This window comes from Butyricimonas sp. DFI.6.44, assembly GCF_022132345.1.
Lineage (GTDB): Bacteria > Bacteroidota > Bacteroidia > Bacteroidales > Marinifilaceae > Butyricimonas > Butyricimonas muris.
This window is the reverse complement of record NZ_JAKNJD010000005.1, coordinates 57,672-173,014: the sequence shown is the minus strand read 5'-3', so window position 1 is coordinate 173,014 and position 115,343 is coordinate 57,672. Positions and strand designations below refer to the sequence as shown.

General features: G+C 45.9%; 89 protein-coding genes and 1 tRNA gene (2 of these 90 cut by a window edge). 37 read left to right on the top strand and 53 right to left on the bottom strand.

The genetic code is table 11. The features are described from left to right. The 4 genes from tilS to L0M98_RS08680 form a co-directional block, all read left to right on the top strand. A protein-coding gene (gene tilS / locus L0M98_RS08695; RefSeq protein WP_227215574.1) for a tRNA lysidine(34) synthetase TilS crosses the window boundary here: on the top strand, positions 1 to 446 show its final stretch. 967 nt of this gene lie to the left of the window's left edge; 446 of the gene's 1,413 nt are visible here — the last part of the coding sequence; its start codon lies beyond the left edge, outside the window; it ends in the stop codon at positions 444 to 446. A gap of 402 nt (positions 447 to 848) precedes the next feature. Then, complete coding sequence (gap, locus tag L0M98_RS08690; RefSeq protein WP_118715487.1) at positions 849 to 1,853, top strand: type I glyceraldehyde-3-phosphate dehydrogenase; 1,005 nt, start codon at positions 849 to 851, stop codon at positions 1,851 to 1,853. A gap of 121 nt (positions 1,854 to 1,974) precedes the next feature. Next, positions 1,975 to 2,766 carry a patatin-like phospholipase family protein gene (locus tag L0M98_RS08685; RefSeq protein ID WP_186975780.1) on the top strand — a complete coding sequence of 264 codons (792 nt, stop codon included), beginning with the start codon at positions 1,975 to 1,977 and terminating at the stop codon, positions 2,764 to 2,766. 10 nt (positions 2,767 to 2,776) lie between these two features. Further along, positions 2,777 to 4,087: a DEAD/DEAH box helicase gene (locus L0M98_RS08680; protein WP_186975781.1), complete on the top strand. Its 1,311-nt coding sequence runs from the start codon at positions 2,777 to 2,779 to the stop codon at positions 4,085 to 4,087. A gap of 347 nt (positions 4,088 to 4,434) precedes the next feature. Here the strand turns inward: L0M98_RS08680 and L0M98_RS08675 are convergent, their stop codons facing one another. From L0M98_RS08675 to L0M98_RS08560, 24 genes are all read right to left on the bottom strand, one after another. After that, positions 4,435 to 5,724 (bottom strand): redoxin family protein, encoded by a 1,290-nt coding sequence (locus L0M98_RS08675; protein WP_227215573.1) that lies wholly within the window; start codon positions 5,722 to 5,724, stop codon positions 4,435 to 4,437. A gap of 33 nt (positions 5,725 to 5,757) precedes the next feature. Then, a complete protein-coding gene (locus L0M98_RS08670) occupies positions 5,758 to 8,082 on the bottom strand; it encodes a S9 family peptidase (protein ID WP_186975783.1) in 2,325 nt (774 codons plus the stop codon). A gap of 18 nt (positions 8,083 to 8,100) precedes the next feature. Then, positions 8,101 to 9,270 (bottom strand): thioredoxin family protein, encoded by a 1,170-nt coding sequence (locus L0M98_RS08665; RefSeq protein WP_186975784.1) that lies wholly within the window; start codon positions 9,268 to 9,270, stop codon positions 8,101 to 8,103. Between the two features lie 19 nt (positions 9,271 to 9,289). Beyond that, entirely contained in the window at positions 9,290 to 10,612 is a 1,323-nt protein-coding gene (locus L0M98_RS08660) for a TlpA family protein disulfide reductase (RefSeq protein WP_186975785.1), read from the bottom strand. A 27-nt stretch (positions 10,613 to 10,639) separates the two neighbouring features. Then, a complete protein-coding gene (locus L0M98_RS08655; protein ID WP_186975786.1) occupies positions 10,640 to 13,030 on the bottom strand; it encodes a zinc-dependent metalloprotease in 2,391 nt (796 codons plus the stop codon). A 25-nt stretch (positions 13,031 to 13,055) separates the two neighbouring features. Then, the gene (locus tag L0M98_RS08650) at positions 13,056 to 15,575 is read right to left on the bottom strand and encodes a zinc-dependent metalloprotease (RefSeq protein WP_186975787.1); all 2,520 of its coding nucleotides are present in this window, start codon (positions 15,573 to 15,575) and stop codon (positions 13,056 to 13,058) included. Positions 15,576 to 15,711: 136 nt separating this feature from the next. Further along, complete coding sequence (locus tag L0M98_RS08645) at positions 15,712 to 16,659, bottom strand: hypothetical protein (RefSeq protein WP_099293071.1); 948 nt, start codon at positions 16,657 to 16,659, stop codon at positions 15,712 to 15,714. A 15-nt stretch (positions 16,660 to 16,674) separates the two neighbouring features. Beyond that, on the bottom strand, positions 16,675 to 18,294 hold the full coding sequence (locus L0M98_RS08640) for a RagB/SusD family nutrient uptake outer membrane protein (RefSeq protein WP_186975788.1): 1,620 nt from the start codon (positions 18,292 to 18,294) through the stop codon (positions 16,675 to 16,677). 12 nt (positions 18,295 to 18,306) lie between these two features. Further along, positions 18,307 to 21,888 (bottom strand): SusC/RagA family TonB-linked outer membrane protein, encoded by a 3,582-nt coding sequence (locus L0M98_RS08635; RefSeq protein ID WP_227215572.1) that lies wholly within the window; start codon positions 21,886 to 21,888, stop codon positions 18,307 to 18,309. Positions 21,889 to 22,029: 141 nt separating this feature from the next. Beyond that, on the bottom strand, positions 22,030 to 23,160 hold the full coding sequence (locus L0M98_RS08630; protein WP_186975789.1) for a FecR family protein: 1,131 nt from the start codon (positions 23,158 to 23,160) through the stop codon (positions 22,030 to 22,032). 89 nt (positions 23,161 to 23,249) lie between these two features. Next, positions 23,250 to 23,819: an RNA polymerase sigma factor gene (locus tag L0M98_RS08625; protein ID WP_186975790.1), complete on the bottom strand. Its 570-nt coding sequence runs from the start codon at positions 23,817 to 23,819 to the stop codon at positions 23,250 to 23,252. Between the two features lie 130 nt (positions 23,820 to 23,949). Further along, positions 23,950 to 24,723 carry an inositol monophosphatase family protein gene (locus L0M98_RS08620; RefSeq protein WP_186975791.1) on the bottom strand — a complete coding sequence of 258 codons (774 nt, stop codon included), beginning with the start codon at positions 24,721 to 24,723 and terminating at the stop codon, positions 23,950 to 23,952. A 10-nt stretch (positions 24,724 to 24,733) separates the two neighbouring features. Beyond that, on the bottom strand, positions 24,734 to 25,735 hold the full coding sequence (locus L0M98_RS08615) for an FKBP-type peptidyl-prolyl cis-trans isomerase (RefSeq protein WP_227215571.1): 1,002 nt from the start codon (positions 25,733 to 25,735) through the stop codon (positions 24,734 to 24,736). Between the two features lie 31 nt (positions 25,736 to 25,766). Further along, positions 25,767 to 26,774, bottom strand: coding sequence for a hypothetical protein (locus L0M98_RS08610; protein ID WP_227215570.1), 1,008 nt, complete (start codon positions 26,772 to 26,774; stop codon positions 25,767 to 25,769). A gap of 3 nt (positions 26,775 to 26,777) precedes the next feature. After that, positions 26,778 to 27,629 (bottom strand): histidinol-phosphatase, encoded by an 852-nt coding sequence (locus L0M98_RS08605; RefSeq protein ID WP_227215569.1) that lies wholly within the window; start codon positions 27,627 to 27,629, stop codon positions 26,778 to 26,780. 3 nt (positions 27,630 to 27,632) lie between these two features. Next, on the bottom strand, positions 27,633 to 28,136 hold the full coding sequence (locus L0M98_RS08600) for a flavin reductase family protein (RefSeq protein WP_227215568.1): 504 nt from the start codon (positions 28,134 to 28,136) through the stop codon (positions 27,633 to 27,635). 49 nt (positions 28,137 to 28,185) lie between these two features. After that, entirely contained in the window at positions 28,186 to 29,973 is a 1,788-nt protein-coding gene (gene argS / locus L0M98_RS08595) for an arginine--tRNA ligase (protein ID WP_227215567.1), read from the bottom strand. A gap of 227 nt (positions 29,974 to 30,200) precedes the next feature. Then, positions 30,201 to 31,457 (bottom strand): TolC family protein, encoded by a 1,257-nt coding sequence (locus L0M98_RS08590; RefSeq protein WP_227215566.1) that lies wholly within the window; start codon positions 31,455 to 31,457, stop codon positions 30,201 to 30,203. A 48-nt stretch (positions 31,458 to 31,505) separates the two neighbouring features. Then, a complete protein-coding gene (locus tag L0M98_RS08585; RefSeq protein ID WP_186975795.1) occupies positions 31,506 to 34,541 on the bottom strand; it encodes an efflux RND transporter permease subunit in 3,036 nt (1,011 codons plus the stop codon). A 9-nt stretch (positions 34,542 to 34,550) separates the two neighbouring features. Continuing rightward, positions 34,551 to 35,597 carry an efflux RND transporter periplasmic adaptor subunit gene (locus tag L0M98_RS08580; RefSeq protein ID WP_227215565.1) on the bottom strand — a complete coding sequence of 349 codons (1,047 nt, stop codon included), beginning with the start codon at positions 35,595 to 35,597 and terminating at the stop codon, positions 34,551 to 34,553. Between the two features lie 258 nt (positions 35,598 to 35,855). Beyond that, complete coding sequence (locus L0M98_RS08575; protein ID WP_227215564.1) at positions 35,856 to 36,632, bottom strand: 3'-5' exonuclease; 777 nt, start codon at positions 36,630 to 36,632, stop codon at positions 35,856 to 35,858. A gap of 116 nt (positions 36,633 to 36,748) precedes the next feature. Beyond that, complete coding sequence (gene dnaN / locus L0M98_RS08570) at positions 36,749 to 37,873, bottom strand: DNA polymerase III subunit beta (RefSeq protein WP_099293095.1); 1,125 nt, start codon at positions 37,871 to 37,873, stop codon at positions 36,749 to 36,751. A 19-nt stretch (positions 37,874 to 37,892) separates the two neighbouring features. Further along, entirely contained in the window at positions 37,893 to 39,284 is a 1,392-nt protein-coding gene (locus L0M98_RS08565; RefSeq protein WP_227215563.1) for an aminopeptidase P family protein, read from the bottom strand. Between the two features lie 473 nt (positions 39,285 to 39,757). After that, positions 39,758 to 40,174, bottom strand: a complete 417-nt coding sequence (locus L0M98_RS08560; RefSeq protein WP_099293099.1) for a hypothetical protein — start codon at positions 40,172 to 40,174, stop codon at positions 39,758 to 39,760. 266 nt (positions 40,175 to 40,440) lie between these two features. Between L0M98_RS08560 and mce the strand changes: the two genes are divergently transcribed. The 8 genes from mce to L0M98_RS08520 all read left to right on the top strand — a co-directional run bounded on the left by mce (position 40,441) and on the right by L0M98_RS08520 (position 47,139). Then, positions 40,441 to 40,845, top strand: a complete 405-nt coding sequence (gene mce / locus L0M98_RS08555; RefSeq protein ID WP_099294652.1) for a methylmalonyl-CoA epimerase — start codon at positions 40,441 to 40,443, stop codon at positions 40,843 to 40,845. Positions 40,846 to 40,879: 34 nt separating this feature from the next. Beyond that, positions 40,880 to 42,439, top strand: coding sequence for an acyl-CoA carboxylase subunit beta (locus L0M98_RS08550; protein WP_227215562.1), 1,560 nt, complete (start codon positions 40,880 to 40,882; stop codon positions 42,437 to 42,439). 8 nt (positions 42,440 to 42,447) lie between these two features. Further along, entirely contained in the window at positions 42,448 to 42,792 is a 345-nt protein-coding gene (locus L0M98_RS08545) for an OadG family protein (protein ID WP_227215561.1), read from the top strand. Between the two features lie 12 nt (positions 42,793 to 42,804). Further along, the gene (locus L0M98_RS08540) at positions 42,805 to 43,230 is read left to right on the top strand and encodes a biotin/lipoyl-containing protein (RefSeq protein ID WP_099293105.1); all 426 of its coding nucleotides are present in this window, start codon (positions 42,805 to 42,807) and stop codon (positions 43,228 to 43,230) included. Positions 43,231 to 43,251: 21 nt separating this feature from the next. Beyond that, positions 43,252 to 44,517 carry a sodium ion-translocating decarboxylase subunit beta gene (locus L0M98_RS08535; RefSeq protein WP_227215560.1) on the top strand — a complete coding sequence of 422 codons (1,266 nt, stop codon included), beginning with the start codon at positions 43,252 to 43,254 and terminating at the stop codon, positions 44,515 to 44,517. Positions 44,518 to 44,647: 130 nt separating this feature from the next. Continuing rightward, positions 44,648 to 45,670 carry a threonine aldolase family protein gene (locus L0M98_RS08530; RefSeq protein ID WP_317198022.1) on the top strand — a complete coding sequence of 341 codons (1,023 nt, stop codon included), beginning with the start codon at positions 44,648 to 44,650 and terminating at the stop codon, positions 45,668 to 45,670. Continuing rightward, the gene (mnmD, locus tag L0M98_RS08525; protein WP_317198016.1) at positions 45,670 to 46,332 is read left to right on the top strand and encodes a tRNA (5-methylaminomethyl-2-thiouridine)(34)-methyltransferase MnmD; all 663 of its coding nucleotides are present in this window, start codon (positions 45,670 to 45,672) and stop codon (positions 46,330 to 46,332) included. Before L0M98_RS08530 ends, mnmD begins: the two co-directional genes overlap by 1 nt. A 24-nt stretch (positions 46,333 to 46,356) precedes the next feature. After that, positions 46,357 to 47,139, top strand: coding sequence for a TIGR02757 family protein (locus L0M98_RS08520; RefSeq protein ID WP_099294654.1), 783 nt, complete (start codon positions 46,357 to 46,359; stop codon positions 47,137 to 47,139). Here the strand turns inward: L0M98_RS08520 and L0M98_RS08515 are convergent. From L0M98_RS08515 to L0M98_RS08500, 4 genes are all read right to left on the bottom strand, one after another. Beyond that, positions 47,129 to 47,929 carry a DUF4846 domain-containing protein gene (locus L0M98_RS08515; RefSeq protein WP_227215558.1) on the bottom strand — a complete coding sequence of 267 codons (801 nt, stop codon included), beginning with the start codon at positions 47,927 to 47,929 and terminating at the stop codon, positions 47,129 to 47,131. The genes L0M98_RS08520 and L0M98_RS08515 overlap by 11 nt on opposite strands. Next, entirely contained in the window at positions 47,930 to 48,481 is a 552-nt protein-coding gene (locus L0M98_RS08510; protein ID WP_227215557.1) for a DJ-1 family glyoxalase III, read from the bottom strand. A gap of 144 nt (positions 48,482 to 48,625) precedes the next feature. Next, the gene (locus L0M98_RS08505) at positions 48,626 to 49,486 is read right to left on the bottom strand and encodes a sigma-70 family RNA polymerase sigma factor (RefSeq protein ID WP_026207779.1); all 861 of its coding nucleotides are present in this window, start codon (positions 49,484 to 49,486) and stop codon (positions 48,626 to 48,628) included. A gap of 99 nt (positions 49,487 to 49,585) precedes the next feature. Continuing rightward, positions 49,586 to 51,055 (bottom strand): trypsin-like peptidase domain-containing protein, encoded by a 1,470-nt coding sequence (locus L0M98_RS08500; RefSeq protein ID WP_227215556.1) that lies wholly within the window; start codon positions 51,053 to 51,055, stop codon positions 49,586 to 49,588. Between the two features lie 308 nt (positions 51,056 to 51,363). Between L0M98_RS08500 and L0M98_RS08495 the strand changes: the two genes are divergently transcribed. The 4 genes from L0M98_RS08495 (at position 51,364) to L0M98_RS08480 (ending at position 57,528) form a co-directional block, all read left to right on the top strand. Further along, positions 51,364 to 53,880 carry an FtsK/SpoIIIE family DNA translocase gene (locus L0M98_RS08495; RefSeq protein WP_227215555.1) on the top strand — a complete coding sequence of 839 codons (2,517 nt, stop codon included), beginning with the start codon at positions 51,364 to 51,366 and terminating at the stop codon, positions 53,878 to 53,880. Between the two features lie 79 nt (positions 53,881 to 53,959). Beyond that, on the top strand, positions 53,960 to 54,892 hold the full coding sequence (locus tag L0M98_RS08490) for a CPBP family intramembrane glutamic endopeptidase (protein ID WP_227215554.1): 933 nt from the start codon (positions 53,960 to 53,962) through the stop codon (positions 54,890 to 54,892). A 113-nt stretch (positions 54,893 to 55,005) separates the two neighbouring features. Further along, complete coding sequence (locus L0M98_RS08485) at positions 55,006 to 56,211, top strand: aminopeptidase C (RefSeq protein ID WP_176555106.1); 1,206 nt, start codon at positions 55,006 to 55,008, stop codon at positions 56,209 to 56,211. Between the two features lie 120 nt (positions 56,212 to 56,331). Then, entirely contained in the window at positions 56,332 to 57,528 is a 1,197-nt protein-coding gene (locus tag L0M98_RS08480) for an FprA family A-type flavoprotein (protein WP_227215553.1), read from the top strand. 169 nt (positions 57,529 to 57,697) lie between these two features. On the opposite strand, the gene L0M98_RS08475 is transcribed toward L0M98_RS08480, so the two are convergent. From L0M98_RS08475 to L0M98_RS08455, 5 genes are all read right to left on the bottom strand, one after another. After that, positions 57,698 to 58,720, bottom strand: a complete 1,023-nt coding sequence (locus L0M98_RS08475) for a histidine kinase (protein WP_227215552.1) — start codon at positions 58,718 to 58,720, stop codon at positions 57,698 to 57,700. Positions 58,721 to 58,722: 2 nt separating this feature from the next. Further along, complete coding sequence (locus L0M98_RS08470; protein WP_099293167.1) at positions 58,723 to 60,162, bottom strand: MBOAT family O-acyltransferase; 1,440 nt, start codon at positions 60,160 to 60,162, stop codon at positions 58,723 to 58,725. 3 nt (positions 60,163 to 60,165) lie between these two features. Then, complete coding sequence (locus L0M98_RS08465) at positions 60,166 to 60,408, bottom strand: acyl carrier protein (protein ID WP_099293168.1); 243 nt, start codon at positions 60,406 to 60,408, stop codon at positions 60,166 to 60,168. 10 nt (positions 60,409 to 60,418) lie between these two features. Next, positions 60,419 to 61,897: an AMP-binding protein gene (locus L0M98_RS08460; RefSeq protein WP_227215551.1), complete on the bottom strand. Its 1,479-nt coding sequence runs from the start codon at positions 61,895 to 61,897 to the stop codon at positions 60,419 to 60,421. Positions 61,898 to 61,968: 71 nt separating this feature from the next. After that, positions 61,969 to 64,077 carry a heavy metal translocating P-type ATPase gene (locus tag L0M98_RS08455; RefSeq protein WP_227215550.1) on the bottom strand — a complete coding sequence of 703 codons (2,109 nt, stop codon included), beginning with the start codon at positions 64,075 to 64,077 and terminating at the stop codon, positions 61,969 to 61,971. A gap of 303 nt (positions 64,078 to 64,380) precedes the next feature. Here L0M98_RS08455 and L0M98_RS08450 point away from each other — a divergent pair. The 3 genes from L0M98_RS08450 to L0M98_RS08440 all read left to right on the top strand — a co-directional run bounded on the left by L0M98_RS08450 (position 64,381) and on the right by L0M98_RS08440 (position 66,341). After that, positions 64,381 to 64,465, top strand: a tRNA-Ser gene (locus L0M98_RS08450). Positions 64,466 to 64,784: 319 nt separating this feature from the next. Continuing rightward, entirely contained in the window at positions 64,785 to 65,201 is a 417-nt protein-coding gene (locus L0M98_RS08445; protein WP_237961685.1) for a hypothetical protein, read from the top strand. Between the two features lie 3 nt (positions 65,202 to 65,204). Continuing rightward, positions 65,205 to 66,341: a DUF4377 domain-containing protein gene (locus tag L0M98_RS08440; protein ID WP_136498341.1), complete on the top strand. Its 1,137-nt coding sequence runs from the start codon at positions 65,205 to 65,207 to the stop codon at positions 66,339 to 66,341. An 85-nt stretch (positions 66,342 to 66,426) separates the two neighbouring features. Here L0M98_RS08440 and L0M98_RS08435 read toward each other — a convergent pair whose 3' ends face one another. The 7 genes from L0M98_RS08435 to L0M98_RS08405 form a co-directional block, all read right to left on the bottom strand. Next, positions 66,427 to 67,830, bottom strand: a complete 1,404-nt coding sequence (locus tag L0M98_RS08435; protein ID WP_136498340.1) for a mobilization protein — start codon at positions 67,828 to 67,830, stop codon at positions 66,427 to 66,429. 214 nt (positions 67,831 to 68,044) lie between these two features. Further along, a complete protein-coding gene (locus tag L0M98_RS08430; RefSeq protein WP_136498339.1) occupies positions 68,045 to 69,001 on the bottom strand; it encodes a toprim domain-containing protein in 957 nt (318 codons plus the stop codon). 211 nt (positions 69,002 to 69,212) lie between these two features. Beyond that, positions 69,213 to 70,289: an AAA family ATPase gene (locus tag L0M98_RS08425; RefSeq protein WP_136498338.1), complete on the bottom strand. Its 1,077-nt coding sequence runs from the start codon at positions 70,287 to 70,289 to the stop codon at positions 69,213 to 69,215. Between the two features lie 14 nt (positions 70,290 to 70,303). After that, positions 70,304 to 70,612: a DUF3853 family protein gene (locus L0M98_RS08420; protein ID WP_005856031.1), complete on the bottom strand. Its 309-nt coding sequence runs from the start codon at positions 70,610 to 70,612 to the stop codon at positions 70,304 to 70,306. Between the two features lie 225 nt (positions 70,613 to 70,837). Beyond that, the gene (locus tag L0M98_RS08415) at positions 70,838 to 71,872 is read right to left on the bottom strand and encodes a hypothetical protein (RefSeq protein WP_136498337.1); all 1,035 of its coding nucleotides are present in this window, start codon (positions 71,870 to 71,872) and stop codon (positions 70,838 to 70,840) included. 5 nt (positions 71,873 to 71,877) lie between these two features. Then, positions 71,878 to 73,176 (bottom strand): PDDEXK nuclease domain-containing protein, encoded by a 1,299-nt coding sequence (locus tag L0M98_RS08410; RefSeq protein WP_136498336.1) that lies wholly within the window; start codon positions 73,174 to 73,176, stop codon positions 71,878 to 71,880. 67 nt (positions 73,177 to 73,243) lie between these two features. Further along, on the bottom strand, positions 73,244 to 74,527 hold the full coding sequence (locus L0M98_RS08405; protein ID WP_136498335.1) for a site-specific integrase: 1,284 nt from the start codon (positions 74,525 to 74,527) through the stop codon (positions 73,244 to 73,246). Positions 74,528 to 75,200: 673 nt separating this feature from the next. On the opposite strand from L0M98_RS08405, the gene L0M98_RS08400 reads away from it, so the two are divergent. Continuing rightward, entirely contained in the window at positions 75,201 to 78,230 is a 3,030-nt protein-coding gene (locus tag L0M98_RS08400; protein WP_227215548.1) for a FimB/Mfa2 family fimbrial subunit, read from the top strand. A gap of 89 nt (positions 78,231 to 78,319) precedes the next feature. On the opposite strand, the gene L0M98_RS08395 is transcribed toward L0M98_RS08400, so the two are convergent. Then, complete coding sequence (locus L0M98_RS08395; RefSeq protein WP_099293171.1) at positions 78,320 to 78,925, bottom strand: MarC family protein; 606 nt, start codon at positions 78,923 to 78,925, stop codon at positions 78,320 to 78,322. Between the two features lie 165 nt (positions 78,926 to 79,090). Between L0M98_RS08395 and L0M98_RS08390 the strand changes: the two genes are divergently transcribed. From L0M98_RS08390 to L0M98_RS08370, 5 genes are all read left to right on the top strand, one after another. Next, positions 79,091 to 79,486, top strand: coding sequence for a hypothetical protein (locus L0M98_RS08390; RefSeq protein WP_099293172.1), 396 nt, complete (start codon positions 79,091 to 79,093; stop codon positions 79,484 to 79,486). 66 nt (positions 79,487 to 79,552) lie between these two features. Beyond that, positions 79,553 to 80,188 carry a DedA family protein gene (locus L0M98_RS08385; protein WP_227215547.1) on the top strand — a complete coding sequence of 212 codons (636 nt, stop codon included), beginning with the start codon at positions 79,553 to 79,555 and terminating at the stop codon, positions 80,186 to 80,188. 1 nt (position 80,189) lies between these two features. Then, a complete protein-coding gene (locus L0M98_RS08380; RefSeq protein WP_227215546.1) occupies positions 80,190 to 83,123 on the top strand; it encodes a calcium-translocating P-type ATPase, PMCA-type in 2,934 nt (977 codons plus the stop codon). Positions 83,124 to 83,272: 149 nt separating this feature from the next. After that, positions 83,273 to 85,546: a cation:proton antiporter domain-containing protein gene (locus tag L0M98_RS08375; RefSeq protein WP_227215545.1), complete on the top strand. Its 2,274-nt coding sequence runs from the start codon at positions 83,273 to 83,275 to the stop codon at positions 85,544 to 85,546. A gap of 2 nt (positions 85,547 to 85,548) precedes the next feature. Further along, positions 85,549 to 86,820 carry a hemolysin family protein gene (locus L0M98_RS08370; RefSeq protein ID WP_227215544.1) on the top strand — a complete coding sequence of 424 codons (1,272 nt, stop codon included), beginning with the start codon at positions 85,549 to 85,551 and terminating at the stop codon, positions 86,818 to 86,820. 77 nt (positions 86,821 to 86,897) lie between these two features. On the opposite strand, the gene L0M98_RS08365 is transcribed toward L0M98_RS08370, so the two are convergent. After that, positions 86,898 to 87,254 (bottom strand): NifB/NifX family molybdenum-iron cluster-binding protein, encoded by a 357-nt coding sequence (locus tag L0M98_RS08365; RefSeq protein ID WP_227215543.1) that lies wholly within the window; start codon positions 87,252 to 87,254, stop codon positions 86,898 to 86,900. A gap of 637 nt (positions 87,255 to 87,891) precedes the next feature. Between L0M98_RS08365 and L0M98_RS08360 the strand changes: the two genes are divergently transcribed. From L0M98_RS08360 to L0M98_RS08330, 7 genes are all read left to right on the top strand, one after another. Further along, positions 87,892 to 88,755, top strand: a complete 864-nt coding sequence (locus L0M98_RS08360; RefSeq protein WP_227215542.1) for a helix-turn-helix domain-containing protein — start codon at positions 87,892 to 87,894, stop codon at positions 88,753 to 88,755. Positions 88,756 to 89,210: 455 nt separating this feature from the next. After that, positions 89,211 to 92,015: a hypothetical protein gene (locus L0M98_RS08355; RefSeq protein WP_227215541.1), complete on the top strand. Its 2,805-nt coding sequence runs from the start codon at positions 89,211 to 89,213 to the stop codon at positions 92,013 to 92,015. 15 nt (positions 92,016 to 92,030) lie between these two features. Then, entirely contained in the window at positions 92,031 to 93,752 is a 1,722-nt protein-coding gene (locus tag L0M98_RS08350) for a DUF4906 domain-containing protein (RefSeq protein ID WP_227215540.1), read from the top strand. A 15-nt stretch (positions 93,753 to 93,767) separates the two neighbouring features. Further along, positions 93,768 to 94,349 (top strand): DUF3575 domain-containing protein, encoded by a 582-nt coding sequence (locus L0M98_RS08345; RefSeq protein ID WP_186976603.1) that lies wholly within the window; start codon positions 93,768 to 93,770, stop codon positions 94,347 to 94,349. Positions 94,350 to 94,354: 5 nt separating this feature from the next. Continuing rightward, the gene (locus L0M98_RS08340) at positions 94,355 to 95,860 is read left to right on the top strand and encodes a DUF3868 domain-containing protein (protein WP_370645628.1); all 1,506 of its coding nucleotides are present in this window, start codon (positions 94,355 to 94,357) and stop codon (positions 95,858 to 95,860) included. Positions 95,861 to 95,904: 44 nt separating this feature from the next. After that, positions 95,905 to 97,524, top strand: coding sequence for an Mfa1 family fimbria major subunit (locus L0M98_RS08335; protein WP_227215538.1), 1,620 nt, complete (start codon positions 95,905 to 95,907; stop codon positions 97,522 to 97,524). 93 nt (positions 97,525 to 97,617) lie between these two features. Continuing rightward, complete coding sequence (locus tag L0M98_RS08330) at positions 97,618 to 98,583, top strand: FimB/Mfa2 family fimbrial subunit (protein WP_227215537.1); 966 nt, start codon at positions 97,618 to 97,620, stop codon at positions 98,581 to 98,583. 8 nt (positions 98,584 to 98,591) lie between these two features. Here the strand turns inward: L0M98_RS08330 and L0M98_RS08325 are convergent, their stop codons facing one another. Continuing rightward, positions 98,592 to 99,473, bottom strand: coding sequence for a bifunctional methionine sulfoxide reductase B/A protein (locus L0M98_RS08325; protein WP_369859068.1), 882 nt, complete (start codon positions 99,471 to 99,473; stop codon positions 98,592 to 98,594). Positions 99,474 to 99,622: 149 nt separating this feature from the next. Between L0M98_RS08325 and L0M98_RS08320 the strand changes: the two genes are divergently transcribed. Continuing rightward, entirely contained in the window at positions 99,623 to 100,165 is a 543-nt protein-coding gene (locus L0M98_RS08320; RefSeq protein ID WP_099293195.1) for an HdeD family acid-resistance protein, read from the top strand. 162 nt (positions 100,166 to 100,327) lie between these two features. Here the strand turns inward: L0M98_RS08320 and ispE are convergent, their stop codons facing one another. Continuing rightward, positions 100,328 to 101,152 (bottom strand): 4-(cytidine 5'-diphospho)-2-C-methyl-D-erythritol kinase, encoded by an 825-nt coding sequence (ispE, locus tag L0M98_RS08315; protein ID WP_227215535.1) that lies wholly within the window; start codon positions 101,150 to 101,152, stop codon positions 100,328 to 100,330. An 87-nt stretch (positions 101,153 to 101,239) separates the two neighbouring features. Here ispE and L0M98_RS08310 point away from each other — a divergent pair, with 87 nt between their 5' ends. Further along, the gene (locus L0M98_RS08310; RefSeq protein ID WP_227215534.1) at positions 101,240 to 101,944 is read left to right on the top strand and encodes a phosphatase PAP2 family protein; all 705 of its coding nucleotides are present in this window, start codon (positions 101,240 to 101,242) and stop codon (positions 101,942 to 101,944) included. A gap of 41 nt (positions 101,945 to 101,985) precedes the next feature. Here the strand turns inward: L0M98_RS08310 and L0M98_RS08305 are convergent, their stop codons facing one another. Both L0M98_RS08305 and L0M98_RS08300 read right to left on the bottom strand, forming a co-directional pair. Continuing rightward, the gene (locus L0M98_RS08305) at positions 101,986 to 102,501 is read right to left on the bottom strand and encodes a hypothetical protein (RefSeq protein WP_227215533.1); all 516 of its coding nucleotides are present in this window, start codon (positions 102,499 to 102,501) and stop codon (positions 101,986 to 101,988) included. A 4-nt stretch (positions 102,502 to 102,505) separates the two neighbouring features. Continuing rightward, the gene (locus L0M98_RS08300; protein WP_227215532.1) at positions 102,506 to 104,137 is read right to left on the bottom strand and encodes a S8 family serine peptidase; all 1,632 of its coding nucleotides are present in this window, start codon (positions 104,135 to 104,137) and stop codon (positions 102,506 to 102,508) included. Between the two features lie 423 nt (positions 104,138 to 104,560). On the opposite strand from L0M98_RS08300, the gene L0M98_RS08295 reads away from it, so the two are divergent. Continuing rightward, positions 104,561 to 105,553 (top strand): PCMD domain-containing protein, encoded by a 993-nt coding sequence (locus L0M98_RS08295; protein WP_227215531.1) that lies wholly within the window; start codon positions 104,561 to 104,563, stop codon positions 105,551 to 105,553. Positions 105,554 to 105,714: 161 nt separating this feature from the next. Here the strand turns inward: L0M98_RS08295 and lgt are convergent, their stop codons facing one another. After that, positions 105,715 to 106,551, bottom strand: a complete 837-nt coding sequence (lgt, locus tag L0M98_RS08290; protein ID WP_227215530.1) for a prolipoprotein diacylglyceryl transferase — start codon at positions 106,549 to 106,551, stop codon at positions 105,715 to 105,717. Further along, positions 106,548 to 107,141 carry a hypothetical protein gene (locus tag L0M98_RS08285; RefSeq protein ID WP_227215529.1) on the bottom strand — a complete coding sequence of 198 codons (594 nt, stop codon included), beginning with the start codon at positions 107,139 to 107,141 and terminating at the stop codon, positions 106,548 to 106,550. Before L0M98_RS08285 ends, lgt begins: the two co-directional genes overlap by 4 nt. Before the next feature lie 409 nt (positions 107,142 to 107,550). On the opposite strand from L0M98_RS08285, the gene L0M98_RS08280 reads away from it, so the two are divergent. Continuing rightward, complete coding sequence (locus L0M98_RS08280) at positions 107,551 to 109,050, top strand: IMP dehydrogenase (protein ID WP_186976581.1); 1,500 nt, start codon at positions 107,551 to 107,553, stop codon at positions 109,048 to 109,050. A gap of 125 nt (positions 109,051 to 109,175) precedes the next feature. Here L0M98_RS08280 and L0M98_RS08275 read toward each other — a convergent pair whose 3' ends face one another. The 3 genes from L0M98_RS08275 to L0M98_RS08265 all read right to left on the bottom strand — a co-directional run bounded on the left by L0M98_RS08275 (position 109,176) and on the right by L0M98_RS08265 (position 111,815). Next, positions 109,176 to 110,363 (bottom strand): ATP-binding protein, encoded by a 1,188-nt coding sequence (locus tag L0M98_RS08275; RefSeq protein WP_227215528.1) that lies wholly within the window; start codon positions 110,361 to 110,363, stop codon positions 109,176 to 109,178. A gap of 105 nt (positions 110,364 to 110,468) precedes the next feature. Next, positions 110,469 to 110,960 (bottom strand): GNAT family N-acetyltransferase, encoded by a 492-nt coding sequence (locus L0M98_RS08270; RefSeq protein WP_227215527.1) that lies wholly within the window; start codon positions 110,958 to 110,960, stop codon positions 110,469 to 110,471. Positions 110,961 to 110,978: 18 nt separating this feature from the next. Next, entirely contained in the window at positions 110,979 to 111,815 is an 837-nt protein-coding gene (locus L0M98_RS08265) for an endonuclease VIII (protein WP_099293227.1), read from the bottom strand. A gap of 95 nt (positions 111,816 to 111,910) precedes the next feature. Here L0M98_RS08265 and L0M98_RS08260 point away from each other — a divergent pair, with 95 nt between their 5' ends. After that, positions 111,911 to 112,174 carry a GNAT family N-acetyltransferase gene (locus L0M98_RS08260; protein WP_099294667.1) on the top strand — a complete coding sequence of 88 codons (264 nt, stop codon included), beginning with the start codon at positions 111,911 to 111,913 and terminating at the stop codon, positions 112,172 to 112,174. Between the two features lie 3 nt (positions 112,175 to 112,177). On the opposite strand, the gene L0M98_RS08255 is transcribed toward L0M98_RS08260, so the two are convergent. Together L0M98_RS08255 and L0M98_RS08250 are read right to left on the bottom strand one after the other, a co-directional pair. Further along, on the bottom strand, positions 112,178 to 112,912 hold the full coding sequence (locus tag L0M98_RS08255) for a dolichyl-phosphate beta-glucosyltransferase (protein ID WP_227215526.1): 735 nt from the start codon (positions 112,910 to 112,912) through the stop codon (positions 112,178 to 112,180). A gap of 11 nt (positions 112,913 to 112,923) precedes the next feature. After that, positions 112,924 to 115,343 carry the 3' portion of a tetratricopeptide repeat protein gene (locus tag L0M98_RS08250; RefSeq protein WP_227215525.1) on the bottom strand. 628 nt of this gene lie beyond the right edge of the window, so only the last 2,420 of its 3,048 coding nucleotides appear in the window; its start codon lies beyond the right edge, outside the window — the gene reads right to left on this strand; it ends in the stop codon at positions 112,924 to 112,926.

Here is a 115,343-nt window from a genome sequence, read left to right as displayed (position 1 = left end):
ACCTGCTCACGAAAGGCAGAGTGTACTGGCGGCTTTTCAACATTCTGGAAAAAGAAGAAGAACGCACGCTTCTGGCAGACAGCGGGGAATATCACCTCGACGATTACACTTTCACGCTCGGGGAACAAGAGATTGACAATTCATTCCAAGTCCCGCAAGATTCCGAAATCGGATGCTTCGACCTCGACAAAATCACGTATCCCCTAGTCTTACGCCACTGGTCGACAGGCGATTGGTTCTGTCCTCTCGGCATGAAACGCAGCAAGAAAAAACTGAGTGACCTCTTCACTGACCTAAAATTCAGTGCCAAACAGAAAAAAGAATGCCTCATCCTCCAATCCGGCAAAGACATTATCTGGGTAGTAGGCCACCGCATCGACGACCGGTACAAAGTCTCTCCCGCGACGAAAAGGGTATTGACTGTAAAAAGGTCCATAAAGTCGTAAGGTCTATAAGGTCCATAAGGTCAAAAGTCCATGGACCCCTGCGGGCCGCTTTGTCTACGGCAGTCTTAGCTGCCGTAAAACTCTGTCCGAAGGACGCCCGTGACCTTATGGACCTTTGACCTTATGGACCTTATAAACTAAAAAAAGAGGCATAAGCCTCTTTTTTTTAACACACTAACAATAAATTTACTACACTTATAAAAGCAAAAAACATTTCCTTTCATTGCAGGGACAAAGATACAAATCTAAAACGTTTGCGCAAACTTTTTTCACAAAAAAAACGTTCGCGTATAACTAATCCAAAAGATTTTTGTTTTTCATTTTTTTATCCATACTTTTGTGTGAGTTTACGACATTAAACGAGAGAGTTAACATCATTATTAATCAAATAATAAAAGAAAAATGTCAAAAATTAAAGTTGGTATCAACGGATTCGGACGCATCGGTCGTCTGGTTTTCCGTGCTGCAATGACGAGAAACGATATTGAAATCGTGGGTATTAATGACCTAATCGACGTTGATTACATGGTTTATATGTTGAAATATGACACCATGCACGGTCGTTTCAACGGAACCGTTGAAGCTAAAGACGGCAAACTCGTGGTGAACGGCCACGCTATCCGCGTTACGGCTGAAAGAAACCCGGAAGATTTGAAATGGAATGAAGTAGGCGCGGAATACGTGGTAGAGTCTACCGGACTTTTCTTAACGAAAGAAAAAGCGGAAGCTCACTTGAAAGCAGGTGCTAAACGCGTGGTTATGTCCGCCCCGTCAAAAGACGACACCCCGATGTTCGTCATGGGAGTAAACAACAAGTCATACGCGGGACAAGCTATCGTTTCCAACGCTTCTTGTACCACGAACTGCTTGGCTCCGTTGGCTAAAGTACTTCATGACAAATTCGGCATCGTTGAAGGTTTGATGACTACCGTACACGCCACGACCGCTACCCAAAAAACAGTTGACGGTCCTTCCATGAAAGACTGGAGAGGCGGACGCGCGGCTGCAGGAAACATCATCCCGTCTTCTACCGGGGCAGCGAAAGCCGTGGGAAAAGTAATCCCGGAATTGAACGGCAAATTAACCGGTATGTCATTCCGCGTTCCGACGTTGGACGTATCCGTGGTTGACCTGACCTGCCGTCTGGAAAAAGCAGCTACCTACGACGAAATCAAAGCTGCGATGAAAGAGGCTTCTGAAAACGAATTGAAAGGAATCCTCGGTTACACCGAAGAAGAAGTAGTATCATCAGATTTCTTGGGAGATGCCCGCACTTCTATTTTCGACGCGAAAGCAGGTATCGCATTGAACTCCAATTTCGTGAAACTCGTATCTTGGTACGACAACGAATGGGGTTACTCGAACAAAGTACTCGAGTTAATCGCTCACATGGCTACTGTAAAATAATAAAAAGGGGCTATCGCCCCTTTTTTAGTTCATAAAGTTTATAAGGTTCATAAGGTTTATAAAGTTTATGGAATCCCATCACCTTATGAACTTTATAAACCTTATAAACTTTACAAACTCAATGAATCAAGAAAAACGTCCATTCCATATCGGTTTGGCATTAAGCGGAGGAGGAGCCCGAGGATTCGCCCATCTGGGAGTATTCAAGGCAATGCAGGAGTTAGGAATCAAACCGGACATCATATCCGGAACCAGCGCGGGAGCAATAGCGGGCGTCATGTTCGCTTCCGGGCACACGGCAGAGGAAGGCGTGGATTTTTTCAAGGGGAAAAAACTTCTCGACTTTGCCCGTCCTCTCGTGTCTAAAACCGGGATAATGAACATGAACGGAATGGGAAAACGATTATCCGAATTTATTCAAGCAAAAACATTTGAAGACCTGCAAATACCGCTGGTCGTCACGGCCACGAACATGAACTTGGGAATACCCACGCACTTCAACAGCGGCGAGCTTGTACCCCGTGTATTGGCATCCTGTTCCATACCTATCGTGTTCGTACCCGTCAATATTGACAACCACCAGTATTCCGACGGGGGTGTTTTCATGAATTTTCCCGTACGCCCTATTCGTGACCTTTGCGACATCGTCATCGGGGTGCATATCGACCCGTTGGAACCCAGCAACCATATCAAAAGCATCGTGCATCTTGCCGAACGTTCGTTTCACATGGGTATCCTGTCTAACATGAGTATCGACACCCAACTCTGTGATATCGTCATCGTTCCCCGGCATATCAGCCGTTTCAGCATGTTCGACCTCAACAACGTCGAGGACATCATGGAAGAAGGCTACAAACAAGCCAAAATAGTCTTCGACCGTCCAAGAGTCAAGAAGAAATTGAAAATAAACTAATTTACGATTTATGATTTACGATTTACGCTTAGCGCTCGAAAATATCGGAATCACCTCTTTGAACGAGATGCAGGAAGCATCCTTGAGAGCCTACAAGCAATCAGATAATATCATCCTGCTCTCTCCTACCGGCTCGGGTAAAACGCTCGCGTTTCTACTCCCCTTGATAGAGTCATTAGACACTGAAAAAAACGATATACAAGCCTTGATTCTCACCCCGGCACGGGAACTCGCCATGCAGATAGAAAACGTTTTCCGCTCCTTAAAAAGCGGTCTAAGAGTGGTTTGTTGCTATGGCGGTCATGACATCAACGTGGAAACCAGAAGTCTTGCCCACGCTCCCGCTTTACTTATCGGAACCCCGGGGCGTATTCTCGACCACATCGAACACGGAACAATAAATATCAGTACCGTTTCCACCATCATACTGGATGAATTTGACAAATCGTTGGAGTTCGGTTTCCTCGGTGAAATGGAACGTATATTCTCATACCTCCCGAATCTTCATAAACGGGTTCTCACTTCCGCCACAAACGTGGTCGACATTCCGGCTTTCACGGGAGTCGTTTCTCCTTGCACGTTAGATTTCCAACATAACGCGGCTCCCGATTTGACTGTCAAATCAGTCTATTCGCGAGGAGAGAGCAAACTCGACACGCTATACAAATTACTCTGCGAACTGGACGAAGCACCCGTTCTTATATTTTGTAACTTCCGGGAACGGGCAGAGGAAGTCAGCGATTACTTGTGGGAGCGGGAAGTGGACAATCAATTCTTTCACGGGGGAATGGAACAGGACGAACGGGAACGGGCTCTATGCAAATTCCGCAACGGAAGCACGAACATATTCATATCCACCGATTTGGCATCCCGCGGCTTGGATATCCCGGAAATAAAATACATTATCCACTACCACCTGCCCAAAAAAGAGGACGCTTTCATACATCGCAACGGCAGAACGGCACGCATGAACGCCTCCGGTACCGCCTTCCTCCTGTTTGACGACGAAGACGAACTACCGGAATACCTGACGGAAGCACCGGAAACATTCTCCCTGACAAGGAAAAACTCTTCCCCCGCAACTCCCCGCTGGACAACCCTGTACATCGGGAAAGGCAAAAAAGACAAAGTGAACAAAATGGATATCGTGGGTTTCCTCTGCCAGAAAGGACAACTTAAAAAAGAGGACATCGGTAAAATCGAAGTCAAAGATTATCACGCCTTTGTCGCCGTACGGCGAGGCAATATCCGTCAACTACTCTCCCGCGTCCGAAACGAAAAAATCAAAAACATGAAGACCAAAATCGACATCGCGAGATAAAGAAGACGCCATCGGGCTACTCCCGCGCACCCTTTACAGGGAACCTTCTCCCACGCTTCCCCAGACCATGAACGTATCATCTTCGAAGCATGAACGTATCATGGACGACGACGTGCGTTTATGATACGTTCGTGAGGCGAAAGTGTTGTACTTTTAAGGTTAAGCAAGAGTAACTCTAGAATAGCGTAACCATTTAGGTTTGATACCTCCCCGTGTAATGTCCTACAATTCTCACACTACCGTTGTTCACTCTATCGGCAGTATCTCAACAGCGTCTGAACAACGAGAGAAAAACGAGTGAAGGAGCCTATTTCAGCAGAAATGCTCCTTCCATATAACCGTTATTCTTACAACAACAAGCCGTCCAACAATTCCACCGTGGCGGGGTCGGAAGGTCGGGTAACGTTCGCGTCAAACACTTTACCCTCTTTATCAAGGATAATAAAGCGAGGAATGGCGTTTATCATGAAAAGGTCGGAAAACTCGGAATACGTGGGAACTGTCTTGATGAGCTGTACACCACCGAGCTTTTGTTCTTTCACCATGTTTTTCCATTTATTACTATCGCTATCGCTGGATATGCTGACAAAAACGATGTCTTTTCCTTTATACTTGTGTTCCAACTGTTTCAATGCCGGCAATTGTTGCTTGCAAGGACCGCACCACGTTGCCCAACAATCGATATACACGTACTTGCCCTTGAATTCTGATAGCGCAACTTCCTTATCATCAATATCCAGAAAAGTAAACTCGGGTATGGATTGTCCTTTCGCCACCCGATTCCATTTCACGTATAACTCCTCGACGGCTTGCCTTACCCGGGGAGAATGTACCTTCTGCCGGAACATGTCCATTAACCCGTCTATCGATTCCACCCCTCTTCTTTCCATGTATCTCGATAAAACGGAATTTAGCGCAAAATCGGCTACCGCCGTATCTTGAATATTTTGCACGATATATTCCAACTGTCCTTTAGCATAGCCGTAGGGGGTAGTTTGTCCTTCACCACCGATAGCATACAAACCATCCAATAAAAAGGCTTGATAATCCTCGGTCACGAGAAGATCCGGGTTTTCCTTTAATTGCTCTTTCAAATAAGGATAAAGAGCATTCCCCCATTTCTTGTAAACAGAAAAGGAACGCAGGACATTATAACGCTGACGCTCGCTCTCCAACCGGGTAAAATCGGGAGAAAGGACAAGAGCCCGTAAAGCCTCCACCCGCTGACGTACCGTGTCGTCCAACAAGCGAATAACCTCGTCATCTTCAGACAAGTCATTCATAACACGCATATTAGGTCTTGTCTGTTCTTCCATATACTGATTTTCCCGTGCACACCCGCCCTCGAATGAATAACGGGAAACTCCGGGTTGCACATGACGGGTAAAACGGACGGTCAAATCTTGCCCCCGTTCCACGAATATCATTTTACCGGTGCGCCCGAATCGCAGCAACGCGTACCCCGAGGGCACATCCTCCAACTCGAACCGAATGGTATTCGCGGTATCACGCACCGCCTTCCATTCCTGATTTCCAATACTTAATAATGTTTCCGGCAATTCCATGTCCGGAGAAGTGAAGGATACGACGGTCCGGCGGGATTGACATCCCACCAGAAGCATCGTAAACACAAACATAAAAACAGTTTTATTAATCATCTCGTTGCTATTTTACTGGTTATACCCGTCCATCTCGGTAAAATTCTCGGAAGAGTAATCCCCCAAAAGGTGTTTCGCAAAATGGAACCATATTTTACGGCGCCAGAAGAGGTCCGCCGCTCCCCGGTACAAGTGTTTCTGCCCGGGCAAGACGTACATATCGAAATTCTTTCCGGCTTTCAATAAAGCATCTACCAGACGCAAGGTATGACCGGGATGCACGTTGTCGTCCTCGTCCCCCGTTACCACCAAGAGATGCCCTTTCAGATTTTTGACCAATTCCATGTTGGTCGGTACTTTACAAGTAAACACGGTATCTTTCCCTTTCACGGTCTGGGTTACCCCGTGGAAAGTTTCTCCCCACGCCTGATTGTACATGTTGTTGTCGTGATTACCGGAAGAGGCTACCGCCGCCTTGTAAAACTCGGGATAAGTGCAAATCGCCGCGGCGGACATAAAGCCACCGCCGGAATGACCGAATATGCCCACCCGATTGATATCAATAAACGAGTAGCGGGCAGCCAGTTGCTCCAACCCGTGCTTGTCGTCTGCCAACGCGTAATCCCGAAGATTCCCGTACCCGTAAGTACGGTAATACTTGTCCCGCAGGGGACTTCCCCCCCGGTGTCCCATGTTCACGACGATGAAACCGACTTGCGCCAATGCCGCGTTGTGATTACCCGTTGCCGTGAAATTCAAATCCATTGCCTCCTGCTGGGGACCGGGATAAACGTACGAGATAATCGGGTACTGACGGGTGGAATCAAAATCGAAAGGCTTCCACATCACCCCGTAAAGGTCCGTCACGCCATCGGCGGCTTTCACCGTGAATCGCTCCGGCATTTTCCATCCCATGGCATAGAGCGCACTCAAATCCGCTTCCGCCAAATCGCAAATCAATTTACCGTTTTTATCCCGCAACACGGAACGAGGTGCCAAATCCACCCTTGAATAATTGTCCACGAAGTAATTCCCGGACGGACTCATGACCACGTTATGGTTAGCGTCCTCCGGTGTCAACAGCTCCACCCGACCGTTTCCGTCTAAAGCGGCTTTATAAAGACAAGCGTAATAAGGATTCATGTCTTTCTCCCGCCCGTGTCCCGTGACATAAAGCTCCCGGCGATTCGTGTCGAGGCGGACGATTTTCTCCGCCATCCAGTTGCCGGAAGTAATTGCCCCGCGGTACTGTCCGTCAGCAGAGTACAAGTAATAGTGTCCCCACCCGGTACGCTCCGACCACCAGATAAATTCCCGGTCACCGTTCAGGAAGGTAATCGATTGACAGCGGTCGCTGAAATAAGGTTTGCACACCTCGTTCAGCACCACGGTTACCTCTCCCGTTTGCGTGTTCACCTTGCAAATATCCAACTCGTCGCACGTCCGGCGTGTGCGCTGCATGTACAGGTAGCGGCTATCTTTGGAAACGTATAATAATTTCACTTTCTGGTCTTTCCACTTCTCTAGAGCTACTTTCGTGACCTTTCCCGTTTCCGCATCTATCAAGGAAAGCTCGTATTGTGTCACCTTCTTGTCACCCGGCATCGTGTATTTTCCGCTACCGCTGACAGGTGTCACAAGACGAGGGCGTCCTCCCCCCGCGGAAGAAACCACAAGCAAAGTACCAATACCCCGGTTGTCTTCCCGTATCACGAACAAACGGCGAGTACCTTTCAGCCAACGGGCTTTCGTGGTGAAAATATCCACGCCCTCCCCCACTTCATTGTCCGAGTAAGAGAAATTCTCCATCCCGTCATCCGTGATACGCCGAGCCAAGGAATCCGGTTCATCGCCTTTCCGCAACCAGATGTTATGTCCCCGGGAAAACACCGCGTACGAGCTGTCCGGGGCATATGAATACATCAATGCCAAGCGATTGTACACCTTTCTATCAGTCGCTTTCACCTCGGGACGAGGAAGCTCGGAACATTGTCCCGTTGCCCGGTCATACTTGATAGTGACGCCTTGAACCATGAAAGAAAAACTCTTACCATCCTCGGCAAAGTTCGGCGTGATATTCAAATCTCTCGTGTTAAATGTCTTGTTCGTGATTTCACTGACCCGGGCAGCCATATCCTCGCTGTCGAACAACAATTGTTGTTTCTTGCTTTTCGGGTTCACGATGTAATAATTATTTCCCCGACTCGTTTTGTACGAGTACCAGAATTGCTCGCTATCCGGCAGGTAATTCGGTTTCACCTCCCGGGAGAAAACGACGCCTCCCATCTTGGAAACCAAGTACTTGTCCGCCAGTTTATAATTTGCTTTCTGTTGCCCGAGTACCGTGCCGGACAACAGAAAGCAAAACGAGCCTATCAATAGATTGTATAACCTCATTTTCAATGATTTTAGATTCTATCGACGATATCCCCGCATGGGTATTGTACTTCTTCCTTTACTACCTTTCCCACCGTTAAACGGCATATCCGATGTTTCCAAATCGTGTAATACGCTTTTTCCCTCCTCTTCAATCTCGGCATTAGGCTGTAATTCCAAAGCCCGCTTTACCCAAACGGCCATTTTCTCGCGTATCGCTTTATTTTTTCGTACCATGCGTTCGCCCAAGGTCGCCCAATTACATAATTCACGGGCATCCGCCTTTGCCAGACTCTGCTCGCCCAACGCGTAAGCCTCTTCATATTTACCGGCACGAAGCAGGATGATATAATCCACCTCCTGTTGCAACACTTTGTAATCCGGCAATTTACGTTCTTTCATCAGGTCGAAATAGGCTTGTTTTCTCTCCTCGTTTACCACCTCTTTCCGCCCTTGAGTATCGTACAGCGTCAACGCGCACCCTATACTAGCGTACAGGTTACGGATTTTTTGAAGTACCGCATATTCTCCATGTACCTTATATAATTTCTTGTATTCTTTCACGAAAGCGAGTGACAAAGGAGCATTGATATCCGCCGCACAACAAACAAAAGCATCCCAGTAATCTTTATCCCGCAGCACCTTACTTCCTTGTTCCTTGTAAAGTGTGTTCAACAGATTTTCCACGCCATCAGCACTATGCAAGGCAAGCATTTCATTCACATATTCTTTCAGAAAAGCCTCGTCCCGCTCACCCTTGGCAAAGCGTTCCTCGTAACCGTTGTGACCGATAGCTACCGCCTTTTCAGCCCGAGCGATAAAAGCATCCGCTTTCATTGCCCCCAAGCTCCGATGAGCCACGTATCCTTCACTCGTGACAAACAGGAACGTCGGATAGGCAACCACATCAAAACGTTTTTTCAATGCTATACCCTCTTCCCCTTTCTCCATGTTGCATTTCAAGTTGATAAAATGACGATTGAAATAATCGCCCACCTCTTTCAACGGGAAAATGGTCTTCACCATATTGGCACACGGTCCACACCAATCGGCATAGCAATCGATGAATATCATCTTTCCCTCTTTCTTCGCCTGTTGCAAGGCTTCTTCCCAAGTCCCGTGAAAAAATTGAATCCCTTCACTCTCTTGCGCACGAACGAATCCCGTGCAACTTACCGCTAATAACAGCATCCATAAAATCTTTTTCATATACATTGATTTTATCGGTTTATAATAATGCTTCCAATCTCTCTGCCGTCGCTTTATCGGAAGGACGAGTCATATTGGCATCAATGAATTTCCCCTCCCGGTCTAACAAGACGAAACGGGGTACAGACATCGAAGCCGGCATAAATATCTTCAACCAATCCCAATTCTCTCCCAAGTGCAACTGGATACCGCCCAATCCCATGTTCTCGATGGTCTGTTTCCACAATTCAATATCTTTATTCTTGTCGATGGAAAGACTCACGAATAGAATATCTTTCCCCTCGAAACGCTTCTCCAATTCCAACAGGCTGGGCATCTCTCCTTTACACGGTCCGCACCACGTTGCCCACATATCGATATAGACGAATTTCCCTTTCAAGTCAGCTAAAGTCACCATCTTCCCCGTGTTGTCCGCAAAACTGAAATCGGGACAAGGTTGCCCGGGAGCAATCCGGTCTGCCTTCTTGCATGCCTCGGCATAAAGTGCCAGACGAGCCGCATCTTTCACGTGCTGATTATAAATCTTTTCATAACGCTCGATACCCCGCTCGGCAAAGTGAAACAAGGTGGCATCCACCAAGTAGCCCACGATAGCCGGTTCTTGGAAATTATCGAAAATCATTTTCAAGCGGGCATCCGCCAAATCCTCCCCTTCCAAGGTTGACTTCGTTCCGTGCCCCAACCGCACCAACGTCCGGAGGTATTGCTCCAAGAACTCCCGGTAATTCGGTAAAGACAAATAAGTCGAATCCTCCACGAAACATTGACGTATAGTCTGTAAATACACGGCAGTATCCAATTCCCGCGTACGCAATACGGGAAACCACGTTTCCACTTGCAAACGCTTTCCTTCCCACGCTTTAAACGTGGCTGAATAGGAGGTTTTTTCCAGTTTCGCTTTGTTGACAGCCAATACCGAATCCGCTCTCCGGGCAATTACCTGTATATTGGGATTTTTATAATCAACGCGCACCACGTCATAAAACTTCACTTGATTCAAGAATTGATTTTCCTCACCCAAGGTTCCCCTGTACACGATTTCTTTCTCTCCTTTTTTCTGGCTATACGTCAAGGTCAATTCGTTTCCCGGCTCAAGAAAACACAACTTCGAATCGTGTTGCCGCACGGTAATTTTCGCATAAGCAGGCTCTTGTAGCTCCAACTCGATGTATCCTTTCCCGGTGGCAGAATCAATTCTTATTTCTTGATACTTAAAACCAATATTAATCCGGGGGTAAGTCCCGTCATAATCCCGGATATCGAACCGAATCGTTGTCTTTTCATCCTTAGTGCAAGCGATAAAAAACAACGCCAAAAATAAAGTCAGTATAATATTCTTCATAACTTTCAATTCAAGAAAGAATACAACTTATTTCATCGGTATTCCCGGTTGTTCTTTCGGCAACAACGCCCGTTTCAAATAGATACCCAAACCACGGTAATGTTGGCGGGTAGCGGCATCACCGTGCGTGCGTCCCAATCGCTCTATTGATTTCAACAATTGACTCATTCTCTCTATCAAATAATAAGAAAGGTCACCCGGATACTTTTCAACCTTAGCTCCCGTGTACAACTTCATAAAGCTCTTCAAGTATTCCGTCTGCATTAAAGCCGCGTAGGAAGTCACTTTCCTGCCCGCGCTGAAATTCAAAAATACATCCCGGTCAATCATGTTCATCATGTCCCCGTAAGTGTATCCCTTGTTACCTAATTTTCTTTCGGTCAACAACAAATACGCGAGTACTTCGGGATTATTCAATTTACCGAATACCCTCTCCAAGACATTCGTCATCAGTTCTCTTCCTGTAAACCCGGACACTTGTTCCATCAAAGGATTGTTCATCCATGCAGGAGCTCCCGCGAACACGTATTTCCCGATAAAACGCATCGCCTCCTCCTGCTGTGCCTTGGAAGCAAAATTCAACGGTTGCTCGTTATACCCGGCAATGATAGCTTCCGGGGTAACACTACCGATATAATCCAATGCCAGCGCCACATGATTCATGTATGCCGCATAAATCATCATAGTCAAGTCACCGTACGTTTGCCAAGAATCATCTCTGTCCAAACGCTCCGCAATACTTTCCATGGCAGGCAACAGCAATTTCAGATTCTTGATACCCATTTCGGCAGCCACCAGTTTATCCTGCGCCAAATCGAACTTGTTGGTCTTATAACCTTTCCGACCTTCAGGCATAAAACACAACGCAGTATTATCTTTCGCCTTTCCCGCCAAAGCCTTCAATGCTTTCTTTTCCGCTTGGACATCCAAGCCGGGATATTGACGATACCCCCACTCAATAGCCCAACGGTCATAATCGGAAGCCTTGGAGAACAAATCCCGCAACGGAATATTATCCCCCGGTTGCACGGCATAATTCACCCCGCATCCATCGGTCACGGAAGCCGAAATACCATGCTCCTTCACCCAAACGGCATCCCGCAATTGTGCTGTCGTGTATGCCATGCTTCCTGCCATATTAGGTACCAAGCCCAATATTTCACCCAAGTATTTAGAAGTCACGTAACGAGCAACCTCCCCCTGCACCACGGGCAAGGAATCCGTGAACACGGCGGGTTCATACGCTCCCAACCCGACGAAAGCACGCAACAGATAATCCCGTATATCAGAATTTCCGATACTGATATTGGCACACAATATCTCTCCCGTGCGAGGATTGGTTACCGTATTTACTTTTCTCGTGAACAATGCCCGCGAAAAACTAATCTGATGATAAGCGAAATAAGCCTCCGGCTCTCCCTCTCTCACTTGCAACACATTCTTGAACCCTGCTTGTTCGAAGCAACCGTTCCACTCTTCAATAGCCCGAACCACGGCAACCCGCAAAGCCGGGTCAACAGAACGGTCAAAATAAACGGCAATCGGCATCTTCGGTTCCACCAATTCACCCCGTTTGTATCTTTCCGTGTCTTCCGGTCTGATTTCCAGATTCCAACGACGCACAACGTACACCGCTTCCGCTTTATACGGGTTCCTATCAAAATCGTTAAAAGAAAGAGAGAGATACCCTACACGGGCATCTGCCTCCCGGTCGCACACCTGACGCTCGGGCAACGCCTGCAACGTCCACTCGATTATCACGGAATTGTGCTTGTCATATCCCATTTGCCCGGGCATCATGGGAGGCATATAGTCCGTCTGCGTATGCAAACTCATGAACTTCATACCGTTATCAATCACGTACACGCTATCCAATCCCGAACGTTCGGCTGTGGGACGGTTTACCCATTGCAAGTTAGGAAAAGCGAACAATTTGCCCGTGGCATTGACGTCCGCGGTAATATCAATGATATAACTTTTCTTGTCCTTACCGTAAGCAGCGATAGGATAAAAATAATCCACCGGTTCCAAAGCGGACGCCTCCACGGCTCCCGCCATCGCCCCCTCGGCGCGCTCCCTACAAAGTTGTTTCCGAACCTCCAAGCGGTCATTACGCCCCAAGGTGAAAACCAGCAGATCCGTTTTCGCAGATGCCGTCCCATTCCAAGGACCTTTCGAGATAATACCGCTCGACATCAAGTCTTTCCCTAACAATTCGGCAGGAATTTCCAGATAACATTTCTTGTCTGACTGGTAAACAGGAAACGTACCCTCTATCTTTCTCATCCCGTTCTTGAAGAAAGCCTCGTATGTCACGGGTGCCTTGCTTTTAGCCGCCGGAGCCGGTGTAGCCTTCTCTTGGGCAAATGCCATCCACGGCAAACAAAGCAACAGAAGTATGTAATAAAATCTATTCATCGTACTCTTTCTTAAATTCATCAACTTATTTCAACAAAGCATCTTTTTCACCCTTCAACCACATATCAATCATCCGAACGATTCCGGACAAATGGTTCTTCGTCAAATCATCTCCCGCCGATGCCAATTTTTTCTTCGCCTGAGCGGAAATCTTATCCAATTGGGCAACGAAAATCGCGATATGCTCCGGATGTTTTTCCAACGGGGCTTTATCCAAGAATTGGAATATCATGGTCAAATAAGTCGTCTGTTTCATCCGCTCGAAAGTTCCCAAAGTAGATTTAGAGGCGTATAAATCGTTCCAGACGGCATCATACAAGTCATCTGCCATATTTTTCAAGGTATAAGCCTTATCACCAATCAATCCCTCGTGTTTGACGAAATTAGGACCTTGCGCAAGCAAAGAACCAATCGTAAATTGCAACAACCGTTCTTTATAAACATCCCCGCCGACAGAAGTCACCGTTCCGACATGATTGTCAAACAACCAAGCCTGATTCGTGAAGTAATAGTCCTTCAAGAACTTCATCGCCTCCTGTTGTGTTTCCTTCGGCACCGGAGTGTAGGTGTGCAATTTTTCGGAACGTAAGGCTGCATCTTGGTAACGCCCGCCCATGTATTTCACGGCATGCATCATAAACATTCCGTATTGCCTTACCACCGCCTTATACTGGCTTTTCAGCACGGAGTAATCCTCGTCGTCGGCAGCGGCAGTCCACTCTTCGATATGTTTCATGATATATTTCAAATTCTTGATACCAAGAATATTGGCTTGAATCGTATTATCACTCAAATCCTCCGCTTGCAGGCGCGGGTCTTCCCGGTCAATTTCCGTACCGAACAACAATCGCGGGTTGGCTTTCCGTTGTGCGGTCACCCAATCCTTCAAATATTTCTCCTCTTCCTTTACCGTTTTGAATCGCGGGAAATAGCGATACCCCCAATCAATAGCGAATTCGTCATACTCACCGATTCTCGGGATTAAATCCTCCGGGTCGATATTATCTTCCGGTTGCGCAGCATAATTGAAACGCATATAGTCCATCACCGAGGAACCGTGCCCATGTTTCTTCACGAACTCCCGGTCGCGAATCTCATCCAATGAATACACCCAGCTACCGGCAAAATTGTGACGCAATCCTAACGTGTGCCCAATCTCGTGAACCACGATGTATTGCACCAGTGTACCCATCAATTCCTCGTCATACGGGAACTTACGTGCCAACGGGTTCACACCTGCCGTTTGAGCGAAATACCAAGTTTGAGCCAAACTCAATACATTGTGGAACAATCCCACGTGCGAACAGATAATCTCCCCAGAACGAGGGTCGGCAACATGCGGACCGTAAGCATTCGGAATCGGGGAAGCCTTGTAAGATATAATAGAATAACGGGCGTCCTCCGGCGAGAAGGTAGAGTCTTCCTCCGGGCGCGGCATCATTTTACCCACGATGGCATTTTTGAAACCAACTTTCTCGAACACGGGTTGCCATTCATTTACAGCGGCAATCACGTAAGGTTGCAGATATTTCGGCGTGTTGTAATCCACGTAGAATACGATTGGTTTCGCCGGTTCCACCAGCTCCCCCGCCTCATACTTCTTCATGTCTTCCGGTTTCGGCTCCAATCTCCAACGGCTTACCATTCCGATGACTTCCGCCTTTAACGGATTTTTCGCATAATCCATCATGGGATAAGCAAAATATCCTACTCGGTTATCGAAATAACGGGGCCGCATCGGCTCCTCCGGCAACAAATACCACGAAGCCGCCATTTCCCACGTGGTCGGATCCATTTTCGGAGCCTGCATTCCCGGACGCACTTTCGGCGCCTTCCCCGGGGCGTAACTCCGCACGGAACGGAATATGATGTTATTCGGGTAGCTGCTGATTGTAGTCGTGTATGACTGGTCTGCCTGATAAGCTCCCAAATTCAACATCTCGGCAGCACCTTTCAATGAGAAATAATAGTGATCGGACTTGTACAGATCCGTGATATCAATCAAAGAAGAGTTTTCCGATTTAGCCTTTATATCCAACCCGTTTACAATCGGCATCAAATTGGAAGCCTCAATAGCCCCGTACAAGGCATTCGCGGTATCCGGCATCACGGTTGTGAACAGAGGCTCGTGCAGATACATTCTGTCTTTCGGTCCTTTTTCAAAACGGATAACTTTGCTGTATAACGCATCACCACCATATCCCATCATATCCATGTTACTTCTTTGTGCTTTAGCGGAGCCTTTAATCAAGGAAACAAACACGAATACATCCCGTCCCAGTAATTCGTCCGGAATCTCCATGAAGTAACGGTCTGCTTGCTCGTACACGTTGAACATTCCCGCATGCTTCACGGCATTGGCTTTGATAAAATCTTTGATAGCCGGAATGCCTTTGGGTTTCACCTTCGTGCTGTCGACAGCAGCAACAGGCTGCCCCTTTTTCTTCTTGTCTTTTTTCCGCTCTGCGCCTTCCGATACCTGTCCCACCATCACAAGACAGAGCAATAACGCTAAAAATCTCATACTAATACTCATACTTTTCATACATTACATTGATTTACAAACATATATACAATCAAATCTCATGTTTTTGAAAGACATAAGGAGTATAAAGTGCATTTTTACACGCACTCTATAAACCTTATAAACTAAAAACACTCTATAACTATAAACTCAAAGATTATTCGAACGTAAAACCGTATGTTTCCAATTTCCGCTTCATCACCTCGTATTTCTCCATCACCACCGGATACTGACCATGTTTTGCAATAAATTCAGCTTCCGTACTGGCAAATATCTCTATACAATATTGCCTTACGTCTTGGCTCTTACTCGGTATTTGCCACATTCTTTCTGAAGTTCCGGTCGGTTTCGTATAAGTCCCGACAAAACCCAGTCCCCCCAACGTCTGCTCGGCAGCGGGAACGGTAAGTCCCGAATAGGCAGTATATACATAAGTTCCAATCGAAGTCGTCCCCGTTGAATACATTTTACTCTTATTTCCCGGATTTACCCGATAAGTTATCGCGTAAAAATAATCTTCCAGCCACTCGCCATCGGAAATGGCCAGCGTATTTGCCACCAAAGTTGCAAGGAAAACTCCCCTGTACAACTTTTGGTCCACTTTATCGAAATCCTTCACCTTACTCAACACGATTGTATTCAATCCCTTGTAAGCAATCGTATCTCCCGAGGGCGTTTTCAATGAATCCACCAAAAGAATACTCGGCACGTACACCGACTCCGGAACCCGGGGCAAAGCATCGGTTTCCAAAAAATCCAGAACAGGTTTCACCTTATCCCGATCACGCACCAAGGTATAGTTTGCCTGCAATTTACCGGGAGTCACACTACCCGGACTGTAAAATACCTGCAATACCTCGTAATAGGTGTAAGGTTCTCCCGTTGCCAAAGTATAACGCATTTCGCTACCAATCGTGTCATTGTAATACACGGGAACTCCGGTATTCCGGAATATCCTATACCGCTGAGCGTCGATCGGGTCATCGCTATCCTCCACCACAAGCCAATTGCGCTCGCCCCCGAAAGGTTTAAAATCATCATCATTGTCCCCGCAAGCCCATGCCAACAAGGCAAACAAACCTATAAGCCATATATATTTTCTCATCTCCGTACAATTTTATTATTCTACAACTATTTCTCTTGAAGGACGTACCTCGTTAGTCAACGTTCCCTCGTTGAACTCGATAGCGTATCTCGGGATAGGCAACATATAAGCAGCAGCATCCTGAGAATAAGGCTTCAACACGTAAGTACCCACCCGGTATACACCGCTTCCTTCCAGAAAATCGTAAGAAATATGGCGAATCTCCTTCTCGTAAGGATACACACTGTTCACGGCATAACGACGCAAATCAAACCAGCGGTGTCCCTCGAAACACAATTCCCGTCTACGCTCATCACGGATAAAGTTTACCAACCCTTCACCACTTTCCGTTACCGCTCCCGCCACTTTCAAACGTTTTTCTCTCAATTCATTTAACACTTCGATAGCCTCTGCATCACGCCCCAACAATGCCAACGCTTCCGCCTTGTTCAAGTAAACCTCCGGCACGCGAATAGCCATAATATCGGAAACCTCTTCCGCATTAAATTGAGTTTTCACGCATCGCCAACCGTTTCCGGGTGCCGGACGCTCGATGAAAAACGCTTTCAAACGCATATCATTATCATTCTCACCATAACAAGCCAACAAATCTTCCGAAGTCGTGTAACCAGAACTTATTCGTTGTTGATTCACACCACTACCAGACACCACAACCGGAGCATGAACCACTGCCATGATATTCGGTCCATGCGTGAAAATCACCTCGGGGGAAGTCACGTACACGGCACTACCGCGCTGGTAAGCCTTCAAATCCCGCAGGTAATAATCCGGATTCCCGATAACACTGTCGGCAGCCGCAACGGCAGCCTCGTAATTCTCCATAAAAAGATGTACGCGGCTCAACAAAGCGAAAGCGGCTGTCTGGTTTGTCCGGTACTTAGTCGTTTGCTCTATTCCCTGAAGCAACACGGTAGCTTGTTCCAGATCTTTCACAACTTGACGATATACCTCCTCACACGTTGCCCGACTGAAATATTTATCTTCAATCTCTTCCGATGTCTTCAAAGGAATACACGGATCAATAGAAGCAGATGCCTTCCGATAAGGCTTGCCGTATAAATTCGCCATATAGAAATAGTACTGCGCACGCAAAAAACGAGCTTCTCCTTCAACCTTATTACACAACACTTTATCATCTTCTTTACCGCGCATTTCATTGACCTGATAGATAACAGAATTCATCGCAGCAATACGTTTCCACATATTCTGCCAATTCCCATCATTAATCTCCGCATTTTCCGAATCATAAAAAGGATCCGGTTGCCAATGATGTAAATTAATGGCTTTCATGCGAATATAATTCTTTTCCGTGTTCACGATACTTTTTTCACAGAGCAAATATTCGGTCGCATCATCATCCATCAAATGAATATAAGGGAAATTATTTACAGGCATTTTACCCGTTACCGCATTCATATTCCATATACTACCCCACTTGTTCACACTAGCGGCATTCAGGGTATCTATTGAATTTCCTCCACTTAAATATCCTTCACCAATCAACAACTCGTTCAAATCCGCCACTTTCTCCACGTAGGCAAGATTCTGCGATTTCTCCTCAAGGAAATCCCCGCAAGCAGTAAACAATACCGGCAAGCAACTCATCAGACAAATATATAATATTCTACTCTTCATATCCTACTGCATTTAAAATGTTACATTTAACGTAAACGAATAATTCGGGCGCAAAGACATGTTTATGGTCGGAGCGGCTCCCGATTGAGTCACGTCCTGCCCTTTCAATTTCTTATTGGTAATCGTGAATAGATTAGTACCCGTCAAGCTCAAGTAAGCCGAATTGATTCCCAATTTTTTACAGAATTTATCATGCACATTGTAACGGAATGTCACGGATTGCAATTTCAAATAGTTACCGCTCACCACGCGTAAATCCGACAAATCATACATCGCGTAAATGTCATTATCGGCAAACTTGGTCATCTTACCATTACTGGTGTACTTGCTTTGTCCCCACCACGGCAAAGTTAAAGCCTCGGAAACCTTCACCCCCGGAATATTGGTCTTGTTCTCGTCCCCCGGACGCTGCCAACGATTCACAAACTCTTTCCGCATATTCCGTTCCGGATAAGGAGTGATATTATTCTCTTCACACAATTTCAACAAACGCACCTTATTTCCAAAACTATACGCAAAATTCATGGAAAGACCGAACTGGCGATAACCGAAATAGTTGTTGATCCCCCCCTGCAACGTGGGCACACGAGTTCCCGATTCCACCAATACCGCATCCCAAACCTCTTCGTCCGTCATATTGCAATACTTCTCGTACAACGCATCAGCTTGTTCTTCCTCCGTACCATAGAAAATCGGGCGACCGTCCACCGAACTCAAACCTTTGAAACGATAAGAGTAAAAGGTCTGCAACGGCTTGCCTTTCAATTCGACCGAGCCCCTCAAATAGTCCGAGAATTTGATTTTATCCTGCACTGTCCGGTCCTTATTATTGATGGCCTTACTGATTAAACTATTCACCACCTGACCAATCTGCGGGTCAAAACGCCACACGAATCCCCGCTTACCGGAAGCATCCACCTTCTGATTAATCGGGGTAAAGCTCAAACTCACTTCCACTCCTTGATTTGAAATCTCTCCCTTGTTCACCACATAACTCGATACCCCGTTGATTTCCGATACACTCTTACTCAAGAAAGCATCTTTCGTGTGCTTGTAGTAATAACCGATAGAACCGCTGATTTTATCCTTCCACAAACTGAATTCCAAATCAATATTGTAAGAAGAAGTCAACTCCCACTTCAAATCCGGATTAGGATAATACTTTATCGTGGATGAAAACTCGTTATACCAACTGTTCAAATCTCCCTTCTCGATAATCATCTTGGAAGTCTGGTTATCCAACATATTCCCTTGGTGACCGTAAGAGAACTTCAAAGCCAAACGATTGACTGCATTACTGTTTTTCAACAAATCCTCTTTCACATCCCAACGTCCAGAAATAGACCAAATAGGCAACAACTTCTCGTTACTCCGGCTACCAAACTGGTTAGAACCGTCTATACGGGTATTGAAATTCAAGGTATAACGATTATCATACGTATAGGTAATCGCCAAATAAGCCGAAGTTAAATTCGTCAGCGTTTCCGAAATCGACGGTTTATTCTTGGCCATCCAATCCCGATATTGACCGTATTTATACAGGAAAGTTCCATCAATGGAAGCAAAAGTCTTCCCCCGTTCCGGATAGTATCCCCGGTGTGTCGCCGCATAACTATTATACCGTTTGGAAGACATCTCCCCTCCCAATGCGACATTCAATTGATGGATATCCTTAAACATCTGATTGTAATTAAATTGCAAACGCACCAACCAATTCCGGCTATCCGTACTACTCTCCTTCAATTCTCCCCCTAGCGGACATTCGGAAGATGTATCATCACTCCCCTTTTTACGTAATTTTGCCACATACCAAGAATCTTCCTCGTACACCGTTTCCTGTGTATTGCGTCCAAAAGTGTAAGAAGCCGTTCCCTCCACGTTCAAATAAGGCAAAACCCGGTATTTCAAATTACCCGTGAACGTCACGGAATGCGTGTTCATCGTCTGGTAGGTAGTTTCCATTTCATTTTCAATGTTGAAAGGATAAGAAAGATCACGAGTTGATCCTCTCATATAAAACCACCGTGACCCGTCCGGATTGTAAGCCGGTATGGCACGACTCATTTCGTACGCGTATTGAGTTACACTCGTGGGAGTATACCTACGTTCATTCACGTTCCCGATAATACCGAACTGGAAATCCACTTTCTCAAAATTCCCGTTCAATTTCAAATTAGCCGTGTAAGTCTGATTCTTTTCCTTTTTGATTACCCCACGCTCGTCATTGTAACCGACAGAAGCATAGTAACGAATATTCGGAGAACCACCCGTCACGCTCAACGTATGTTTGTTGGAAAAACTGTTTTCACACAAAATATCAAACCAATCCGTATTCACCCGCTCGTAATAATTCGCCTTTTCTTGGAATTGGTCAAACGATAGTATTCCCGCTTTATAATCAAGATATGCCGCCTCGTACCCAACCCAGTTGGAAACATTCTTAAACTCCATTCCCCGGTGGAACATCTCCCGCGATACATCAATACGCTCTTGAGAGTTCATCAAGTTGATTTCCCGATCGGAATAATAGGGACGACGGTTCAAAGTTCCTGAAATAGAATACGTAACAGAGGGAGGTCCCACTTTACCTTTTTTCGTCGTAATCACAATTACACCGTTAGCGGCACGTGTACCGTAAATAGCCGTGGCAGCAGCATCTTTCAACACGTCGATCTGCTCGATATCATCGGGGTTTAAACCGGAAATGGCGTTCCCCAACAAATTCACGAAGTCCAAGTCGTTCAACTGTGACGGATCCACGTTCACCGGATCAGCCAATACCACCCCGTCCAACACCCACAACGGTTCCTGATTACCCAACACCGTGGAAGTACCGCGGATTCTGACTCGGGCGGCAGCACCCGCCTGACCGGAGTTCTGCATGAAAATCATACCCGGCACGTGTCCCTCCAGCATCTTGTCTATCGAAGCAATACCCGCCACCTTAATATCATCCATCTTCAAGGTGGTCACGGCACTCGTCAAACGACGACGGTCAATATCCTGATAACCGGTTGAAACCACTACCACCTCGTCCATCTCCTGTACATCCTCTTCCAGCTTGATCACGTACTCCGTCTTTTCACGCTTCACCGGCACGAATTGAGTCTTCATACCGATGAAAGAAACCACCAACGTATCGACATCCTTCTTCATCTCCATGGTAAAAGCCCCGTCGATATCCGTCGATATCCCGATAGTAGTTCCCTTCAAACGAACCGTAACACCGGGTAGGGCTTCTCCCGCTTGATCCGTCACCTTCCCTTTCAGCTTCCACGTTTTGTCGGGAGCCACATAAGGCAAACGTTTGATTACAACCACGTCATTAACAACGTTGTAAGTCAACCTCAACGGCGACAACACTTTATCCAGAACCGCTCTAAAATCTTCGTCTTTCACGTTTACCGTGATCAACTCACTTACTTTCAACAAAGAAGAGTTATACAAAAACTGTGTGCCGGTCTGCTCTTTCATCGCGGCAATAAACTCTTCCATAGTCGCATCTTTCAACTCCAGTGACACCTTACTCTGCGAAAATGCAGCAGCGGCAACACTCAAATTAAACGCCAAAATTAGAATACATGCTAATCTCATAATACACCACATCTTTTTTTGGTACATAAAAAGCTCCCCAAACCTAAAACGTTTGTTTTTTTGCATAACTTTGTAAAGTATTTAAATTAATACATCGAGCACGGACTCCAGACCTAGGAAATTTGTTGTCCGTGTTTTCTTTTATTCATACAGGAACACTACATCACCATCTATTTTATATTTGACCTCCTCCGAAGCGGCAAGCACCTCCAAGAAAGTTATGATAGAATCATACCGTTTCAGATTACCCGTGAACCGAATCTCTTTCACCTTGGGATTCTGATAGAAAATCGTAATACCATACCATCTCGACAAGGTACACATCACATCTTCAAGGCGTTCCTCCTTGAAGATGTACCATCCGTCTTTCCACCCGACATACTCCTCCACGTTCACTTCCCGCTTGCTCAACGCTCCCCCCGGGGAAGCCACCGCTTGTTCTCTCGGCAATAGGGTCACGCTTTTGCCTTGCTTGCTCGTGAACATCACTTTCCCGGAAACCAAGGTCGTCAACACCGCTTCATCATTGTATGCCCTCACTCCGAAAGAAGTTCCCAACACGTTTACTTTTCCCAATTCCGTTTCCACAACAAAGGGACGCCCGTCTTTCGTTACATCGAAATAAACTTCCCCTTTCACGGACACCACTCTCTTCTCTTTCGCGAAACGAACCGGATATTTTATTTTACTCCCGGCATTCACCCACACTCGCGTCCCGTCATCCAAAATCACGTTACACTCTCCCCCTAGCGGTACATTTAATTCATTATATACTAATTCATCACCATGAACAGAATCTTGCTTGTACGAGAGCAAACCTTCCTCCATCCGAATCGTTGAACCGCCTTTTTCCTGAATCTCGTTTCCTTGCAAAACGTCCACGACACGCCCGTCCGACAATTTCAACTGCACGTTCTCCCGCTTTGCCAATACCACCGGCTGCTCTTGTTTTTCTTCTTGCCACATCATCCACATCCCGGCACCCAACAACGGTAAAATAAAACAAGCCGCTACAGCCACCCGCCGCAAGATAATCCTTATCTTGTTTTTCTGTTGCTGCTTCTTGAAAATCTCGTAAGCCTTTTCAGGAGAAAAACGCTCGTAACGGGCAAAATGCTTTTCCAGATAAACATCATCCTCCACATCAAAATAGACATCGTGCAAAGCCTTATCCTCCATCAATTGCCCAAACTCTTTCTGTTCCTCATCCTGCAATGTATCGGAATACGCTTTACGCATTAATGCCACAATCTTATTTAAATCTCTTTTCATCTTATTTCCTAATTACACTCATAAAATGCACGACATTTCATTTGGTGTGACAAAAACGAGAATTATTTTTCAAAAAAATGATTTCTTTATCAAGAAAGGAATACGGTCAACCAGAACAAATGAGCGGAATCTTTCATCTTCTCCCGTAAATACTTGAACCCACGATTCTTTTGAGTCTTTATAGTGTTAATGGAAATACCCAATTCTTCGGCAATTTGATTGCCGGAATATCCTTTTATACTCAATAAGATTATTTTTCTTCTTTCCTCGGGAAGTTCATCTATATAAAAATAAAGCTGCCGTACCAGCTCTTCCCGAACCGTTTCCGCAAATTCTTCATCCGTGAAATCGCTTTCTTCCTGCAAGACCTGTTGCACGTAACGTTCTTGGAATTTCTCCCGGCGCAAATGCATCATTGCCTGATTGTAAGTCGACCGATAAAGATAATAGGTAAGATCATTTACTTGAGGGAATTTACGCTCACTTTTCCAGACATTCATCAAAACCTCCTGCACCAAATCCTCCGCCACAACAGCATCCCGAATAATTCGATCCGCATAAGAACATAACGCGGCATAATAATACGTGAAAACACTTTTCCATGCTTTCTCGTTCTTATCATTCACCCCATGTAAGATTTGCGTTACATCTATTCCCATAAAAGAATACTCCTTTGTTGCAAAGTTATACAATAAAAAAAGACTTTCTATCTTATCCGGGAAAAAATTAAATCGCTTGAGATAATTGTATCATAAAATCTGGATACGAAAAATGGGCTATACAGCCCATTCATCGTATATAATCTTCTATCTTTTCCAATAGCTTGGGATTCGCTGTCATAATCGCTATTCCCCGATCATATCGGAAATGCTCTACCACTCCTCCGGCTTCCTGTACGATCAGAACCCCGGCACATACATCCCAAAGTTTCAGACCGAGCTCCCAGTAACCGTCCAAGAATCCGGCAGCCACGTTACAAAGGTCGTAAGCGGCAGAACCCATACGCCGGATACCTCGCAAATGCGGCAATATACGGCTCAAATTATCAATATTATTAACGGGATTTATCCCTTTATCATACGGGAACCCGGTAGCTAACACACTCTGATTCAAATCCGTCTTAGTAGCTACATGAATCTGTTTACCATTCAGAAAAGCACCTTTACCCCGAACAGCCGTGTACAACTCATCCGTATAAGGAGTATAAACGACACCTAATACCGTTTCACCCTTGTATTGCAAGCCGATAGAAACAGTGTACACGGGCAGTCCTTGGCTATAATTATTCGTTCCGTCCAAAGGATCGACCACCCACAGATAATCACTATGCAAGTCATGCTCACCGCTCTCCTCTCCCAATACACTATGATCCGGGAAATGCTTCCCGATACGCTCCAACAACATGGATTCACTCAGCTTATCCACTTTCGTCACCACATCATGTATGGTCGATTTCGTCTCTATATCCAAATGCCCACTCCTGAAATTAGAACGTTGCACTTCCCCCACTTCTCTCGCCCAAGCCACGGCAAGCTCCAAGGTGCTTTCCAGACAAATATTCATAAACTAATCGCTACTTGGCATTAGGTTTTCTATTAAAAATTTCAATCTCGTACACGAGAGTTGCATAAGGCGGCATGACATATTGATAGTAATAGTTTAAAATTCCTTTCCCGTATGCCCTGCCGGAAGGTATAAGAATATACGCTTTCTCTCCTACATTCATTTCAGTCAAACCGACTTTCAATCCTTCTATCAAATCAGAAACTTTCCATGTTTCTTTCTTCTCCTCGTCCATTTTCAGGACTGCACGAAGTTTATCCTCGTTAAAATTATCGCTGAATTCATCCAATATATACCCATTACAATGCACGGTAACACTGTCCGTGGGCAAAATAGAAGCACTAGATATTTCTTCGAATTTTACAATTCTAGTAACCGTATCGTTTAGCATTTTCGAAGGAACTTCAATCGAATTCTTTCTATCAAAACCTTTCGCCTTTAAGAATTCGTCCATCAATTCGTATTCATAATCCAACAAACTTCCCTCAATAATTTTCTCTACCTTATACTCGCGATACAAGTAAGTGGAACTTCCCCGAAGTAACCTTGACAAAATGATAGAACCGGATGTTCCTTCCCGAAAATATTTGAAAAAATGGGAATAAACTTCCTCATCCGAGATGACCTGCTCGTAAACGGGACCTCCCATGGGATATTTCGGATTCTGTATCTTCTCACCCCCGATAACCGATACTCTAGTATCATCCAAAATACTCCCGGTTAAAGTCCTATCAGTATAATTCACTAGAATAAATTGCCCATCTTGTGGTTGCTTTTTACTATCATCCGTGCTATAATTAAACACGTAAGCCACATCCTGAAACTTTTGCTTATCAAATTCCACATCGAACACGACGGAATCCCTCGGGCTCTTATCTTTCATGAACTCTCGTACAAGGATACGTTCCTCATCAAAAAGCTCTCTCCAAGTCGGTCCCTTGTCATCATCCGAGCAACCTGCGATACCGCCTGCTAACAAGCAAAGCATCATCATCCAATAATTTCTTTTCATTTTCCGTTTTTATTTAGCTGTTATAAAAATACTACTCTTCTTGATTTTGCGGGAATATCTCCTTTACCCTTACCCAACACCACAATGTACAATAAGGAGGTTCCAAATAATACTTCCCACCACCTTGTGCGCTCTGCGTTCTCCCGGCTGCCCCGTATGCCATCCCGTAAGGGATAAGAATATGAGCCGAATCACCTTGCTGCAATCGCTGCAACCCTTTAGTCAACCCGGAGGGAATATCTCTTTGCCACCGTTCATTAAACAATATCTTTGTTGTATCCTCCCTTATTGCCCTAAATGTCCGAGTACTTAATCCTTTTTCATCCAGTATCCCATAAACCATATTCAGCAGAACCGAATCCCCGGTTTGCAACTTCCGGGTATCCCCCTCTCTTTCCAGAAATATAATATAGGTAATCGTATCCGATTTTACCTCTCCCGGGAGAACATGCAAAGTGTCGGCGGATGAAAACGGAGCCATATAAGCATCCATCAACTCTTTTTCATGCTCCGCGATATCATCGAAAACATTATAAGAAGTCAACTTGTAACGCAAAGTTCTCCCGTCTACCGCACCCAAGACCGACGGGATAATCACCTCACCCCCGGCATCACCCACTCCGATATGCCGAAATGCCTCCCCTAAAAAATTATATCTCGCCGTATCCACCCGATGCAGCACAGGTCCGCCGTAAGCATATCCCGGCGTAAACTCTTCACTCCATTTTTCCGGATTCGTGGTATCCCATATCTTATCATTCAAATCATACATGTCATAATCCATCACCACCCATCCGGAATCCTTAGCCACGTCACCGCTACTGTTATGATTAAAAATAAAAATAGAATCTATCAACATCCCTTTACGACTGTAATAAGGGATTGCCAGCACCTCCCCGGTTGCGTGCTGATTCAGGTAATCATGAATGGCTTGCTTCTCGTTAGCCAACACATCAAACAAATCATCCTCCACTTCCCCGGAACAACCACACAACACAAAGGTTAAAAAACAACCTAAAATGACCAGACATTTATTCATCTTTCAATTTTTAATTTCCGACATAGGTACTTCCTCCCATACCCCGCGATGCAGGCGCATGGTACTCTTTACTCCCGCATCCCGCAACAAGCGGAATGCCAATTCCCGGTTATCATTCACCAATTGAGGCAAATGGGCATCCGAATTTACCATCACGGGAATATTCAACTCCTTCAACCACTTGAAATATTTTACATTCGGGAACATCAATCCCTTTTTCGTGTACGCTTTCGTGTTCACTTCCACCATAACGCCTTTCTCGGCTATCAGTTGCAAATACTCCCTCAACAATTCATTATACCACGCCTGTTCCGTGAGCATCGGATCCACCAACGAACCGTTCATGCAAATCTTATCCAAGTGCGCCACGAAATCAAAACCTCCCAGTTCAACCATACGGGCTAAAGAACGAAAATAATCCCGCACGAGATGTTTCAGGTTATCGTGATAGACGTTCAGGAAATTCTCCCGGAAATCATCGAAACTACCGTCCATATCCATCATCTCACCGGTTTCCCCATTCGTCACCAAATGCACAGAACCGATACGGTAATCCAATGGCATCCGCTGGAAATAATCATTCGCGGGTCCCCAGCCGTCATTCAGGTAATCAATCTCCAACCCCACGTACAACTCGATTTGCCCGGCATATTGTTTCTTCAAGCGTTCCATTTCCTGTAAATACGCCTCAACATCTCCTTTGCTCAACGACCACCGGGTATCGAACGGAAGCGGGGAATGTGAAGATACCCCATAACTATGAAACCCGGCTTCGATAGCCGCTTTCACGAACTCTTCCGCCGGAGCCTTACCGTCACAAAAGGTGCAATGACTATGATATGTACATAAATCCATTCGTTATTTCCTCACCCAAGCATTAATAATTTCAGCCACGTACATCTTGTGGAAATCCTTTTGCCCGTATTGGACATCCGCGATCTTCCGTTCCGTGAAAGCCTCTTCCTTCAAGAAATCGGCATACAACTTCCGGCACTCCAGCACGAGAGATGCTTCCTCGAAAGCAGGATTCCCCGCTTCCGTGAAATAAGGTGTCAACCCGCATTCCTTCACCTTATCCGTGTCCCGACCGGAAACAGAACCGCACACGTTCAATGCCCGACGATATCTCTCGTCAAAGAACGACAACGTGAATGTATCGCGTTTCTCCGTGAACTCGAACGTGTACCGCTGCGGTCGCACGAACACCATCACCACCGGTTTATTCCAAAGAAAGCCCATGCTTCCCCAACTCGCCGTCATCATATTGAACTTCTCCCGGTCACCTGCCGTTACCAGCATCCACTCGTCCCCGATTAACCGGATTACATTCTCGTTTATATCTTTAGGCTCAATTTTCTCCATTATCTTAAATCTTAAATCGTAAATCTTAAATCATAAATCTAAAATCCGTCTACATTCTCTCCGGCATCTCAATCCCCAACATTCCCATCGCGCTACGGATAGCCACGCTACACTGCTGAGCCAACAACAAACGCAAGTTCCGCACCTGCTCGTTCTCTTCTTTCAGTATAGAATAATCGTGGTAGAACTGATTAAATTCTTTCGCCAAATCGTAAGCGTAATTTCCAAGCAAAGCCGGACTGTAATTATCTCCCGCCTCTTTCACCACGGCGGGCAACTTGGCGATAAACCGAATCAAGTTCTGTTCCTTCTCCGTCAACCCGGTATGTATATCACCCGGCACGATTTGTATTCCGGCTTCCTCCGCCTTGCGCAATACCGACCGGATACGCGTATAAGTATATTGGATAAAAGGTCCCGTGTTCCCGTTAAAATCGATAGATTCCTTCGGGTTAAACATCATGGTCTTTTTCGGGTCTACTTTCAGGATAAAATATTTCAACGCCCCGAGAGCCACTTTACGGTACACGTCTTCCGCCTCCTCTTCCGAGTAGCCGTCCAATTTTCCCAGTTCCTCGGAAGTCGTCCGTGCCGTGTGAATCATTTCGGCAATCAGGTCATCGGCATCCACCACCGTTCCCTCTCGTGATTTCATCTTACCTTCCGGCAGTTCCACCATACCGTAAGAGAGATGCTTAATCTTATCCGCCCAATCGAAACCGAGTTTCTTGCAAACCAACGATAACACTTGAAAATGATAGTTCTGCTCGTTACCCACCACGTATATCTCTTGGTCCATGTTAAACTCGTTGAAGCGGTCGTAAGCCGTACCGATATCTTGAGTCATGTACACGGAAGTCCCGTCGTCACGCAACAACAGTTTATGGTCCAACCCGTCACCCGTCAAGTCCGCCCACACGCTACCCATGTCCTTCCGGTAAAGCACGCCGTCGGCAAGCCCTTTCAACACGAGATCACGCCCTTTCTTGTAGGTCTCCGATTCAAAATACACCTTATCGAACGTGATACCCATCATCTTGTAAGTTTCCTCGAATCCTTTCAGCACCCAGTCATTCATCTTCCGCCACAAGGCAACCGTTTTCTCGTCCCCGGCTTCCCATTTACGCAACATCTCCTGCGCTTCCAGCAATATCGGGGCTTGCTTCTTTGCCTCTTCCTCCGTCATGCCCTTCTCCATCAACTCCTTCGTCTGGGCTTTATATTCTTTATCAAAACGCACGTAATAATCCCCCACGAAATGGTCGCCTTTCGTTCCCGTGCTTTCCGGGGTAGCACCATTGGCGAACTTCTCCCAAGCAATCATACTCTTGCAGATATGGATACCGCGGTCGTTCACCAGATTCACCATAATCACATGATGCCCGTTCGCTTTCTGTATCTCCGATACCGACCAACCCAAGAAATTATTACGGATATGCCCGAGATGCAACGGCTTGTTCGTGTTCGGTGAAGAATACTCTATCATGTACGTTTTCCCGCTCGGTTCTTTCGCGTACCCGTACTTCTCTTCCCGTGCCACCTCGTTCAACACCTCAATCCAATAAGCGGCGGAAATCACCACGTTCAGAAATCCCTTGATCACGTTGTAGGTTTCCACCTCTTCAATATTTTGTTTCAAATACTCTCCCAACTCTTTCGCCGTCTCTTCCGGCGACTTTCTGGAATATCGGGTAAACGGAAAAACAACAACCGTCAAATCTCCGGCAAACTCCTTGCGGGTTTCCTGCAATTGAACGTCCTTTTCTGTTAATTCAACCCCGTAACAAGCCTTTACGGCTTCCAGCACTTGCTGAGTAAGCATCTTCTCTATCGTCATATCGCTCTAATCTTTTAAATACTAATATCCATTAGTCTGCAAAAATACAATTTATTGGAAGAAATACCCGTAAAAACTTGAAAATTTACCCGCTTATTATACATTTTTACAAAACGAATCGAGGCGTGCCAAAACACGCCCCAATTCCTTAAGTCCGCAAAATCAATAATCCCCGAATCACCAAATCATAAATCTAAAATCCAAAATCGTAAATCGTAAATCATAAATCAATACCCTCCCAATATCTTCACGTACTCCGCGTAAGCCACCTTATACTGGTAATTTGCCGCGACCACACTCGTGTACGCCTGCAACCACGTGGCTTGAGAAGAAAGTACATCCAATATCGGCAATTTCCCCTCGTTATAACTGAACGTGTTCAATTTCAGATTCTCCTTGGCTATTTCCAGCGTGGAATTGGCAATTTCCACTCGTTTCCACGTTTCGTTGAGCTTCACCCATGCGTTAGCCAACTCCTGCTTCACCTGATCCTGCATCTTACTTATCTCCAATTCCTTGCTCGTTTCCATGGCTTTATTTTGACGAACATATTGACGCTTTTCACCCCAATTAAAGACAGGCATACTCAATTTGGCAAAAGCCGTTGTCGCGAATTTCTCTTTCCCGTCCACGTTAATCAAGGGGGTTCCCCACGATTCTTTCAGCCCCACGGCAAACTGAGGTAAATATTTTGAACGAATGATTTTCGTCTGCTGCTGTGCCAAAGTCAGATTCTGTGTCGCGATCTGATAATCCGCCCGACGCTGCAAAGCGACATCCAACGGTTGTAAGACAGGCACAATCACGGGCTTCTGGATAGAATCCACAAGCACCACGTTTTCCTCCAACGGCGTACCCATCATGATTTTCAAAGATTGCATCGCCATCCGGTAATTCATCGTCGCCGTGGACAATTGCAATTCGGCTTCTTTCAAACGGGTTTTCACCATCAACAAGTCCGTCTTACTGATTGCCCCCTCGTCAAAACGCTTCTGCACGATACCGTCCAACTCGTTCACTATCAATACAAATTCTTGGGCTATATAAAACTGGCTCTCGTTCGCCGCCACCGTCCAGTAATTCACGTCGGCAGCATAGACAATATTATCCGTGGTCAAATCCTCGCCCAAACGAGCTATCGCTTCCTGCAAAACCGCCGCGTCCTTCTGCTTCCGAACCGCACTTCCGGCATACACATTTTGCGAGAGCGTAGCCTCCGCCGTGTAATTATCGTGCTTCATATTCACCCCCTGCATAAACTCCACGTCTTCGATCTGGTACGAATAATTTCCCCCGACCTGCAACTTGGGAAAGAATCCCGTCTTAATCCCTTTCAAGGCAAACATGGCAGCATTCACCGCCTCCTTCGCCTGTTTTATATCCTGATTATACTCCAACACCTTCGCCCGGTATTGCTCCACGGTCAACGTCTGTCCCGTCACCGCACCCGCCAATACCAGCAAAACCCCTATTATTAAAAGCATCTTTTTCATCAATCTAAAATCTAAAATCTAAAATCATCAAATCTAAAATTAATCGGCTTTAATTCTAAATATCAAACAATACGTCACCGGAAGAACGACAATCGTCAACAAACTCGCCACGAGCAAACCGCCCATGATACAAGCCGCCATTCCCCCGAACATCGCGTCAAACAACAAAGGCAACATACCCAATATCGTTGTCCCCGATGCCATTGCCACCGGAACGATTCTCGACTTCGTGGCTTGCAATACCGCATCCAGCGGAGCCAACCCGTTCTCCTGCTCTATACCGATCTGATCGACCAGCACAATCGCGTTCTTGATATTCATTCCGACCAATCCCAACACTCCCAGCAAAGCGAAGAAGTCAAACATCTTGCCCATCACCAGAAGCCCGAACACGACACCGATAAAAATCAACGGCACCATCAACAAAATAATCGTCGGTTTCCGGTAAGTCCTGAAAAGCAACAGCAACACGATAAACATCAGTATAAACGTCAACGGCATATTGGCTGCCAACGCCTCGTTGGATTCCGCCTGACTCTCGTCCTCCCCGAATATCTTCATCGTGTACCCTTCCGGCAAATCCATCTTCTTCACCTTATCCCATACCTGTGCGGAAGCGGCTTTCGCGTTAGCTCCCCGTTTCGGATCACATTGTGCCATCATCACCCGGTCGCGATTGTACCGTTTAATCACGTTATAATGATAATTATAGGCAAAACTATCCACGACTTGTGCCAAAGGGACCGTGAACCCCCGCGTGGCAAACACGGGCAAGGTCTTCATGTTATCCAGATTCTTGCTATCGAACCCGTCCTCTTTCAACAGAATAGGCATAAACAAATCCTTCTCGCGGAAATCACCGAGAGCCAACCCGTTCGTCGCTATTTTCAAAGCATAAGCCACGGATTGACGGGTAATACCCAAACGTTGTCCCCGTTCCTGCGAATAGGCAGGCTCCCACACGGGCACTTTATTTCCCCAGCTACCGCGTACATCCGTCACCATGTCACATTCCCGCATCATGCCCATTGCCCGCTCCGTCAATGCTGCCAGTGTATCTATATTCTCCCCGATAAACCCTATCTCGATAGCCGCTTCCACCGCCGGCGACAACTTGAACAACGAGGAACGGATCAGCATATCCGGGTAATTCTCCCGCACGTAAGTATTCAACCGCGCTTCAACCACCGGGGATTGCTCTTTTTTCTCCACCTCGATCAACAAGTTACCGAAATTCGCTTTCGGACCGAAAGAAGTACTTGCCAGATAATACCGCAACGGCGACCCCCCGATCGTCACGGAAACATTCGTCACTTCCTCCTGCTTCATCAAGTAAGATTCGATATCCGACATCATCTTCTCGGACTCCCGGATACTGAAACCTTCCGGCAGGAAACAATCCGCGCGGAAATAAGGTTTATCCATACTCGGGAAGAAATTCTGCGGCATCACCCCCATGATATACATCGAAGCCAGAAACAAACAGACAACCGACACGATCGTCACCACCTTGTAACGAATCAAGCCCCGCAACACGGACACGAACCTGTTATAAAACTTCGTGTCATACGGGTCTTTCCCCTCGCCCCCGGAATTTTCTTTCAAAATAAAATTACCGAAAACCGTCGTCTGCGTCAATGCCAGAATCCAACTCAAGGACAGGGATATCGCCAACACGATAAACAACGGCTTCACCATCTCCGCCACCGAAGAAGGAGCCAAATACAAAGGCAGGAATGAAAATATGGCAATCAACGTGGCACCCAACAATCCCCATTGCGGGACAGTAGCCCCCCGTATCAACGCGTCCCGCCGTCGCATCCCTTTCTTGATTAGTATCTGGGCATTATCCGTCACCACGATAGCGTTGTCCACCAACATACCCATCGCGATAATAAATGCCGCCAACGACGTCCGGTTCAACCCGACACCCATAAACTGCATGATCAGCATCGTGCCCCCGATAGAAAAGATCAACGAGGAACCGATCAACAATCCGGCACGGGACCCCATCACCAACAAAATAATAAAAATCACGATCACGACAGATTCCACCAGATTCAACAGGAACCCGTTATTCGCCTCCCGCGCGATCTCGTTTTCCGGGTAAAGCGTCACCAGTTCTATTCCCACGGGCATCAACTCTTCCAACTGGCTCAAACGTTCTTTCACCTTATCCCCCGTCTTCACCACATCCCGCTCCGGATCAGTCGAAACACCAATCCCGATAGCCCGCTTTCCATTAACCCGCATAAGGCTACCCGGCGGATCGAGATATCCCTTCTCGATCGTGGTAATATCCCCCAACCGCACCTGTTGTCCCGTTTGTGTCACAATCAACTGGTTGCGGATATCATCCAATGTCTTGTACGTCCCGTCCGCCAATATCTTCAATTCCAGATTTCCCGCACGCTTCTCGCCCGTGTTTATCAATGAATTTTGCGACTTGATCGTCTGCATCAACGAGTTCAGATCCACTCCCGAGTTCGCCAACTTCGACATCGTGATATACACGTTTACCACTTCCGTCTGCTCCCCGTACAAGGCGACTTTCTGCACCCCGTCAACCGACACCAGTTGAGTTTTCAACTTCTGCCCCCACTCCCTCAAATCGTGATAAGAAAATCCTTCCGCGGCAGTCAACCCGTAATAAATACCAAACACGTCACCGAAATCGTCCGAAACGCTGATCGTCGATGCCCCTTGCGGCAAAGCCGGTTGAATATTCAACACCTTGCGCCGCAACTCGTCCCACATCTGCGGCATCTCGTCCGGTGGGGTTGCCGGATTCAATTCAATCTGAATCTTCGACATCCCGTAATAGGAATCCGACTTAATCTTCTTCACCCGCCGCATCGACTGTATTTCCCGCTCGATAGGCTCCGTGATTAATTGTTCCACCTCGGCAGGCGTCGCCCCCGGGTATTTCGTTATAATAACTGCCGTCTTTATCACGAAAGGCGAATCTTCCTTCTTGCCCAACAAATCAAAGGAAAGCACTCCCCCGACCAACAAAATAGCCAAAAAGAAATAAATCACTTTCGTGTTATCCAGCGAATATCTTGCTATATTCATAACTTCCCTTTATTTTAACAGCTTTACTTTCTGTCCTTCCGTGATATAATTCACCCCGGCAACGACAATAATATCCTCGTTCGCGAGTCCCTTCTGTACCATTATCTTGTCACTCCCGAACAATTGTCCGATCTCAACCGTCTTGCTCTTCACCGTTTCGGTTTTAGGATCATACACCCACACGGAAGTCGCGTTCGTCGTCGGATTCTTGAACAACGCACTCATCGGCACGATATAACCATCGCCCTCCGCCGTTTCAATCTTCAAGTTCACCTTGCAAGAGAAACCGGGATAAATATTATGAATGTCACGAGAAAAACGACTGTCATCAATCACCAGTTTCACGGGAATACCCGTCCCGTCGGGAGAAGCGTCTATAAATTCCTTCACCCTCGCCTTGAACCAAATTCCCTTGTACGTGTCAAACTCCACGGTTACCGTCATCGGCGTGCGAGTCAGATCGACACTCGTTTCCGGCAATGTAAAACCTACTGCCAACTTATTCGGGTTCACCAGCTTGATAATCGACTCGCCGGGCATCACTTTCTGGTAATTCTCCACGAACTTCTTCTCCACGAACCCGTCAAAAGGAGCCCGCAATTTGGTATCCTCCAATGTATTGGCAGAAGTCTCGTAAGCGGACTTCCCTTTTATATAATTCGCTTCCGCGATCTCGTATTCCTGCTTGGAAATAGCCTGCATGGACAACAACCTCTTGTTCCGCTCCAACTGGGATTTTGCCGTCAAATAAGCCGCCTTATTCGCCTCGTATTGCAACTTGTAATCCAACGGGTCTACCGCGGCAATCACTTGTCCTTTCTTCACCTTCTGCCCCTCGTCCACGTTCATTGCCACCAGCGGCCCCGATAACTTAAATGCCAGATTACTATATTCCTCGGCTTCCACCACTCCCGTGTACAACTTATTAATCGCCCCCAACGACTCCACGTTCACAACTCTCACGGGACGAACAATATCCTGATACGTCTCCTTTTTCCCTTTACACCCCGCCCACAAAAAAGCAGGTATCATGCAAACCATCCATGTAAATCTCATAAATCCATTGACTATTTAATTATAAATCATTCCAACAATAGGCTATACAGCAAGGATTATGCCAAAATCCCCAACCCCACAATCTAACCCCACCTATTAATCACTTTACCTGACACATATACGGAAAAAAGCGGACAAGGTTCATCAAGCAACACGACTATTTCACGAGAACCGCAAATACAATAAAAATAGCCCTGCCCCAAAAAAAAGAAGACTATAAAAATAGCCTTCTTTTTTATACTAATAATTATATGGACATTACTTCACCAACCCCGCCGTCCTCAACCGAATCTCCGTCAGAATCTTTTTCGTGTACAACGGAAACTCCCCGTTCAGCATCCACGCGAAATAACCGGGTTGCTCTTTCAAGACTTGAACCACGGGTACGCCTTTATTTTTACCGAAATTAAAGACCTCTACCCCATCCTCGTTATACACGATAAACCCGGCAAAATCCGCCGTGTTATTCTGCGTCGAAAACTTACTCAAGAAAGCGATATCATTCTCCAACGTGTCCTGATACCGGTCCAACTGGGCTTTCAACACCTCGTAAGTAGCTGTCGTATCGGCGGCAGCCGTATGCGCGTCGTCCAAATTTTTATCGCAATAGAAACGGTATGCCGCACTCAACGTACGCTGTTCCATCTTGTGGAAAATTGTCTGCACGTCAACGAACTTGCGTTTCCGCATATCGAAATCCACGTCCACACGCAAGAACTCCTCCGCCAACAAAGGAATATCAAAACGATTTGAATTGTATCCACCCAAATCACACCCCTCGATAAAGCGAGCCAAATCCTTGGCAATCCCCTTAAATGTCGGGCAATCCTTCACGTCCTCGTCATATATCCCGTGAATAGCTGAAGCCTGTTCCGGAATGTGCATCCCCGGGTTCACGCGTACCGTCTTCTGCTCCTCTTTCCCGTTCGGCATCACTTTCAGAACAGAAATCTCCACGATCCTGTCCTTCGCGATATTAATACCCGTCGTTTCCAAATCAAAGAACACGATCGGGTTATTCAATTTTAATTCCAAGTTATCAATTTTTGATTTAAAATTTAAGATTTCAGATTATAAATCTCACCACAACGTCCAAAGCGCAAGCCCGCACAAGGGGAAATCTTAAATCTAAAATCTTAAATCTAAAATTATTAAACCATCATCGGCATCAACAACATCAACAAATCCTCGTTCTCGTTATCATTCTCGTAAGGCAAGAACAAACCGGGACGACTCGGATCGGACAATTCAAGTACCAAAGACTCCGTGTTCAAATTGGACAGGATTTCCTGCACGAAAGGAGATTTAAAGCCGATAGCCATCTCGTCGCCTTCGTACTGGCAAGTGATCGTCTCGTGTCCGGACATAGCGTAATCCACATCCTGCGCGGAAATCACGATCGTGTTGTTACTCAAATCCAACTTCACGAGATTGCTTGCCTGATTAGCCATCACGGATACCCGTCTCAACGAATTATACAACTCTTTCTTCTCGATAATAATCTTCTTCGGGTTATTCTGCGGGATCACGGAATTGTAGTTCGGGAAACGTCCCTCTACCAGCGTACAAACCATCTTGTAATTCCCGAACGTGAAGCAAGCCATCTTCTCGTTGAACTGCAATTGCAATTCACTCTCGTCCTTCGGCAAGATATTCTTCAACAGCAAAGACGGTTTCTTCGGCAATATCAAAGAGAATTGATCCCCGTCCGTCTTGGCGTCAAACCGTTTGTAACGTACCAGCTTGTGAGCGTCCGAAGCCACGAACGTGAAATTATCCGCGTTCATCTCGACCAGAATACAATTCATCACCGGACGCAGGTCATCATTAGCGGTGGCGAAAACCGTGCGGGTAATACCCTCCAGCAACATACCGCAATTGGTATTAATCGAGGTCACCCCCTCGCTCATGGCAGACTGCACCGGGTAATCCTCGGCACTCTCGCCCGGAACTGAAAATTCTCCTTTGTCCGAGATAATCTTCACCTCGTTCGTTCCGGTATTAATATCGAACGTCAAAGGTTGTTCGGGGAACTCTTTTAAGATATCCAGCAACAACTTGGCAGGAATAGTGATACTCCCCGGGGTTTCCAGATTCTCCAACTCCACCTTCGCCTCCATCGTGGTTTCCTTGTCGGAAGCCGTCGCGTAAAGCGTATCGTCTTTAGCGACCAATAAAATATTATCCAAAATCGGTTGCGCAGGCTTTCCACTAATCACCTTGCTCACCGCCTGCAACCTCGTCAAAAAACTACTACTTGATACTACAAATCTCATTATCTTACTTTTTTATCCATTACCCATTAATCGTGTTCTCAACTTCCTCTACCGTGATCGGGGCACGACGGTCACCCATGCATTTGCACCCGTCCTTCGTGATCAGAATATCATCCTCCAAACGGATACCGCCGAAATCTTTATACGTTTCGATCTTATCATACACGAGGAACTCTTGATGCAATCCCTGTTCTCTCCATTGGTCTATCAAAGCGGGAATAAAATAACACCCCGGCTCGTCCGTTACCACGAATCCCGGTTGCAACTCCCGTCCCATGCGCAAAGAAGAAGTACCGAACTGGTCAATCGGACGGGTTACATCATCGTACCCGACATAAATCTGTCCCAAATCTTCCATGTCATGAACATCCAACCCCATCATGTGTCCCAAACCGTGGGGCATAAACAAAGCGTGCGCCCCCGCGGCAACAGCGGCATTCACGTCACCCTTCATCAATCCCAAATCCTTCAAACCTTGAGCCAACACTTTACAAACTTCAAGATGCACGTGTTGATAGGTTACCCCCGGACGGGCAATTTCCATCGCCTTGTTGTTCGCCGCCAACACGATATTGTACACGTCCTTCTGCCGTTGGTCAAATCTGCCACCCACGGGAACCGTACGCGTAAAGTCCGAACAATAATTCATGTTGTTCTCCGCACCGGCATCCGTCAGCATCATCCGTCCCACGGTCAACGTTTTACTATGATCGTGATTGTGCAACGTTTCGCCATTCTGGGAAAGAATCACGGGGAAAGAAACCATACTCCCGTACGAAGCGGCAATTCCCTCGATCAACCCGGCAATATACTGCTCTTTCTGTCCCGGCAAAGCGTGTTTCATGGCAGCGACGTGCATCTCGTAACCGATGTTACAAGCCAGATTTATCTGCTCTATCTCGCACTCTTCCTTCACGGAACGCAAAGACACGACAGCCTTGATCAATTCCAATGACGCGTAACTTTTCAATAGAGAATGATTGATGCCCAACAAATCCTCGAGCAACAACATATTGTGATAGCGATAAGGCGGCAGGAAATGAATTTTACGACCTTTCCCGATCGCTTCCTTCAGCACATCAGCCAATTTAGCGAAAGGAGCCGATTGAGTGACACCGACTCCGGCGGCCAGTTCCTTCACGCTCGGTTGCGGTCCCATCCAGATGATGTCGTCCATATCCACGTCATTCCCGAACAGACAGGTTTCCCCGGAATCCACGTCCATCAACCCGGCAAACCCCGGGTGATTCAAACCGAAGAAATAAAGGAAAGAACTATCCTGACGAAATTTATACGTGTTCGACGGATAATTTGCCGGCGCTTCCTCGTTGCCGAGTATTAACACTAAACCACCGCTCATCTTCTCGATAAGTCTCTTTCTTCTATTGATATACACGTTTTTATCAAACATATCTGTATTATTTAATTATTAATTTTTTCCTGCAAAAACGAGTTGACAAGGTAGAAATTTTTTTTCAATGTCACAACCTACTAATTTTAGATTTTAAATTTAAAATTTAATTACCCGTTCGGCAATCTTTTAAATCCCTGAATCTATTGATATTCTCATTTGTCGTAAACCGAGGGAGTATATCTTCAAGACTCGGTGTGTACACAAGGAATTACAATCCCGAATAATTATCGTGAATAAATACAACAGGTACTTTTCATACCACAAATTTCATACAATTCCAAATAAAACACCATCCATTTTTTATCGCGATAGAGTATAGATGGAAGTTTCATGGGAGTATAATAGAAGATTTACCCTATAAAGTATATTTAAAGAACCACTTATATGGGATATACCCTATAATCATGGGTAGTACATTGCACAATCAAGTATAAGACTTCGCCCCACGGGTAGCTGTATTTAAAATCAATTTAACGTGCCACTTTTTTATTCCTGAACAAAAATGCCCCGAACGGCAAACATATTCCGGCGATCAATACCTGATAAGCACCATAAAGGACCCGTGTCTGTTGTGCCATCATATTTCCGGCAACAGTCATCTGGGCTCCTTCCTTGTTCAACCCGAGAGCAATCAATTGCCACATCACCGCGAAAGCGGCAAGCAAGGAAAATATCGAAGCCAAATATAACAATCCCCCGGTCATATCGTTTTTTTGCTTTCCGCGCAGCCCGAACAGGAATGCCAAAGCGAACATAATAAACGTGAACCAACCGGATGTCCGGTATCCCATAATCATACCCGAATTTCCCATCTCGTACCACGGTAAAAAAGTGGCGATCATACCGATAATCGCGATAATAAAAACTACTAATTTTTGCTTGCTCATAACTTCAATATTTTAGATTTATCCCTAATATTCGTTCAAAAAACTACAAGTTTTACGCAATTCGACCACATAGGTTATCCCCTCTTTATTTAAAACAAATATAAACTCCTTTTTTTTGAAATTATTTATCGCTTTTACTTGAAAATCGCAATAACAATGAGTAGTTTCGCGCTTTAATTATTTAACAAGGAATATCCTTGCGGAAGTTGCGTCAATTATATGCTAAATGATTATAATATAATATATAACTTTAATGTTTTTTTGTTATGAAACCGACACATATTGAACACATCGGCATCGCAGTTGCCAGCTTAGATGAAGCAATCCCGTATTATGAAAACGTTTTAGGATTGGAATGTTACGCTATCGAAGAAGTAAAAGATCAAAAAGTTAAAACCGCTTTCTTCAAGGTAGGACAAACTAAGATCGAATTACTCGAATCTACAGACCCAGAGGGTCCTATCGGTAAATTCGTGGAAAAAAACGGTGGTGGTATGCATCACATCGCGTTTGCAGTAGAAGATGTTCAAGCGGCATTAAATGACGCTCAAGCCGCCGGCTGTCAACTGATCGACAAAGCTCCGCGCGGGGGTGCTGAAGGATTGAGAATCGGATTCCTTCACCCGAAATCCACGTTCAGAGTATTGACTGAACTTTGCGGAACAAAATAATTTTAATGAACGGCCTCACATAAATCATGACAATATGACAAATCAAGATAAAGTCAAAGAATTAATCGACTTACGAGTTCAGGCAAAACTTGGAGGGGGTGAAAAGCGTATCGAATCCCAACACAAAAAAGGGAAATATACCGCGCGGGAAAGAATCGCCATGTTGCTGGATGAAGATAGTTTCGAGGAGTTTGACATGTTCGTAACACATCGTTGTTACAACTTCGGCATGGAGAAAACCAAATTCTTGGGCGACGGTGTCGTTACCGGACAAGGTACTATCGACGGACGCCTCGTGTTCGTGTTTGCCCAAGATTTCACGGTATTCGGCGGTGCCCTTTCCGAAATGTTGGCACAAAAAATCTGTAAGGTTATGGATAAAGCCATGACCGTGGGAGCCCCGATTATCGGGTTGAACGATTCCGGTGGTGCCCGTATTCAAGAGGGGGTAAACTCTTTGGCCGGGTATGCTGAAATTTTTGAACGCAATATTTTGGCCTCGGGAGTAATTCCCCAGATATCCGCCATTTTCGGTCCTTGCGCCGGAGGTGCAGTGTATTCTCCCGCGTTGACGGACTTCATCCTGATGACCGATCAATCGTCCTACATGTTCGTGACCGGACCTAAAGTAGTAAAAACCGTAACGGGAGAAGACATCAGTACTGAAGAACTGGGAGGTGCTGAAGTTCATTCTACCAAATCCGGTGTTTCTCACTTCTTGGCGGAGAACGAAGAAGAAGGAATCGCTACTATTCGCGATTTACTGTCTTATTTACCTTCCAACAACTTGGAAGAGGCTCCCATGGTGATATGCAACGATCCTATCGACCGTTTGGAAGACAAGCTGAACAGCTTGATACCGGACAACCCGAACCACCCGTACAACATGATGGAGGTTATCGAGGCTATCGTGGATAACGGTAAATTCCTTGAAGTACACAAACGTTATGCCCGCAATATTATTGTCGGTTTCTGCCGCATGGGAGGACGTTCCATTGGGGTTATCGCCAACCAACCGAGTTTCTATGCCGGGGTGCTTGATATAGAATCATCACGCAAGGCAGCACGTTTCGTGCGTTTCTGCGACTGTTTCAATATTCCTGTATTAACGTTGGTTGACGTACCGGGATTCTTGCCCGGACGTGTGCAAGAGTATGGTGGAATCATCACTCACGGTGCGAAATTGATGTTCGCTTACGGGGAAGCTACCGTTCCTAAAGTAACAGTGACTTTGCGTAAATCTTACGGTGGGGCTCACGACGTGATGTCATGCAAGCAATTGCGAGGTGACTTCAACTACGCTTGGCCGACGGCACAAATCGCCGTTATGGGAGCTAAGGGTGCTATCGAGGTGTTGTACGGTAAGGAGTTGGCGGCTATCACTGATGCCGAAGAGAAAGCCAAATTCATCGCGACAAAAGAAGACGAGTACAACACGGCGTTTGCCAACCCGTACAAGGCTGCTTCTTACGGGTATATTGATGATGTTATCGAGCCGCGTAACACTCGCTTCCGCGTGATTAGAGCCTTCCAGTCATTGCAGACCAAACGTGTTACCAACCCGATGAAGAAACATTCTAATATACCTTTATAATTTAAGATATGACCATGTTAGCTATCAATTGGGGCTACGCGCTCCTCGTTACCGGGATAGGGATGGGTACCGTGTTTTTGTTGTTGATTATTTTGATTTGGATCATTAATTTACAAACAAAAATCACGGATCGTTTGGAAGACCAAGTGAAACCCCAACCCAGTGTTACGGCACCCGCGGTAACAACCGATGCTCATCCGACGCCACATGAACAGGCTGCCATTGCCATGGCTATGCACCTGTACTTTGACTCGCATGATGAAGAACCCCACGTCATCACGATACAGGAGGTAGAAAGACGCTATTCCCCGTGGAGTTCTAAAATTTATAGCATGAGAAATCTTACCAAGTAACAATTAAAGATTATGAACAAATTTAAAATCACTATAGACGAGAATAATTTCGATGTCACCGTGAGCGTAACAGATCATAACAAGGCTACTGTTGAGGTAAACGGGATTTCATATGATGTACTTTACGAGAGCAAGAACACAACGTCAACACCCGTTGCTCGTAAAGCTGCAGCCATCCCTGCCGCCACACTGGTACATCATTCATCCTCCAACACTTCATCTAACAAAACTTCAATCAAAGCCCCGCTTCCCGGTACGATTTCTGCCATTAACGTGAAAGTAGGCGACCGCGTGAAACGCGGTGATACTTTACTCGTGATGGAAGCGATGAAGATGGAAAACAACATCATGGCTAACAACGATGGACAGGTGAAGGCTATCCATGTGACTGTCGGACAGTCTGTTTCCCAAGAGGATTCGCTTGTTGATTTGGCTTAATTCATCGTAAACTTGTTAACAATGAAACAATTAAAGAAATATCTTTTAAGCATAGCGACATTACTCGGGTTATTCATTCTTCCGTTTAGCGCGAGCGCGGAAGAGATTGATATGGGAGAAAAGGTAATGAAGTTTATAAATGACACGGGATTCGCTCATTTCGCGAACGGGAACTGGTTATGTATCATAATGATACTAGTGTCATGCGTACTATTTTACCTAGCAATCGTGAAAAAATTCGAGCCCTTGTTATTATTACCTATAGCTTTCGGTATGTTGTTGACCAACCTACCCGGAGCCGGATTATATCACCCGGAACTATTCGGTGGTGGGCATGTACATTGGGCAGATTTCGCGGATGCTAATAATGTCGGGCTATTGGACTACATCTATTTGGGTGTTAAATTGGGTATATATCCTTGTATTATTTTTATCGGTGTAGGTGCCATGACCGATTTCGGACCGCTGTTAGCAAACCCGAAGAGTTTTCTTCTAGGGGCAGCTGCGCAGATCGGTATCTTTGCTACTTTCCTTGGAGCTTTGGCGTTAGGATTCACTTACGCAGAAGCAGGTTCCATCGGGATTATCGGAGGTGCTGACGGACCGACGGCAATTTACCTGACCTCGAAACTGGCACCGGGATTGCTCGGTCCTATCGCGGTTGCGGCCTACTCGTACATGGCGCTGGTACCCGTGATTCAACCGCCCATCATGAGAGCGTTAACAACCCAAAAGGAACGGGAAATCGTGATGCAACAATTGCGTAAAGTTTCCAAGAAAGAGAAAATCGTGTTCCCTATCGTGGTAACAATCTTCGTGTCCTTGTTATTGCCATCGGCAGCCCCGCTAATCGGTTGTTTGATGTTGGGTAACCTGATGCGTGAAAGCGGTGTCGTGGATCGATTGAGTAAAACCGTTCAAAACGAGTTAATGAATATCACTACCATATTCCTCGGTATTTCCGTGGGAGCGACCACTACCGCAGCGGCATTCTTGAATTTCCAGACGTTGGCAATTCTGTTGATCGGTATTTTGGCGTTCAGCATGGGTAGTGCCGGTGGTGTATTACTGGCAAAATTCATGAACTTGTTTACCAAAAACAAGATTAACCCGTTGATCGGCTCAGCCGGAGTTTCTGCCGTTCCGATGGCAGCCCGCGTGTCACAAAACGTGGGACAAGAAGCCAACCCCGGCAACTTCCTGCTGATGCATGCCATGGGACCAAACGTGGCGGGAGTTATCGGTTCTGCCGTTGCCGCCGGTATCCTGTTATCGTTCTTGGGATAAGACAATCAACATTCAAAATAACAGAGGCTATCTCAAATAAAAATGAGATAGCCTCATTTTATTTCCCGATAATATAAATAATCACTATTTTTGTCCAAACAATTATAAATAAATTAGTTCAATTATGGGTATTAGAGGTTTCGGTAGCGACAACTTTTCAGGTGTACTACCGGAGGTTTTCAAAGCACTGGAAGAATCCGCCTACGGGCACGCTCACTCCTATGGAGAAGACTCTTACACGGAAAAGGCTGTTGCCGATTTCAAAGAGATATTCGGGGAAGACATCGATGTATATTTCGTGTACAACGGTACCGGGGCAAACATCTTGAGCCTGTCCGCCTTCACGCATTCATACAACGCCATCATCTGTGCCGAAACAGCACATATCAACGTGGACGAATGCGGGGCTATCGAAAAACAAACAGGAAGCAAATTACTGACCGTGCCCACGTTCGACGGGAAATTGAATGTCGGGTTAATCCAGAACCACATGCACCACTTCGGTGACCAACATCACGTGCAACCCAAAGTGATTTCACTCACGCAATGCACGGAATTAGGAACCGTTTATTCGCGTGACGAATTAAAAGAGATATGTGACTTCGCTCACGCCCACGACATGTACGTCCACATGGACGGGGCACGCGTGGCAAATGCCATCGCTCACTTGGGATGTTCCCCGGCAAGCATAACGAAAGAAGTCGGTATCGACGTCATGAGTTTCGGGGGCACGAAAAACGGGATGATGTTCGGGGAGGCGGTGATTTTCTTCAACACACGAATATCGAAAGAGGTGAAGTATATCCGCAAGCAATTGATGCAACTGCATTCCAAAACGAGATTCATCGCCGCACAATTTTCTGCCGTGCTGAAAAATGACCTTTGGTTGAAAGCCGCTGCCCACTCCAATGCCATGGCCAAGAACCTCGCAAACGCGGCGGAACAAATACCTTCCGTGACCCTTACTCAAAAAGTGGAAGCCAACGAAGTATTTGCCATTATCCCAAGAGATAAAATCCAAAAACTGCAAGACGAATGTTTCTTCTACGTTTGGGATGAAGATGCCGCCGAAGTGAGATGGGTATGCTCGTTCGACACGACGGAAAACGATATCGTCGAATTTGCTAACCTATTACGTCAGGAATTGTGCTGATGATGCACCGTGAGATTATCACAACGGAAGACGGGAGTACCACGTTACACGTACCGGAACTGAATGAACACTACCATTCCGTCCACGGCGCGATACAAGAATCCCGCCATATTTTTATCCAAGCCGGAATCGAGTATTACGGGCAAAACAGCATCCACATCCTTGAAGCAGGGTTCGGTACCGGGTTAAATGCTTTTTTAACCCTGCTGAACGCAAAGGATAACCAACGGAATGTCGTGTTCCACAGCTTCGAAAAATACCCGCTAACCGAAGAAGAACTGGCTAATTTGAACTACACGACTTTTTTCCCCGCGGAAGATGCATCCTTATTCAAAGAGATACATAGCTCCCCTTGGGAAAAAGAAGTTGAAATCACCCCTTACTTCACGTTGCATAAACACGAGGCCGACTTTTCAGACGTCTGTTTCACCGAACAATTCGATATCGTGTTTTTTGATGCTTTCGCGCCGGATGTCCAACCTCATTTGTGGAGCGCGGATATTCTGTCCAAATTCTATCAAGCTCTTAAACCTAACGGGATTCTGGTGACATATTGCGTGAAAGGAATCGTTAAACAAGCCTTACGGGAAGTCGGGTTCAGCTTGAAACGTCTTCCGGGACCACCGGGAAAAAGGGAGATGCTGAGAGCCGGGAAATTTTAGATTTACGATTTACGATTGATGATTATGTTTTCCAAGGAATTAAAACAGTTACTGGACGAAAAATACGTAGAATACAACAAGTCGGAATTTTTTATCGAGACTGACCCGATCCAGATTCCCAAATGCTTTGAAGAGAAAGAAGATATTGAAATAGCGGGCTTCCTTGCCGCCTCTCTCGCGTGGGGACAACGCCCCACGATTATCAAGAAATGCAAGGAACTCATGCAACTCATGGACTACGCCCCGTACGATTTCGTGATGCACGCCGACGCCGCTGATTACGAACGATTCCGTAACTTCAAACATCGCACGTTCAACAGCTATGATTGTGTCTATTTTCTTCAATCTCTTGCCAACATCTATCGTAACCGCGGGGGACTGGAGAACGTCTTCACGGAAGCCTACCGGAAACACGGGGATATGTTCGACGTTTTGCGGGAATGGCATACCGTCTTTACCTCTCTCCCCGCCGAACCACGTGTACTACGCCATATTGCCAACGTGGACAAAGGTTCCGCCGCCAAAAGAGTAAACATGTTCCTGCGCTGGATGGTTCGTCGCGACGGGGAAGTCGACTTCGGGTTATGGAAAAACATTCCCACCTCTGCCCTACTCATCCCGCTGGATCTCCATACCGGCAACGTCAGTCGTCAACTCGGTCTGCTCACCCGCAACCAGAACGACCGCAAAGCCGTGGAAGAACTTACCGCCCGCCTTCGGGAACTGGACCCGATAGACCCGATACGCTATGATTTTTCCTTATTCGGATTGGGGGCTTTTGAAAAATATAATCACATTATTCCTTAAATCGTTTCAAATCGGAAGACGTGAATCCCCACTCGGGAGTGATGATATTCCCCGTGGATTTCAAAGAATACCAAGGTGAGATTTTGGGTTCTCCCGGGTTCTTCAATACCTGTATATCCTGTGCCGGCATATAACTTTGTGCCAACAGATACAGCTTTTCCCCGGTAGAAGGTTTTTCCGCCATATCCACCACAACCACGGCATGACCGGGCGAACCGCCTTGAATAAGAACATCCCCGATCCGCATGGAAGAAACCGGTACGGGCTGCAATTCCTTGGAAAGAGATAATGTTCCGGCATAAGCAAACACGATATCCAGATAAGCCCGGAAAGTCTTGTAAGAATAATCCTTTTCTTTCGCCTTGTACCACGAAACCTGATTTCCTTTCACGCTTATCCGATATCCTTCCGCCCACTTGGTATAGTCCGCACGGAAACCGTTCGTGAAATTGAAATGTATCTTATCATACGCTTTTTGCTTGTAAAGATATTCCGCCCGTAAACGAATCACGGCATCCGCACATTGCTGCAAATTCCGCTTGCCAATCTCCATATCGACCACGGCACAGTATACCCCCGTGTCCCGTTTTTCCCGCCCATCAAAATAACGGACCTTGGTTCCACGAGGACGCAAAGGAAGATTCCTCAGATAAGCCCCGAAAGAATCTTCCCCCGCGTTTATTCTGGTATACCCCGAAGGTGGTGCGATCCGGGTTCCAAGTGTTGTTCCCTGTCCCACCCCTTGCAGGGCAAATAAACAGCATATCCCGAAAAGTATAAAATACTTCATCTAGTCAAGTAACATTCCGGCAGCCACATCCTCCGCGACTTTCTTCGAAGTCAATTGTTCAAGGATTGCCAAACCGAATTTAAAGGTATACGCCGGACCTCTGCCTGTAATCAAGTTTCCGTCCACAACCACTCCATGAGGTTGTATATCCGCCTCCGGCAAATACTCCTCGAATCCCAGGTAACAAGTCATCTGCCGTTTCCGGTCCATCTTGATCTTACTCAATACCAAAGCCGGAGCGGCACAGATTGCAGCCACGTATCCCCCTTTATCAAAATGCTTTTGTATCAATTGCACTAAAGCCGGACAGTCACCCAGATTCTTCGCACCCGGCATCCCTCCCGGACAAATCAAAAATTCGGCCTCTTCTTCCTTCACCTCATCTATCAAAAGATCGGCAACTACAGGAACCCCATGCGCTCCCGTTACTTCTTTCTTCCCGGAAATCGAAACCGTCTTTACCTCTACCGTCCCCCGACGCAATACATCTACCGTTCCAAGTGCTTCCACTTCCTCAAATCCATCTGCCAAAAATAAAAATGATTTCTTCATAATTCTTCTAGTTTTAATTGATTCTCCAAAGTTAAGAAAAAAATTACAGAAGTCTATGAGAATGAAAAAAGCCATCCGGATTTTACTTCCCGAATGGCTTTTTTATGCTTTTATAAACTTGTCTAAAAAAAGGATACCTTTCTTTTATCCCAGATAAGTTTTCAGTAATTTACTTCTTGACGAATGTCTCAAGCGGCGGATAGCCTTTTCTTTAATCTGGCGAACACGTTCGCGGGTTAAACCGAACTTCTCGCCGATTTCCTCCAAAGTCATCTCTTGGCAGTTGATACCGAAGAAAAGACGGATAATATCGCGTTCACGTTCAGTCAACGTTGCTAAAGCACGTTCCACCTCGGTGGATAGAGATTCGTTGATCAACGTTTTGTCGGCAACAGGCGAGTCGTCGTTTACCAGCACGTCGAGCAAACTGTTGTCCTCTCCTTCCACGAAAGGAGCGTCCACGGAAATATGGCGTCCGGAAACACGTAGGGTATCTGCCACCTTCTCTGCCGGCAAATCCAATGTCTCCGCCAACTCTTCCGGCGACGGACGGCGTTCATGTTCCTGCTCGAAGCGGGAAAAGGCCTTGTTGATCTTGTTCAGTGAGCCTACTTGGTTCAACGGCAGACGTACAATACGCGATTGTTCCGCTAACGCTTGCAAAATAGACTGACGAATCCACCATACGGCATAGGAGATAAATTTAAATCCCCTCGTCTCATCAAATTTCTCAGCTGCTTTGATTAAACCTAAGTTCCCCTCGTTGATAAGGTCAGGCAAACTCAACCCTTGATTCTGGTACTGTTTTGCAACGGAAACCACGAACCTCAAGTTCGCCCTCGTCAATTTCTCCAACGCTCTCTGATCACCCTTGCGGATTCGTTGAGCTAACTCAACTTCTTCCTCCACGGTAATCAAATCCTCCTTACCAATCTCCTGCAAGTACTTGTCGAGAGAAGCACTCTCTCTGTTCGTTATAGATTTCGTTATCTTTAGCTGTCTCATAGTCGTTCTTAAATTCTCCCCCAAATATGTCGCAAAGGTAGAACAATTTATCCATATACCAATATGTTAAAATCGACACCTTTCTATTATTAACTTTTTTTAATCTTGTGGCGGTAAAGCATAGTACTCGATGCGTCCTCTCGGCGAAACAGTTGTCACAAGAACACCCTCGTTTTCGGCCGTTTTAAGTGCCCGTACCAAGTCATCCTTATCATAAATAACCGTGTTATTAATTTTCAGGATAATATACCCTTTATCCAGCCCGATCGCTTTAAACGGACCGTTCTTGATATCGGTAATCTGCACGCCGCCGTTCAAACCGTAACGGTAACGCGTTTCACGGCTCAGCGGTTCGACAGTTGCACCCAAAATACCCGTGTAGTTCTTATCCACGAGAGATACATCGCCATACGTGTTCTGCAATACCACGTCAAGGTCCTTCAACTTGCCTCCCCGACTCACGGTAACTTTCACCGTGGCTCCCGGGTGGTATTTAGCCAACTGTCCCTGAAATTCCGGACGAGTCTTCACCTCGATACCGTTAATAGCCTTAATCACGTCACCTTTCTTCATCCCGGCTTTGGCGGCAGCCCCGTCAGGGATTGCCTCGAAAACGTAAATACCGCTCGTTTCCTCTATTCCCAGCTTCTTCGCCACGGAAGGTGACAATTCCTCGTTCGGCATTGAAATTCCCAGCATAGCCCGTTGTACCGTACCGAAATCTTTCAAGTCACCCACTATCTTTCTCGCTATATTCGAGGGCACCGCGAAAGCGTACCCGGAATAGGAACCCGTGGGCGATTCTATCGCCGTATTGATACCGATCAGTTCCCCCTTGGCATTCACCAACGCTCCCCCGCTATTACCCGGGTTCACGGCGGCATCCGTCTGCAAGAATGATTCGAGGCTCATCCGGTTTCGATTGATACCCAATTCTCTCGCCTTGGCACTGATAATACCCGCCGTAACGGTTGAAGTCAGATTATACGGGTTACCTACCGCCAGCACCCATTCGCCCAACTCCACGTCGTCCGAATTGGCATACTCGAGGTAAGGCAATCCGGTTGCCTCGACTTTCAACAAAGCGATATCCGTGTTCGGATCGGTACCGACAACCTGTGCCTCGTACTCCTTTTTATCATTCAAGGTCACTACAATCTTATCGCTATTATCAATCACGTGATTGTTCGTGATAATATACCCGTCTGCCGAAACGATTACACCCGAACCTATACCCATTCTCTGGGGAGCCTCGCGTGTACGCGGTGCGTTCCCGTATATAAAATCCCAGAAAGGATTGCCTATATATTCTCGTCCCATTTGTACCGTTTTGACATGAACAACAGCCGGAACTGTCTTTTTGGCAGCCTCCCTCAGATCGACGCTACCGGCACCTCCCGCGGGAAGCGCGGCTTCGGAAGTCAACGCCACGGGGCGCACTGCCGCCGGAGAAGCAATCTCCATTCGCGGAACCGTATTTTCACTCTCTCCACGGAAGGCGTCTATCGCCACGAAAGCGAGACAACCGCCAATGACTCCCAAGCCTAAATTCGCTAATGATTTCTTCATGGTCATATCTTTATCTCCTTTATTCATTAAACGTAAATACTATTCAATTTGTTTGGATACTACAATATTAGCAATATCCTTGCCAACTCTATATTAAGAAATTCTTAATTAAGATACCTTAACCTTGTTTCGCCCGCGGCGAGTTGCAAGTTACAGGTTCACAAGTTGCAAGTTATCCTCATCGGTCCAATTTATCGATTCTTTCATCATTTCAATCTAAAATCTAAAATTTAAAATCTAAAATCTAAAATCTAAAATCTAAAATAGATACATTTGTACCTGCGATATTCGATTAATTTCTATTCAAAATGATAACACGTATAAACAGTAAAAAGAACGAAAAGACGCGCGGTTCGCTTTCCCTTGGTTTCCTCAGAGATCCCCGGACCCGTGTAGTTGTAGGGTTGATATTCATGTTATTTTCCGTCTATCTTTTCGTGTCACTCGCGGGCTTTTTCTTCACGGGCGGCATGGATCAAAGCCTGATAGACAAAGAAACGCGGGAACTCGTCACGAATCCCGATATTGTCGTGGGGAATCCCGGCAGGAAGCTGGGAGCTTATCTCTCCGACTTGCTCGTGAACCGCTGGTTCGGCGTGTCTTCATTTATATTCTGCTACCTGCTGTTTATCATCGGTCTGGGCATCATGGGACGTCCGTTGAAAAGCCTCGGGAAGAAAATCCTCCTTAGCTTCGTGCTTGTCATCTGGATCTCCTTATTACTAGGATATATCTTCAATTTCGTTCCATCCGGTTATGTCTTCCCCGGCGGGGCGCACGGTTATTTCGTGTGTTTCTGGTTAAATTCGTTTATCGGTGAAATCGGGACTCTTTTCCTTTTACTGGTATCGTTTGCCGTTATCCTGTTCTTCGGGTTTGAAAATGCCTTTAATAAATGCGTGACAATGGTCAAGGCTTATTTCGCCCGCAAGGCACAACGCAAAGAAGAGAGAAGGATGGCCAGAGAGGCCGCGGCAACCCAACGGGAAATGAAAACAGAACAGCCGGAAAACGAAACCGAGGACACAAACTTGTCTCCGGAAAATGAAATCATCACGGAAGCCCCGACAGAAGACGAGTTCTATTCCAATGTCACGGAAAAAGAGCCAATCGAAGAGGACCACACGGAAGAAATCACCTCTCTTGTAACCGTCAACAATCAAGTGGAATTACCGCTGAACGACGAAAACCGCGAGGACATCAGGCAAGACACGGAAACGATTACCCCACCGGCGACCGACGATATCGAATTAACCGTCATGGCGGACAAACTGGAAGAGCAATTGACCAAAAACCTGATGCCGGACACGGAATACGATCCGACATTGGATTTATCCAATTACCAGTACCCGCCACTGGATTTGCTGGAAGAATATGCCTCCAATGCCTCCAAGGTAACCGCCGAGGAACTGGAAGAAAACAAGAACACCATTGTCGAAACCTTACGGCAATATAAAATAGAAATCACTAAAATCAAGGCAACGATCGGTCCCACGGTCACTCTCTACGAGATTGTACCCGCCCCCGGTATCAAGATCTCCAAAATCAAAAACCTTGAAGATGACATCGCCTTAAGTTTGGCGGCATTAGGTATCCGCATTATCGCCCCGATCCCCGGGGCGGGAACAATCGGCATCGAGGTTCCCAACCAAAAGCCGGAAATCGTTTCCATGCGAGGTGTTATCGCTTCCAAGAAGTTCCAAGAATCTAAATACGCCCTTCCCGTCGCCTTAGGCCGTACCATCTCGAACGAGCCTTATACTTTCGACTTGGCTAAAATGCCCCATCTTTTGGTTGCCGGGGCAACGGGACAAGGTAAGTCCGTCGGCTTAAACGCGATTATCACCTCGTTACTGTACAAAAAACACCCGTCACAATTGAAGTTTGTCATGGTAGACCCGAAAAAAGTAGAGTTAAGCATCTACTCGGTCATCGAGAAACATTTTCTTGCCAAACTCCCGGACGCAGAAGAAGCTATCATCACGGACAACGACAAGGTGGTCGCCACGCTCAACTCGTTGTGTATCGAGATGGACAGCCGTTACGACTTGTTGAAACTGGCTCACGTGAGAAATATCAAGGAATACAACGAGAAGTTCGTGAAACGGCAACTGAACCCGAACAACGGACACCGCTATCTACCTTATATCGTGGTCGTAGTCGACGAGTTTGCCGACTTGATCATGACCGCCGGAAAAGAGGTGGAACAACCGATTGCCCGTATAGCACAATTAGCCCGTGCCGTGGGAATACACATGATCATCGCCACGCAACGCCCCTCGACAAATATCATCACGGGTGTGATCAAGGCAAACTTCCCCGCGCGTGTAGCCTTTAAAGTTGCCTCCATGATAGACTCGCGCACGATTCTCGACTCACCGGGAGCGAACCAACTTATCGGTCGGGGAGATATGTTGATCTCCAAAGATAGCGAGATGGTACGCGTGCAATGTGCTTTTGTCGACACACCGGAAGTGGATGCTGTCACGAAATTTATCGCCGACCAACAGGGATACCCGGAAGCCTACATGCTTCCCGAGTACGTTTCCGACACGGAGAACGGTGTCAACAGTGACGTAGATCTAGGCATGAAAGACCCCTTGTTCGAGGAAGCTGCCCGTCTGGTTGTGAACACACAGCAAGGCTCGACTTCATCCATACAGCGTCGTTTCTCTATCGGCTACAACCGTGCCGGACGAATTATCGACCAACTGGAAGCCGCCGGAATCGTGGGACCGTTCGAAGGCAGTAAAGCCCGTCAAGTACTGATTCCCGACGAGTACAGTCTGGAACATATACTCAAAACCGTCCAAGAACAATTTTAAAAATTTAGAATGAATACTATCTTGCTTCGGGAATCATACAATTTAAAATCTAAAATTTAAAATCCAAAATTAACACGTTATGTTTTTAGAGAAAGCGTACAGAGGAAACAACAAATGGTATTTTTACCTGCTCACGTTGATTATCGTTTTCGCGGCAGTGCAATTGGCATCCTTACCGCTCGCGTTGTATTACATTCTTAAAGACCCGCAAGCGGCCTTATCGGGAAATGCCAATAACCTGTTAGCCATCACGAACACGAACCTCGGGTTAGCTCTCATGCTGTTTACTTTCACGGCGGGAGTTATCGCTCTACTTCTCTGCGTGAAGTGGCTTCATCACAAACAACCCTTGGATATTCTCACGGGACGCAACCGCTTTGATATAAAACGTACTCTTTTCGGCGCCTTGATCTGGGGGATACTGTCGTTCGTGTTATTGGGAGCGCAATACGGTTTCGGTGATACCTCCAACTTGGTTTTCCAATTCGAACCGTTCAATTTCTTCATGATGTGCATCGTGATCCTGATATTCATACCCTTTCAAGTCGCCTTTGAAGAATTTATCTTCCGAGGGTACCTCATGCAAGGCAGCGTGCTACTTTTCAAATACAGGTGGGTAGCCTTACTGATCACGGGTTGCATATTCGGACTGCTTCATGCCAGCAATCCCGAAGTGGAACGTTTCGGGTTCTGGGTAGCCATGCCGCAATATATCCTCATGGGACTGATTCTGGGATTCGTGGCCATCATGGACGACGGTCTTGAACTCGCCTTGGGATTACATTTATCAAACAATGTCATTTCATCCATCGTCGTAACACACGAATCTTCCGCCCTGCAAACTCACGCCTTGTTCCGGGATATCAACCCACAAGCCTCGCACATGGATACCCTCGTGATGCTCGCGTGCGGAATCATTTTCATTTGGGTATGTAACCGGAAATATAAATTCCTCACGAAAATCAACCTGTGGGGAAAAGTGGAGCAACCGGATGAATCTTTCAACTCTTAAAATTTTCTTAATACTCGAGAGGGATTGATTACATTACCAATAAAATAGTATCTTTGGCAGCGTTCAAAAAATAGAAATAATTAATTAATCAAATAAATCGAAGCTTCAACAAAATGAGAAAAATTACATCATTCATGTTTGTTTTCGTCTTTGCATTATCTTTCTTGGGTAACGCGCAAAACACGAAACAAGACCAACCGAAAGGATATCAATTCACGGATATCAAAAGATTACCGACAACTTCAGTAAAAGATCAGGCTCGTGCAGGTACTTGCTGGTCATGGTCAGGAATTTCTTTCTTCGAATCTGAAATGATTCGCATGGGTAAAGAGCCTATCGATCTTTCTGCCATGTACATCGTAAGACACGCGTATAGCGACAAGGCCGACAAATTTGTTCGCTTGCATGGTAACATGAACTTTGCCGTGGGTGGAGCTTTTTGCGACGTGATGCACGTGATCAAAAATTACGGTATCGTTCCGATGGACGTGTACATGGGATTGAATTACGGCGAACCGAATCACGCTTTCGGTGAAATCGACGACGTTCTTGCCGGATATATCAATGCCGTGATCAAAAATTCAAACAAAAAATTGAGTACCGCATGGAAAAACGGATATGAAGGTATTTTGGACGCGTATCTCGGTCCGGAACCGGAGAAATTCGAATACAAAGGAAAAGAATATACCCCGAGAACCTTCGCTGACGAGGTAGTAGGTTTGAACATGGACGACTACGTGAGCTTGACTTCATTCACTCACCACCCGTTCTATACCCAATTCGCTATCGAAGTACCCGACAACTGGTTGTGGGGATTGTCATACAACTTACCGTTGGACGAACTAATCAAAGTTATGGACAACGCTATCGATAACGGGTACACTTTCGCGTGGGCTTCCGACGTGAGCGAGAAAGGATTCCAAACCGTTAACCCGGGAGTTGCCGTAGTACCGACCAACGACACGAAAGAGATGAGCGGTGCCGAGATTGCCAAATGGGAAGCTATGCCTAAAGGACAACAAACGGCAGACGCGTTCAAACAAGGACCTGCCCCGGAAAAAGAAATCACCCAAGAATTAAGACAAAAAGAGTTCGACAACTATCTGACGACGGATGACCACGGTATGCACGTGATCGGTAAGGCAAAAGATCAAAACGGTACAGTTTACTTTATCGTAAAGAACTCTTGGAACAAGTACAATAAATTCGGGGGATATTTCTACGCTTCTTATCCTTTCATGAAATACAAAACGATGAACATCATCGTGCATAAAAACTCTATTCCGAAGGATATTAAAAAGAAACTTGGAATTAAATAAATCCTTTCTATCACACGGTAGAGAAAACCTATAAAAAAAAGGCTGTCATCCCTAGTGATTGACAGCCTTTTTTCATATTTTCGCGAAAATCAAAGTAAATCACATAAATTAAAATATACTATGAATTTAGCAAGAGAGATCAAGAAAGACATTTATTGGATTGGAGTCAATGACCGTAGAACTCATATTTTCGAGAATTATTGGCCGCTTCCCAAAGGTGTCGCTTACAACTCCTATATTATCGTGGATGAAAAAGTGGTTGTTATCGACACGATCGAAAGAAGCAAAATGGACGATTACGTCGAGAATATCGAGCAACTCCTTAACGGGCGGAAAGTGGATTATCTGGTGATAAACCACATGGAACCTGACCACACGGGAGCTATCAAAGCCCTGTTATGCTGCTACCCGGACGTGAAAATCATCGGCAACGCGAAAACATTCCCCATGCTGAAAAACTTCTACGGCGTACACGAGAATCTTATAGAGGTAAAAGAAGGAGACTCTCTTGATTTGGGCAAACATAAACTGAACTTCTACATGGCGCCCATGCTCCATTGGCCGGAAACAATGGTAACTTTCGAATCCACGGAAGGTATCCTGTTCAGTGGCGATATTTTCGGGGCATTCGGAACTCTTGACGGCGGTATCTTTGACGATGAACTGGATTTGGATTACCTTGAAGAAGAAATTAGCCGTTATTACTCCAACATCGTCGGTAAATACGGTCAACCCGCGCAGACAGCCTTAAAGAAACTGGGCGGACTTCCTATCAACATGGTTTGTGCCACCCACGGTCCCATCCGCCGTTCGCATATTGCAGAAATTGTAGCCAAATACGACAAGTGGAGCAAATATGAAACAGACAAAGGTGTTGTTATCGTCTTTAGTTCCATGTACGGGAATACCGAAAAGATGGCGGATGTCATCGCCCGTTTCCTCGCGGAGAGAGGTATCAAGAAAATCCGTATCCATGACGCTTCCAAAACACACCCGTCATATATTATCAACGATATTTTCCGTTATCGCGGGGTAATCTTCGGAAGCTGCGCGTATAACGGCAACGCTTTCCCGACAATGGAAACCCTTTTGACGGAACTCGAACACATGGGCGTGAAAAACCATGTAACGGCATTCTTCGCCGGAAAAGCATGGGCAGGCGGTGCAATGCCCCGTTTCAACCAGTTCGCCGAAAAGATCAAATGGGAAGTAGTCGCTCCCGCTTGTGAAGCATGCGGCTCCCCGAAAGACGATGATCTCGAAACTTGCCGCAATATCGCTTACGCGATGGCTGATAAGTTGGACGAGCTTTATTAAAAGATGAGTAGCCCATGAGCTACTCCTTTTTGCTACCTTCTTCCACGTTTCCCTATACCAAGAACGTAGCATCTTCGAAGCATGAACGTAGCAAAGACGCTCGAAAGCGTTTTTGCTACGTTCATGCTTCGAAGATAAAAAGATTATGCTGGCGAGCAATCGTCACCAATCATTGGACAATCCCTATTGTATCCCTTTTCCCGTACATCGCTTCGAGAATCTTTCTTCCCAACAAGGGACGATAATGTCCTTTCTCGTAATAATTGTGAACATCTGAAGTAAATTCGTTCACCCCGGAGAAGTCAAACACGTTCGCTGCCCCGAATATGTCTTGCAGTTGTTTCAAATCGCTCGGGTTCAATCGGACTTGGTCATATTTCGGGTTGATTAATATCTTGCAATTCGTACCGTGTTTCACGAAAATATCCCTCATCTCCGAAAGCATATCAAATTGTTTTTTCATGATAATCGGCGGAGAAACTTTCCGTACCGTATCCCGCACGGGAAATTCTTTCTTGTGCCTTTCCCAGTACAACTCACCATAATCCGCGATCTCCTTTTCCCGCGGATTATACACATCATTCGACCTGCAATTCCGTTCCACCTCTTCCCTGTTGATCACTCCCCTCATGTAACGTTTATACCGTCCGGTAACACGATAATCCACGTAAGGCACCCAAAAATCGGGATTAAAAAACGTCTGCAAGAAACACATCTGAAACTCCCAGTTACTTTGCCCCGTCACTTCCGGGTGTAGGACATGGGTGGATATATTACCTATTTGTGTTTGTTTCAATGTCGCGTAATCCAACAGGATAATCATATTCGCGATAGAATCCTGCACCGCATCCAACGCCCGCACTTTTCTATATATATTCCCCAATCGCTCGGCACTACCGTAAAGACGGATAGCACGCCCTCCCGGTATATACTTCTCCCAATCCTTGGCTTGAAAAGCCATCGTGCAGGAGTTCCCTAAAAGGAAAGAATTATATTTCACGGAATCCCTTTGCATCCGGTAATATTGCCATCCCACGTATCCCTCGTTCACCGCCACCGGGGATTTATAATAATCTTTATACTCGTGCAAGACCTCGAAGGGATCGTCATAGAAATACAATCCCAATAAAGTAAGAAAGGGCAAAATCAGCAATACACATTTCAACAAAAATAAGGCAAACGTCTTCTTCATGGCTAAAATTGCAAATAGATAAAATCTTTACTCCCGAACTCGCCGAACACAAGGAAAAGGAATATAAATAAATAATATATTCCCCAGCGAACCACTGCCCGTTGCCGACTGACAGCTTTCAACAAATCCCGTTTCGACATAAAATACTCGTACACGAACAAAAGGACAATGGCGGCAACCAGCACGATAATATCATGATCCGGCATTCCCATGCGAAGTTCTTTTATCCCGTGCGGCAGGCTCAACGATAAATGACTGAACATGTACCATACTTCCGACAGCGTATCCAATCTGAAAAACACGAGCGAGATAGCGAACAACAGGTAAGTTCTCACCACGGAATATACCCCGAACACGCTCTTACCCGTGAATTTCTCCAACTTTCCCCGGAATCCGGCGGCAAGCATCTCGTAACTGATATATAGTCCCTGTATCAAACCGTAGATTACGAAATTCCATCCCCCGCCGTGCCACAATCCCAACAGTACGAAAGTGATAATCAATGCGTAGACAATCCCCCACTGCCCCCAATAGCGTTTACTGGCGGCAATCGGCTGATAGAGATAATCCCTCACCCAAAAGGATAAGGTCATGTGCCATCTCCGCCAAAAATCCGTGATCGTTTTCGCCGTGAAAGGTCGATTAAAGTTAGGCGACAGCTTGTAACCAAATACCATCGCACCCCCTATCGCTATATCCGTGTAACCGGAAAAGTCCGCGTAAAGTTCTATCGGGTAAAGCAATCCCGCCAACAGCAACTGCACACCGCTGGTACTCTCCACGGAACCCAATATATCGTTCAGGTAAGGAGCCAACCGATCGGCAATAATCATTTTCTTCATCAGACCGATACACATTAGCTTCACCCCGTAGGTCACGCCCTCGTAGTCAAAAGCCTTTCCCTCCTTCGACTGCGGCAGAAAATCCCCTGCCCTTTCGATTGGGCCCGACAGGAATTTCATGAAGAATAACATGTACAGCGTGAAATCCGGCAGGCTTCTCTCCGGATTCTCGTCACCCCAGTACACGTCTACCAAATAGGACAGTGCTTGAAAAGTGTAGAACGAGATTCCCAAGGGGAACAGGAAGCCTTTAGCAGAAAATTCAACCGAAATCCCGACCAATCCCAGCAACCATTGCAGGTTACTCTCGATAAATCCCAAATATTTGAACACCGCCAGAAAAAGAATCAGAAAGACCATACCCGCGCAGAATATCCGTTTCCGGGTGACGTCATTCTCCTGTCTGCCGATAAATTTTCCAAGGTAAAAGGTTACCCCGGTTATCGCCAAAGCGATAACCAAGAACATCAGGTTAAAGTAAGCGGCAAAACAAAAACTCGCCAGCAACAGCACGCTCTTCTGGAATTTCCGGGGCAGCGTGTAATACAACACGACACTACACACGAACAGGAGAACGAACTCCCATGAAGTAAACATCATACGCTACCCGACCTTATTTTGAATGACACGACACAGGTCACCCACGTTTTTAAACTTCAACACTTCCCGCAATGAAAACCGTATCCCGTAATGCTTCTCCACGGCCGTGATTAACCGCATATTCGTCAAAGAATCCCATCCCTGCACGTCCGACGCCACCGTTTCTTCTTTCAACACGATGTCATTGTTTTTCAGTATATCCCGAAAAATAACACTAATCTCGTCCAATATCTCCTGAATTTCCATAGCTTTATATTTATACAAGTGACAATAATTTTTTCCTATCAATCTTATTACTCGTCCCCAACGGGAAGACCTCCAGACAATGCACGCGAGCGGGCAACATGTACACGGGCAAATGCATTTTCATAAATTCGAGCAACGAGGGAGTGTCGCACTCTGCCGCCTCGATAAACAAGTGTAACTGACATCCCCCGTCATCGTCTTTTTTCGCCACGACAACAACATTCTTCTCCTCCCGATAGAATTTTCTCGCCGTGTACTCGATCTCGTTCAACTCCACCCGGAAGCCCTGCACTTTTACTTGGTAATCTTTTCTGCCGCAATAGATGATATCCCCGTCGGCATCCATGTAACACAAGTCGCCCGTTTTATAGAACACACGCCCGTTATGTCGCACCAGCACCTGTTCGGACTTTTCCCGGTCTTTCCAGTATCCCGCCATCACCTGCGGTCCGCTCACCCACAATTCTCCCTTCTCTCCGGTATTCAACGCCTGCCCGTCCGCATCGGCAATAACGACTTCCATTTCTTCAAAAGGTCTGCCGATCGCGATCATCCCGTGATAATGCTTGCATTCTTCACGAGGGATACGATAAGCCGTACAATATATCGTTGCTTCCGTGGGACCATACAGGTTCACAAATTCAGCATTCGGGGCACACGCCCGGAAACGAGCCAGCACGTCTGCCTGCGCTGCCTCTGCCGTGACGATCAGGTATTTTAAATCCGGTAAACGGATCTCGTCAAAATAAGGGGACAAAAACTGAAGTAACGAGGGAGCTATCGCCGCGAATGTCAATCGCTCATCCTCCAGCAACTCGTACACTTTCGTGTACTTCATCTCACCCGGTCCCACCGTGTAGATAGCCGCACCCACCGTCAACGGGAACAACGTCGAAACCACCGAAACGTCAAATGTCAACTCGAACATCTGCAACATCCGGTCATCCGCCCCAAGGTTCCATCCCAAAGCGGAATAAGCCGTATAGAACGCGTTGAGGTTGTCCCGGGTAATCGGCACGCCTTTCGGCTCTCCGGTACTGCCGGAAGTGAAAATAATATACGCTTTCGTGTCCCCGCTCCCGTAATTGTACTCGGCGTGTTCTTCACCCCGAAGTTCCCGGGTAGAAACAAAAGCCACACTTTCCGGCATCGCCTTCGCCATATCACATTCGTCGGCGTACAACACCACCCCTATATCTCCCGCTTCCCGAATCTTGTTATTCCGGTTGTCCGGGTAATGCGGGTGCAGTATGACATACGTTTTCCCGGACAGCAACACCGCAAGGATGGCTGCATACGTTTCTATCCGGTTTCCCGCCACAACCCCGATAACCTCTTCCTCCCGCCCGTCCAAAAAAGCGTGAATACCGTTGACACAAGCGAACAATTCCTTGTAAGAATACGCTATGCCGTCAATCACAAAAGCCGTTTTACCGGGATACATTCCGGCACTCCGGACTATATCCTTTAATATATTCATCCCATCCATAAAATTTCGCTATCTACTAACGCGGTGACAAATTTAAGTAAAACCTTTCGCAATACTCTATAAAATAGGCATTATTTTTTCACTCTCAACATCATGGCGTTTATTGCCACGATCACCGTACTCAATGACATCAGCACCGCTCCTACCGCCGGACTGAGGATAATCCCCACCGGGGCAAGCACTCCCGCCGCCAAAGGAATGGCAAGAATATTATATCCCGCGCCCCACCACAGATTCTGTACCATTTTACGGGTAGTACTCTTGGCAAGAGCAAGGAAAGTAACTATATCATAAGGATTACTGCGCACCAGTACCACGTCGGCTGAGTCTATCGCCACATCGGTACCCGCCCCGATAGCAACCCCTATATCCGCACGGGCAAGCGCCGGGGCATCATTCACCCCGTCACCGACCATCATGACTTTCTCTCCTTGTTGCTGGTACGCAATCACAACCTGATCTTTGTTTTCCGGCAAAAGCGAGGCATGCACATCCGTGATTCCCAAGCGGGCAGCTATTGCAGAGGCGGCAGCCTCGTTATCTCCCGTCAGCATCACCGGACGAACGTGTTCCTTCTGCAATTCCGCCACGACAGCTTCAGCCTCCGGTTTTATCCTGTCGCCCTGAGCGACAAGCCCGACAACAGTATCTTCCACCACGAGAAAACTCACCGAATTTCCCTCGCCTGCCAAACGAGCAAACAATTCCGTGTCATAGGGTATTTTCCGTCTGTCGAGGAATGCCGCCGTCACGATCTCCACGGTCACCCCGTCAACCACACCGATCAAGCCTGTACCGCTTATCAACGTCACGTTCTCGACACGCGGCACCGGAATCCCTCTCTCCTTCGCCTCGGCAATAATACTTGCCGCCAGAGGGTGATTCGAACCCGTTTCCAGCGCCGCCATAACCCGTAACACTCTCGCTTCATTCCAACCCTCCGTCAATGCCTGCACGGCGGATACCCGGAAGTTTCCCTCGGTCAGTGTCCCCGTCTTATCCATCGTCACCACGGTTATCCGCCGTGCCTTTTCCAGCGCATTACGATTCCGGATAAGCAACCCGCGTGCCGCACCCAACGAAGTAGAACGCGCTACCACCAACGGGATTGCCAACCCCAGAGCGTGAGGACAAGCAATAATAAAAACCGTCACCATACGTTCAAGAGCGATATTCAGACTACCATCCGCGATCAGCCACACGACGAAAGCGATAATACCTGCCGACAAGGCAACGTAGAACAATGCCTTTGCCACCTTGTCGGAAACGGATTCCGCCCGTGATTTTTCTTGTTGCGCTTCGCCGACAAGTTTCATCACTTGTGCCAGATAACCGGACTCACCCGTACCCGTGATTTTCACCACTATCGTTCCGTTGCCGTTGATCGAACCGCCTATCACCCGTGTCCCCGCCTTCTTCTCCACGTCCTTCGCCTCACCCGTTACCATGGCCTCGTTGACCGTCGTTTCTCCCGATACCACCGTCCCGTCAGCAGGCACTTTCTCTCCCGGCTTCACCATAACCTGCTGCCCGACTTCCACTTGTTGGAGAGGAACATCCTTTGTTTCACCATCCGCCCCCACGAGATGCGCACTGCCGGGTAACAACTCCGCCATCTTCTGCAAAGCGTTCCCCGCGTTCCCGACCGCCCGCATTTCAATCCAATGCCCCAGCAACATGATCACTATCAGCGTTGCCAGTTCCCAAAAGAAATCCATCTTGTGTCCAGAAGCATGTACGAGGTTATTGGCGATAAAAGCGTAAAGACTATACACGTATGACACTGCTATCCCCATAGCAATCAATGTCATCATTGCCGGCCTCTTCATCCGCAACTCCATCGCCGCACCGGACAGAAAAGGGCGTCCGCCATAAAAGAACAGAAAAGTCGCTAACGCCAGTACCACCCATTCCGAGCCGGGGAACGTGATCTGAAACGACGTGTGCATCCCCATCATCGGAGAAAGCAACAAGATCGGGATCGTTATCACCAACGATACCCAAAATTTCCGCCGCAAATTCCCCATGTGCATCATGTGCCCACCCGCCATATTCATTTGCTTGCTATGACCATCTTTCATATCCGTTTGTTGCATGTGTTCCATCGTCCCATGCCCGGCAGACATATCCATTCCCGGCATCTGTCCCCCGTGTTCCGTGTTTATATCTTGTTTTTCCATGACTTTCTACTTGATTGTTTCACTAATAATTTTAACGAATAAAGAGTCTATTTTGTTCGAATCGAAGACTCTTTAGTCCATAAGTTCCGTGAAGTTCATAAGGTCTATAAAGTCCATGCCCCTTACGGGGCGTTTTGTCCACAGTAGCGTTGCTGCCGGTGAACACGGTCTAAAGGACACCTGTAACCTTACGGTTCTTATCGGGATTACTGATCTTACGAACCACAAATACATCTTTTTTGAAAAAAGCCTTTTATTTCTTTTTGCAGATTCAAAATTTCCTCTATCTTTGCATCCGCATTTGGAGAGGTGGCAGAGTGGTCGATTGCGGCGGTCTTGAAAACCGTTGTACTGCGAGGTACCGGGGGTTCGAATCCCTCTCTCTCCGCAGTAAACGCTGAAAATCAGTAAATTGCAAAACAAACACCCAATTTTACACCCAAAAATGTAAAGTTGGGTGTTTTTGTATTATTTAAGATGAATCAAGCATCCCTTATTCACACCAGTTTACTACTGTAACACTTTTCCAAATACAAGAGAGGCAAATCCTTAGAAATATCAAGGTTGTGAGTTATAAGTTAAAAATAGTGGTAATTGAATTGAAGTCTGAATATTATCGCTATTTTTGTAATTGTTTTAATAGCTTATTAACTTGCGTATGATAAATGATGAAAAAGTATATTTTTCTATTCAGTATGTTCTTGTCAATGGTTTTGGCAAGCTGTACGGTTTCTAAATCGGTGATTTCACAAGATACCGATTTGACAAAATACAAATATGTTACAGTCATTGATAATGACACGTACAGGATGCCGCCCGAACTCGTGCAGTATCAAATTCAATTGTACGATGCAGTGGGACAATCGGGCCTGACTATGGTGAGCCAGTATCGTATGGGTGATTTGACGCAGGAGGAACAATCTGCTTTATTGATAGCCAAATTCGGGGTCTCTGCCCGGCAAGAAGAAACTGTGGTCACAGTCAATTTTATAGATTTCAATACAGACCGCCCTTTAGTTTCCTGTCAAGGTGCTTATACTACGCTTGGATTCAGCGCAAATGCTGATATTAAGGGAGCTCTCAGACGTGTGGGTGAACAGATTTCAAAGACTTTTAATAGATAAACGATGATGACTAAATGTATTAAAACGGTTTTATTGGCACTGACAAGCATCGTCTTTTTGGTGAGTTGCGATGAAGACGAACTTACAGACAGAGTGGAAACAATAAAAATGTATGTGTCTGCCGAAACAGGTACGTATATGCCATGGGGAAGTGAAGTTCCTGTAGAGTGTATGCTTGTGAAAGAAGATGGTGATTTGGAATATTCCCATCTTGCCTTTGGCGGCATTCAGGGATTTGATTATGTACGCGGACATGAATATGAGTTGGAAGTACGTAAAACGACATTTGCCAATCCACCGGCTGACGGCTCGAATATAGCTTATGAGCTTCTTAAAATCATAAATGACATTCCTCCTGTCACTCCCAAACCGGAAGAACTGCCTGAAGAGGCTAAGTTTAAGTTGAAGATGGTGCAACTTGTTCCATTTATGGATTTGGACACCCCGTTGGCTGCTCCTTTTGATTTTCTGACATTTAGAATACTCAATCATAGAGACGAATACTCATTCCCCGTCACACCAGACTTCTTGAAATACTATGACCTGATTGAAATGTCTTCTCCGCTTTTACCTGATACTTATTGCGTTTACAGATATAGTACAGATGGGAACAGGACGGAGGAAAGTTTTACTTCCCAGTGGGGTTCTTATTTTTACGAGAAAACAGATTTCCCGATTTGTCTTAAAGGCTATAAAGATGGAAAGCTGATATACGAGTGTTCAACGACTCAGGTCATGCGTGAACGTGACTTCCTTGGGGTGGACTGGAAGAATGGAAGTTTTGCACTTGCCAACCCTAAGACTAATGGTATATATAATGTCCTTGATACCCGTTATGAGTTTCTATTGACAGATACTCAAAAAGCCAATGAGACTTGTTTCATAAAAATACAAGTATCTAATTCTTCGCATCTTGCTGATGCAGAATACCTCAAAGCGCAAGAAGAGGGATTGAAATGGCTGTTGGGAAAGCATTTAGGCGAAAAGTCTTCACTAACCGCGTCTGATTTCAAGACACTTCCCGAAGGTGCAGATGTGGTGGAAACTTATGAAAATAAGACTACGCGTGTGGCAATTGTTCACCAAAATGCGGATGACTTGCATGAAGAACGCTACTATGCCATAGCCGAATCCAAGTAAACTATTTGTTGACTTCATAAAATTAGTAAAAAGTACCATTCCCGTTGTCGGAAATGGTACTTTCATTTCTCAAAACAAAAGTATTTTACATTCTAAATCCTTTACTTTTTCTTGGTTCTTCTGCAGTGTTGCGTAAACCTTGCCGTAATTTCTCCACTTGTTCCTTGAACCATTCGCTTATTGGTTGTCTATTTATAGTCAGTACCAGTTTGCTATCATCGGTTGGATGTTTCTCTACCTTGAAGATGTCGTTTTTGATTTCAAATCTTCGTCTATGCTCTTCGGAATAGATTTTTCCATTACATCTGATGGCTTCTTTCTTTGTCAAAAGACAATCAATCATATCTTTAGTAAACCCAATGACAGCACATAGTTGTTCCATTCTCAACATTTCTCTAAGCATCGGAAACCACTTGAATGCCTTTTCAAGTAGGGTGTTCAATCGTGATATTTCCCTGTCTTTGGCTTCAAGTTCTTGGTTATGTATTCCTTGAAGATTGCGTATCTGTTTGTCATGTCGTTCTTGCATTTCCTGCATTTGGATTTTGAGGGTGTCAATACCTTTGTTTCGTTCGGCAATCTCTTGGTGCAAATTTTCGTTAGTTCGCTCCAGTTCTTTCAGCTTTCCACTTCCGAAAAGAGAACCAACTCCGCTTGCTATGGCGGTGGCAGCATCGGTGGCTACGCTTTTTAGTTTGTCCGTGCGTATTTCTGATTTTACCTGTCTGAGTTCCTGTTCGGCAAGACTTACCTGTTGTTCCTTGTGTCGTTTGGTTTCATCTATACGTTGCAGTTCGGCTTTCTGTTTCTCAATGATGAAATCGTTCCTTTCCAAATGTTCCTTGCCTGTCTCGGCTTTGGATTGCCCACGTTGCATGGAGAGGATGTCAGAAGCCAAAGTCTGCATTTCCATCATATCGTCATCGTTGAGCTTTTGGCTCTTGCCCGTGTCGTGGTTCATCCAGTCGAATACGATATGTGCATGGTAATTCGGCTTGAACCATCTTTCACCGACTTGGAAACTCTCTTTGTCCTCTGCATCAGGCTTTCCGTTCAGCCAATGCCCCTCGTCCTTGTGCAGGAAGATTTGAAGCGGAGTGATGCCCCAGCGTCTTTGACATTCCTCGCCAAATTTCTTCACGTCTGCCAGTGTGGTGTCCGGTTTGATAAGCAGCACACCCTCACGGATGGGTGAACACCCTGCCACTTTTATGATTTTTCCGTTCTTCCCTTTGCGCTCACGTTCTTTCTCCTGCATGGCACGACCAGTCTTTTCCTTTACCATTTGTTTGATGTGGTCGTAGTGCGTTTGCAGGTCGGGGCTGCCGAAGTCCGGGTTTATCCATCGTTCGTTGTCGGTGGATAGTTCGGGTACAATGTAGATTCTGGACTCTCCGATATTACGCATGTATTCGGCAGTCCTTCGGTTATGAGCCTCGCTTGATTTAGCGTTGCAAGGCTTGATATGTATGCTTGATTTTGTTGCCATGACTATTCTGATTTATTGTTTACGATAGATTGTTTTGCTCACTTTCACAGAGGGGTTCTTAGGGGTGCCACCCATAAGCGGAGTTTCCAAAGAGAGGGTCACTCTTTGGTCGGGTTGTATAGGGCTGACAGCCCTTGCCGGGTTCTTAGGGCAGAACCATAAGCCCCTCGGGAGAGCCCACAACTACGAAAGCGAAGCGTGTAGTTATAGTGGGCTATAACCAAAAGCCGTTTTTCTTTTTTGGTGGTTGGCTGCGCGTCCCTTTTGCTGATTGAACTTGCCTGTTTCTTTCAGCCTGTTTCTGTAAGTATTCGTTCAAGTCCTTGCATCCGCTGTATGTCTGCGAAGCGTCACGGATGTATAAGTCCCTGCCGTATTCCATACGGATTTGTTGGAGTGCTTCCATCCCTGCACGGTCATTGTCAAAGAAACAATGGATGCGCTCGTAGCTCCCCAAAGGATAGAGGGCTTTGGAAACATTGGCTACGGAATTCAGCACCATATAATCTTGCCTATCCAGTTCGGGATATTTCGGGCAATTCTCCAATCTCAAAGTGAGAAATGAAAGGTAGTCCATAAATCCCTCAAACACATAACACGTTTCCCTTGCTGTTCCTGATTGTCTGATGTGGGATATTTCCTTTGGGGAAATGCAGCCTTTGAAATATCTGTTGCGGATTTCATACCCACCCGACATGTTGGGAAAGGCGATGGCGAAATACCGTTTGCCTTTATGGGTGAAGTGCGCTTCCTTACATTCTCTTTTTGCCAGTGCAATGTTTATTCCCCTTTCCTGCAAATAGGTGAATAGGGCAGGAGAAGAAAGTGGTACAATCTCCAACTGCTGAAAACTCGGCTCGGAAGATGATTGCTTGCCAAAAGAAAAAGATACGGGACGAATGCCGGGTGCCAGCTCTCCGATTCTTTGCAGGAGGTATGGCACATGGTCTGAACTGTAAAGTTCCTGCGCAAGTGCGATGATGTTCCCACCCTTGCCGAGTGCAAAATCATACCATTGGTTACGTTCTGTATTCACCTTGAACGAGGCTTCCGTTTCTTCCCTTAGCGGTGACTTATACCACAGGTTTATTCCCTGCTGTTTAACCGGAGAAAAGCCCAAACTGTACAGATAATCTGCTATCTTGATTTGTTTCGCTGTCTGTATATCCATAAAACGATTGGTTTAATGATAATTGAATTGGTTTATTTCTCTTTTCGCCCGTACCTCTTTATGAAGTACGGTCTATAATCACTTCACTTTATTTTCGTATATATAGGGTACGGTAATAAAGTGAAGCGGTTTTGTCACATTCCGCAACCACTTCGCTTTATCCCTAATATATAGACCCTCGGAATAAAGTGAAGCGATTACATGGTGTGGGCTAATAGTGGAAGTCGGGCATGAACGTGTACTTTCTGCCGTTCTCCTGTACTATCATCCGTTTGTTCCTAAGCATGGTGATGAGCGATACCGCCTTTTTATGGTTTAGCTTTACACCCACCGACACATAGGTCTTGATTAAGGTGTCTTCCAGTTCCTTGTAGCCGTATTCTTCTTTCAGTCCGAAAACGGCTTCCAGTGCGATTCGGTGTTGCTGTTCGGTGATATGCCTGTAAGGGTCGAACTTTTCTTCTTCGGGTCTTCCCGGTTTCTTGGCTTCCGGCTTGTAACCCTCCATCAGTTCAGGCAGGGCATTGTCATTGATACGGAATGAAAAAGGCTCGAAGTCCATTGCCCGTATGTGCATGGCTGAAACATTGCTTATATCCCCGTTGCCCTTGTCCTTTTCCACAAGGAGGACGGTTTCCGCCTTGTTGTTCAGTTCCGTGCCGATATGTCCCCTCGCGTTCTCATCGCCCTTGTTCTGGTGGAGTATCGTGTGGATATGTATCTGCCTGTCGTCCGTCCACTGCATCAGCTTGGATATGATGCGTGTCGATTCACCGGGACTGTTGATGTCATATACCATGTCACGGATGCCGTCTATGATTACAAGGGCTATGTCAGGCGTATTGTAGATAGCCTGTTCGACAATCCTGATACGCTGTTCTGGTGTGTATTTCCTCAAAGCGAGAAATTCAAGATTCTCATTGTCCCTGTCATCGGGAAGTCCTGCCATCCGCAAAATACGTTTCATGACTTTCAGGCAATGGTATGGGCTTTGCTCCGTGTCCACATAAAGGATTTTCCGTTTGTCTTCCGGAAGTTCCGCCACATATCGCAATGTCGTGCCGTTCTTCAATGCGGCAGCTACGATAGCCGACACATTGAAGGTCTTTTTACTCTTGGCTTTGCCGATGGATGCGCTGAAATTTCCCAATGTCCCTATGACGGAACCATGCACTTTAAGAATCTCAGGTGCTTTCTCGTAACTTTTCGACAGGCTCAAACGTGAGGCTTGCCAAAGGATTACGGCTTCTTCTGCCGATATATCCTTAATCTCTTTCATATAATCCATAAGTCTCCCTCCCGTTATTTTCGTCCTCCGGTTTTCTTTCCAGCCAGTTCAAGGGCAAGTTCCGCATCAACGATAATCTTGCGCCCTATTTGCGTAATGGCTTTGTCTATCTTTCCGCTTTTCTTTATACGGTTGGCGGTGGGCAGACTGCACCCGAACAATTTGGCAATGCCAAGTATTCCGTACACATATTTTCTTTCTGTGTCCGTGACGGGCTGCGGCTGCGCTTCCGTTTGGTTGGAAGCGTGCTTGCTTAGAAATATGAACTCTTCGCCTGTCATCTGCCAGACGGGTTTTAATAATAACTCTTGAAGATTTGTCATCGTCCAATCTATTTAGTCGTTAAACAATCAGCCCTGCGCACTGGCTGTTATTTCTGTTCTCGAACGATGCAAAATTAGGTATGGTTGTGAGTGGTAAGGATGTGGATGATATAATTTGGTGTTGTTGTATATCACTGAATATCAGATAATAAAAATACCACTCAAAAATTAATTTGAGTGGTAAAAGTGGTAATTTCGTAGAATGTCAGGTTATATCACGAATTATCAGAATATGCTTTCCATTTCTTTGGCGAATCTTTGGTTGCTGTCACTCGGAAAATCGGAAACAGGTTCTTTGTATTTCGACCTGTAATAGCTCTCGTCAATATCCAACAATTTTAATATTTGGCTTCTCCATTCATCCCTGTATTGCTTGGATAGTTTCTCGCTCATCAGGAACATCAGGTAACACACCCGTATCTTTTCCCTTGCCTTGATTTTTAGTTTGTTTTTGCAGGGGTACAGGTTTATATTGGCATAGAAGTCCGCTATGGTAATGGCTTCGAACTGTTCCCCGACACAAGTTTCATGAATGGGTGAAAGCGACTTCATGTCAAAATATTCATGTTGTCCCTCCGGTGTATTCTGTACTTCTTCTTGCTCGTTTTGCTTGACTGGTTCATCCTGCTGTTTTTCTTCCCCATCATCAGGAAGGTACTTTTTCAGAACTTCCATAAAAAGAAGGCTTAGGCGGTAAACATTACCGGAAAGGTTCTCTATATATTGAAAAGCCTCTTTCCTGTCTTGCTTTTGCAGTTCATATAGTTTATCCAGTTCCTTCTTTTCCTTGTCGTATTCAGCCTTGCAGCGTTCATATTCCTTTTCTGCCTGTATTTCTTCTTCGTCTGTATGCTCCCGAAAACCAATGAAATCATATCTGTGGTATGCGTCATTCAAAGGCTCGTGCAACTTGGTGGTAATCTCCAACTGGTCCTTGATTGCAGAATTATGCCTGTCTGCGTAGTGAAAACACACACGCTTTATGACGTCATCATTCAGCGGTTTTGTTTCATAAGCCCGTATATTCTTTTCTATTTCGATTTTCAGACTATTGAGAATCAATGTGTATTGTTCTTTTTGCTTGTCAAGTACCAACTCAAGGATGGCGGCTTCAAAAGCCTTTGTATCATTATGCTGCCGATAAAAGTCGGTAATGAATTTCTGCTTGTCAAAAGAAAAAGCATAATTGATTACCCAATCATTATATATTCTGTTGAGTTCTCCATATTGGGGAATCAGTTTGTTTATTTCTCCTGCCATAGACTTCAATTTTGGGGATTATTGTCCTTGTCAAGGAAAGATGCCAGTTCTTCTTCCACCTCTTCCACACTTGGCAAAGCTGATTTCAAGTTTTCGGGTATAGCCTTGCTCAACTGGTAATCACTGATACCTATTGGCTGGTCGTAGCCTGTCAAAGCGTATTGTGCCACAATCTCGTCTTTTCCCTTACACAGCAATAGCCCGATAGTCTTGTTGTCATTTTCTCCCCTCAGTTTGTCATCCACCACATTGATGTAGAAATTCAGTTGTCCTGCATACTCCGGTTTGAACGGGGTAGCTTTCAGTTCTACAACAATGTATGCGTGTAGCGGAATGGAATATAGAATCAGGTCGGCAAAGAAATCACTGTTACCAATTTGAAAATGCTTCTGCCGTGCAACGAAAGCAAAACCATTGCCCATTTCCAACAAGTAACGGGTGACGTGCTTTACCAGTTGCTCTTCAATGTCCCTTTCGTCTGCCTTTTCTTTCGCTCCAGCCAAATCGAAGATATATGGGTCTTTCAACAGGTAATTGGCAAGGTCGCTTTGTGGTGCCGGAAGTGTGGCTGTGAAATTGTTTACCTTGTTGCTGCTGATTTGTCTGTTATATAGATTGGTTTCAATTTGCATTTTAAGGACATTGCTGCTCCAGCCCATTTCTACAGACTGCTTCATGTACCAATACCCTATGCCTAACGGTAACGAACCGTCAAGTATGACCATTTGGCTTGCCCAGTTTATTTTGGCAACAGGGGATTTCAGGAAAACTTTTTCTATTTCCCTAATTTCCATCCTGTAAATGGCAGAAACTGTTTTCTCCACATCCTGAATTTGCGCAGGAACTTCCTGCGTAATTTCTAAAGATTGACAATCAGCGGATTGTATTTGCGCAGTAAGTTCCTGCGTAAATTGTCCGTTGTTCAGTTTCAATACTTCATCTGTAACATTCTGTATGCTTGGAACAGACAGCCTTGTATCTGTATCAATGAAACTTCGTAGCACGTTCAACGGATATGACCGTGCAAATTGGCACATATAAGTAAGGTTACGCTCCGAATAACCTTTCTTTTCGGGGTAATTGAACCGGATAGCCTTTGCCAGTTGCTTGATGATTTTGCTTCCCCAACCTTTCAAGTTCTGATGATACAGGATATAGTTGCCCATTTTCCAGTAATGGAACAGCATTTGCGCATTGGCAGCGGTAATCAGCCGGACTTGCGCTTGTTCTATTTCCGAACCAACGGCATGAACAAATGCGTCAAAGTCCGTTTTTCCTATATGATGTTCTCTGTTATTTTCCATTCTAATGTTTATTGTTGTCGCAAATATAATTCAAATAGCGGATAATCTATGAAACTGATTGATACTTTTATAGTTGGTTAAACTTGTTCATGGCGTTTGCCTTAATATCATCCGCAATATCAATGTAGGGTTTCATAGCTTTATAGTCGCTATGCCCCGTCCATTTCATTACCACCTGTGCCGGAATTCCGAGAGCCAGCGCATTACAGATGAATGTTCTTCTTCCTGCGTGGGTGCTTAGTAATGCGTATTTTGGGGTGACTTCATCTATACGCTCATTCCCTTTATAATATGTTTCCCGTACAGGTTCGTTGATTTCAGCCAGTTCCCCCAGTTCTTTCAGATAATCATTCATCTTCTGATTGCTGATAACGGGCAGTGCCATGTGGTCTTCAAAATGGACTTCCTTGTATTTTTCAAGTATGGCTTTGCTATGGTCGTTCAGTTCAATAATCAGACTGTCTGCCGTTTTGACTGTTGTAACTTCGATATGGTCGGGTTTCACATCACTTCTTTTCAGGTTACGAACATCTGAATATCGCAGGCTTGTGAAGCAACAGAACAGAAAAACGTCCCTGACACGCTCCAGATATTGTTTGTCTTTTGGTATCTGATAATCTTTCAGCCTGTTCAATTCGTCCCAAGTCAGGAATATCACCTTTTTAGAGGTGGTTTTCAATTTGGGTTTGAAAGTGTCGTATGCCATGTTTTGATGATGCCCTTTCTTGAAGCTCCAACGCAGGAACCATTTGAGGAATCCCATCTGCTTACCGATGGTGCTGTTCCTCATATCCTTTTTGTCACGCAGGAAATTCACATATTCGTTCAATCCGAACTCGTTGAAATATTCAAAGGTTGCATCTTCTTTGAACTCATTGAGGTGATTTCTTACCGCTGCAAATTTCTCATAGGTAGATGCCGTCCAATTATTTTGATTGCCACACTCGGTTACAAACTCATCGAATACCTCCCAAAAACTTATCTGTGTTTCTTCCTGCTGCTCTTCGTTGGCATCTTTCATCCGCAGGTTGAACGCATCTTTTAGCTGTTGGGTGGTCGGCATGGTTTCCTGTACCTCAAACTCCTTGAACACGTTTTGAATCTCGGCATAGTATTTCAGCAAGTCCGCATTGATTTCGGATGCGCTTTGTTTTAGTTTGTTGGTGCATCCGTTCTTTACCCGTTGTTTGTCGGCATCCCATTTGGCTACGTCAATCCGGTAGCCTGTTGTAAACTCGATGCGTTGGCTTGCATATATGACACGCATACGGATAGGCACGTTCTCCACGATTGGCACTCCGTTCTTCTTTCGGCTTTCCAATGCAAAAATGATGTTTCGTTTGATATTCATAATTGGGTGCGTTTGAAAATTACACCCAAATTTACACCCAATATTTGAGATAACAAAACATATTCAGAAAGATTTAGATTTACTCCATACATTTGATTATATATGATTATCAATGATTTGCAATTTTATGATATTTTCTGAAAGCATAGGTTCGAGAGCCTCTCTCTCCGCCAAAGCAAGTCACTGAAAGAGAGTTAGCACACGGAAGCTGACTCTCTTTTTGCATCTAAAGGGATTCGAACCGAAGCGTCGGCAGGGAGTCGTAACGCATTCTCGAAGGGAGTGAAAGTCCCGAGTCATCCCTCCCGTGCGCAGGCAATCTCCCCCAACTCCTCTTTTTTCGTAAGTTTCAATCATCGAAACCAATCTGTTTTGTTTCACTATATAACACGAAATCAGAACCCGTTGATGCTCGTTTTTACCATTCCGAACACTTTTTCTAATCCGTTGCGTTTTTAGTCTCACCTACTCCACACCATTATCGACATTAGAAACAATAATAATTCTTTATTTTCTCTAGTTTAAGGATATTTACATTCCCAAAGCACGACTTGAAAACACAAAAAATCAAGTCAATGATTGGATGGGACTTTTATTTTTACATAGAGAAGGAGTGAGCGAACCTCGTACATACCGGGTCGACCACAGTGGAATATAATTTTAGGGAGAATATATGCATATTAATAGAATAAAAAGTTACTTAAATCTACTGCTATTCGCGGTACTTTTATTACCGGCTTCTTGTATCGATGAAAAAATACACCACGAAACAAAAGAAGGTTATATAGAAATTTCCGGTATCAATTCCCGCAGTTACACGGGAAGTTACGCGGGTGACGAAGCTGACAACAAAGTCGAGACGCTCCGCATTCTTGCATTCAACAAAACGAGCCGTGCCTGTGAAAACAATGTGCTGTACTACGGTTCCGCATTAGCCGAAAACACACTACGTCACCCGATCGAGCAAGGCGAATACGATTTTATCTTTCTGGCGAACGAACCCGCAGAGAACAGTATCAAAACAATACTCGACAATATCAGCGAATACGATGATCTGAAATCAATCGCATATCCCGCAACACATTTCACCTCCGAGCGTTCTATCCCCATGATCGCGGAAAACAACGGCGTGAAAATATTACCCGAGGGGAAGATTGAGGTAAATAACAACACAAATTCCGAATTAAAAATAGGACTCCGCCGACTGGCGGCACGCTTTGACGTCGTTCTGAAATCGACTATTGACTGGGGAACCACTAACACCGGGGAATTCAAGGGTATCACGTTATCGAACCTCCCGGACAGAGTGCCGCTTGTATATGGCTTACCCAGTACCCCGCAATCAAACTCATATACATACGACGAACCAACTCTGCCTTATACCGGGACAAACATCACAAGGGACGTGATCCGCCAGTTCACACTAGCGGACAACGCCGGATATTTTGAAGTAGACCCGAGCCTGTTGACAGTCGTAGATCAGGCAAAAGGCCTTGTATGGGCAGCCAAAGTAAAGAGAATCATTCTCCCTTCCAGCTATTTCAACGTGAAGACAGCCGAGGCAAACGCGATCATGTTCACGGTCAACTTGATTGACAAATACAGTCCCTCGTGCAAGTTGAAAATCCTATCCGACCCGGATTACAGACTACCCGCCAACGCAAGACTGGAACTGATCGGTACGATCAAGGAACCTTTAGAAATGAATATACAGCCTGCTCCATGGACCCGAGATGAAACCGGTTGGGAAATATCCGGTATCCGCAAACTGAACGTGTCGCAAACAGAAGTTAAGATGACCGACCAAAACGGCGTTCGAATCTCTTTCTGGTCTAATATGCCGGTTGTGAAAGTACTCGACGTGGTAGAAAAAGAAGGAGCGGGCGACCGACCGACAAACGAAGTATTCAACTGCCTAACGGTAGATGCCAACAACACCTCCCCTTACCGTTTCCATTTCGACCCGACCACAGGTAGCGGGTACATGGACTTACTGATCGACGGTACCAACCGGATTTCCGGCACCCCTCACGACAGGACTGAAAACATGAGCGGTAAATACACGTTGACTTTATCGGCAGAGGATGAAAACGGCAAAAATCAATTACAAAGAACAATTACTGTCACGGTAACACAAACGGGGCTACGATTTGTACACAACCCCACGGCAAACGCCCACGGATTATTTAACGGCGTGTTTTTCAAACACGACCAAAAAGGCGAACGCATCATTACCGGACAACACGCCATAGACCGCCCGTGGTCTGTAACGGTACCCGATGATTTTCAAGATTGGCTCGTGGTAAGTGCCACGCCCAGTTTCGACCCGGGTGTCGGCACCGAATACCCCGGGGATGCCGAACACTATCAAGTGTTTCCCAACCCGTATAGGGCAGAGAAAGAGGGCAAGAAAATCGAAGGTATTAACGGGCGAATCTATTTCCGTATCGGCATCAAGGAGAGTTCCAATCACGTGCCGAGCAAGACTTCTGCTCCAAAATTCGGGTATGTCACTTTAACCTACTACCCGGGAGGCTGGCAAACCACCATGAGAATCTACGTTCGGCAAGGCGAAGCCCCGGCATACATATACAGCCCGAGCGATCCAATCCCGGATGTCGTTCATAACGGCTGGAACGGCAACACCGACATCACGGCACAAGTCCGGGCAGATATGCGCCTAACCTCAACGAACACACGCCGGGGAGCGGTAAAATTCTCGCCTTATAACCTGACTACCCCCAAACTGGCAGGGTATACCGATCCCGACTACGAGAATGTTAATGCCAGAGGTGCCCAATTTGTCGACTTTCCTTCACAAGCGGGGGCATTCTTCCAGTGGGCGGTCGATTTACAAGGCAATACTGCAGGCATAAACTACACGGATTATTACCGGAGAGGCTTCAACCCGAGCAGGTCATCTCTAATCTCAGGTTTCCCGTGGGATTATCCCGAATTTCCCATCATGTGGGCAGGGGCTAGCGGCATACCTGCATATAAAAACACGTTTGAGATTTGCCCCACGGGCTATCGTCGTCCCACGGACGGGTACACGAATAAAGTATCATACAACGGATACTACGATTATTTGCCCGCCACGAATACACCCGCCATGAATCATTTGGAAGACGTGGAACAGTCCGAGTTAAGAGTTTCTTTATTTAACGTGCCCTTCGCAGGGAATGCAGCTTCAAGCGCGGACTATATTACCGTGTTCGACAACGTCGTGGGAACGAATACCGGTCCCGGCACGTATCCTTACGGGACAAGCGGCATCGCCCGCAAGCAGTTGAAGAATACAACCTTCACCTTTTACTCGGACGGATTCTTCGACAGGCGACCGATTAAGGAACCCTCGAACGGCAATTACGGCGTATCGATAGACAACAGCCATGCCGCTTATCAAGGGGTATTGTATTTCAACCCCACAACCTACGCGTCCGTTTTCTTCCCTTCCGCCGGTCGTCTGAATAACACAAACGGAAAGCTGGAGGGTGCAGGTAGTACCGGTTATTACTGGTCAGCCAGCGTAAGCCCGCAATACACGAGAAACGAATTAATAACGGAAACCAATAACAGAACGGTTCGTTACGGGGGATGGTCATTCGAATCCGCGTATAATTCCATAAACTTCAGGGTCGCGTACCAAGGTTTTGCTCAAACGATACGCTGCGTGGAAGAAGTGATTATTAACGTGAGATAGAAGATTACAATTGAGTTACTCACCGTCTTCGGTTATCTTTCCAATCACGGAATAATTCAATCATAAATCGAGAAATCATAAATCCCAAATTAAGACAGTGACTTGATAAACAAACTGATCCCGTCGAATATCATCTGCAAACCGATCGTGGCAACAATCAGCCCGATAATACGAATTAAAGGATTCATGAAATTGTACTTGATCAGGAAATTCCCGATACGACGGGCCTGTAACATACAGAATAGGTTCACGGCCAGAGCGATTAATATGGAAATAATCGTGATCTCGCGACCGTACTGAACGGGAAAAGTCACTGCCGCCGTGATCGTCGCGGGTCCCGCAATCATAGGAATAGCAATAGGCACCGTGGTAAGGTCTGCCAGCTTGATATGCTCATCCACTTTCAAAAAGAAACCTTTCAACAACCCGGACAAACCGTTATACATCAACACGGCACCGCAAGTGATTTGAAAAGAATACAACTCGACATGAAAAACATAACTGAACGTGAGCTCGCCAAGAAAAAGGAAAAACACCAGAATCAGCGCCGCCGTGATTGTTGACTTGATAGAAATATAGCGCAATTCCTTCAAACTAAATCTCTCTTGCAGAGAGGTTACGATCAACACTTTCTGTACCGGGTTCACCAACGCCAAAAGAGCCACGATACATCCTAATATCATTTTTACTGTCATGACCTGTGTATTTCAATTACATCGCGAAGATAGAGGATAAAAGATAAAAACTGAAAGATAAAAACTAAAAGTTAGTTTAGAGTTCACATTCTAAACTTTAAACTGGCAAGACTCTTTATAGTATTAATAAATTATATTACTTTTGAGCCTGTAAATTACATCATAATGAAAAGGCTGTTTTTACTAGATATACCTATATTTCTATTTTCTTTAGTATTCATTGTCAACGGGCTGCAAAAGACAATGACCGAGAGAGAGAGTATAGTGTACGTCCAAGAAGAACAGCTGTCTATCCCGGAAACCCAAGCGAATTTTCATTCTCATGACGGATTTTTCCACCACCTTCTGGCGGACGAGGGTATCACGATGCCTCACGGACGACGTTTCGGGTTGAACAAACCGCCAAAGACTAACGTGTATTTCCGAAACACGGTTAACGGTTTGAAAAACAAACCGCTCAAGTTAGCCATCGCGGAAAACACGAGGCATTTCATGCAATATCTTACTACCCGCCACAGTCAGGGATTTTATATTTATTCGCTAAAAGAGTTAATTTTATGACACAAAATATCCTTTACGGCGTACAAGGTGAATAAATATAGAATATTGTAAACTGAATTATATAATATGATCGATTGGCTTCAATCAATTCTCGATTGGTATATGTATAACGTGAACTACTGGAGTGTTCTCGTCTGTATGGCTATCGAGAGTACCATCATACCTTTTCCGTCAGAACTAATCGTGCCTCCGGCTGCGTGGAAAGCCGCAAACGGGGAACTCAACTTCGTGCTCGTTATCGTGTTCAGCACCATCGGGGCGGTTATCGGGGCATTGGCAAACTACGTGCTTGCCTGCACGCTGGGACGGAAATTCATTTACTCCTTCGCGGAATCACGCTGGGGAAAGGTATGCGGCATGACAAAAGAAAAAATAGAAAAATCCGAACAATACTTTTTGAAATACGGCAAAAGTTCCACGTTAATCGGGCGACTGACTCCCGGCGTGAGAAGCCTTATCTCGCTCCCGGCAGGACTCGTGAGAATGCCGTTGAAAAGTTTTATATTATACACGGCAGTGGGAAGCGGCATTTGGAATCTGATTCTCGCCACCACCGGATATTTTCTGTATTCCCGAAAAGAACTGCTGGAAATGTATTTCACGGAAATAACCATCGCGATGCTGGTCGTGGGATGCTGCTTTTTCGGGTACCTAATTATAAAGAACATTCGTAAAAAAAACAAATTAAATACAAAATCATAACATGGAATCACGCAAACACTACATGGGACTCACGGACAAACAAGTCGAGGAAAGTCGTGAAAAACACGGTTCAAACGTGTTGACGCCCCCGAAAAGGGACTCCCTGTGGCAAGTATTTATCGGGAATTTCGAGGATCCCGTCATTCGTATATTAATGGTAGCCGTTTTCCTTTCCGGGGGAATAGCCATTGCCATGTATTTCTCGGAAGGCATTATCGAGATAGCCGAAACCATCGGTATTGCCGTCGCCATTCTGCTGGCAACAGGCGTAGCCACGTGGTTCGTCTGGGATGCCAACAAGAAATTCGATGTGCTGAATCAAGTGAACGACGACACATTGGTAAAGGTCATCCGTAACGGCAACGTACACGAGGTGGCAAAAAAAGACATCGTGGTCGATGACATCGTGATACTGGAACAAGGAGAGGAGATCCCCGCCGACGGGGTATTGTTGGAAGCCCTCTCTTTGCAGGTCAACGAATCGAGCCTCACGGGAGAACCCGTTGCCAACAAGACGACGATCGAGAGCGAATTTAACATAGAGGCTACCTATCCCTCCAATCACGTGATGCGGGGAACCACCGTCGTGGACGGTCACGGAGTGATGCAAGTACTCGCCGTGGGCGACTCTACCGAGTTCGGACGAGTGGCTGAAAAATCATCGGAGAAAAGCGAAGAACCAACCCCACTGGACACGCAACTCGAATCACTCGCCAAATTCATCGGAGTGATCGGGTTCTGCGGTGCGGCCGTGATGTTCACGATACTGTTTATTAAAGGGTTGTTTTTCAACCCGACCTATCCCACTCCCGAACTGGGACAACTGGGATTGATCGGTGCGGTGATTATCGCTGCCGTTATCATGCTGGCAAAAGTCTGGGTACCCGTTGTTTACGACGTGTATTCTTTACAAGGCAAGGACAAACCGCTTCCGAAGAGTATTGCTGCGGGAGGTTGGGGACGCTGGATACTTTACGGTCTGGGAGCATTGGTCGTGATGCTCGCTATCGGTCTGGCATTCGGTGTGAAACCGTGGGACCCGCACGCATGGATTCCGCTGGGACTCGGCAAAAAGATTCTTTCCGCTTTCATGGCTTCCGTTACCCTAATCGTGGTGACCGTGCCGGAAGGATTGCCGATGAGCGTTACCCTCAGCCTCGCGTTGAGCATGCGCAAGATGTTGAAATCCCACAATCTCGTGCGGAAAATGCATGCTTGTGAAACCATGGGCGCAACGACCGTGATCTGCACGGATAAAACGGGTACGCTGACGCAAAACCAGATGACGGTGTACAAGACAAACTTCTACGGGTTGGATGGCGAACGTCTGTCTGATAACGAATACTCGAAACTACTTGCGGAGGGGATCGCCATGAACACGACAGCTTTTCTGGATTTCAGCGACCCGGAGAAGGTAAAAACACTGGGCAACCCTACCGAGGCGGCGTTGTTACTCTGGCTGAACGACCAAGGTATCAATTACGCGGAATCGCGGGAAAGTGTCACGGTAATTGAACAGTTGACATTCTCCACCGAACGGAAATACATGGCAACCCTCGTGCAATCACCTACTTTCGGGAAGAAAATCCTGTACGTGAAAGGTGCCTCGGAAATCCTTTTCGGATACTGCAAAAACGCTATTGTCGGCGACAAAACAGTACCTATCGCCGAGCAACAACCCACAATCGAGGAACAATTGCTCGAGTACCAAAATCAAGCAATGCGAACGCTCGGGTTCGCTTACCAGATCATTGAAGACGACGAACCGCATTTTAAAGACGGACGATTGTATAACACGGAATTGACATTCCTCGGCATCGTTGCCATATCCGACCCCATTCGCCCGGATGTGCCGGATGCCGTACAACGCTGCTTCGACGCCGGAATCCAAGTTAAGATGGTAACAGGGGACACCCCGGGTACCGCGAAGGAGATCGGGCGGCAAATCGGGTTATGGACAGAAAAAGATACAGACCAAAACCTGATTACCGGGGTTGAATTTGCCAAACTGACGGACGAGGAAGCCCTCGACCGGGTACTCGACATGAAGATCATGTCGCGGGCGCGACCATTGGACAAACAACGGTTGGTACAACTGTTACAGCAAAAGAAACAAGTCGTGGCAGTAACGGGTGACGGAACAAACGACGCTCCCGCATTGAATCACGCTCACGTCGGACTATCCATGGGTAGCGGAACATCGGTAGCCAAGGAGGCCAGTGATATTACCCTGCTCGACGACTCGTTCAGCAGTATCACCTCCGCCGTGATGTGGGGACGTTCCGTGTACCAGAACATACAACGCTTCGTGCTGTTCCAGTTGACGATCAACGTGGCAGCCTTGATTATCGTGCTATTGGGGTCGTTGTTCGGTTCCGAACTGCCGATCACGGTAACGCAAATGCTGTGGGTAAACTTAATCATGGATACATTCGCGGCAGGAGCACTCGCCTCTCTCCCACCCAGTCCGGACGTGATGAAACGGAAACCGAGGGACTCGAATGCCTTTATTATCGTACCGCGGATGCGCACACTTATCCTAACCACGGGTATCGCTTTTGTGGTAATCTTGATGAGCTTACTCTATATACTATCCCACTACGCGGGAGGAATAGACGCCGCCACACCGCAAGGCTTGGACAACCTGACGATTTTCTTTACCGTGTTCGTGATGTTGCAATTCTGGAATATGTTCAATGCCAAAACCTTCGGCACGAACGAATCCGCATTCAAGAACCTTTCCAAGAGCGAAGGATTCCTTACTGTCGGGTTGGCCATTGTCGTGGGACAAATCCTCGTGGTAAACTTCGGGGGAAGCGTATTCAGAACAGTACCCCTCTCGTGGACGGAATGGATATGGATCACGGCTGCAACCTCGCTGGTGTTGTGGGTAGGCGAAATATTCCGGGCAATAAAGAGAAGAAAAGAAAAATAAGTCCGTAAGGTCCATAAGCTCACGGGTGTCCTTCGGACAGTGTTTATCGGCAGCATATAGCTACCGTAGACAAAGCGCCCCGCAGGGGACCATGGACCTTATAGACCTTATGGACTTTACAGACTTTATAGACCCAAATTGATTAAATTATGAAAAGAAACAGCTCAAATTACTGGATATATCTGGGAATGATTAGTGTATTCGGGGTGTTGATCTACCTTGCCCTGTGTTCGGGCGAGCGTTTTGACCATCACCCGGGAACAGGTATAATGCCCACAAGTGCCGGGGCATTCGAACTGTTCACGAACATTATTTCCGATAATATGACAAATTCATTGACGATACTGTTATTACAGATCATCGTGATTTTGCTTACCGTCCGGGTGTTCTCTTATCTTTTCAAATATATCGGGCAACCGGGTGTGATGGGAGAAATCGTGGCAGGTATCGTCCTCGGTCCCTCTCTACTAGGATATTTCTTCCCGGAATTTTCCGCTAACCTGTTCCCTCCCGAATCACTGGACAACCTCAACCTGCTTAGCCAAATCGGGCTAGTATTGTTTATGTTCGTTATCGGGTTGGAACTGGATTTCAGCGTATTGAAAAACAAGCTGAATGAAACGCTCGTCATCAGTCATGCGGGGATAGTGGTACCTTTCTTCCTTGGCGTGGTGGCAGCAATCTGGGTATACGAGGATTATGCTTCGGGACAAACGGCGTTTCTGCCTTTTGCTCTCTTTATCGGGATATGCATGAGTATCACGGCATTTCCCGTGTTGGCACGCATCGTGCAGGAACGGAACATGACGAAAACATCCGTGGGGATGCTTTCTATTGCCTCGGCTGCCAATGACGACGTGACAGCGTGGTGTCTGCTGGCAATCGTTATAGCACTCGCCAAGGCGGGAACTTTTGTCAGTGCCCTGTACACGATCGGACTAACACTGATTTATATTGTTTTCATGTTTCTCGTGATGCGTCCCTTCCTGCGGAAGATCGGTGAAACTTACGCCTATTCGGAAGTGATTAACAAAACATTCGTGGGGTTTATATTCCTTATACTTGTCTTGTCATCGGCAATAACGGAAATCATCGGGATTCATGCCCTGTTCGGTGCGTTTATCGCCGGAGTGGTAATGCCCACGAATATAGGATTCCGCAAAGTGATGATGGAAAAAGTGGAAGATGTTTCACTCGTGTTCTTTCTTCCGTTGTTTTTTGCCTTCTCGGGTTTACACACCGAAATAGGTTTGATTAACACACCTGAATTGTGGGGCGTTTGCTTGCTGTTTATCGTGGTAGCCATCGCCGGAAAATTCGGGGGCTGCACCCTTGCCGCCCGTGCCGTCGGGGAGAATTGGAAAGACAGTCTTATCGTGGGAACATTGATGAATACACGGGGACTGATGCAACTCGTGGCACTGAATATCGGCTTCGAAATGGGCATTCTCACCTCGGAGATGTTCGTGGTATTACTGCTAATATCGCTACTGACAACGTTCATGGCAACACCAATGCTTTCGCTTGTCGAACGGATATTCTCGAAACAAAAAGAAAGCAAGGGACACCGGGAGAAGGTGCTACTCTCGTTCGGTAGACCGGAAACAGGAAAAACACTATTGAATATTGCCGATTTGATGTTGGGACATCGTTTGCAATCGAGCCTGATCACCGGGATACACTTCACGTTAGGGACCGACCTCAACCCAGCCAAGGCAGATGAATACGAGCAAGAAAGCTTTATCCCCTTACGGGAAGAAGCAGAACATTTGCAATTACACGTTCAAGAGCGTTACCAAGTGACAGACAGGCTTATTCCCGAAATGGTAAAAATAGCGCGACAGGAACAGGTAGACCACCTTTTCCTCGGCGCCGGACAACAGTTCATGATGGGGAATGACGTTCCCGCGGGCACATTCGGCAAGAAGTTCACCACGGTTTCCCGTTGGCTGAAACAACTCAAGAATCACCCGTTGCATCTGCCGGGAACGTTGTTAAGGCAGAAACTGGAATCTATCATGGAACACGTGGATTGCTCCGTGGGCATCTTTGTCAACCGGGGTTTCACGCACGCATCTTACATCCTGCTACTCGTGGATAATGAAACTGACCTTTTCCTGTTCAATTATGCGCAAACCCGTCTGGGAGAACAAAGTATGACGATACGCATCTGCTTTACAGACGAACACCCGAACGAAACCGTGCTTGCCCGAGTCACGTCCGACTTCGTGCAACGCGATACCGCAAAGTTTATTCTGGATACACCTCTGGTTACCAATCCTCTCGCGGAGGACAAAGAAAGCTTGTTGGTTTTAAGTTACGCGACTTGTCAGAAACTGTCGAAAGACCAGAATCTGTTTGCCAAGTTACCTTCACTTCTAATCATACGGCCTCAAATAAATACGGAAAATACAAATAAATAGATATGGAATTTTTTATCATTATAGGACTTATTCTTTTAAATGGAGTGCTCGCCATGTCGGAGATAGCGATGGTGTCGGCACGTAAATCGCGTCTTGAGACGGAAGCCAGAACAGGGAACAAATCTGCTCGGCGGGCTTTGAAACTCGCCAACGAGCCGGATCGTTTCCTGTCGACCGTCCAAATCGGGATCACCCTTATCGGTATCCTTACCGGTCTTTATTCGGGACAGGCTTTAGCCGGGGATCTCGCCGTATGGGTGGAGAAAATAGAGCCATTGCAACCTCACGCCCTGCTAATTTCTAAAACAATCATCGTGATCGTGGTGACTTACCTGACTCTAATCTTCGGGGAATTGGTTCCGAAACGTATCGGGATGGTTGCTGCCGAACGGATGGCCAAGATCATTGCCGCCCCGATGGACATACTCTCCCGTATAGCATCCCCGTTCGTATGGCTGCTCTCTGCCAGCACCTCATTTATGATGCGGGTACTCGGTCTTAATAAAACAGGCAGCAATAAAATCACGGAAGAAGAGATCAAGGCTATCATACAGGAAAGTACCGCGGAAGGCGAGATTCAAGAAGTGGAACAGGACATCGTGGAGCGTGTATTCAATCTCGGCGACAGGGATATTGCCTCCATCATGACGCATCGCAGTGATCTGGTATGGCTTAATATCACGGACTCCAACGACCGGATTCGTGAAATAGTCAAAACAAACCTGCACACGATTTACCCCGTGTCGGATACCAAACTGGATAATATTGTAGGTGTCGTGTTCCTAAAAGACCTCTTCGGAAAGATCGACGCACCGGACTTTAATCTGAAAGCCCTCGTCCGTCCCCCGCAATATTTTCCGCAAAACCAAAGCGTGTACAACGCGCTGGAACATTTGAAACAAGGACATCTCAAATACGGGCTGGTCACAGATGAATTCGGGAGCATCGAGGGTATCGTAACCTTGAAAGATATCGTGAAAGCCCTCATCGGCGACGTTCCCGAAATAGGTGAAGAACCGGATATCGTGCAACGGGATAACGGGACATTCCTCGTGGACGGTCAATGTCCCTTCTATGATTTTCTCGCCTATTTCGACATGGAATTCCTATACACGAACCACTATTATAACACGTTGAGCGGTCTGATCCTAAAAATATTGGAACACATCCCTCGCACCGGGGAAAAACTGGTATGGTATAACTTCGAATTTGAAATCGTGGATATGGACGGGGCACGTATAGACAAGGTACTTGTCAAAATAAATAAAGAGTAAGGACTTATTAAAGTTCCTTACTCTCACACCATCAACACCTTGCAACATTATTTGGTCTTTATGGTATCTTGTGTATATCACTTATGATCCCCGCACTCGTGGTTACAAGCAATGCCCGAATCCAACAGAAAACCCTTGAGGTAACCTTCCGTGACTTTCCGCACATCACCCTTGCAGCCGCGAAGTACTTTTATTCCCTGCTCGCTTAATTTATTCAAAGCACCATCCCCCATACTTCCGGCAAGCATGACGGTAACACCTTTCTCCCGTAACACGGCTGCAATATCCGATTTACAACCGCATCCTTGCGGAGAAGGAAGCGTTTCAACACTTGTAATGTTTTTCATGTCGTCGACGGTAAACAAGGTATAATACTCACAATGCCCGAAGTGGTCGTCCACCGCGTTGTCTTTGGTTGGTACAGCAATTCTCATGATTAAATTCCTTTCTTTATAGTTTCTATTGAAAAATCACTCTTTATAGATAGAGGAACAAATGTACTGTTTTTTTTATTGAATAGTACCCCTAGGCAGAAATGAATATTTATTCATTACGAATAATGATAAACATCTTTTCATAAAAACTCGCTAACCGAAACTATTACAAGGCCATTTTTCTCATTCCATACAACTTATTGTAATATTCATTATTATTTCTAACTTTGTAATGGAAAGAAAATTACCCACACAAGCATGACGAAAACACAGCTTAGAAGGGTAGAGTTAGAAGATGAAAAAAAGAGTGTTGGCATTTATAATTTTACTTTGAAAGGAAGGAGAAAAGTGAAAGTAAAATATATAATTCGATATTTATATGCAATACAAATAAATTTATATATAGACACAATACTTGTTGAAAAAGGATTTATTGTACACGATATAAAAAGCTAAAACGGGCAATAATTAACAGGTTTAAAAACCTCTTAAGATTTATGCTTGAACAATGAAAAAAAGAATGTTCGATGCACGGGGATAGGTATGTCAAAATTTTAACGGGAATTAAAGTCTGACATGAATCGAGGGAAAAGATAGAACCCGGAGAATCGAAGAATTAACAACCAGCTAAACCAATATGAACAACAAGATTATAGAACATCCGAGTTGTCATAGTGTTGACAATTTGAATAAACCACAAATAGAAACTGTTAGTATTCCGAAAGGTACAACGGGATGCTTGGAACTTAATCATAACGAGGTTGCTTTTTTCTTGGAAGGGCGCTTGAAGTTTATCTTCGGTAACTTCCATGAACACGAAAGCAAGAAAGGGCAAATTCTATTTCTCCCTGTTGGAGAACGATATTTTTATCGCGCACCGACTAATGCTATCGTCATGGTCTTCAGGTTGCATGGTCCGTTAAAACTGTGCGACAACTACCCCGTGGAGAAACTATACGGAGCGAAAGCCTTTGTTACGGGAAATAATTGCAAACCCCGGAAAGAAAAACTAAACATGTTACAAATTAATTCACACCTATGGCATTTCCTTGACGGGATAAATAATTGCCTCACGGACGGGATCAATTGTAATTACTATTTTGAATTGAAAATCAAAGAGTTTTTCTTATTATTGAGGACATATTACACGAAGGAAGAAATTCACGACTTTTTCCAACAGATACTGACAAAGGACACCATATTCTCTGAATTTGTGAGACTTAACAGTAAACGTTTCCGAACGGTTACAGAAATTGCAGATGCGATGAATCTATCGCCGAAGCAATTCGCTAAAAAATTCGTGGAGATATTCAAGGAAACTCCTTACCAGTGGATGAAAGCAAACAAAGCAAAGGTTATTCAAGATGAAATCACCTCGACCAATAAGCCTTTCAAACAGATAGCTTACGAAAACGAATTCAGCACAATTGCCCAATTCACGAAGTTTTGCAAGAAAGAAATAGGTAAAACACCCAGTAGTATAAGGGCCAGTGTAGAGTAAACAAATCTGTGTCCCAAATAATTTGCAAAAATTCACGGGGACATTTAACAAGACTTCTAGCAACAGAAAGAAGGCAGGATAATTCCAAGAGGATCACCTATATTAATAAGTTATTCAAGCAGATAGCATACAGAAACAAGTTTAGTTCGATGACTTGATTCACGGTATTTTATACCATGAAAATAGGCTCAACACCCACTTGTATAAGGGTTGGTGTGAAATTGCAGGCTGAAATTGCAAACAAAAAGGGAGAAATTGATAAATACAATTTAATACTCATAGCGTATTTTTGACAAACCATTTAGGGTTAAAGGTCTTTCCGGAAATCACCCGAAGCCGGAAGTAAAATAGTTGAAGTCCGCAATATGTATTAATGATTCAACAAATTCGGGTAGGATTGATGTTACGATATGGAGGGAATTTTTAAGAAGATTAAAAAGAATAGATTCAGAGGTATGCTTATACTGCTCTTGGCCATTTGTGTGGCTTGTATCGACGAGATACAAACACCGGTCAACGAAGAAGCATACATATCTATTGATGGAATCATCAGCCGGGCACACAACGGTGTGCATGATGGTGATTCGGAAGATTACATCGTGAATACACTTCGTGTCATGGCATTTGACGCACAAGGTGACATTAAAAGTAACAGACTATATAATATAGGTGTTAGTACAACGGTTAAACATCCGATTGAAACGGGGATATATAATTTAATGTTCATAGCCAATGAACCCCATAATGTTTCTGTCGTTAACGCGTTGGATGGTGTGACATCGCGAAATGACTTTGACACGATTTCTTTTCCTGCCTCGGCTTTTACAGCCAAGGAAATCATTCCCATGATACAAAGAGTAGATAACGTGGAAATCCTGAGCGGTGGTAAAATCAAGGTTGACGGTGGAAGTGAAACCTCTCTTTTAAAATTAACATTAAACAGGCTTGGAGTCCGTCTTGACATTATTTTAAAGGCAAAGGAAAACCTGAGTCAGGCATTTGCGGGGCTTACTTTCAGTAATATCCCCGACCGTGTACCCCTCTCCGCGAACTACAATGTTGCACAAATCAATCGTAACGAGACTCGCACGCTTACCCCGATAGATGACGGAAGTCATTTCTCGGACGAAACACCTTCGGAAACCGATATCGTGTGGCAAAAGAAAGTGACTAGGATTATTGTACCCTCTAATTACTTTACTCCTACATCCGCCCAGAGTAACGCGATGAAAATGACAGTAAACTTGGAAGATAAATATAACCCGGATGCCAATCTGAGAATCGAAAATAATAATTACACGCTCCCGGCAAACACGAAATTGGACGTGATCGCCACGATTAAGATGCCGTTGGAAGTCAACATCAAAGCATCCGAATGGAATCCGCACTGGAATAACTGGATCATTGATGGCGAACGCATGTTAAACGTGTCCCAAATAGAGGCAACAATAACGCCGCTGAACGGAGTACGAATTTCGTTCTCGTCGAATATGCCTCACGTGTGGGTTGCCGAAAACTGTTACGATCAGCATAATCAACCGCAACTCACGGCAGCTTTATTCAATGAATTAGTCGGGGGGTGGTGGAACAACGAAAATCCCACTCGTTTTACTTACAATTACGATCCGACCACAGGTATCGGAGAAGGATACATGGATATTATCATCCAAGGTAGTCAAAGCGGATTTACCGTGGGACAAATCAATCAACACAAACTCGTATTATGTGCCGGATTGGAAAAAAATGATAACGGAAACCTGCAACGTGAGATCACGATCAACACGAATATGCTTTTCGATCATGGTTACTACAACGAAATGGTGAGTAGAACCGATTACGTGAGTACATTCCACAAGCACAGCGAACGCGGGGAACGAGTAATTTCCAATTTCCGTAATTTTACCACGTGGAATGGCACGGAGTGGAATGATGTCAGGGAATTCGATCCCAATGGAGTTGAAACAACAGACCATGGTTGGTTCGATTATCAATTACAATGGAAAGCAAAGATTATTTCAGGAGATGATTTCTTTGTTATCAGCCCGACACCGAGTTTTGACCCGAATTTAGGAACCGATACACCCGACAATCCGGAAAGATACCCGGTAACCGACGGGAAAACCGAAATCACGGGATACGGGAGAACTTATTTCCGCGTGGGAATGAAAAACCAATACGCGACAGGAAGCACGAACAAATATGGAGCTATCGAAGTCACCGTATACGACTACAGTATACAAGCCGTCGCCACTTACACGATTTACGTGCGTCAAGGTGAAACGGACGATTATCTGATGCGTCCCGGCGATGCCATTTTGGACGGTCCCATGCAAGGCGCACCACGGAGTAAAGCCCGAAAAGTCCCGGTTTACAATTTAACCGCACCGGAATTTAAAACAAACCCGTGGACAACAACGGAATACGTGAAATTAACCCCGTCACAATACACGGGAGGCCCCGGTTACGCGAACTACTTTACAAACTATCCTTCGCAAGCAGGAACCCATTTCCTCGGAATGATTCCCTCGTACAAGGATGCGGCATACACGGCTTACCAACGAAGAGCTTATACCCCGTTCAAAGATATCATATCCGATTGGATAGATAAAGACAACGGTGTTATAAATGATTGGGAAGAAGAAAACTACGGTACAATTTACTGGGGAACCGGGACAAATCGTGCTGATAATGAAGTCTGTCCCCCGGGGTATCACCGTCCTATAGACTGGTCGGAAACCAGTCGTTCGGGCGAAATGGATACACAAGCAGCTCTTGCATGGTCAGAAATACGCCAAAGCTTGTTCCAGAACCCGTCTTCCGGTGTCGTGAACTATTCTCAGTCCGGGAAACTAAACGCAGTATGGGGCAAGGTAGCCGATGGATTCTATGATCGTCACAGAACCGAACTATGGGGTAGCTTAGCAGTTTCCAACACAAACGCCAACGCGGCGTACGCGGGTACTCTATTCTACAACCCGAATAATTACGCTTCCGTGTTTTTTCCCGGTGCGGGACGTAGAGACGCAGGGTACGAGTACGACATAATAGAAGAATCGGGTAAATTAATGTACACGGGAGGGGCCGGATATTATTGGACAACAGCTATGGCCCCGATAGCCGGCGTAGTCGAGCATGGTAGCTCAATATTATTCGTCAGTGGTCCGCTTTGGGACAAATCCGTGGCTTTCATGGGTTTGAGCGCAAACACTTACGGTCTTTCGGTTAGATGTTTCGTAACAGAATACATTTCAGTACGATAAATTAAAATAAAGCATATGATGAGTTGGCAAAAATATAACATACAGTTTCTCTTAACCGCGATAATGGCGCTGGTATTCTTCTCCTCGTGTATCGACGAGACGACAGCTCCGGAAGAGGAGCCTGTTGTGTCCGACGACAAGGTACAACTCGAATTGTTTACCAGAATTGACCCGTACAATATCCCGAACGCGCGTTCCATGGCCAATGAATATTACGTGGACACGAAACCATGGATACTTGTATTCAAAGGGAATGATGCCAAATTCGCGGAAGCCGTTCAGGTTATAGAAGTCAGCGGAATCAACAAGAGATACGCCGTCCTCACGAAACAATCGGAACCGTGTTGGTTATTGATTCTGGCTAACCCGCAAGACTATTTCTACACGAGTGCCACACAAAGTTATACTTATTCCGTGGGTACATTGGGAACTGCCTTGCAGGATAAATCATTGAGCGAGGCATGCCGGATGCTGCGCACCCAACCGTTGAATAACCCGCAAACCACGATACCGTTCGTGAACGCGACAAACAGCATACCGCTCCCGATGAGCCATGTGGAATACTTATCGGACGGGATAAACGAGAGCACGAAAATAGGAAGTTCCACTCAACAGATTGAACTTACCCGTGCCGTTGCAAGAGTGGAAATAATAGACAAAACAGCCAACTCCCGTTTTGATTTCAAAGGTATAACAATGGTTGCAAACACCTCAAAACAAGGACTATTACATAATTTCACCGGCACACTGGAGAATATCCCCGCCGATCAAACAGAATACAAGCACGATGCTTCGTATTCGGCAGACATCGTTCAAGCCGTTCTGGAAGGAACAGAAAAGAACACGACGGCAAGTCCCGTTTATCTTTACGAGGCAAAAGATCAAAGTGACATATACTTGATTATACGTGCTACTTACGACGGAGAAGAATGTTTCTACAAATTGGCCATTGTCGATGGAGAAGGAACACGCATGGACATAAAAAGAAACCAACGATACATATTCAATATCACTCACGTCAGAGGTATCGGTTACTATTCGGTAGCTGACGCGAAAGAATCTTTGGCATCAAATACAAACTTGGATTACACGATCACCGTACGCGACGAATCTTCCTATGAAATAAGTTCGAACAACGATTATTACATGGGAGTCAGTAACTCACATTACATCGTGTACGGCGATGTCGGTACAACCAGAGAATTTCACGCTTTCACGTTATCGACAGACTGTATACGCCCGTTCCCCGATAAAAGAACGATCACGGTTTCTCCCGGATTGACATTGACGAACCCGGGTACAAATGAACTCCCCATCGTCACGAATACTAGCCCGGAAAAGACGGAGATTAAGCTAAGACTCGATGCCGCATTCAGCACGGGTACCGTCAAGCTGGAACTGGGAAATCTGGATAAGACAATAAATATCGAACGTCGGGATAGATTATCCCGGCTCGAGAACACGCTGACTTTCCCCGAATTCTACTGCCTATCCGGTTACGTGGAAGAAGATGATGCCAAGAACTGGATTCAATTGCATTCCTCCTCCGGTGCACGGGACGTGACAGACCAGATTATCGTGGAAGACGGAGTCATAAAAATATACGTGACAAGAAATAGTTCAGGGAAAAGATACGGCACAGTCTATCTGACGACCATACAGAATCCCGGAACGTCGGCAAGTCACATCGTGCGCATCAAGATATATATAACGCAACAAGAAGTAATCAACGTGTAATTAAATAAAGAAAAGATGACGATATTAAAAAAGGTACTGATAGCAGCATTGTTCATGGTCGGGTGGATACTACCCGAGGCGAACGCGCAAAAAGTTGCCGTGAAAAGTAACTTATTGTACGATGCCACCACGACAATCAACCTGGGAGTGGAAGTCGGCTTGGCACGCAAGTGGACATTGGATGTACCCTTCAATTACAACCCGTGGAAACCGGCCAACGGCAGACGACTGGCACACTTCGGCGTGCAACCGGAAGTGCGTTATTGGTTCTGCGAACGTTTCACCCGTATGTTCGTCGGGGTACATGCGCATTACGCCGATTTCAACGTGGGCGGCTGGCCTAATTGGTCGTTTATCAGCAAGAACATGCAAAACCACCGCTATCAGGGTGAACTGTATGGTGCGGGATTCAGCTTCGGGCGCTCGTGGATACTAAAGAAACGTTGGAGTATAGAGGCTACCGTCGGGGTCGGGTACGCTCATATCAAATATGACAAATACCCTTGCGCGGATTGCGGACTAAAAGTGAAAAGCGGGCACAAGAACTATTTCGGTCCCACGAAAGTAGGAATCTCATTGGTGTATCTCATAAAATAAGGAAAGTGATGAACAGGATAATAAAATACATAACGGCAATACTTGTGATATTCCAAGTGGGTATGTCCCATTCCGCGGCACAAACCCGTTCTTATACAGGAAATGTCCTCGTGAAAGCCGTACGGATGGAACAAGCGGGCAACTTACTTCACGTGGATATAGATTTCATTTTCGACGACTTGAAAGTCAAGTCGGCACATGGAATGGACTTGATCCCGCAACTGGTTACCCCGGAACGGACGTACAATCTACCGAAAGTATCCTTCAAGGGACGGGACGAATACCTGTCGCACGAACGGAAACTGGCTCTTATCGGTTACAACCCGCGGGTAGACACGGACAAAGCATACGTGATCGAGAAAGTTAGCAAGAAGAAAAACGGGACTCTGAACTACCGTTACACCTTGCCCTACGAATCATGGATGGCATACGCCGCCCTCGATATGCAATACGACGAATGCGGGTGCGGTGACACGGAATTGATGCGAGTGGAACGTCTTCTCGATCCGACACCGCCTGTTGAAGAGTATATCGTTACCCCTTATCTCGTGTACATCCAACCGCCGAGAGAAGAGATCAAACGTCGGGAGATTCACGCCGAATGTTTCCTCGATTTCGAGGTCAATCAAACCGTGATCCGCCCGTACTATATGAACAATCCCCAAGAATTGACAAAGATACGTAACATGATCAATGACATAAAAGACGATCCGAATATCACGATAAATCGTCTGGACATCACGGGATTCGCTTCGCCGGAAGGAACACTGGCAGGAAATCAACGCTTGTCGGAAGGACGTTCCAAGGCTTTGGCAAATTACCTCGCCACACAGTACGACTTCCCGCGTAACATATACCATATCTCTTTCGGGGGAGAAAACTGGGCAGGTCTTGTAAAGGCTGTTGAAGCAGGACACATGGAATACAGGAACCAGATACTCGACATTATCGAGTACACGCCATCCTCGGCAGAGAGAAAAGACAAGCTGAAAAAACTGGCAGGAGGTGTCCCCTACCGTCACATGTTGCGCACTATCTACCCGAGTCTGCGTGTAGCTATCTGCAAGGTAGACTACAACGTGAAGAACTTCGATGTGGAAGAAGCGAAAGTAGTTATACTGACAAGACCGCAAGACTTGAGCTTGAACGAGATGTTCTTGGTGGCAAATACCTACCAGTACGGCTCACAAGAATTTGTCGATGTGTTCGAAACAGCCGTCAGACTCTTCCCGAAAGACGAGATTGCCAACTTGAATGCCGCTATCTCCGCGCTCACGCGTAATGATATGGTATTGGCAGAGCGCTACTTGAATAGAATAACCCCGGAGAATTATCCGGCAGAATATAACAACGCCATGGGCGTACTCGCCCTATTGCAAGGAAATTACGAAAGAGCGGAAACCTATCTGCAAACAGCTGCCGCCAACGGGCTGGAAGTTGCCAAGCAGAATTTGGAAGAGTTGGCAAGAAAAAAAGCCAATGCTATTGAAATAGAAAAAAGGAATAAATAATCAATTATTAATCACATCTTAAATCAATTTGTAAAATGAAAAGAATGAACAAATTTTTTACTTTGGTATTTGCAGCGTTAGCTTTCACTGCATTTACAGCATGTAGCGACGACAAAAGCGGACCCGAAGGCGACGACATCGCCCCCGAGGGAGAAGCATGGACTACACTTAGAATAAGCAGTTCCAGCAATCTGGGACGTGCGATAACCAACCCCATGCCGGGTGACACCTATCCTTCCACGAGTCCCGAGGAAACGGAAGCTCAAGAAGTTTTAGCTATTTTCTTTAATGGATATGATGCGACAAGCGTGGTAACAGATGTAAAGAAAATCACGCTCAAACCTACTAATATCAGTGATGCTTTCTTGGTTTCGGACAAATCAAAATCGATATTGGTTATCGTGAACCCGCCCAGCAATTTCCCGAATTTCACCAAAGGACAACCTTTTGCCACGGTAAATGCTGCTCTCGCGGTACATACGGACATCTACACGGACAACAAATTTATGATGACTAACGCCAAGGGTGGTTTGGAACCTTCATTAAATGACGGTTCTCCCGCTGCCGGTTTACCGTTGTTCACGAACAAAGCTGATGCAGAAACGGCTGGTAATGCCATGAAAATCAACGTAGACCGTGTTGTATCAAAAGTACGCGTATTCGTGAGCTACACCTCCGCGGAAGCTTTTGATGTTAGAGACGCAAGCTGGGTTATAAACCTCACGAATAAATGGTACTATCCGGTATCCGAGAGAGTTAAAACTTTCCTTGACACACCCACGACGCTTGATGAATACAGCTTAGGTACCTATCGTATTGATCCGAACTTCGATCACACGAACATTCCTTACCCGTCAGCAGACTTTAACACCCAATACAGTTTCTTCACGCAAACAGACGTGGATAATAACGCTATTACTTGGATCGCCCCGTGTGATGCGGTAGATCCCAATCAAGGTGGAAAACCCCAGTACTGCGCGGAGAATACCCAACGCAAAGAGGACAATACCTATGCTTACACGACCCAAGTATTGCTGAAAGCAACTTACTTGCCCAAGTATAAGACATTTGACGGTCAAACAACCGATGTGCAAGAAGGAAACAATGACTGGCTGGACATCAATGGCGGTTTCTATACCTACACCGTGATGTTGGGATGGATCGAGGACGAATTAACCAAAAAGTACCAAGACAAAAACCCGGCAGGATACGTTACAAACGTGACTACCGCTTTCAACAAATACCTGAAATATCTCGTGGGCAAGGGAGTTGCTAACGTACAGGAAGTAGTTATCCCGGATGCAACCGGTGTTAGAACAGTTGCAGAAATTGTACAAGATTTTGAAAACCAAAAAGCAGGTGTTGTTGCTAACGGTGCAGATGTGGATACGGACGAGATTGTAAAATACTACAAATCCGGTATCAGTTACTACCCGATCGCTATCAAACATGATAACGACACAGACGGTTCCAACAATGAATTCGGAGAATTCGGCGTGGTTCGTAACTCTATGTACGACATCAAAGTTAACTCCTTCAACAACCCGGGTTACCCGATCATTCCGGAGCCGGATCCAGACAAGAAGGATGAGTTTGAATATTGGTTAGCTATCGAAATCGGTGTTAACCCGTGGACGTGGTATACTCAAGAAGAAAACCTATAAGCGTTCTACGCGTAAAATTAAGTATGGGATTCGTCCCATACTTAATTCACCCAAAACGTGCGTTTCCTTTAATAACAATAGAAAGACAGAAAAATGAAATTCAAAAATCTCTTACGTCAAATAGCATTAGGTATTCTGGTAATCATCCCGGGAATATTCCATTCCTGTGACAGTATTCGGGAAGACCTTAAAGAATGTCGCCTACTTGTTCGGTTCAAGTACGACTATAACATGCTCTCCACCGACGCATTCCACACGCAGGTCGATAAAGTAGACCTATACGTGTTTGACGAAGAGGGCAAGTTTCTATTCATGCAATCCGAGGAAGGCACTCCCTTGACAACCGGCGACTACCGCATGGAATTGTTTCTCCCTATCGGACAATACAAACTCCTAGCGTGGGCGGGAGTACATGACTCGTACGAGGTAACCAACCTCGAACCCGGTGTATCGACCTTCACCGAGATAGAACTCAAGTTGAAACGCGAGGCATCACTCGTCGTGAACAAACAAGTTGAACCCCTCTGGTACGGGGAATTAGCCGACGTGGACTTTACCGGGATAGAGAACACCTCGACAACCATCAACCTGATCAAGAATACGAATACAATCCGTTTCGTGTTCGAGAATCTGGGCACGAGCAATTTCGACGTGAATGACTACACGTACGAACTCTCCGAATCGAACGGATACATGGGGCATGACAATGCTCTGAAGCCCGACGATGTACTGAGTTATCAACCTTATCATATAAACCAGTCCTCTGCCACCACGGGCGTAATCGAACTCAACACCATGCGGCTGATGACCGACCGCCTGAATAATTTTGCTGTGAAAGACAAAACCACAGGCGCTACCCTATTCAACGTAGACCTGACCGATTTTTTCCTTCTGCTCCGTCACGAAGAACATAAAAACAAATGGGGTGACCAAGAATATTTGGATCGCAAAGACGCCTATGACGTGGTATTTTACCTTTCCGGCTCCACCAACGCATGGTTAAGTATAAGCGTCATCATCAACGGCTGGACGTGGTACTTGCAGGAAGAAAATCATTAAATCTAAAATCAGTCGAATCTTTTCGTGTACCCATGGCAATACGGCAGCGTTCCTTTTCGCCCGTAATAATTCTGATGATAATCCTCGGCAACCCAGAAAACAGATGCCGGAGTGAGTTTTGTCACTACATCATATCCTTTCTCCTTCAATTGTCGGATCAACTTCTCGGCAATAGCCTTTTGTTCCGGACTGTTATAAAATATCTCCGAACGATACTGTTCCCCGTAATCCGGTCCTTGCCGGTTCAACTGCGTCGGATCGTGCAACTCAAAAAAGAGTTTTGCCAACGTCTCGTAATCCGTTTTCGACTTATCGAACAACACCCGTACAGCTTCCACGTGTCCCGTTCCCCCTTCGCATACCTCCTCGTATGAAGGATCTTCCACGGTACCTCCCGTGTAACCGGACTCCACGGCAAGCACCCCGGGAGCTTTTTTCATGTAATACTCCACTCCCCAGAAACATCCGCCCGCAAACACAGCAGTATCCACCTTCAACTCGTCGGCAGGTACAAATTCCATTGAAATAGAGTTCACGCAATGCCGGGTATTCTTGGAAGTAAATCCCTCACCCGTGAACACGTGCCCGAGATGAGCCCCACAACGGGCACACACGATCTCCGTACGTCTTCCGTCCGCGTCCGGTACCCGTTTCACCGCTCCCTTTATCTCGTCGTCAAAACTCGGCCAACCGCAACGGGAATCGAATTTATCTTCCGAACGATACAGCGGAGCCCCGCATTGTTTGCAAACATACGTACCCTTTGCCTTGAAATCATAATATTTACCCGTGAACGGACGTTCCGTCGCCTTGTGAAGTATCACTTGTTTCTCGTCTGCCGTCAACTCTTTCTTCTGTGCCATAATCGTGTAATTTACCAAAAACAACATCAATATCAATAATCCTCTTTTCATAACCTCGTTTTAAATCGTGAAACGTATCCCCGTCCATAAAGTTATGCATTTTTCAAGGCAATATAACAACTTTTCCGAAGCTTTTCACATATAAAGGATATGAACTAAACTAAAAATTAAGAGATATGACAACAAGAACTGCAACTACAACAGCCGGACCTAAAGGATTCAGATGGTTATACCTAATCTTGGGCATCGTGCTGTTCGTTTTCGGGGTAGGTATCGTTCGCCACCCTGCCGTGTCTTACTTCGGACTGGCAATGTACTTTAGTATTATGATCATCGTACTCGGTATCAGCGAGGTGCTGAACGCCTTCGTGGGCGGAAGCTCTCGCAACTGGGGATGGGGCCTGTTTATCGGGCTACTCGACCTCGTGATCGGTTTTGTTTTACTGCTCCATCCCGCGATAGCCGAAGACATACTCCCCTACATCGTTGGATTTATCCTCATGTTCAAGAGTATAGATTTCATCTCCGAGTCCATAGAGATGTCCTCCTTAAGAGTCAGGGGATGGGGATGGATACTCACTGCGGGCATCATCACCCTCATATTCTCGTTCATGATCGTTTTTTTCCCCGTATTCGGGATATTCAACATTATTATCTGGACAGGACTCAGTTTCATGTTCGCGGGAATATCTTCGTTCATTTACGCTTTCGTGAAATAGAAACGGAACGAGGTTCCTTTAGTTTATAAAGTTCGTAAAGTTTATAAGGTTTATAAAGTAGCGGGTGTCCTTCGGACAATGTTTAACGACAACTTATGCTACCGTCGATAAAGCACCCGCAGGAGGCAATCAACTTTATAAACTTTACAAACTTTATGAACCTTATAAACCCTTTTTCTCCTGCCACACGAAACATCCCGGGAACTCTTTTTCGATGTCAACGGGATTATCAAACAGCGCGTACACTGCCGATCCGCTCCCGGTCATAGAAACGTAAAGAGCCCCCAAGGACTTCAAACGGTCTTTTATTTCCCCGATCTCCGGGACTTTAGGAATAACCGAACCTTCAAAATCATTCCGGATCATCTCGCTCCATTCTCTCACGGGCAACTTCCCGATCTCCCGCAAATCAAACATAGCGGCACGCGGTACAATCCCCCGGTAGGCTTCCGGCGTGGATACTCCCCGGTCCGGTTTCACTAGCACCATCGAGTAAGCAGCCAACGACAAATCCACGGCTTCCATCAACTCTCCCTTCCCGAAAGCAAACACCGGTCGGTTCCTCACGAAAAAGGCGCAATCACTTCCCAACCGCTCCGCGTACGCCATCAATTGTCCCTCGCTCAACCCCAAAGAGAACAATCTATTCAACCCCACCAGCGTAAAAGCGGCATCGGCAGACCCACCTCCCAAACCGGCACCGTAAGGAATAACTTTATGCAGGTGTACATCGACAGAAGGTAACCCGTGTTCTTCCGCCAACAGGTAATACGCCCGCGTGACCAGATTTTTCTCCGGGGCACAGTCAATCGGGATGCCCGTCGAAGTGAACGAGCATACTCCCTTGCTTCCCTTCACCTCGTGAATCTCAAGAATATCACGCAAGTCTATCGGGTAAAACACGGTTTCTATATTGTGAAAACCATCCGGTCTTCTCTCTGTGACATAAAGTCCTATATTAATCTTCGCGTTCGGGAACAATATCATGTGTAAACTTTATAAACTCTCTTCTGGCAAATGTAGCATTTTTCAGTATATTTGCCAAAGTAAGCTATCATATAAATATTTCGTGCCATGTTAGAATCCCTGCAATCACTAGACCAAACTATATTCTTGGCGCTCAACGCCCTGCACACACCCTATCTCGACTCGTTCATGTATATATTCACCGGAAAACTGGTATGGATACCCCTGTACGCGTCAATCCTGTACGTGTTATGCCGCAATTTCAACCCGCGCATGGCTATTTTCACCGCGCTCATGTTCGCACTACTGATCTTGATCGCCGACCAGACTTGCAGTTCCATATTGCGACCGATATTCGAGCGTCCCCGCCCTTCCCGTAACCCGGAGATCGCGGACATAGTACACCTCGTCAACGGTCGTCGGGGCGGAAAATTCGGATTCCCCTCTTGTCACGCCGCCAACACGTTCGCTTTAGCGTGTTTCACGATGCTACTGTTCAAAAACAGGGCTGTCACCACCTTCTTCATGCTTTGGGCTATCGTCACCTGTTACACGCGCATCTACGTGGGAGTACACTATCCCGGCGACCTGCTTTTCGGCACCACGGTAGGATTCGCGGCAGGTTTCATCACTTACGGCATCTATCGTTTCAGCCTCCGCGTAAACGGAATCGCCTCCGTTCTGCATTACCAAGAAAACAGGGCTTTAGTAAAACGCCCGCGTAATATGACTCACACGTCAGTCATCATTTACACGGGCTTGCTCACTATCGCCTGCTTCGCCATCTACTGCATCTGGTGGAGAACGAATTGATTTTAGATTTATGATTTACGATTTTAGATCGAAATCGACAATCACTGAATCATTCTTCTCCCTTTGAATATGACTTTCGGTTCTATCACGAAAGGGATGATCGTCAATGTCGCACTCAACTCCAGTTCCTCGTCTTTCATTTTTCCCTTGTGGGAATAGGAGAACTTCTGTCCGCCATAGTCCACTTTTCCATCCCCCGCGAGCCGAAAAGCCCCGTCAAGCAGGGTCACGCTACACGGTATCGCTTTCATCTCCACTCCCTCCACGGGCATTTTGAACCCTACCAACTCGAGCCCGACTTTTCCTTCCCCGTCCGTCCCGATCGCCACCTTGCAAGGAATAGGACCGTCGGGAATCAAAGAATTGCCATTGGAATCTTTCGCCATAGACCTGATCTTCTCCGGTATATCTAACGTCGCTTCCCCCTCGTAAACTCCCACCAAGGTAGTCGTATCACAAACGACCTCACCTTTTTCACCTTTTCCAAAATACAAGATTGCGATAACGAAAGCGATAACTATCGTCACACCCGTTAAAATAAAAATTCTTTTCTTCATCCTTCTATTTTTTCTCTTTACACAATTTTTCTGCCAATTTCACCGATCCGAGGGCGTTCAATATTCCCCCGGAAGCACACAAATCCTCGAAATACACCTTGTCTTTTCCCAGAGCCTTAATCCCCGCGGGACGGGTTACCTCCACCCCTCTCCGGGATGTAACCCCATCAAGCAACACCTGTTTCAACTCCTTCACGCTCAATTCCGGGAAGTAATTCCAAATCAGGGCTGCCACCCCCGCCACCACGGGAGCCGCCATGCTTGTTCCGGTAAACTCCTTGTACTGATTCCCCACGATCGTGGAATAAACAGCTCCCCCCTGCGCGAACAAATCGACCTCATCCTTACCGAAATTGGAACTGTTCACGGGCATCCCGTCCGCGTAAGAGTTACCCACGTTAATCAAATTCGCCACCGTCTTCCCGTTACTCAAATACCTTGTCGGATAATCATAAGCATCATTCGTGCAACGACCGTTATTCCCTGCCGCGTGCACAACCAACACCCCTTTCTTTTCCGCGAACCGAAGAGCCGCGTCCAGCCATTCCCTGTGCATGGAAACAGAACGTCCCAAGCTGATATTGATAATATTAGCCCCGTTCTCCACCGCGTACCGGATAGCCGTGGCAACATCCTTGTCATACTCGTCGCCGCCGTCCGTACACACGCGCAGGCTCATCAACCGCACGTCGGCAACCCCATCAATACCCACCCCGTTATTCCGTGTCGCACCGATGATTCCCGCCACGTGAGATCCATGCTCGTGAGGCGTCATCGCGGCATTGCCGTAGAAACGATCTTTGATATTATTCAGGTCATCCCCCACGCTCTTCCGCCCGTCCGCCTCGTAAGCCCGGAGTTTACTATTATAGCGTCCCTCGAAAGTCGTCAAAAGCGTGTGCCGCAAATTCAACATCTGCTCCCAGTTATACTTGGGAGAATATTTCCAACGATCAAGATAATATTCAAACGCTTTCTTATCCACCGCATTCTCCAACTTCTCGCCCAAGGCGACAAAATGCTCCTTGCCCAACTCCACGCCGGGATACATTTCCTTCAACTGCCGATCGAACCCGTCCATACGTTCCGAATAAGTCTTCACGTTTATATAAGTGTTATAAGCATCGGCCAATTCAGATATTTTGGGCAATTCATTCACGTAATAACAATAAAGAGCCCTATCTTTCTTCGACAAGCGATTCGTGTCCACCCCCTCGAAACGCTTTTTCAGATACATATAATACCGGTCCGCTTCCGCCGATATCGTCTTTACCGTACCCCCATCAGGAGTTCCCAGAAAATTCCATCCATGCACGTCATCCACGTACCCGTTCCCGTCATCATCAATCCCGTTACCCGGAATTTCACCCTCGTTTACCCACAAACTCCCCCGCAAATCCTCGTGCGCGATATCCGCCCCACCGTCTATCACTGCCACCACAACCCGCCGCTTCGGCTCACGTCCTTTCAGATAATCGTAAGCATCATACACAGCTGCCCCGTGTATTCCATCCTTCTCGACAGACCTCAAATGCCAATCATGAGGCAAATTCTTCTTCGTCCATACCGTTTCCTGCCCTTGCACCATTCCACACAAGCACATACAACAGGACAACATTACATACCAATTTTTCATACAAACATTCTTTTATTCATTATACAAATCATCCATGTATTCCTCCCTCTTGCAACCTCCCGAAAGCATAACGAACAACCGACAAAAACGGGGTACACTTACAATTGAAAATGGAGAATTGAAAATTGAAAATTAGCTTCACGAGTTTAAAATTGCCATAATTTTTAATTAGTGGCATGACAAACTCTCAACCCTTGCTACACTTAACCTACTCTTTACCTGCCCTTGAATTGGTCTTAACCCGATGGGTCGGTATACATGTTTGCCGGAATACTTCTCGCTTGTTCTTCTTAATTTCAAACTCGCAAAGCTAATTTTCAATTCTCAATTTTCAATTTTCAATTATATCGGCATACTTCTTGCATGACAACCTAAAGGTTTATCCGCCGTAAAAGATATTCGAACAATAGAAAACAAAATAAAATGAAGAAATTGGTATACAGTAAAGCGATAAAGACTTTATGTCTGGGTATCATCTTGGGAACGAGTATGAACGGTATAGCCCAAACAGCCCCACCGGTCACGGAGAAACTGATTCCTTACGGGGATTTCAACAGTTGGATGGTCCGAATCATCGACGAATCATTCGTTATCGGCGGAAACACGAAAATCCTTTACGAGGTTGCCCCCGTAGATACCATTCGGGGTGCCGTTCCGTACAACAGTTCCCCCGTATCCCCTTGGCGTACATCCAACGTGATGGCAAAAGTCAGCGGTGTCACGAAATGCAGTATCTCCGTGTTCCCGGAGAAAAGAGGCGACGGACAATGCGTGCGCCTCGAAACACTCATGGAAAACTGCAAAGTGCTGGGACTCGTGAATATCACCGTGCTCGTGCCGGGTACTATTTACCTCGGGGAAATGCTGGAACCCATCAAGGATACCAAAAACCCGCAAAGCAAACTGAACGCCGGAATCCCTTTCACGGAAACCCCGAAAGCTGTCGTACTCGATTATAAAATGTACATTCCGGAAACCGACCACCGGATCAAAGCCACGGGATTCAGTAAAATAGTGGACGTCCCCGGGCGTGACTCCGCCGAGATATACGTGATATTGCAAAAACGCTGGGAAGATGCCAACGGCAACGTGTTCGCCAAACGCGTCGGCACCGTGGTAGAACGTATTTCGGAAACAAACCCCGACTGGGTAAACAACCACAGGCTGGAAATCCTGTACGGCGACGCCACCGGACAACCGGGATACAAACCTTTCATGCAACTAATCCCCAAAGAGCAATCCCTCTATTGCATCAACAGCAAAGGCAAATCCGTACCTATCGAGGAAGTAGGCTGGGGGAACGCTGACGACCAACCGACTCATCTCGTTTTCCGTATCTCCTCCAGCTACGGGGAAGCGTACATCGGCTCCGTCGGTAACAAATTCTGGGTAGACAACGTGCGATTGGCATACTAACCCCTACCCTTTCCCTACCCCTTCCTGCCCTCATGAACGTAGCATAAACGTATCATGAACGTAGCATAGTCGTAAATCTGCGTTCATGATGTGTTCATGCTATATTCATAATGCCCTCTTGAGGTAGCAAATCCATAGCCCCAAGAGCGGGAAAAGAATAACTAACCGTTTCCACGACTTACCCGCCAAGCGAATAACAAAAACAGCATCCCCGCAAAAATAAAAGGAATACTCAACACCTGTCCCAAATCCAGTGACATCTGTTCCTCGAAAGACACTTGACGCTCTTTCAAAAATTCCAACAGGAAACGGGCACAGAATACCACCACGAGCATCCCTCCCCACAACATCCCCGGGTAACGCCTCAACCCCACCCGTCGGTAAAGCAACATGTTTCCCCCGAAAATAGCCAAATACACCATCGCCTCGTACAACTGTGCCGGATGCCGGGGTACACCATCCACCCGTTCGAAAACAAAAGCCCAAGGCACACTCGTCCCGCTCCCGACAATCTCCGAGTTGACCAGATTTCCCAACCGTATAAAACAAGCCGCCAACGGCAACACCAAAGCAATCGCATCCAACGTTCGAATAATCTTCTCCCCCGTTACCCGGGAATAAATCACCAACGCCACAATCCACCCCAGCGCTCCCCCGTGGCTCGCCATCCCCTCGTAGCCCGAAAACACGTAGCCTCCTCCCGGCAATTCCCTGACAGGCAAAAAGATCTCCAACGGATGTTTCCAGTAATAATCATACTCGTAAATCAAACAATGTCCTATCCTCGCCCCGAGAAACAAACCCACCAAACTCAACACCACCAACACCTGCAAATGTTCCCACGGCATCCCGTTCCTCTCGTACACCCGCTTCAATATCCACACGGACAACACTGTCCCCGCGATAAACAGCAGGCTGTAGTACATAATCGGCACCCCCAACACCTTAAAAGCCACCGGCTCGACATTCCAACGGATAAACATCATAACAAAATTCATTCTCTATTTCTTTGGAACTTATCCCGTTCAGTCACTTCATGCCAATATATTTTATCCCAATCCCTCCCCAAACGTTTATTAATCCTTGCTACGGCTTCTCGATTCATACGTCTTTCGTCCTCAACATTTCCCATGCACCCGATATTAATATAAAGTAAACCATACCTTAACCCGACCAAACGTAAAAAACTGTCTTGATAAGCCGGACAACCCACATAATATAATGTATCACAGCGCCCCTTCTCCCCTTCCAAAGAACATACTATATCATCGAACGTAATATTCACGCATATGGAATCCACATTCCCACTCCGGTATATCTTATATTTAATATCAGGAATACAATTATTCACGCAATAAACCTCCACTTCATACTCTCGGGTAGGTGCAGGAAACCAAAACCGAAAACTACCTGTACTATCGACATTTATAGATTGGTAAACCGTATCTGCGACAATCATTTTAATCAAGCAGCCTTTCCAAAACCTCTTATCTGTCAATGTCCCATGTACCAGTGGAGTTGCTTGCCCAACAGCACATAATGTCGAATAAATCCAAATAAACCCGATAAAAATAATTTTCCACGACATAACTTTTTTGAATTAAAATACTTATCCACAATAATTCCACACTATAAATAATCAATTTGAATCAAAGGTACAAAAAATTCACAAATATAGACACGACAGTACCAAATCCGTGAAACGAATTTCTCCAAAATCACTAAATATCTCCAGAGTTCCCACGGTAATCCTAAAGTGATACTGCCTCATCCCAGTCACAGCACGGATATTCCCCCGTTACAGCCCCCTTCCCCAAGGGCGCAACAAGCGCGAGCGAAGCGACTTGCAAGTAACGTGAGGTATTATTACCCTAGGAATACGGTATATTTTCCGTGAAATCAAGACACGATAAAAAATAACCTTACACACTCTGATTATTCGGCGGATTTTACTATCTTTGCCCAATTTTTAATCAATTCGTATAAAGATAAACTCTATGGCAATCTATTTGGACGATGTATCAAGAACTTTCGGAGAATATCTGCTTATTCCCGGTTTAACCACGAAACAGTGTATTCCTACCAATGTTTCATTGAAAACACCTTTGGTGAAGTATAAAAAAGGCGAAAAATCGGCTATCGAGCTGAATATTCCTTTTGTTTCCGCGATTATGCAGTCGGTTTCCGACTCGGGACTGGCGATAGCGCTTGCCCGTAACGGCGGATTGTCATTCATTTTCGGCTCGCAACCCATCGAATCGCAAGCCGAAATGGTTCGCAAGGTAAAGAAATTCAAAGCCGGATTCGTTACCAGCGACTCGAACATCACCCCGGAAGCCACCTTGGCTGACGTGCTGGCTCTCGTGAAACGGACGGGACACACCACCATGGGAGTGACTGACGACGGTACCCCGAACGGCAAATTGCTGGGATTGGTAACCAGCCGGGATTACCGCGGGGAGAAAGACCCGAAAGACCGGAAAGTAAAAGAGTTTATGACCCCGTTCTCCAAACTAACCGTGGGAGAAGTAGGTATGACTCTCAGCGAAGCGAACCAAATCATCTGGGATCACAAGCTGAATACATTGCCCATCATAGACAAAGACCAGAAGCTGGCTTACTTCGTGTTCCGCAAAGACTACGATAGCCACAAGGATAACCCGAACGAACTGTTGAACATGACGGACAAGAAATTACTTGTCGGTGCGGGTATCAATTCACGGGATTACAAAGAGCGGGTTCCCGCTCTCGTGGAAGCAGGAGTAGACGTGTTGTGTATCGACTCGTCCGACGGATTCTCCGAGTGGCAAAAAGAAACTTTGCAATGGATTAAGGAAGAATACAACGGCAAAGTACTCGTGGGAGCCGGAAACGTGGTAGATCAAGCCGGATTCCGTTATCTGGTTGAAGCCGGAGCGGACTTTATCAAAGTAGGTATCGGCGGCGGTTCCATCTGTATCACCCGCGAGCAAAAAGGTATCGGACGCGGACAAGCGACTGCCGTTATCGACGTGGCAAAAGCCCGTGACAAGTATTTCGAAGATACCGGTATTTACGTGCCTATTTGCAGTGACGGTGGTTTGGTACACGATTACCACATGGTATTGGCTCTTGCCATGGGTGCAGACTTCTTGATGATGGGACGTTACTTTGCCCGTTTCGACGAGTCCCCCACCAAAAAATTAATGGTGGGAAACAACTACGTAAAAGAATACTGGGGCGAAGGTTCCAACCGCGCGCACAACTGGCAACGTTACGACATGGGCGGCAGCGAATCCTTGAAATTCGAGGAAGGAGTGGATAGCTACGTTCCCTACGCGGGAAAATTGAAAGATAATCTGGACGTAACCATCGGAAAGATTAAATCTACCATGTGCAGTTGTGGGGCAACCACTATCCCCGAATTGCAGAAAAACGCCAAGATCACGCTGGTTTCATCTACCAGTATCGTGGAAGGCGGCGCTCACGATGTAATCTTGAAAGATCACAATAGATAAAAAAACACGAGTTTATCAGGCAACATACTATAAACTCACACAAAAATACCCGTTGGAAAGATAAACTGGTCTTCTCCAACGGGTATTCCTTTGAACAGGAAAATACAGCAAAGATTCTCCGTTAATTATTCAAATAATTTTGTAGGATTAATACTTAAAAAATCCTCGGCTTTCATTCCTCCATCTCCCACAACCATAGTCATATAAGGATTATACATTTTCCGAATTTCCTCAAGTCCGGCATTATACTTTTCTCTGTTACTCTTCACTTCTATAGCAACTATACGACTTTTTTTCTGAAGAATATAATCAACTTCCTTATCACGTTCCCGCCAATAAAAAACTTTATATCCACCAATAAAAGCGTTACTAATAATATGAGCTCCAATTGCCGATTCAAAAATACGTCCCCATTCTTTACTATTTATAACAGCTTCCTTAAAAGTCAGATCTCCGTAAATATTTTTCAAAGCATTATTATAGACTTGAAATTTCGGAGCACTTGCCCGCTGACGAGAATGGTCAATCGTGAATTTTTGTAATCCGCCAAGTAGTCCACTATCCCCGAGCAAATTCAGATAACTGGCTAAAGTTGTTGTATTACCAGCATCTTGTAACGCTCCGACCATCTTCGTCAATGAAACTATTTCCCCGGAATAAGATGAACCTAATTCAAAAGCCTGTCGTAACAGAGCGGGTTTTCCTACCGGAGAATCATACAAAATATCCTTATTAATTGTAGCGTCAATAATTGCACTATTTATGTACTGACTCCAACGTTCTTCATCATCAATCAAAAATGCTGCACCCGGGTAACCTCCAAAAAAGATATACTGCTCTAACGTCATACCAAAAGCATCCCGCATCTCGGGATAAGACCAATGAGTCATTCTAATTTCCTCAAAACGTCCCATCATTGAATCCGATAATCCTTTTTCCAGAAGCACCCGCGAAGAACCAAGAAGAAGAACTTTAATATTTATATCATTAAATGTATCCTCATCCCACTCCTTCTTTACAACCTCACTCCAATTCTTTATTTTCTGAATTTCATCAATCACTAAAACAAATTCAACATATTTTTCTACACGCATTTGAGCTCGAGCCGTGTTCCAACAATCGGATATCCAAGACACTTGAGTGGCCGGAACATTATCTGCAGAATAGATTTGGAACGGAATATCCAAATCCTTTAGAACTTGTTTGACAACAGTTGTCTTTCCAACTTGCCGAGGCCCCAATACAACTTGCAAGAAATGCCTTGACTCCTCTATTCGCTGTTTTATAATCTGATACTGCTCTCTTTTATACATACATAACAATTTACTCAATGGAGTGAGTATTTTTACTCAATAATATATGCAAATATATGAAATATCCTCTACTCTACAAACACCACTTAATATAATATCACCTATTTATTCTCCATCATATTCCAAGTATTTTACCATCTTGTAATTCTTCAGGAATAAACGGTTGGCAGGGTAACTCTGTTCTTCCTCCACCACGAACCCCAATTTCCGGAAAAAAGGATAAGCCGTGAGGCTCACGTCGGCAGTGATTGCCGATACTTTCAAGGCACGGGCTCTTCTCTCCATAAAACCGTACAGGGTTGAAGCGATACCTTGCCCTTGAAAATCTTTATGCACGAACATGGAATTCAAATATCCTTTTGCCGACAGCGCGGCAAATCCCAACACATGACCGTCCTCATCTTCTACCAGCAAAGTGTAATAAAAATACACGATCCTCTCCCAACGTTCGTCATTTTCCCCGCAGGAAGCCCAGTCGGCCACTTCTTCTGCCGTGTAATCCTGTCGGTTCACAGACAAGACGGTTTCCCGGAATAACTGTTTCAAGGCAGGAATATCCCGGATAGTAGCTTTTCGTACACACTCTATCGCTCTCATATCGAACGAATTTAAGTATCAGTATTTCTGACAGGTGTTACAATAATAGATACTTCCTCCCATGTAATTTTCTTTCAATATCGTATCGCCGCAACGAAGACAATGAGTCCCGACCGTATCTTTGGATAAATAAGAAATATATCCTCCCTTCCGGTCAAACAAATCTTTCTCCGAGCTACGACCACCTTTCTCAAGCATTTCACGCGTGGTATCTTTCACGTGATGATACAATTCTTCCCGCTGCCGCACGGATAGAGTAGCGATCTTCGTTTTCGGATGAACACGGGCATTGTACAGGATATCCTGTAACACCCCGTTTCCCAAACCGGGAATCATCTGATCCGTCGCCAGAAATGCTTTGGCGCTCTTGTTTTGCACGTCCCCGGCGTTAATCAATCCCAAGAAATACTCCTTGGTAAAAGCATCCGACATCACTTGCGGCTTTGTTCTGGCGCAACTATAATAGGCGTTCAACCCGCCATCGAACGAGTCGCCCGCGAAACAAAGTATTCCCCCGTACATGCGTACGGAAACGATGATACAACTTTCATCTTCGAACCCCACGAGCAACTGGTGTTTGTCCGGCAATTTCGCCCCCGGTGCATAATAACGTAAATTCGCCCCATCCGTGAACACAAGTTTTACATCCCCCGCGTTTACCTGTACCATTCCCCCGTAAGCACATGACTCTCCCACGATTTTATCTTGCAACATTTCGGGATACTCGTCCGGGTTTCCACAAGAAAAAGTGAATTTATGCGGCGTGTGACGCACCAATACATAAGTAACACGCTTCCCTTTGATCGTTTCATTCAATTGCCTTGCCAAACAAACTGCTTCCGGTGCTTCTATCATATCATTCTGTTTTATTGTTTTATTTTCAAATATAGAATAAAAAAATGAACCATAACATTCTTTTTATTACTTTCGTACACGATAAAAAAGAACTTATGAATTACAAAATCACTCACTACCCCAACAAACAGCGGTTTGAAATCGAAATCGGAGGCATGACAGCCTACGCGGAATATTATTTACACGACGGTAGTCTGGATATCATCCACACGTTTGTACCCCCGGCATTAGAGGGACAAGGCATAGCCGGGGCATTGACCGAAGCCGCCTATGAATACGCGAAAGCCAACGAGTTGAAACCCAAAGCGACTTGCTCTTACGCTGTCGTCTGGTTAAAAAGACACCCGGAATATCTTTGATTTTCATTTCGCCATGTACTGGCAGTATATATTAAACAACTCCTTCGGCATCTTCAATAAATGGGTGAATTTTATACGGCTATCGCCTTTCTCCACCCACGTGTCGAGAGGTACCTCGTGAATGATTTTGTCGTAGTCGGCATGCTCCTTCCGTACCCGCAAAATCAGTTCCACGTCAAAGAGCCATTTGGAATTAAAACTATCTTTAAAAATCACGGGTACCAACTCGCTTTTAAATAATTTCGCCCCGCATTGGCTGTCATACACGGGAAGCTGATACAGCACGGAAACCAACGTGGCGAATCCCCGCCCCAAGTAATGACGATACGCTTTACGCTGCACGTTTGCCCCCAACCGTTTCAACCGGACTCCCATCACCATCTGTACCCCCTGCTTATACTCCATCTCTTCCGACAGCAAATGCAAATCTTCTAACGGGGTAGCCAAATCGGCATCCAAAAAGCCTATCGCCTTGTACCGTCCCAACGAAGCCGCGTACAGCATGCCACTCCGCACGGCTTCCGCCTTTCCCCGGTTGTCGGCGTTATCCACCAGCAGGAACCGTTCCGGTTCCGAGGCCACAGCCCGGCGCAAAACCTCGGAAGTGTTATCCTTACTCCCGTCATTCACGAAACAGAAATCAAATCTCTCGTCGTGCCTCACGAAATCACGGAATTTGGATACTTCCAAACGTTGGGATTCGTTATAACAAGGTATTATAATACATATTTTTTTCATCGCGTCTCTTTTTATAATCGGATGTCGCCCCCTTTGGACAGTACATTCTGCAATTCCGAGGCTTCCCAATCGTGAGGATCAAGTTCCGTGGCTCTCTTCGCGTATTCCAACGCCGAAGCACGCCGCCCCTCTGTCAATTCGTACAATCCCCACAGCAACATCAACTCGCTATCCTCTTTCACGTCCTTCATTTGCAGTAACAATTCACGTGCTTCCGCCGACTTTTTCTGTTGCAAGAAAGCCCGTATCTCAATCTTCCGCAAAGTAACCTTATCCCGTCCCTGCTCGTGCAGCAAGGTTGTAACCTGTTCCAGCATTTTGTAGTTCTTCACCCGGCAATAACACTCTGCCAGTGAAAGTAATACCTTCTCGTCCGCTTTCTTTGCCCGTACCACCTTTTCGTACGTTTCGATAGCTTTCGCGTAACTCCGGTTACGTTTCAGAATATCACCGCCTAACGCCAGAGCCTGATCGTTACGCCCGTTATAACGCAACGCTTTATTCACTTGCTCGAGGGCTTCTTTATCCTTCCCTTCAGTGTAATAAATCAATCCTTTCAAATAATAGGACGAAGAAGCCACGTCATTCTGAGCCAACATACCATCGACAGCCTGATGCGCCGTGGCATAACGTCCCACCTCCAACGCACTGAGAGCCTTTATATTCAACGCGTCCATCAGTTGAGGCTGCCATTTCAACGCCTCCCCAGCACAACGTAAGGCATCCTCGTGTTTGTGCGCGCTGTAATACATTCTCGCCAACCGCATCCACATCTCCTCGTTCCACGGGTGGGCTTTCAAATAATCCTCCAGTTCCGCCTCGGCTTCCGCGTATTTCTTTTCCTTTTCCAACAATATCGCCCCGTAATCTTTTTTGGAAGTACGTTCCCCGATCACGCACATGGGCAAACCATCCACATCCACGGAATGAAGGAATCCCTCTTTCACGGGGAAAAGCCCGTTCTTCAACTGGTAACTATTGATATACACGTTACCGAATATCATATAATCCCAATCTTTACTATACTTGTCGTAATATCGGCTGTAAATCACCGTCACGTTCGTATCCTTCCGGAAATAGTGTTGCAAATTGGCACTGTGATTCGTGACGATCGTGACCGGACGTCCCTTGTAATCCACGTTCGCCTTAAACCAATCCACTCCTTTTTTCAAAGAATTATAATAGTAATCTGTTTCGTAATCACCATAAGCACCCTTCACCCCTCCTACCAGTTCGTTAAAATAGACGTAATCATTCGGGTGGTTCACTGCCATATGCCGTGCCGGCAGGAAAAGCAAACCGATAAACCCGAACGCCGACACGAGTTTCAGGTATTTGGGAGCCACGGACAGCAACAATGTCCAGAAACGGGCAGCCAGCAACACCATGAACGGCATAACGAACAACAAATGCCGGATTCCGCCATATAAATTCGATTTCTGGTAAATCACCCAGAACACGGGAAACACCAGTGAAAACAGGATAAAGAAAGAGAGTAATGAAAACTCTTTCTTCCTCGAAACCATAAAAATAAAGTACCCGAAGAAACCGATCACCACCACCAGCGGCGACGCGATCATCAAGTATTTCGGGGCATAATGCACGGGCAACATATTGGACATCATCTGTTGTCCCTCGAATATGGTACGCAACCCGATATTATAATTCGTGAACTCCTTCAAAGAAAAGACCACGTTCGTGAAAGGACGAGCCATGGCAAAAGGCCACGTGACAATAGACAAGAAATAGCCGACAAACAACACGATCACGATAAGAAACAGGATATTCTCCACCTCTTTCCGGTATTTCAAGAACTTGTAAAATTCCTTGAAACCTACCCAAAGGATATAGAATAAACCTCCGTACATCACCAGATAAGGAAACAGGAGCAAACCTCCCGAACGAGTCCCCAATGCCAAAGCGATACCCAACACGGCACCAATGACGTGACGCAGTTTTATCACGGGATAACGATCGAACAACCGGACAAAATAAAATATAGCAACCAAATATCCCACGGCAAAAGGTATATCCTTCAAATTATTCATGCTATGCCCGAAAAAACGCGGCGAGAAGAAAAGCATCAGCATGGACAGCAAACCGCATAATCCACCCCCGAAACGCAATCCCATCAGTCCGACAACGATAACCCCCAGTACCCCGACAAAGGCACATACCACGTGCCGCACGGCGTACACGTCATCCGCACCGATCACGTTTGCCACGACAGCCGCCACGACCTGCATCGAGTTCCCGTAAAGATGTAATGCCGTTTTCGGTTGATTCAGTGCCGCCTTATCCCCTTTCGTGAAATAATCCAACACGTAACCGGAATGACGGTGGTCTACAAATTCATCGCCACTAATCCCGTAATCTTTGCTCACGTAAGGCATATAGAAAAACACGAATACCCCGAAAAGCAACATCAGCA

Coding starts and splice junctions, on each gene's coding strand:
- L0M98_RS08495 (WP_227215555.1), top strand. CDS start 51,364: ATGATAACACGTATAAACAGTAAAAAGAACGAAAAGACGCGCGGTTCG.
- L0M98_RS08625 (WP_186975790.1), bottom strand. CDS start 23,819: ATGGGAATAGATGTAACGCAAATCTTACATGGGGTGAATGATAAGAAC.
- L0M98_RS08540 (WP_099293105.1), top strand. CDS start 42,805: ATGAACAAATTTAAAATCACTATAGACGAGAATAATTTCGATGTCACC.
- L0M98_RS08380 (WP_227215546.1), top strand. CDS start 80,190: ATGGAATCACGCAAACACTACATGGGACTCACGGACAAACAAGTCGAG.
- L0M98_RS08420 (WP_005856031.1), bottom strand. CDS start 70,612: ATGACAAATCTTCAAGAGTTATTATTAAAACCCGTCTGGCAGATGACA.
- L0M98_RS08265 (WP_099293227.1), bottom strand. CDS start 111,815: ATGATAGAAGCACCGGAAGCAGTTTGTTTGGCAAGGCAATTGAATGAA.
- L0M98_RS08565 (WP_227215563.1), bottom strand. CDS start 39,284: ATGTTTGATAAAAACGTGTATATCAATAGAAGAAAGAGACTTATCGAG.
- L0M98_RS08405 (WP_136498335.1), bottom strand. CDS start 74,527: ATGAATATCAAACGAAACATCATTTTTGCATTGGAAAGCCGAAAGAAG.
- dnaN (WP_099293095.1), bottom strand. CDS start 37,873: ATGAGATTTGTAGTATCAAGTAGTAGTTTTTTGACGAGGTTGCAGGCG.
- L0M98_RS08670 (WP_186975783.1), bottom strand. CDS start 8,082: ATGAGGTTATACAATCTATTGATAGGCTCGTTTTGCTTTCTGTTGTCC.
- ispE (WP_227215535.1), bottom strand. CDS start 101,152: ATGATATTGTTCCCGAACGCGAAGATTAATATAGGACTTTATGTCACA.
- L0M98_RS08295 (WP_227215531.1), top strand. CDS start 104,561: ATGAAGAAATTGGTATACAGTAAAGCGATAAAGACTTTATGTCTGGGT.
- L0M98_RS08610 (WP_227215570.1), bottom strand. CDS start 26,774: ATGAATAAATGTCTGGTCATTTTAGGTTGTTTTTTAACCTTTGTGTTG.
- L0M98_RS08270 (WP_227215527.1), bottom strand. CDS start 110,960: ATGAGAGCGATAGAGTGTGTACGAAAAGCTACTATCCGGGATATTCCT.
- L0M98_RS08675 (WP_227215573.1), bottom strand. CDS start 5,724: ATGTTTGTGTTTACGATGCTTCTGGTGGGATGTCAATCCCGCCGGACC.
- L0M98_RS08630 (WP_186975789.1), bottom strand. CDS start 23,160: ATGAAAAGAGATTTAAATAAGATTGTGGCATTAATGCGTAAAGCGTAT.
- L0M98_RS08465 (WP_099293168.1), bottom strand. CDS start 60,408: ATGGAAATTCAGGAGATATTGGACGAGATTAGTGTTATTTTTCGGGAT.
- L0M98_RS08435 (WP_136498340.1), bottom strand. CDS start 67,830: ATGGCAACAAAATCAAGCATACATATCAAGCCTTGCAACGCTAAATCA.
- L0M98_RS08310 (WP_227215534.1), top strand. CDS start 101,240: ATGTTAGAATCCCTGCAATCACTAGACCAAACTATATTCTTGGCGCTC.
- L0M98_RS08430 (WP_136498339.1), bottom strand. CDS start 69,001: ATGGATATACAGACAGCGAAACAAATCAAGATAGCAGATTATCTGTAC.
- L0M98_RS08620 (WP_186975791.1), bottom strand. CDS start 24,723: ATGAATATTTGTCTGGAAAGCACCTTGGAGCTTGCCGTGGCTTGGGCG.
- L0M98_RS08455 (WP_227215550.1), bottom strand. CDS start 64,077: ATGGAAAAACAAGATATAAACACGGAACACGGGGGACAGATGCCGGGA.
- L0M98_RS08590 (WP_227215566.1), bottom strand. CDS start 31,457: ATGCTTTTAATAATAGGGGTTTTGCTGGTATTGGCGGGTGCGGTGACG.
- L0M98_RS08360 (WP_227215542.1), top strand. CDS start 87,892: ATGAACAACAAGATTATAGAACATCCGAGTTGTCATAGTGTTGACAAT.
- L0M98_RS08325 (WP_369859068.1), bottom strand. CDS start 99,473: ATGTTGTTTTTGGTAAATTACACGATTATGGCACAGAAGAAAGAGTTG.
- L0M98_RS08445 (WP_237961685.1), top strand. CDS start 64,785: ATGGTTTTGGCAAGCTGTACGGTTTCTAAATCGGTGATTTCACAAGAT.
- L0M98_RS08580 (WP_227215565.1), bottom strand. CDS start 35,597: ATGAGATTTACATGGATGGTTTGCATGATACCTGCTTTTTTGTGGGCG.
- mce (WP_099294652.1), top strand. CDS start 40,441: ATGAAACCGACACATATTGAACACATCGGCATCGCAGTTGCCAGCTTA.
- L0M98_RS08655 (WP_186975786.1), bottom strand. CDS start 13,030: ATGAATAGATTTTATTACATACTTCTGTTGCTTTGTTTGCCGTGGATG.
- gap (WP_118715487.1), top strand. CDS start 849: ATGTCAAAAATTAAAGTTGGTATCAACGGATTCGGACGCATCGGTCGT.
- L0M98_RS08300 (WP_227215532.1), bottom strand. CDS start 104,137: ATGAAAAATTGGTATGTAATGTTGTCCTGTTGTATGTGCTTGTGTGGA.
- L0M98_RS08350 (WP_227215540.1), top strand. CDS start 92,031: ATGATGAGTTGGCAAAAATATAACATACAGTTTCTCTTAACCGCGATA.
- L0M98_RS08440 (WP_136498341.1), top strand. CDS start 65,205: ATGATGACTAAATGTATTAAAACGGTTTTATTGGCACTGACAAGCATC.
- L0M98_RS08475 (WP_227215552.1), bottom strand. CDS start 58,720: ATGAAGAAGACGTTTGCCTTATTTTTGTTGAAATGTGTATTGCTGATT.
- L0M98_RS08505 (WP_026207779.1), bottom strand. CDS start 49,486: ATGAGACAGCTAAAGATAACGAAATCTATAACGAACAGAGAGAGTGCT.
- L0M98_RS08305 (WP_227215533.1), bottom strand. CDS start 102,501: ATGAAGAAAAGAATTTTTATTTTAACGGGTGTGACGATAGTTATCGCT.
- lgt (WP_227215530.1), bottom strand. CDS start 106,551: ATGAATTTTGTTATGATGTTTATCCGTTGGAATGTCGAGCCGGTGGCT.
- L0M98_RS08335 (WP_227215538.1), top strand. CDS start 95,905: ATGAACAAATTTTTTACTTTGGTATTTGCAGCGTTAGCTTTCACTGCA.
- L0M98_RS08600 (WP_227215568.1), bottom strand. CDS start 28,136: ATGGAGAAAATTGAGCCTAAAGATATAAACGAGAATGTAATCCGGTTA.
- L0M98_RS08385 (WP_227215547.1), top strand. CDS start 79,553: ATGATCGATTGGCTTCAATCAATTCTCGATTGGTATATGTATAACGTG.
- L0M98_RS08365 (WP_227215543.1), bottom strand. CDS start 87,254: ATGAGAATTGCTGTACCAACCAAAGACAACGCGGTGGACGACCACTTC.
- L0M98_RS08520 (WP_099294654.1), top strand. CDS start 46,357: ATGTTTTCCAAGGAATTAAAACAGTTACTGGACGAAAAATACGTAGAA.
- L0M98_RS08535 (WP_227215560.1), top strand. CDS start 43,252: ATGAAACAATTAAAGAAATATCTTTTAAGCATAGCGACATTACTCGGG.
- L0M98_RS08280 (WP_186976581.1), top strand. CDS start 107,551: ATGGCAATCTATTTGGACGATGTATCAAGAACTTTCGGAGAATATCTG.
- L0M98_RS08515 (WP_227215558.1), bottom strand. CDS start 47,929: ATGAAGTATTTTATACTTTTCGGGATATGCTGTTTATTTGCCCTGCAA.
- L0M98_RS08640 (WP_186975788.1), bottom strand. CDS start 18,294: ATGAAGAGTAGAATATTATATATTTGTCTGATGAGTTGCTTGCCGGTA.
- L0M98_RS08645 (WP_099293071.1), bottom strand. CDS start 16,659: ATGAGAAAATATATATGGCTTATAGGTTTGTTTGCCTTGTTGGCATGG.
- L0M98_RS08400 (WP_227215548.1), top strand. CDS start 75,201: ATGCATATTAATAGAATAAAAAGTTACTTAAATCTACTGCTATTCGCG.
- L0M98_RS08685 (WP_186975780.1), top strand. CDS start 1,975: ATGAATCAAGAAAAACGTCCATTCCATATCGGTTTGGCATTAAGCGGA.
- L0M98_RS08285 (WP_227215529.1), bottom strand. CDS start 107,141: ATGTCGTGGAAAATTATTTTTATCGGGTTTATTTGGATTTATTCGACA.
- L0M98_RS08390 (WP_099293172.1), top strand. CDS start 79,091: ATGAAAAGGCTGTTTTTACTAGATATACCTATATTTCTATTTTCTTTA.
- L0M98_RS08490 (WP_227215554.1), top strand. CDS start 53,960: ATGTTTTTAGAGAAAGCGTACAGAGGAAACAACAAATGGTATTTTTAC.
- L0M98_RS08635 (WP_227215572.1), bottom strand. CDS start 21,888: ATGAGATTAGCATGTATTCTAATTTTGGCGTTTAATTTGAGTGTTGCC.
- L0M98_RS08545 (WP_227215561.1), top strand. CDS start 42,448: ATGACCATGTTAGCTATCAATTGGGGCTACGCGCTCCTCGTTACCGGG.
- L0M98_RS08560 (WP_099293099.1), bottom strand. CDS start 40,174: ATGAGCAAGCAAAAATTAGTAGTTTTTATTATCGCGATTATCGGTATG.
- L0M98_RS08660 (WP_186975785.1), bottom strand. CDS start 10,612: ATGAAGAATATTATACTGACTTTATTTTTGGCGTTGTTTTTTATCGCT.
- L0M98_RS08395 (WP_099293171.1), bottom strand. CDS start 78,925: ATGACAGTAAAAATGATATTAGGATGTATCGTGGCTCTTTTGGCGTTG.
- L0M98_RS08665 (WP_186975784.1), bottom strand. CDS start 9,270: ATGAAAAAGATTTTATGGATGCTGTTATTAGCGGTAAGTTGCACGGGA.
- L0M98_RS08585 (WP_186975795.1), bottom strand. CDS start 34,541: ATGAATATAGCAAGATATTCGCTGGATAACACGAAAGTGATTTATTTC.
- L0M98_RS08320 (WP_099293195.1), top strand. CDS start 99,623: ATGACAACAAGAACTGCAACTACAACAGCCGGACCTAAAGGATTCAGA.
- L0M98_RS08550 (WP_227215562.1), top strand. CDS start 40,880: ATGACAAATCAAGATAAAGTCAAAGAATTAATCGACTTACGAGTTCAG.
- L0M98_RS08460 (WP_227215551.1), bottom strand. CDS start 61,897: ATGGATGGGATGAATATATTAAAGGATATAGTCCGGAGTGCCGGAATG.
- L0M98_RS08275 (WP_227215528.1), bottom strand. CDS start 110,363: ATGTATAAAAGAGAGCAGTATCAGATTATAAAACAGCGAATAGAGGAG.
- L0M98_RS08330 (WP_227215537.1), top strand. CDS start 97,618: ATGAAATTCAAAAATCTCTTACGTCAAATAGCATTAGGTATTCTGGTA.
- L0M98_RS08650 (WP_186975787.1), bottom strand. CDS start 15,575: ATGAAAAGTATGAGTATTAGTATGAGATTTTTAGCGTTATTGCTCTGT.
- L0M98_RS08485 (WP_176555106.1), top strand. CDS start 55,006: ATGAGAAAAATTACATCATTCATGTTTGTTTTCGTCTTTGCATTATCT.
- L0M98_RS08615 (WP_227215571.1), bottom strand. CDS start 25,735: ATGAAAAGAAATTATTGGATGATGATGCTTTGCTTGTTAGCAGGCGGT.
- L0M98_RS08470 (WP_099293167.1), bottom strand. CDS start 60,162: ATGATGTTTACTTCATGGGAGTTCGTTCTCCTGTTCGTGTGTAGTGTC.
- L0M98_RS08480 (WP_227215553.1), top strand. CDS start 56,332: ATGAATTTAGCAAGAGAGATCAAGAAAGACATTTATTGGATTGGAGTC.
- L0M98_RS08370 (WP_227215544.1), top strand. CDS start 85,549: ATGGAATTTTTTATCATTATAGGACTTATTCTTTTAAATGGAGTGCTC.
- L0M98_RS08510 (WP_227215557.1), bottom strand. CDS start 48,481: ATGAAGAAATCATTTTTATTTTTGGCAGATGGATTTGAGGAAGTGGAA.
- L0M98_RS08605 (WP_227215569.1), bottom strand. CDS start 27,629: ATGGATTTATGTACATATCATAGTCATTGCACCTTTTGTGACGGTAAG.
- L0M98_RS08680 (WP_186975781.1), top strand. CDS start 2,777: ATGATTTACGATTTACGCTTAGCGCTCGAAAATATCGGAATCACCTCT.
- L0M98_RS08500 (WP_227215556.1), bottom strand. CDS start 51,055: ATGAAGAAATCATTAGCGAATTTAGGCTTGGGAGTCATTGGCGGTTGT.
- L0M98_RS08255 (WP_227215526.1), bottom strand. CDS start 112,912: ATGAAAAAAATATGTATTATAATACCTTGTTATAACGAATCCCAACGT.
- argS (WP_227215567.1), bottom strand. CDS start 29,973: ATGACGATAGAGAAGATGCTTACTCAGCAAGTGCTGGAAGCCGTAAAG.
- mnmD (WP_317198016.1), top strand. CDS start 45,670: ATGATGCACCGTGAGATTATCACAACGGAAGACGGGAGTACCACGTTA.
- L0M98_RS08345 (WP_186976603.1), top strand. CDS start 93,768: ATGACGATATTAAAAAAGGTACTGATAGCAGCATTGTTCATGGTCGGG.
- L0M98_RS08425 (WP_136498338.1), bottom strand. CDS start 70,289: ATGGATTATATGAAAGAGATTAAGGATATATCGGCAGAAGAAGCCGTA.
- L0M98_RS08260 (WP_099294667.1), top strand. CDS start 111,911: ATGAATTACAAAATCACTCACTACCCCAACAAACAGCGGTTTGAAATC.
- L0M98_RS08355 (WP_227215541.1), top strand. CDS start 89,211: ATGCTTATACTGCTCTTGGCCATTTGTGTGGCTTGTATCGACGAGATA.
- L0M98_RS08410 (WP_136498336.1), bottom strand. CDS start 73,176: ATGGAAAATAACAGAGAACATCATATAGGAAAAACGGACTTTGACGCA.
- L0M98_RS08375 (WP_227215545.1), top strand. CDS start 83,273: ATGAAAAGAAACAGCTCAAATTACTGGATATATCTGGGAATGATTAGT.
- L0M98_RS08415 (WP_136498337.1), bottom strand. CDS start 71,872: ATGGCAGGAGAAATAAACAAACTGATTCCCCAATATGGAGAACTCAAC.